Origin of the sequence: Limimaricola cinnabarinus, assembly GCF_002723615.1 — a bacterium.
In the GTDB taxonomy this organism is placed as follows: Bacteria; Pseudomonadota; Alphaproteobacteria; order Rhodobacterales; family Rhodobacteraceae; genus Limimaricola; species Limimaricola cinnabarinus_B.
In genome coordinates, this window is sequence record NZ_KZ304951.1 from 417459 (window position 1) to 527467 (window position 110009).

Here is a 110009-nt window from a genome sequence, read left to right on the forward strand (position 1 = left end):
AAGACGACGCCAACTAATCGCCGCGCCGGGCCGGGCGGGCGGGGATCTCTCGCACCCCCTCGGCCAAAGCATCGGACGCGGCCTCGGGCTGTGCCAGACGCACCGCGCGCAGCCCCGCGAACTGCCCGAGCCGGACCTTCGCGACCGCGCGGCCGCCGCCATCCTCAAGGTCAATCGCCGAAAGCGACACGCCCGGCAGCATCAGCCGCTGGCCGGGCTCGAAGGCCTCGACCTCATGCGCCGGAAGCCGCATCCGGTGCAGGATGGCCGTCAGATCGGCGGGCGCCTGCAGGACGGTCTCGCGCAGCGCCATCTTCCACACCGCCGCCTCGGGCGCCTGCGGCACCGCGGGGGGCAGCGCCAGCGCCAGCATGAGCGCGCCCTCGCGGCCGCTGCCCGGCCTGATCTCCATCGAGAAGCGGTGCACCGCGAAACCGCCCTCCGGCAGGATCAGCCCCGCCGCCCGCGCATCGCCCAGGCGCGGCCCGGGGGCGAGCGCGGCCTGCTGCGGGCCATCATCGAGCTGCGCAAGCCGGATCAGCAGGCCTTGCAGCAGCGGCGCCATCATCGCCGCCTCCGTGCCGGTGATCTCTCCCGCCTGCGCCGGGGCCGCGCGCGGCGCGCCGAGCGTCTGCGTCTCGACCACCGCGCAGCGCAGCTGCGGCTCGATCGCGGCAAGGCCGGTGACCCGGCCCGGCGGGCCGATGCCGACAAGCAGCGCCGCCGGGTCGATCTCCCCGATCAGCGCCTCGCGGTCGAGCCTGTCGATGCGCGCCATGCGCGGCACGACGGGCAGGCCGATCGTCTCCTGCGCCGCCCGGGCCAGCGCCCCGCCCAGAGCATTGCCCTGCGCGCCGCCCCGCCCCACGGAGGCCGCCCTTGCAGAGCCGCCGCCGTCGATCAGGCGGCGCAGCACGTTCTCCATCGTCATCTCGGTCATCCTGTCCCGCCCCGGCGGCCGGGCCACGCCCGCCGATCCCCTCCGACCTATCCCGCCAGTGGTTGACCAACCCCTAACGGCGCGGCTTTCACCGGCAATTCGACCCGGAAGGCGCTGCCCGAGCCCTGCCCGCCCGGCAGGTAGCGTATGGCGCCGCCGAGCCGGGCCATGATCTCGCGGCAGATCGCGAGGCCGAGCCCGGCGCCACCCGCCTTTCCCGCCTCGCCGAGCCGGGAGAATTTCTCGAAGATGACCCGCCCCTGCTCGGGCGGGATGCCCGCGCCGTTGTCGATGAAATCCACCGCGTGGCAATCGGGCCGCCAGAGGATGCGCAGCTCGGGCTGCGGCGCCTCGCAATATTTGCGGGCATTGGCGATCAGGTTGATGAAGACCTGCGCGAGGCGGTCGGGATCGGTGTCGAGCGTCACCTGGTCGAGCGCGGGGTCGCGCTCCACGCGCAGCCCCTCGCGCAGCGGCAGGGCGGCGTCGAGCGCGCGGTCCACCACCTCGCCGAGCCCGATCTCGCGCAGGTCCAGGAGCCCCTGCCCCGCCTCAAGCACCGACAGGTCGAGCAGATCGTCGAGCAGCCGCGTCAGACGGCTCGCCTCGTCGCCGATGATGGCGGCGAAGCGGTCCTGCTCGGCCGGGTCGAGCCCGCCTTCGCGCAGGATCTCGGCAAAGGCCCGGATCGAGGTCATCGGGGTGCGCAGCTCGTGGCTGATCTGGCTCAGGAAGCCGTCCTTTTGCACCGAAAGCGCGGTGAGCTGCGCATTGGCCTCGCGCAGCGCGCTTGCGGTGCGCTCCAGCTCGGCGGATTTCTGTTCGAGCCGGTTCGAATACTCCATGATCTGCGCCGTCTCGTCGGCCACGGCGATCAGGTCCTCGACCGAAACGCTGACCCCTTCGGTCATCTGGCCGATCATCGCATGCGCCGTCGCCGCCCCGACCGAGCCCGCCAGCTCGCGTTCGAGCACGCGGATGAAATCGGGGGTGACGTCCGGCAGGCGGCCCTGCTTGCCCTGCCGTGCCGCGTGTCGCGCGAAGATCGCCTGCGCTTCGGCCGCGCCGATGATGCGCTGCGCCATGACGAGCAGCGGCTCGGCATCGGCGGCGCCGCGCGCCCAGCTTCCGGGGCCTTCGGACAGCTCGAAGACGCCGACGAACTGCGCGCCCTGCAGCCGCTCCACCGGGCCGGGAAAGCTCGCCAGCGACACCAGCACGAAAAGGGCCGCGTTGAGCGCGAGCGACCACAGCGCCGCGTGCAGCACCGGGTCGAGCCCGCCGGTCCAGAACAGCGCCTGCGGCCTGAGCCATTCCAGCCCGAAGGGACCCGCCGCCATCACCCCCGCCGGGATCGCGGTGCCGTCGCCGACGCTGGGCAGGAACATCGCCCAGAGCCAGACGGCAAAGCCCGCCAGCAGCCCCGCCGCCGCGCCGCTGCGGGTCGCGCCGCGCCAGAACAGCCCGCCGATCAGCGCCGGCAGCACCTGCACCACGCCCACGAAGGCCACCAGCCCGATCGAGGCCAGCGCCGCCCCGCCGCCCGAAAGCCGGAAATAGACGTAGCCCAGCCCCAGCACGCCGAGGATCGACAATCGCCGCGCCGCCAGCACCACCGCGCGCACGTCCCCGGCCATCATCGCCCCGCCCGAGCGCGCGCGCAGCCACAAGGGCACGATGATGTGGTTCGACATCATCGTGGCCAGCGCGATCGTCGCCACCATCACCATCGAGGCGGCCGAGGAGAAGCCGCCCAGAAAGGCCAGCACGGCGAGCCCGTCGCGGCCCTGGCTCAGCGGCACGGTAAGCACGAACATGTCCGGGTTCGCCCCCTCGGGCAGAAGCTCGAGCCCGGTCACCGCGATCGGCACGACGAAAAGGCTCATCAGCCCGAGATAGAGCGGAAAGGCCCAGCTCGCCGTGGCGAGGTGATCCTCGTCCGCGTTCTCCACCACCAGCACCTGGAACATGCGCGGCAGGCACAAGAGCGCCCCCGCCGACAGGAGGGTGAAGCCGATCCAGCGCCCGCCCGACTGCTCCCAGCCCGAGATGGCCGAGGCGTCGATCCGCGCGAGCATCTCCGCCGGGCCGCCGCCCAGGCCCCAGACGACATAGACCCCGACCGCCAGCAGCGCGCCGAGCTTGACCACCGCCTCGACCGCGACGGCCATGACGATGCCGTGGTGACGCTCGTTGGAATCGAGGTTGCGGGTGCCGAACAGGATGGTGAAGAGCGCCAGCCCCACCGCCGACCACAGCGCCGCCGAGCCGCCGCCGCGTGCGGCCCAGTCCGCCGCGGCGCGCCCGGCAAAGACATCGAGCGATTGCGCGATGGATTGCAGCTGAAGCGCGATGTAGGGCGTGACCCCGACCACCGCGAGCAGGGTCACGATCACCCCCAGAAGATCCGACTTGCCGAAGCGCGAGGAGACTAGATCGGCGATCGAGGTGATCCGCTGCGCCCGGCCGATCCGCACCAGCTTGCGCAGCAGCCACCACCAGCCGATCATCACGAGGCTGGGGCCGAGATAGATGGTCAGGTATTCCAGCCCGGACCGCGCGGCGTAGCCCACCGCGCCATAGAAGGTCCAGGCGGTGCAGTAGATCGACAGCGACAGGGTGTAGATCCACGGGCTGCGCAGCCAGCCGTCGCGTCCGCCCGCCGCCCGCCGCTCGGCGGCGAAGGCCACGCCGAACAGGAAGGCCCCGTAGAGCAGCGCGATCGAGACGAGGGCGTTGAAGCCGAGCATCGGATCAGGCGTCTCCATCCGCATCGCGCGCCGAGCGGCGCAGCGCCCGCGCCAGCGCCCATGAGGCGAGCACGCTCAAACCCCATGCGGCGAAGAGATAGACCAGCACCGTCGAAAGCGGCGTCTCGCCGCGCGGCCAGAGGAGCGGCAGGGCCCACAGGAACGCCGCCGCCAGCGGCGCCAGCCGCGCGGTATCCTCGAGCCGCCTGCGGCGATAGGAGGCCCGGGCGAGAAAGACCGGCCGCCGCGCGCCCGGCCCGCGCTCAGCCACCGGCAAGCGCGCGCACCCGGTCGAGCACCTCGGCGTTCGAGAAGGGCTTGGTCATGAAATGGCTGGCCCCCAGCCGCATCGCCAGATCGCGGTCGCGCGCCTGGCCGCGCGCGGTCAGCATCATCACCGGCAGGGCCCGCAGCGCCGGGTCGCCGCGCAGCTCCTGCAGGATGTCGAAGCCCGAGCGCCCCGGAAGCATTGCGTCGAGGATCACCAGATCGGGCGGATGGGCGCGGACCCGCGCGACCGCGCTCAGCCCGTCGGAATGGGTGTGCACGGTCCAGCCGTCGCGCGACAGGATGAAGCTCACGGCTTCTATGATGTTCGGCTCGTCCTCGATCAGCAGGACACGTCTGGCCATCCGCGGCCTCCCCCCTCGCGCGCGGCCCTCCCCCGGACCGCGCGGCTTCGCGCGTCACTATCGCCGCGCTGCCCTAGCCTGTCAAAGCCTGCCCGCCCTCGCCCGTCATTGCACGCGGCAGCAAGGAGGGCTCGCGCCGGGCCGCGCAGCCGCGGCGGGGGCACAATCGGCAGCCGGGCCCGACCGCGCGCTCGGGCAGATCATGCGCCCCACCCTCCTGCGGCAGCATCAGCATCACCGCCTCGATCCGCGGCGCGGCATTCCAGCCCGCTGGCGCAGCAATCGAGGCCACGGCGTAGCACGACACGCCCTCCGCGCGCGCGCCGGGCAGCTTGGCTGTGGCGCGCAGCGGTCGGCCGGGCTGCGACAGCGCCTCGAAGAGCGGCCAGAGCGGGCAGGCCGCGCCGCCGCGCGGCAATGTGAGCCCGTCGAGCGGGCGGCGGTGCAGGATCGCCCCCGCCGCATCGCAGACCGCCAGCCCCGCCCGCGGCGGGCCAAGCCCGGCGGGCAGCGCCGCAAGACGGCGCAGCACCCGCTCCAGCGGCTGCCCGAGCCGCGCCGCGATCGCCAGCGGATCGGGCGTCTCGCTCCAGGCCGCGCCGATCGCTTCGGAAGGAAGCGCAACCGCATCGGCGCGGTACTGCGCGAGCCGGTGGATCAGCATCCTTCGCGCCGCTGCATCGAGCCCCGGCGCCTCCGCCGCGATCTCCTCGGGCTGCATCGCGGGTGTTTCGCCTTCGAGCGCGGGCAGGTGGTGATCCGCAGCCTCGAAGAACCGCTCGACCTGCTCCTGCGGCGAAAGCGCCGTCGGGCCATGATCGTCGCCCGGCACCTCGAGATAGCCTGCGAGCCTGCGGCTGCTGTCGGCCAGCCGCAGGCTTTCGGCATGGATGTTGTTGTGAAACCGCGCCTGCCAGTCCCGGTCGAGCGCCTCGCCACCCGCGAGGATCGAGGCGGTGGAGCGGATCGCCGTGGCGGAGGTGATCACCTGATGCAGCGAGGCCGACAGCTCGGGGTCATGCGCCAGCCGGTCGCCCAGCGCGGCGACCTGCGCCTCGAGCGTCTCGATCCGGCGCGCCTGCGCATCGACCACCGCCGCCCAATCGGGAAAGCGTCCGGCGAACTCCTCGGGCGCCGCGGGGGGGCGCGCCTGCGCGGCAGCCGCCGCCGCGAGCCGGGCCAGCAGCGCCCCATCCGCCCCCTCCGAGAGCTGCGCCACCTCCAGCTCCAGCGCCCGGGCGATGGCGTTGAGCAGCCGCCCGCCGATGCGGCGGCGGTTGTGTTCGATCAGGTTGAGATAGGAGGGCGAGACGCCGATGCGCCGCGCCAGCTCGCCCTGCGCCATGCCCGCATCGAGCCGCCGCGCGCGGATCCGCGACCCGGCAAGACCGGTCGCCGCCTCGCCCGCGCGGCTCACCGCCCGTGGCCTTTTCTGCGGGTGCGGGAGAAATTCTTTACAGGTTTACCGGTCATCCTGTCGATAAGTTTACAGAAAATCATCGCCCCTCCAAGCACTTGTTGCGCGATTTTCCGCCCTGCCCCGATACTGCCCCTGCACCGGAAGGTGTGGCGGCGCGCGTTGGGCGGAGGAGGTCCGGCACGCATCGACCCGAATATCAGGGAGGAGACCACATGAGACGACAGAACTTCTCGCGGCGCGGGCTGCTCAGGACCGGGGCCATCGGCGGCGCCGGGCTCGCGCTTCCGACGATCTTCACCTCGAGCGCATCCGCCTTCACCAACGCCCCCACCGGATCGGCGGTGACGCTGGGCTTCAACGTGCCGCAGACCGGCGCCTATGCCGATGAGGGCGCCGACGAGCTGCGCGCCTTCGAGCTGGCGGTCGAGCATCTCAACGGCGGCGGCGACGGGGGGATGCTCAACACCTTCTCCTCCAAGGCGCTCGACGGCACCGGCATCATGGGCAAGAAGGTCGAGTTCGTCACCGGCGACACCCAGACCAAGTCCGACGCCGCGCGCGCCAGCGCCCAGTCGATGATCCAGAAGGACGGCGCGATCATGATCTCGGGCGGCTCCTCCTCGGGCGTCGCCGTGGCCGTGCAGGGGCTGTGTCAGGAGGCGGGCGTGATCTTCATGTCCGGTCTCACCCATTCCAACGACACCACCGGCAAGGACCGCAAGGCCAACGGTTTCCGGCATTTCTTCAACGCCTACATGTCCGCCGCCGCCCTCGCGCCGGTGCTGCAGAACCTCTACGGCACCGACCGCAAGGCCTATCACCTGACCGCCGACTACACCTGGGGCTGGACCCAGGAGGAATCGATCGCCGCGGCGACCGAGGCGATGGGCTGGCAGACCACCGAAAAGGTCCGCACGCCCTTGGGCGCGGGCGATTTCTCCTCCTATATCGCGCCGGTGCTGAACTCGGGCGCGGACGTGCTGGTGCTCAACCATTACGGCGGGGACATGGTGAACTCGCTGACACAGGCGGTGCAGTTCGGCCTGCGCGAGCGTCAGGCCAACGGGCAGGATTTCCAGATCGTCGTGCCGCTCTATTCGGAGCTGATGGCGCGCGGCGCGGGTTCGGCCATTGCCGGGATTCCCGGCTCGCAGAACTGGGACTGGAAGCTCGAGGACGAAGGCACCAAGGCCTTCGTGAAGAGCTTCGGCGAGAAATACGGCTTCCCGCCCTCACAGGCCGCGCATACCTGCTACGTGCAGACGCTGCTCTACGCCGACGCCGTCACGCGGGCGGGCGACTTCAACCCCTGCGCCGTGGTCGAGGCGCTGGAGGGCTACGAGTTCGACGGGCTGGGCAACGGCCCGACGCTCTACCGCGCCGAGGACCACCAGTGCTTCAAGGACGTGGTCGTGGTGAAGGGCGCCGAGAACCCGCAGGACGAGTTCCACCTCGTGGAGATCGTCGAGGTCACGCCGACCGAGCAGGTCACCTACGCGCCCGATCACCCGATGTTCGCCGGCGGCGCGCTGGGCGAGTGCAACCCGGGCGCCTGACGCCCTCTACCCGAAACCGCCGGTCGCGCCTCCTGCGACCGGCCCCTCCCGACGCGCGGACCCTTTGGGCCCGCGCGACCGGGGGCGGCTTGAGCATCCTCACAAATGGACGGGGACCATGGACGCCATACTCATCCAGATCCTGAACGGGCTCGACAAGGGATCGGCCTATGCGCTGATCGCGCTGGGCCTCACCCTCATCTTCGGCACGCTGGGCGTGGTGAACTTCGCCCATGGCGCGCTGTTCATGATCGGCGCCTTCTGCGCCGTCACCCTGCAAAAGATCCTGACGCTCAGCGTCACCACCATCGACCCCGAGCGCACCGACTTTCTCGGCAACCCGATGAAGGTCCAGACGCCCTATGTCGAGAACTGGTTCGGCCCGGAGCTGGGCGCGGCGATCATCGACTGGGCCGTGCCCTTGGCGATCCTGCTGGCGATCCCGGTCATGGTGCTGGTGGGCTTCGTGATGGAGCGCGGGCTGATCAAGCATTTCTACAAGCGCCCCCATGCCGACCAGATCCTCGTGACCTTCGGCCTCGCCATCGTGCTGCAGGAGGTCATCAAGTATTTCTACGGCGCCAACCCGATCCCGACGCCCGCCCCTTCGGCCTTCAAGGGCAGCCTCGACATCGGCGTCTGGCTCGGCTTCGACCCCTATTCGATCATCTACCCCTACTGGCGGCTCGTCTATTTCTTCTTCGCGGGCATCATCATCGCGGGTGTCTTCGCCTTTTTGCAATTCACCACCTTCGGCATGGTGGTCCGCGCCGGCATGGCCGACCGCGAGACCGTGGGGCTCTTGGGCATCGACATCGACAAGCGCTTCACGCTGATGTTCGGCCTCGCGGCGGCCGTCGCGGGGCTCGCGGGCGTGATGTACACGCCGATCCTGAGCCCCAACTACCACATGGGCATGGATTTCCTGGTGCTGAGCTTCGTGGTCGTCGTGGTCGGCGGCATGGGCAGCCTGCCCGGCGCGGTGCTGGCGGGGTTCCTGCTCGGCATCCTGCAGAGCTTCGCCTCGATGAACGAGGTGAAATCGCTGCTGCCCGGCATCGACCAGATCATCATCTACCTCGTCGCCATCGTCATTCTGCTGACCCGTCCGCGGGGCCTGATGGGCCGTCGCGGCGTGATGGAGGACTAAGCCATGCTCGGACTTGAGCGCAAAGACACCCTTCTTCTGATCGCGGTGGCCTTCATCACCCTGTTCGCCCCGATCATCCTCAACCCCTTTCCCGCGGGCTCGGCGCTGGCGCAGTTCAACGCGGGCTATCCCGACCTGATGCAGCGCTTCGTGATCTTCGGGATCTTCGCCATCGGCTTCAACATCCTGTTCGGGCTCACCGGCTACCTCTCCTTCGGCCACGCGGCCTTTCTCGGCATCGGCTCCTATTCGGCGGTGTGGATGTTCAAGCTGCTGTCGATGAACGTCATCCCGGCGATCCTGCTGTCGATCGTCATGGCCGGGCTCTTCGCCCTCGTGATCGGCTTCGTGTCCCTGCGCCGCTCGGGCATCTACTTCTCGATCCTGACGCTGGCCTTCGCGCAGATGAGCTACAACCTCGCCTATTCGGTGCTGACGCCCATCACCAATGGCGAGACCGGCCTGCAACTGACGTTGTCGGACCCGCGCATTCTCGACGGGGACACCGGGGGCGGGCTGCCCGTCACCTCGCTCTTCGGGGCCGAGATGCGCGAGACCACCACGCTCTTCATCGGGCCATGGTCCTGGGACTTTTCGGTCGGCTACTACTTCTGCGCCGTGCTGATGCTGCTGGCCTTCTACCTTTCGGTGCGGATCTTCCGCTCGCCCTTCGGCATGATGCTGCGGGCGGTGAAATCGAACCAGCAGCGGATGAACTACACCGGTCTCAACACCCGCCCCTACACCCTCGCGGCCTTCGTGATCTCGGGCATGTATGCCGGTCTCGCGGGCGGGCTTCTGGCGGCGATGGACCCGCTGGCGGGCGCCGACCGGATGCAGTGGACCGCGAGCGGCGAGGTGGTGCTGATGACCATCCTCGGCGGCGCGGGCACGCTGATCGGGCCGGTGCTGGGCGCGGGCTTCATCAAGTATTTCGAGAACATCTTCTCGAAGATCAATGACGGCATCCTGCACCAGTGGTTCGCCTTCATGCCCGACGGGTTGGAGAACGTCATGGTCGCCCTCATTCACCCCTTCATCGGCAAGGGCTGGCACCTGACGCTGGGCATCATGTTCATGCTGGTCGTCATCTTCCTGCCCGGCGGGCTGGTCGAGGGCGCGCAGCGCACGGGGCGCATGTTCCGCCGCCGCGACAGGAACGCCGATCACGTCGAATCCGACGCCGCGCGCCAGCGCGCCGCCGCGGAATAAGGAGCGCCACCATGGGCATTCTCGAAGTCAAGGGCGTCAACAAGCGCTTCGGCGGCCTGCAGGCGCTGGGCGACGTCAACCTCTCGGTCAAGGAGCAGACCGTCCACGCCATCATCGGCCCCAACGGCGCGGGCAAGTCGACGCTGCTGAACTGCCTCGTCGGCAAGCTGATCCCGGATTCGGGCTCGGTCATGTTCGACGGGCAGTCAGTGCTGGGCCGCAAGCCGCATGAGATCAACCAGATGGGCATCTCCCGCGTGTTCCAGACGCCCGAGATCTTCGCCGATCTCTCGGTGCTGGAAAACGTGATGATCCCCTGCTTCGCGCGGCGCGACGGGGCGTTCCGCCTGCATGCCTACGAGACGGTGCGCCGGGAGGCGGGCATCCGCGAACAGGCCGAGGCGATGCTGGCGGATGTCAACATGCTCGAGAAGCGGCACATGACCGCCTCCAGCCTGTCGCGCGGCGACAAGCGCAGGCTGGAGATGGCGATGTGCCTCGTGCAGGAACCGAAGCTCCTGCTGCTCGACGAGCCGACGGCGGGCATGGCGCGGGCCGACACCAACAACACCATCGACCTCCTGAAGGAGATCAAGGCCAAGCGCGACATCACCATGTGCATCATCGAGCACGACATGCACGTGGTCTTCTCCCTCGCCGAGCGGATCACGGTGCTGGCGCAGGGCACGCCGCTGGTCGAGGAGACGCCCGAGAACATCAAGGGCCACCCCAAGGTGCGCGAAGCCTATCTGGGCGAAGCGCAGGTCTGAACGCGGGAGCGAGAACATGGCAGAAACGGCGACATTCGACCGCGGGCAGAACAACGCCGCGACCCATCCCAAGTTCCTCTCGGTCTGGGACATCCAGGCCTATTACGGCGAAAGCTACATCGTCCAGGGGGTCAGCTTCGACATCCACGAGGGCGAGATCCTGGCGCTTCTGGGCCGCAACGGCGCGGGCAAGACCTCGACCCTGCGCACCATCGCCCGGCTCGACGACCCGGCGCTCAGGCATGGCGAGATCTGGCTCGACCACAAGCCGCTGCACAAGATGAAGTCGCACGAGGCGGCGGCCAACGGCATCGCGCTGGTGCCCGAGGACCGGCGCATCATCCCCGGCCTCACGGTCGAGGAGAACCTGCAACTGGCGCAGATCGCGCCGCCCATCGGCTGGTCGCTGGAGCGGATCTACGGGCTGTTCCCGCGGCTCAAGGAGCGCCGCAAACAGGAAGGCGTGACGCTCTCGGGCGGGGAGCAGCAGATGCTCGCCATCGCCCGGGCGCTGGCGCGCGACATCAAGGTGCTGCTTCTGGACGAACCCTATGAGGGTCTCGCCCCGGTGATCGTGCAGGAGATCGCCAAGACGCTGAACATCATCCGCGATCAGGGCATCACCACCATCATCGTCGAGCAGAACGCCGTCGCAGCGCTAAAGCTCGCCGACCGGGCGGTGATCCTTGACACCGGCTCGGTCGTCTATGACGGATCGGCACAGGAGGTGCTCGAGGACGAGGCGCTGCGACAGCGCTACCTCGCGATCTGAGCATCGAGGGAGAGAGAATGAAGGATCAGCTCATGACACCGCAGCTTCACGAGCCGAACGAAGAAACCCGCGCCCGCGCCCATATCGACCGGGCGGGATACGACCGGATGTATGCGCAGTCGATGCAGGACCCCGAGGGCTTCTGGGCCAGGGAGGGCAAGCGGCTCGACTGGATCAAACCCTATTCCAAGGTGAAGGACACCGACTTCACCCTCGGGCAGGTCTCGATCAAATGGTTCGAGGACGGCACGCTCAACGTCGCGCAGAACTGCGTCGACCGGCACCTCGCCACGCGCGGCACACAGACCGCGATCATCTGGGAGCCCGACGACCCCGAGGCCGAGGCGCAGCACATCACCTACCAGCAGCTGCATTCGCATGTCGGCAAGATGGCGAATGTGCTGAAGAAGATGGGCGTGGAGAAGGGCGACCGCGTCGTCATCTACATGCCGATGATCCCGCAGGCGGCCTATGCCATGCTCGCCTGCGCCCGGATCGGCGCGATCCATTCTGTGGTCTTCGCGGGCTTTTCGCCCGACGCGCTTTCGGCGCGGGTGACGGGCTGCGATGCCAAGGTGGTGATCACCGCCGACGAGGCACCGCGCGGTGGCCGCAACACCCCGCTCAAGATCAATGCCGACAAGGCCTTCGAGAAATGCCCCGAGGGCACGCAGATGCTCGTGGTCAAGCGTTCGGGCGGCGCGGTGGAGATGGTCGAGGGCCGCGACCACTGGCTGCACGAGATGGAGGACGGCCTCTCCGACGATTGCCCGGCCGAGGAGATGGGCGCCGAAGATCCGCTCTTCATCCTCTACACCTCGGGCTCCACCGGCCAGCCCAAGGGGGTCGTCCACACCACGGGCGGCTATCTCGCCTATGCCGCGATGACCCATCAATACAGCTTCGACTACCATGATGGCGACGTGTTCTGGTGCACGGCGGATGTCGGCTGGGTCACGGGGCACAGCTATATCGTCTATGGCCCGCTCGCCAACGGCGCGACCACGCTGATGTTCGAAGGCGTGCCGACATGGCCCGACGCCTCGCGCTTCTGGCAAATCTGCGAAAAGCACAAGGTGAACCAGTTCTACACCGCGCCCACCGCGATCCGGGCGCTGATGGGCAAGGGCGACCATTGGGCCGAAGGGGCGGACCTGTCGTCGCTCAAGGTGCTCGGCACGGTGGGCGAGCCGATCAACCCCGAGGCCTGGGAATGGTATGACCGCGTCATCGGCAAGGGCCGCGTGCCGATCGTCGACACCTGGTGGCAGACCGAAACCGGCGGCCACATGATCACCTCCCTGCCCGGCGCCATCGCCACCAAGCCGGGCTCGGCCACCTTGCCCGTCTTCGGGGTGAAGCCCGTCGTGCTCGATCCGCAATCGGGCGCGGTGATCGAGGAGACCGAGGCCGAGGGCGTGCTCGCCATCGCCGACAGCTGGCCGGGGCAGATGCGCACGATCTGGGGCGATCACGACCGCTTCGAGCAGACCTATTTCTCGCAATACAAGGGCTACTACTTCTCGGGCGATGGCTGCCGCCGCGACGCCGACGGCTATTACTGGATCACCGGCCGCGTCGACGACGTTATCAACGTCTCGGGCCACCGCATGGGCACCGCCGAGGTCGAGAGCGCGCTGGTCGCGCACAAGGCCGTCTCCGAGGCGGCGGTGGTCGGCTATCCGCACGAGATCAAGGGTCAGGGCATCTATGCCTATGTCACGCTGATGGAGGGGGTCAAGGCGACCGAGGAGCTGCGCAAGGCGCTGGAGGACTGGGTGCGCCAGGAGATCGGCCCGATCGCCAAGCCCGACTGCATCCAGTGGGCGCCGGGCCTGCCCAAGACCCGCTCGGGCAAGATCATGCGCCGCATCCTGCGCAAGATCGCCGAGAACGACCATGGCAGCCTGGGCGACACCTCGACCCTGGCCGAGCCGCAGGTCGTCGAGGAGCTGATCGAGAACCGGATGAACCGCGGCTGACACAGCTGGCGCATGACCCGGGCGCCACAGGATCCGGGCACCACAGGGGGGCCGACCGGAAGGTCGGCCCCTCTTTACCGGATCTTCGCATTTCCTCCCCAATATCGTCCCCGGTGGGGTTACGTGATTCGGGAGTTTCGCATGGATGTTTTGAAACCGGCCTCGCAATCGGCGGCGCAACCGGCGGGGTCGACGCTTGCGCTGGACCGCCCCGGCAGCGCCGCGCCCATCTCGGCCGCGGCACCGCGCCCCGACCTTCCGCCTGTCACGCGCATGGACGCCACCGTCGCCACCGCGCCGCGCCCGCCGGATCAGCTGGGGCTCGGGCTGGTGCAGGCGGCCCGACTGGCCGATCAGGCCCCGGCCTCGATGCCGGATCCCTTGCCCGAACACACGCTCAAACCCTGGGGAATCGCCATATTGCCCGATAGCGACGCCATCGAGGCCCGGCGCGAGGCCAAGATCGAGGCCGAAACCAGGGCAGAGGCCGAAGCCGAAGCCGCGCGGCCGGACGAGACGCGCGGCCCCGCCCTTCCGGCGGAGGGCCCCGAGGACGCGCCGCCTCTCGCAGGGCCCGAAATGGCCTCCGGCGACGCCCCGCTGCCGGCGGACGAAGAGAGCGGCCCGCCGCCCGACCCCGGCTGACGCGGCGCCCGCCGCCGCTTCGATGGGCGCGGGCTGCTTTCCTCGCCCCGCGAACCGGCGTATAAGCCCCCGGAACTGCAGCCCGGACGGGCGCGACATGAGGGGCCCAGAGCTATGAGCGACAAGACCAGCCACGACAGCGATGTCAGCTTCATCCGCGCGCTCGCGGAACTGCTGCATGAAAACGACCTGACCGAGCTTCAGGTCAAGCGCGATTATGCCGAGAATGACAGCCTGAACGTCCGCGTCAGCCGCGCGCGCGAAGTGGTCCAGCAGGTCGCCATGTCGCAGCCCTCCGCGCCGGCGCCGATGGCCGCCGCCTCCGCGCCGGCCGCGGCACCCGCGCCCGCCCCGGCCGCCGCTGCCGAGGATCCGGCCAGCCATCCCGGCGCGGTGACCTCGCCCATGGTCGGCACCGCCTATCTTCAGGCCGAGCCCGGCTCGCCCGCCTTCGTCACCCCCGGCGCGCAGGTGAAGGAGGGCGACACCGTCCTCATCATCGAGGCGATGAAGACCATGAACCAGATCCCCGCGCCCCGCACCGGCACGGTCAAGCGCATCCTCGTCGAGGATGGCAGCCCGGTCGAGTTCGGTGCGCCCCTGATGATCATCGAGTGAGCCCCATGTTCGACAAGATCCTCATCGCCAATCGCGGCGAGATCGCGCTTCGGGTCGTGCGGGCCGCGCGCGAGATGGGCATCAAGTCCGTCGCCGTTCATTCCACCGCCGATTCGGACGCCATGCATGTGCGCATGGCCGACGAGGCGATCTGCATCGGCCCGCCCCCCTCGGGGCAGTCCTACCTCTCCTTCCCGGCGATCCTCTCGGCCTGCGAGATCACCGGCGCGCAGGCGATCCATCCGGGCTACGGCTTCCTGTCCGAGAACGCCGCCTTCGTGCAGGCGGTCGAGGATCACGGCCTGACCTTCATCGGCCCCACCGCCGAGCATATCCGCGTCATGGGCGACAAGATCACCGCCAAGGACACGATGAAGGCGCTCGGCGTGCCTTGCGTTCCGGGCTCCGACGGCGGCGTGCCCACGGTCGAGGCCGCAAGGAAGATCGCCTCCGAGATCGGCTACCCGGTCATCATCAAGGCCACCGCCGGCGGCGGCGGGCGCGGCATGAAGGTCGCCAAGACCGAGGCCGAGATCGAGCGCGCCTTCCAGACCGCGCGTTCGGAGTCGAAGGCCGCCTTCGGCAATGACGAGGTCTATATCGAGAAGTACCTCACCACGCCGCGCCACATCGAGATCCAGGTCTTCGGTGACGGCAAGGGCGGCGCGGTGCATCTGGGCGAGCGCGACTGTTCGCTGCAGCGGCGTCACCAGAAGGTGTTCGAGGAGGCGCCGGGCCCCTGCATCACGCAAGAGCTGCGCGACCGCATCGGCAAGGTCTGCGCCGACGCCGTGGCCAAGATCAACTATGCCGGCGCCGGCACGATCGAGTTCCTGTTCGAGAATGACGAGTTCTACTTCATCGAGATGAACACCCGCCTGCAGGTGGAGCATCCGGTGACCGAGGCGATCTTCGGCGTCGATCTGGTGCGCGAGCAGATCCGCGTCGCCTCCGGCCTGCCGATGTCCTTCACCCAAGACGACCTGCAGATCCGCGGCCACGCGATCGAGGTGCGGATCAACGCCGAGAAGCTGCCGAACTTCGCACCCTGCCCGGGCCGGATCACGCAGTATCACGCGCCCGGCGGCCTTGGCGTGCGGATGGACAGCGCGCTTTATGACGGCTACCGCATCCCGCCCTTCTACGACAGCCTGATCGCCAAGCTGATCGTGCATGGGGCCGACCGGGCCGAGGCGCTGGCGCGGCTCAACCGGGCGCTGGGCGAGCTGATCGTGGACGGCATCGACACCACCGTGCCGCTGCATCACGCGCTTCTGGGCGAGCCCGACATCCTCTCGGGCGACTACAACATCCACTGGCTCGAGCGCTGGCTCGAACAGACGCTGCAGGGTTGAGGCGGGGGCCGCGCATGTCTTCGCGGCCCGAGCCCCGGCTCACGCCCGAGCTTTTGCTGCACGGCTACGCGCAGGGCGTGTTTCCCATGGCCGAAGGCCGGGACGACCCGGAGATCTTCTGGGTCGACCCGCGCCAGCGCGGGGTGCTGCCGCTCGATGGTTTCCGCATCTCGCGCAGCCTCGCGCGGCGGATGCGGCGCGGCGGCTTCGAGATCGTGATCGACGGCGATTTCGAGGGCGTGGTGGCGGGCTGCGCTGACCGCGCCGAGACATGGATCAACGACGAGATCTTCTCGCTCTATGCCGGGCTGCACCGGCTGGGCTTTGCCCATAGCGTCGAAATCCGCCACGAGGGCGAGCTGACCGGCGGCATCTACGGTGTCACTCTAGGGGCGGCCTTCTTCGGCGAAAGCATGTTCTCGCGCCGCACGGACGCCTCGAAGCTTGCGATGGTCTGGCTGGTGGACCGGCTGAGGCTGGGCGGCTTCACCCTGTTCGACGCGCAATTCCTGACGCCGCATCTGGCGAGCCTCGGCTTCGTCGAGACCCCGCGCGCCCGCTACCGCGCGGCGCTGGCCGGGGCGCTGGAGGGGCGCGGCGATTTCCTCGCCCCCGGCCCCCCGGCGCCGGCTCAGGAGGTTCTGCAGCGCAACGGCCAGACGTCGTAGCGCGGGTGATCCATGGCGTTGAGGGCGGGGGCCGAGGCGATCATCCAGCCCTGGAACACCGGGTCCTCGATCTTCTGGTAGCGCACGATCAGCCGCTCGAAGGCGTCGCCCGCCGGGTTGTCGGCCGGGTAGCGGCATTCGTCGAGCTCGATCGACAGGTGGCCCACGGTCGCGCTTTCGCCCGCGGCGAGGTCGAGATCAGTGACGATGCCGGTGATCTTGTCGAGCACGCGCAGCACGCCGCCCGGCGCCACCGCCGCCTCCTGCGCGGCGAGCGGGCCCGCCGCAAGAGCGAGCGCCAGGGCACCCGCGCGGATCATTCGGGCTGCCACGCGTCGTAATCCTTCATGTCGGCCGGGGCGGCCCGGCGGATCGAGCCCTTGGGCGCATAGGCCATGGCCGTGCCGGTGTGGTTCGGCTCGTGCTCTTTTTCCCAAGGGCGGTGCACCAGCGGGCGCTCGCTCGGCGGCGCGTCCCAGATGCGGTGCAGCCAGCCATGCCATTCGGGGTCGATGCGGCTTGCCTCGACCTCGCCATTATAGATGACCCAGCGCTTGGAATCGTCGGCGGTGCGGTAGAAGATGTTGCCCTGCCGATCCTCGCCCACCTTCTGGCCCTTGCGCCAGGTGAAGAGCTGCGTGCCGACGGTCTGACCGTTCCACCAGGTGAAGATGCGCTTGAAAATGCTGCCGAGGCTCATGAAAGGTCTCCTGTCCTGCGCCCCGTCATGCCGCAAAGCGGGCGCAAGGTCCAGTGGGTGGGCGTGCTTGCGGCGGCCCTCCGCGCGGCCCCGACAGGCCGGCGGGGCCAATGCGAAAAGGGCGGACCGGCCACCGCCGATCCGCCCTTCTTTCGATACGGTGCCCCGCGCCGCCTCAGCTTGCGGAGGCGGCTTCCTTCTTGGCGCCGTCGGCATGGATCATCAAGGGCTTGCCGTCGCCGACCGCCTCCTCGTTGACCACGACCTCGGTGACGCTTTCGAGGCTCGGCAGTTCGAACATGGTGTCGAGCAGGATGCCCTCCATGATCGAACGCAGGCCGCGCGCGCCGGTCTTGCGCTCGATCGCCTTGCGCGAGATGGCCTTGAGCGCGTCATCGGTGAAGGTCAGCTTGGTGTCCTCGATGTCGAACAGGCGCTGATACTGCTTGACCAGCGCGTTCTTCGGCGCGGTCAGGATGGTGATCAGCGCCTCCTCGTCGAGATCGGTCAGCGTCGCGATCACCGGCAGGCGGCCGACGAATTCGGGGATCAGGCCGAATTTCAGCAGGTCCTCGGGCTCCAGATCGCCGAAGATCTCGCCGATGCCGCGATCGTCATCCGAGCGGACGTCGGCGCCGAAGCCCATGGCCGAGCCCTTGCCGCGCTGGGCGATGATCTTGTCGAGCCCGGCGAAGGCACCGCCGCAGATGAACAGGATGTTGGTGGTGTCGACCTGCAGGAATTCCTGTTGCGGATGTTTGCGCCCGCCCTGCGGCGGCACGGAGGCGACGGTGCCCTCCATGATCTTGAGGAGCGCCTGCTGCACCCCCTCGCCCGAGACGTCGCGGGTGATCGAGGGATTGTCGGACTTGCGGGTGATCTTGTCGACCTCGTCGATATAGACGATGCCGCGCTGCGCCCGCTCGACGTTGTATTCCGAGGCCTGCAGCAGCTTGAGGATGATGTTCTCGACATCCTCGCCGACATAGCCGGCTTCGGTCAGCGTCGTCGCATCCGCCATGGTGAAGGGCACGTCGAGGATGCGCGCGAGCGTCTGCGCCAGCAGCGTCTTGCCGCAGCCGGTGGGGCCGATCAGCATGATGTTGGATTTCGCCAGCTCCAGATCGCCGGCCTTGGCCGCGTGGTTGAGCCGCTTGTAGTGGTTGTGCACCGCGACGGAGAGCACGCGCTTGGCATGCATCTGGCCGATCACGTAATCGTCGAGCACGTCGCAGATCTCGCGCGGGGTCGGAACGCCCTCGGTCGATTTGAGGCCGGAGCCCTTGGTTTCCTCGCGGATGATGTCCATGCACAGCTCGACGCATTCGTCGCAGATGAACACGGTCGGTCCCGCGATGAGCTTGCGCACCTCGTGCTGGCTCTTGCCGCAGAAGCTGCAGTAGAGCGTGTTCTTGCTGTCGCCGCCGGACGTGCTTGCCATATCGAACCCCCGGGCCCATCGGCCCTGCTTTATCTCTCTCGGACTGCCCTTGCTCAGACGATAGGGCAGCCATTTCGTGGCCACAACGCCAAAATCCCGGCCCGGAAGCGTCGGTCACCCCGGTTTGAGGGGTGACCGTGCGTCGATTCAACCGGCGGTGTTGGGCGTCTTCTCGTCGCCCTGCCCGCGGCTGGTCAGGATCTCGTCGATCAGGCCCCAGTCGCGCGCTTCCTCGGGCGACATGAAGTTGTCGCGCTCCAGCGCCGCCTCGACCTTTTCCAAGGGCTGGCCGGTGTGGCGCACATAGATCTCGTTGAGCCGGGTCTTGAGCTTCTGGGTCTCGGCGGCGTGGATCATGATGTCCGTCGCCTGGCCCTGATAGCCGCCGGAGGGCTGGTGCACCATGACGCGGCTGTTGGGCAGCGAAAAGCGCATGCCCTTCTCGCCCGCGGTCAGCAGCAGCGAGCCCATGGAGGCGGCCTGGCCGATCACCAGGGTCGAGACCTTGGGCCGGATGTACTGCATCGTGTCGTAGATCGACAGGCCGGAGGTGACGACACCGCCGGGGCTGTTGATGTACATCGAGATTTCCTTCTTCGGATTCTCGGCTTCGAGGTGCAGCAGCTGGGCGACGATGAGCTGGCTCATGCCGTCATGCACCGGGCCGTTGACGAAGATCACGCGCTCTTTCAGCAGGCGCGAGAAGATGTCATAGGCGCGCTCGCCGCGGCTGGTCTGTTCGACCACCATCGGGACGAGGTTCATGTAGGTCTCAACGGGATCGTGCATCTGCTCTGCCTTTTCGGGAACGCTTGCGTCTTATGCGGATCTTGTCCTGACAGAGTCTTAGTGGTCCGTCCGGGGGGTTTCAACAGCCGCCCCCGCCGGGGGCGGCGCGGCGGCCCCGCCGCGTCCGGGCAGATCGGACGCGACGGCGCGCCTGCGGCGACCGTCCGGCAGCGAAACGGCCATGGCCTCTTCCTGTCCCGCCGCTCAGTCATCACCACCGGTGAGCAGGAATATCAGAAACGCGACCACCACCAGACCTGCAAGGGCGGCCACCATCATCGCGATGGTCATGGCGTCCTCATGGGTCGTGTCAGGGCGCAACGCGGTGCGGCAGGCAGGGTTCCGCCGCGTCGCGGCGGTCAGACCATCGCCTCGGGCACGCCCGGCAGGTTGCGACCCAGCCGCCAGGCCGGGCGCAGCGGATAGGGCAGCAGGAAACCCTTGCGCAGCTCGGGCACCTGGGCGCGGTCGGCATTGACCATGCCGCGCCAGCGCGCCACCAGATCGAGACCGCTCTCGCCTGCGCGCGGCGGGCCGTCCTCGCCCATCCAATGCCGCATGCAGGCCGTCTGCAAGGGCGCCACCTCGGCCGCGCGTTGCAGCCTGACCCCGGCCTCGGTGTCCCAATGCATCGAACGGCCGTTGAGATTGGCCGAGGAAACGATCGCATCCGCGCCGTCGACGATCGACACCTTGGCATGCACATAGATGATCGGGGCGCGGTAGATCCGCGCGCGCGGGCCGCGGTCTTCCTCGGTGGCGCGCCGCTTGGCCGCCGGCGAGACGATCAGCGCCCTGTCGCCGAAGGCGCGCGCGATCTTGCGCACGCAGCGCGCCTGCAGGTAATCGCCGTAGCGCGCATCGACCCGCGCCTCGGAAAAGGCCGCGTCCTCGGGCGCCGCGGGCAGCACCAGCACCAGCCCCAGCTCGGGGTTGGCCCGCCCGGCCCGCGCCAGCGTGCGCGCGATGTCGCGGTCGCGCATGAACTGCGTCTCGATATAGATCAGGTCGCGCGCGCCCGAGAACAGGTCGCGCTGAGCCTCGAGGATCTCGGACACCTTTTCCTGCGGCGACATGCGCAAAATCGCCGGGCGGCGATGGGCCGACAGCGTGCGCAGGATGCGGCCCGTGGGCTTGGGCTCAGCGCCTGCGTTCACCGCGAGGTAGCTGTCGAGATGGCGGTGCGCATCGGCCACGATCGAGCCGCCCATCAAAAGCTGCACGTCGTGCCATGTCTCCTGCGCGGGCCGGTCGTGCCGCCAGGTGTCGTAGCGCCGATCGTCGAGATCGAGCCCGCCGATATAGAGCCAGTCATCATCGAAGGTGGCGAGCTTCTGATGATGCGTGGCGAGGTAAAGCTCGGGGATCGGCCAGACCTTTGCCGCGAGCTTGCCGCGCCGCGTGGTCAGGTGCCGCCCCAGCCCCGGCCTGAGCCGCAGCATCTCCTCGCGCTCCTCGGAGGGCAGGCTGCCGATCTGGCGCGCCGTGGCGCGCAGCATGTTCCAGGTCTTGTACCACAGAAGCGTCCGCGGCACGAGGCCGACCCGCGCGGGGTGCATCGCCGCGCGCAGCTTGAGCCGCTCGGGATGGCCCGAGGCCTCCCCCGCCGCGATCAGGCCGCGGATCGCGTCCCATGTCATGGCGTGCATGCCGTTCACGGCGATGGGGTCGAAATCGGTGATCGCGATCTCGACCTCGAGCCCCTCGCGCAGCTTGTGCGCGATCAGGTCGAACCACAGCTCACCGATCCTGCGGGCCGAGGTGGAGTGCAGCTGCGTGAAGGGATCGAACACCCGAAACGACATGCGCACCCGGTGCTTCGCTTCCAGAAAGCAGCGCTCAAGGACCGGGTAGCCCTGCTCGGCGGTGATCAGCGGCATCGGCAGCTCGGGATCGTCCGGCAGGACCGGGTCGGGCAACGCCTCTCTCGCCCAGCGCGCGCGCGCCGGGTGGTTCTCGGCGTAATCCGTATCCGTCTTGGCGGTGCCGCGCCGTTCGCGCAGAGGAATCCCGATGCTGTCGTCTCGCCCTGGTGCCATCAATAATCCTGCGGGTCATATTGCATTTCCCGAACCCGGAAACGGGTCGAGAGCCGATAGACCCCCAACTCGTGGGAGGTCTCGCTGGGTCCACCGAGCTGGGCCGCGAATGCCTGGATCAGGTTGGTGCCGAGGCCCTGGCTGCGCGTGCCCCCCGCCTCCCGCGCGGTTTCGGGCGCGGCGGAGTTGGCGATCTCCAGCCGCACCATGCCCTCGGCCTCCCGGCGCAGCGAAACCGCCACCCAAGGCTCGCCGGTCTCGTCCGGCGCGGCGTTGCTCAGCGCGTTGGCCAGCGCCTCGGAGGTCAGCAGGGAAAGCGGCACGGCCTGATCTGGCAGAAGCTCCAGATCCTCGAGATCGAGCCGCGTCGCAAGCTCGGGGCCAGCGCCCGAGGCCGCGCCCTGCTGCGCCACGATCTCGCGCAGCAGCCGCGCGGCGTTGACCCGGCCCACATCCTCGCTCTCATAGAGCGTGCGGTGGATCGTCGCCAGGCCCAGCACCCGGTCCTGCAAGCGGCTCAGGATCTCGCGGGTCGTGGCGTCGGGGGTGCGGCGCATCTGCATCGACATGATCGAGGAGATGAGCTGCAGGTTGTTCTTGACCCGGTGATGCACCTCTTTCAGCAGGATGCCGCGTTCGCGCAGCTGGTCTTCGAGCCGCGCCTCGTCCTGCAGGATGTTGCCCGCCATCTGCACGAACTCGCCCTCGATCTCGCGCAGCTCGCGCGACATGTCGCCGGTGCTGGCCTGCGAGGGCAGCTGCCGGTTCGCCCCGAAGCGGCGCATCGAGCGGCCCAGCCGGCTGACATGGCGGATCACCAGCCGGTGGATCGCGTAATAGGCGACGAGCAGGCTCGCCGCCCACATCAGGATGGGAAAGAGGCTCGGCAGCAGCGGCGAGGCAAACCCCTCGGCGGCCGGCCAGATCCCCAGCGCAAAGACCGCCCCCGTCACCAGCGGCGTCATCGCATAGACCAGCCGCTCGCCCTCGGGCGAGACCGCGGCCGTGGCGGTGCCGCGCAGGCCGGTGCGCGAGGAGAGATCGAAATCCTCGGGCAGCAGCGTGTCGAGCGGCCTGTCGGGGTTCTGCACGGTCAGCTGTTCGCCCAGCTCGTTATAGGTCACCAGCTGGATCGGCCTGCGTTCGGCCGCGATCAGCCCCGAGGGCGCCGCGATCCGACGCTGCGGGATCGCCAGCTGGACATAGCCCATGAAGCGACCGCCCTCCTCGATCGGGCTGGCCACGTTGATCACCGGCTCGTCGGCGATCTCGGGGCGCTGGCTCAGCGTCACGATGGGAGAAGGCGTCACCGACATCTGCTCCCAGATGCCGGTCTCGCGCATGTCGAGCGGCCGGTCGAGCGACGAGCAGCGCATCGTCCCGTCGGGATCGACGAGGCCGATCATCGCATAGAGCCTGCGCCCTTCGATGTAGCGGTCGAGATAGCTCGAACAGCTCGCCGGGTCGTCGAGCTCGTCGATCACCACGCCCAGCGCCTCGGCCACGCCGAAGGCGCGCTCGATGGTCTGTTCCACCGGCGCGCCGGCCTGCGCGGTCAGCGCCAGCAGCGAAAGCTCGGAGCGCCGCAGCGTTTCGCGCTGGAATTCGGCGGTCTGGTAGATCGCGATCAGGCCGATGGGCATCAGCGCGATGGTCAGGAAGGCGACCACGCGCAGCACCAGACCATGCGCGCTGAACCAACGACCGGCCGAAGCCGCCCGGTCCCGCTCGCCTGTCGCATCGCTCACAAGTGAGACCCGCCTTGCGCCGCCAGAACGGCCATGGTCGCCTCGTCGGTCATGCCCAGCCCGTCTTCGTCGTCGAGCTCCAGCAGCTCGGCCAGGCGCACGCGCGCCCGGTTGGCCCGGCTCTTGATGGTGCCGATCGCCACGCCGCACATGCCGGCGGCTTCCTCGTAGGAAAAGCCCGACGCCCCCACCAGGGCCAGCGCCTCGCGCTGCTCGTCGGGCAGGGCGGCGAAGGCGCGCAGGAAATCGTTCATCTGCAGGCGACCGTCATGCGCCGGCTTCTCGGCCAGCGAGGCGGTGAAGACGCCGTCGACATCGGCCACCTCGCGCTGCGCCTTGCGGCGCCCCGAGTAGAAGGTGTTGCGCAGAATGGTGAACAGCCAGGCGCGCAGATTGGTGCCGGGCTTGAACTTGTCGAAATTGGTCCAGGCCTTGACCACCGTGTCCTGCACGAGGTCGTCGGCCTGGGCGCCGTTGCGCGTCAGAGACAGCGCAAAGGCCCGCATGGCCGGCAGATGGCCGACCAGTTCGTCTCTCGGATCCTGATGGCTCATTCTAGCCCCTGCTCGCCTTGCCTGCCTGAGCCGTTTCCTTGTCCGGCTCCTCGTCGCCGGCCCCGGACGATGCGCTCGCCGCACCCTCACCGGCCTTCAGCCGCGCCAGAAGGTCGGTGAACCTGTCCGGCAGCGCCTCGTCGGTGAGCTGTTGAAACGCACGTTTGAGATGGGCGTCGATATCGCCGCGCGCGTCCCCTTGGTCCCGCTGTGTCATTCCCGCTTATACCCTCGTCATTTTCGACAGCCTCGCATAGCATGGCTGCACCATGGAACCACAATGCCGCGCGGCACGTTCGGTTCCAGAAAAAATGAAATTGGGGACTCTCAGCCGATGACGACAACCACCACCGCACCCGACCTCGCCACGGTGATCGGGCACGAGCTGCCCTATCTGCGCCGCTATGCGCGGGCGCTGACAGGAAGCCAGGACAGCGGTGACACCTACGCCGCGGCCACCCTCGAGGCGATCCTCGAGGATCGCTCGGTCTTTGACACGGATTCCTCGCCCCGCACCGCGCTGTTCCGGGTCTTCCACATGATCTGGGTCAGTTCCGGAGCGCCCGTATCGGGCGATGAAAGCGGCCTCGCCGCCGCCGCGCAAGCCCATCTGTCGAAGCTGACCCCGAACACCCGCGAGGCGCTGCTTCTCAACACCATCGAGGATTTCTCCACCGCGGAGATCGCCGAGATCATGCAGACCGACATCGACGAGGTCGAACATCTCGTGAAGATCGCCCGGCAGGAGATGGAAGACAGCATCTCGGGCCGGATCCTCGTGATCGAGGACGAGGCGATCATCGCCATGGACCTGCAATCCATCGTGTCGGACATGGGCCACGCCATCACCGGCGTCGCGCGCACCCGCGACGATGCGGTGAAGCTCGCCCAGGCCGAAAAGCCCGACCTCGTGCTGGCCGACATCCAGCTTGCCGACAACTCCTCGGGCATCGACGCGGTGCGCGACATCCTCGAGGCGCATGGCAACCTGCCGGTGATCTTCATCACCGCCTTCCCCGAGCGGCTGCTGACGGGCGAACGCCCCGAGCCCGCCTTCCTGATCTCCAAGCCCTACGGCGAGGAGCAGGTGCGCTCGGCGGTGAGCCAGGCGATGTTCTTCTCCTCGACCGGCCCGCTGCACGGCTGATCGCTCAGGAGACGGGCTCCGGGATCGAGAGCACGTGACGACGGAGCGCGGCCGGCACCACCGGCCGCGGCTCCACGAACCAGTTCGCGGGCGGCGCGTCGGGGGGCGCGACGCGGTCGGTGATCACCACCCTGCCCAGCCTTTCGCGCAGCATCGGATGCGCGAACAAGGTGCCGCGCGCCTCGGCCGCGACACCGATGAAGCCCAGCTCCGCCCGGCCGATCGCGGCCAGAAGCTCCTCCATCTGCCGCAGGTCGCGCAGCACATGGACCGCCGCGCCGGGCCGGCATTCGTTCACGATCTCCATCAGATCGAGCGCGATGAGCGGCACCCGCTCCACGATCAACACCCTAACCATTCCGCTGCCCCGCATTTCGGCTACCTTCGGGTTGCAAATGGAACATTCGGCATGGGGCCGCATTAAACTACGACATTCCGATCGCGAGTTCCGATGCCCACACCCTGTCTGGCTTGTCCCCTCCGCGCCCGGCGCGTCTTTGCAAAGCTCGACCAGTCGGAAATCCGCGCCATCCAGCGATTCAAGTCCGGGGAGCTGAGGATCGGGCCGGGCACGCCGCTGCTGCTCGAAGGCTCCAACAGCCCGCAGCTCTACACCGCGCTTTCGGGTCTCGGCCTGCGTTACAAGACATTGGAGAACGGCAGGCGGCAGGTCATCAACTTCGTCTTTCCGGGCGATTTTCTCGGGCTGCAGGCGGGGATGATGAACGAGATGCAGCATTCGGTCGAAGCCACGACCGACATGACCCTGTGCGTCTTCAACCGCAGCGAATTCTTCCGCTTCTTCGGCGCCAACCCGGCGCGCGCCTTCGACATCACCTGGCTTGCGGCGGTCGAGGAGCATTTTCTCGGTGAGGCGCTGGCGAGCCTCGGCCAGCGCAGCGGCCTGTCGCGCCTGGCCTGGGCGATCACCCGGATCTACCTGCGCCAGCACGCGCTCGGGCAGGTCGATGCGAAGGGCGGCTTTCCCCTGCCCTACCGGCAGCAGGATCTCGCGGATGCGCTGGGTCTCAGCCTCGTGCACACCAACAAGACGCTCGCCAAGCTGCGCGAGCGTCAGCTCGTCTCATGGCAGGAGGGGCGGATGCAGGTCCATGACCTCACCACCCTAGCCGATCTGGCGGGGGCCGACCTCGAGGCCGAGCTTGTCCGGCCGCTCCTGTGAGCGCAGGCTGCGCTGCCAGACCACGTTGACCGCAGCGCCCAGGAGCACGAGCCAGGCGGAGATGTAGAGCCACATCAGAAGGGCGATCACCGCGCCGATCGAGCCGTAGACCTCGTTGTAATTGCCGAAATTGGCGAGATAGAACGAGAAGCCCGCCGAGGCCACGAGCCAGAACAGGATGACGAGAAAGGCGCCCGGCGTGAGCCAGCTTCCGCGCGCGCCGCGCGTGTTGGGCCCGAAGCGGTAGATCACGCCGAGCCCGGCCAGCACGATGCCGAAGGCCGCGATCCAGCGCACCGCCTCGAGCAGCCAGCCCGTGCCCGCCCCCAATGGCAGCACCGCCAGCAGGATCGGCGCGATCACCACCACCAGAAGGGCCAGGACGGCGATCACGATCAGCGACAGCGTCAGCAGGATCGCCACCACGAGCTGCCGCACGCCGTTGCGGTTGGGCCGCCCATAGATCTGGTTGAGCCCGATGATCAGCGAGGCCACGCCGTTGCGCGCCGAAAACAGCGCCACGAAGGTCGAAAGAAGCGTCGCGAAGCCCAGCGTCTCGGGCCGGGTCGCCAGCATGAGGTTCAGCTGCTCCTGCAAGAGATCATAGGCCTCGTTCGGGATGATCTCCTCCATCAGCACGAGCTGGGTCTCGATCACCGCCGGGTCGGAGACCAACCCGAAGATCGCGATCAGCGCCGCCACGGCGGGAAAGATCGCGAAGATCGAATAGAAGGCGACGCCCGCCGCGATGAGGCCGAGCTGCACCTCGCCCGAGAGCGTCCAGAGCCCCACGAGAAAGCGCCAGAGGCCGCGCGGGCTCAGGATCTTGCCGGCTCTTTCGGTCATGCGCACCCCGCTCGCGATCGTCCGGAGAAGCCCCGGATGAGCGACAAGCCGCCCATGCGCAAACTGGCATGACGGCTTCGGGTTGTGAAGAGCGCTGGAGAGGGGTGGCCGGCGGCAGGATCCTCCCCGAGGGAATGATCAGGAGGAGCCGCCACCGGCCTTTGGGGAATGCGAGAGACGAGGGAACGGCGTCTCTTCATTCATCAAACTGTCGAGGGGGCGAAGGGTTCCGAAGAATTTCGCCCCCTCGCCACTAATCGTTCAGCGGCACGGATTTCGCTTGCAAAGCAGCGAGATAGGTCCGCGTCCACCAGGCGATATCGGTCTCGCGGATCGCCTGCATCAGGCTCAGATGCCGCGATTGGCGCTCATGCAGCGGCATGGAAAGCGCCTGGTCGATGGCGCGCGCCGTCTCGCCGGGATCGTAGGGATTGACCATCAGCGCCGCATCGAGCTGCTCGGCCGCGCCGGCGAAATGCGACAGGATCAGCACACCGGGATCGGCGCCGTCCTGTGCGGCGACGAATTCCTTGGCCACGAGGTTCATGCCATCGGCCAGCGGCGTCACGAGGCAGGCATCGGCGCGGCGATAGAGCCCGGCGAGGATCTCGCGCTCGATATTGCGGCGGATGTAGCGGATCGGCGTCCAGTCGAGCTCGGCCATCTCGCCGTTGACCCGGCCGGTGATGGTTTCCAGCTCCTGCCGGATCTCCCTGTAGGCCTCCACATCCTCGCGCGAGGGCGGCGCGATCTGCAGCAGGGTGGCCCGGATCTGCGGATCGGGGCGGTGCGACAGATATTCCCCGAAGGCGGCGAAGCGCTGCGGCAGGCCCTTGGAGTAATCGAGGCGATCGACGCCCAGCACCAGCCGCTCGCCGGGCGACAGGCGCAGATGCTCGCCCGAATCCGCATGGGTCTCGGCGGCTTCGACGAAGGCATCGACATCGATGCCGATCGGGAAGCTCGCGATCTCGAAGGTGCGCGAGTCGAGCTTCATCTTGCCGCGCAGCAGCAGCTCCGCGCCGTTGTCGCGCAGAAAATCGAGCGCGTTCGACACGTCGCGCCGCGTCTGAAGGCCGATCAGGTCGAAGGAGGAAAGCCAGCCGGGCATCAGCTTGCGCTCGGACAGGGCGGGCATGTCGGAGGGGTTCGGGAAGGGGATATGCAGGAAAAAGCCGATCCGGTTGGTGATCCCGCGGCGACGCAGCGCCTCGGCCAGCGGCAGAAAATGGTAGTCATGCACCCAGATCACGTCACCGGGGCGCACCACATCGGCGATAAGCCCGGCGACCCGGTCGTTCACCTCGCGGTAGATCCGGGCCTGATCGGGGTCCACGGCCAGAAGATCGGTGCGGTGGTGGAACAGCGGCCAGAGCGTGGCATTGGCATAGCCAAGATAGAAGCCCTGATGCTCCTCCTCGCTCAGATCGAAGCAATAGCGCTCGTAAGGCTCCTGCGCGATCCGGGTGAGCCCCTGCGCCTCTTCCTGCGTGGCGACGCGCTTTCCCGAATTGCCGATCCAGACGCCGCCGCGCTCCTTGAGCGCGTCATGCAGCGCCACCACGAGACCGCCCGACGGGGCGGCCTCGGTCGGGATGCGGTTGGATACGACGATGAGACGACCCTGGTTCATGGTCACGCCTCGAGCCAGCGGCGCAACGTCCTTCGCGCGGCTTCCGGCTCGCCCAGGCGGCATCCGGCGGCGGTTTCGCCCTCTCCGACCTTCACCGCGAGGCCGCCCTGTTCGCACACCCAGTGCAGCGCCGGCTCGTCGGTGACGTCGTCGCCGAAGAAGATCGGCATGGTCCCGGCGAAATGCTCGTTCTCCATCAGGCGGCGCATCGAGACATCCTTGCCGATCCCGGCGGGGCGCAGCTCGTAGGCCATCTTGGAATGGTGCAGATCGAAGCCCTCATGCGTCTCGGACAGGGCCCGCAGGAAGGCATAGGCCTGCGCGGCGAGATCCTCGTTCTGGCGGAAATGCAGCACCACGCCGGTGGGCTTTTCCTCGCAGATCAGCCCCGGATGGGTCGCGGCGAAGGCATGGGTCATCTCTCCGAGGCGCTTCACCGTCTCGGGATCGGCCAGCTCATGGTTGCGGATCTCGCCCGACATCCGCTCCTGCGCGCCGTGTCCGCCGATGATCGGACCGTCGAAATCCCCCAGATATTGCGTGATGTCCTCGATCGCCCGGCCGGTGATGATCACCACCCGGCCCCTCGTCTTTTCCGACAAGCCCCGCAGCAGAGCCTCGAGGCCGGGATCGACCTCGATCGCATCGGGGCGGTCGGCCAGTTCGACCAATGTTCCATCAAAGTCGAGAAAGAGCGTCGAGCGATCGAGCTTCGGCTCGGGCACCCCGTCGACCGTGTGCTCGCTCTGGTGCTCTCCGTGAAATCCGATCATCTCGTAATACATTCCCTGTCTCCAATTCCCGTGCCCGTCGACCGGCGGCAGCCTTGGGGGCCGCGCATGCCAGAGGGCTGCCTTGTGAAACCCGCAGGCAAAGGCCGGGGTTCCCGCCAGGCGGAGGTTCCGACACCTGCCGCGGCGTCACCATGCCCTGTAGTTGTCCGCCAAGGCAGAGGCGATGACAAGCCATTCGGACAGGTGCCGCCGAGCCGGCCTTCCGCGATCCGAAGAACGACGAGGCCCCGCGTCATCGCCCCGCCGACCTTGCGCCTTCGCGCAGGGGCGCTCAGGAATCATTCGCTGTCGGAGGCCCCGGCCTGTATGACGGCAAGAGGGAATCCGGGCCGCAAGGAGCGGCCCCGAGGCGAGAGGAGCGCGCGTGCTCGACATCACATCGCATATCAACGCGCTGGCCGAGCGGGTCCATGATCTGGCCAGCCGCAAGCCGAGGGTGATCGTCGCCATCGTCGGCGCGCCGGGCAGCGGCAAGTCGACGCTGGCGGCCGAGCTGGCGCGGCGGCTGGAGCGGCAGAAGCTGGTGTCGCGCACCGTGCCGATGGACGGGTTCCACCTCGACAACGCGGTGCTCGACCTTTGGGGGCTGCGCACGCGCAAGGGCGCGCCCGAGACCTTCGATGCCCGCGGCTTCGTGCTTCTGGCCAAGCGGCTCGCGCGCGGCGAGGAGGTGATCGCGCCGGTCTTCGACCGCGCCCGCGACATCGCCATCGCCGGGGCGCAGCTGATCGAGGCCGATGCGCAGGTCGTCATCGTCGAGGGCAATTACCTGCTGCTCGACGAAGCGCCCTGGTCCGAGCTGGCACGGCTTTGGGATGTTTCGGCCTTTCTCGACGTGCCCCTGCCCGACCTGCGCGCCCGGCTGATCGCGCGCTGGCTCGGCCACGGGCTGAGCCGCGCCGCGGCGACGCAAAGGGCCATGCACAACGACGTGCCCAACGCCCAGCGCGTGATCGAGCGCAGCCGGCCTGCCGACCTGGTGCTGCGCCCGGCCTACATGGAGGCCGGCAATGCGCCGGGCAAGGCAGGATACCAAGGCTAGCCTCGATTGAAAAGTCTCGGAAAAACCGGGCCTTCCAGATCACATTGAACGTTGCTCGGGGCGGTTTCCGATCTATGCTCACGAAAGGGAGAGCGGCGCGTCATGCGCTGTCTTCCAGATTCGTCGATCCGGGACAGGGAGGCCCAAAGCCATGCCACAGACCCACCGCAGACTTTCGCAGCGATCCATGGCCTTCGTGCTTGCCGGCGGGCGCGGCTCGCGCCTGCGCGAGCTGACCGACCGGCGCGTGAAACCTGCCGTCTATTTCGGTGGCAAGGCGAGGATCATCGATTTCGCCCTGTCGAACGCCATGAATTCCGGCATCCGCAAGATCGCGGTGGCCACGCAGTACAAGGCGCACAGCCTGATCCGCCACTGCCAGCGCGGCTGGAGCTTCTTTCGCGCCGAGCGCAACGAGTTCCTCGACATCCTGCCCGCCTCGCAGCGCGTGTCCGAGAGCATGTGGTACCGCGGCACCGCCGATGCCGTGACCCAGAACATCGACATCGTCGACGGCTACGACGTCGATTACGTGGTGATCCTCGCGGGCGACCACATCTACAAGATGGATTACGAGCTGATGCTCCAGCAGCACGTGGATTCGGGCGCCGACGTCACCGTCGGCTGCCTGACCGTGCCGCGCATGGAGGCGGTGGCCTTCGGCGTGATGCATGTCGACGAGGACGGCCGCATCACCTCGTTTCTGGAAAAGCCCAAGGATCCGCCCTCCATCCCCGGGCAGCCCGACAAGGCGCTGGCCTCGATGGGGATCTATGTCTTTTCGTGGAAATACCTGCGCGAGCTGCTGAGCCGCGACGCCGAGAACGACGAGTCCAGCCATGATTTCGGCACCGACCTGATCCCAGACATCGTCAGGAACGGCAAGGCGATCGCGCATCGCTTCGACGACTCTTGCGTGCGGGCCGAGGGGCGCGAGGCCTATTGGCGCGATGTCGGCACGGTCGATGCCTTCTGGCAGGCCAATATCGACCTGACCAATTTCGACCCCGAGCTGAACCTGTGGGACCGCGACTGGCCGATCTGGACCTATTCGGAAAGCGCGCCGCCCGCCAAGTTCATCCATGACGAAAAGGACCGGCGCGGCTCGGCCGTCTCCTCCATGGTTTCGGGCGGCTGCATCATCTCGGGCACCGAGGTGCGCAATTCGCTGCTGTTCACGCAGGTCCACACCAATTCCTACTCGGTGCTCGATCATACCGTGGTGCTGCCTTACGTCACTGTCGCGCGCCATGCGCGCCTCAAGAACGCGGTGATCGACGCGGGCGTGACCATCCCCGAAGGGCTCGTCGTGGGCGAGGACCCCGAAGAGGATGCGAAGTTCTTCCGCGTCTCGGAGGGCGGCGTGACGCTGATCACGCAGGCCATGCTCGACACGCGGGCGGCGTCGCTCTGATGCGGGTCCTCTCCGTCGCCTCCGAATGCGCGCCGCTGGTCAAGACCGGCGGGCTGGCCGACGTGGCGGGCGCCCTGCCCGCCGCCTTGCGCGCCGAAGGGATCGAGATGCGGACCATCCTGCCGGGCTACCCGGCGGTGATGGCCGCGCTGGAGGCGGGCGCGGTGCAGGTGATGGCGGAGGACAGGCTGTTCGGCGGCACGGCCCGCCTGCTCGCGGGCCATGCCGCCGGGCTCGATCTCTTCGTGATCGACGCGCCGCATCTCTACATGCGCGAAGGCTCGATCTATCTCGGCGCCGATGGCAATGACTGGTCCGACAACCCGCAGCGCTTCGCCGCGCTGAGCCTTATGGCCGCGCGGATCGGCGCCGAGGGCGTGACCATCGACGGCCAGGGCTGGCAGCCCGATCTGCTGCATTGCCATGACTGGCAGGCGGGCTTCGTGCCCGACTACCTCGCGCAGATGGGCGGGCGCTGCGCCACGGTTCTCACGATCCACAACATCGCCTTCCAGGGGCTGACCGGTCACCACATGATCGAGAGGCTCGGCCTGCCCCGGTCGCGCTTTCACGCCGAGGGCTTCGAATATTACGGCCAGCTTTCGGCGCTCAAGGCCGGGCTGATGCGGGCCGACCGGCTCACCACCGTCTCGCCCACCTACGCCGCCGAGCTGATGCGCCCCGAATTCGGCATGGGGCTCGACGGGGTGATGCGCGCGCGCCGCCGCGACCTTTCGGGCATCCTCAACGGCATCGACGAGAGCGCCTGGAACCCGGCGACCGACCCGAACATCGCCGAGCCCTATCGCCACCCTTCGGGCAAGACCGCCAGCCGCGACGCGCTGCGCGCCGAGATGGGGCTGCCGCAGTCCTCCGGTCCGCTGTGCTGCGTGGTCTCGCGGCTGACCGAGCAGAAGGGCCTCGACCTGCTGCTCGAAGCCCTGCCCGCGCTTTTGGAGCGCGGCGGGCAACTCGCACTTCTGGGCTCGGGCGACCGGGGGCTCGAAGAGGCCTTCCGCGAGGCGGCGCGCGAGGACGGCGTCGCGGTGCGCATCGGCTATGACGAGGCGCTGTCGCACCGGCTCATCGCCGGGGCCGACGCGATCCTCGTGCCCTCGCGCTTCGAGCCTTGCGGCCTGACCCAGCTTTACGGTCTGCGCTACGGCACCATTCCGCTCGTGGCGCTGACCGGCGGACTGGCCGACACGGTGATCAACGCCTCGCCCGCAGCGCTCGATCGCGGCGTCGCCACGGGGCTGCAGTTCCACCCCGTCTCGGCCGATCCGCTGGCCGTGGCGCTGGGCCGCCTGTGCGACCTTTACGCCGAACCGGACACTTGGGCGCGGATGCAGGCCAACGCGATGAGCCAGCCCGTCGGCTGGGCCAGTTCGGCAAGGGCCTATGCGGCGCTCTACCGGGATGCTATCGCCCCGGCATGACCAAGAAAACCCGGATCAGCGCCGGCCGCCCCCATCCCATGGGGGCCACGCCCGATGCAGGCGGCGTCAATTTCGCCGTCTTTTCCCAGAACGCCACGCGCATGCAGCTGTGCCTGTTCGAGCGCTATGGCCGCGAGACCGCGCGCATCGACATGCCCGAGCGCGAGGGCCATGTCTGGCACTGCTATGTCCACGGGCTCAGGCCCGGCCAGCATTACGGCTTTCGGGCGCATGGCCCCTACCGCCCCGACGAAGGCCACCGCTTCAACCCCAACAAGCTTCTCATCGACCCTTACGCGCGCCAGATCAGCGGCCATCCGATCTGGCACGACGCGTTGCAGGGCTACGACACCCGCTCGAAGCTTCAGGATCTGAGCTACGACACCCGCGACAGCGCGCCCTACATGCCGCGCGCCGTGGTCTGCGACACCTCGAAGCTTCTGCCCGCCAGGCACCCAGACCGGCCCATGGCCGACACGGTGATCTACGAGGCGCATGTCGCGGGGATGACCGCCGACCGCCCCGACATCGCCAATCGCGGCCGGTTCCAGGGGCTCGCCTCCGACAGGATCCTCGATCACCTCGGCCGGCTCGGCGTCACCGCGATCGAGCTTCTGCCGGTGCATGCCTTCGTCAATGACCGGTTTCTCGTGGAAAAGGGCCTGTCGAACTACTGGGGCTACCAGTCGCTCGGCTTCTTCGCGCCCGAGCCGCGCTATCTGGCCGGGCACGACATCGCCGAGTTCCGCGCCATGGTCGACCGCTTCCACGCGGCGGGCATCGAGGTGCTGCTCGACGTGGTCTACAACCACACCGGCGAAGGCAACCAGATGGGGCCGACGCTGTCGTTCCGCGGCCTCGACAATGCCAGCTACTACCGCCTTGCCGAGAACCGCCGCCATTACATCGACGACACCGGCACCGGCAACACGCTCAATATCGAGCATCCGATGGTGCTGCGCATGGTGATGGACAGCCTGCGCTACTGGGTCGAGGTGATGGGCGTCGACGGGTTCCGCTTCGATCTGTGCACCGCGCTGGGCCGCCGGGCCGAGGGCTTCGATCGCAACGCGCCCTTCTTCCAGGCGATCCGGCAGGACCCGGTGCTGGGCCGGGTAAAGCTCATCGCCGAGCCGTGGGACATCGGGCCGGGTGGCTACCAGCTCGGCGCCTATCCCGCGCCGTTCTCCGAGTGGAACGACAAGTTCCGCGACCAGGTGCGCGATTTCTGGCGCGGCAGCCCGGGGATGATCGGCAAGCTCGCGGCGCGGATCTCGGGCTCGGCGCGGCAGTTCGACCATGACAACCGCCCCGCCACGGCCTCGGTCAACTTCCTGACCGCGCATGACGGCTTCACGCTGATGGATGTCGTCTCCTACAACGAGAAGCACAACGAGGCCAATGGCGAGGACAACCGCGACGGCCATTCCGCCAATCACAGCGACAACATGGGAGTCGAGGGCCCGACCGAGGACAGCTCGATCAACGCCGCGCGCGCGCGCAGGCGGCGCAACATGCTGGCGACCTTGATGCTGAGCCAGGGCACGCCGATGCTGCTCGCGGGCGATGAGCTGGGCAACAGCCAGCAGGGCAACAACAACGCCTATTGCCAGAACAACGAGATCGGCTGGGTCAACTGGGAGGGCACCGACCCCGCCTTTCTCGCCTTCGTGCGCAAGCTCGTGGCCTTTCGCCGCGCCCATCCGATCCTGCGGCAGAAGCGCTTCCTGCATGCGCGCAGCCGCAAGATCGACAACCGCACCGACCTGTTCTGGCGCCGCGCCGACGGGCGCATGATGACCGAGGCCGACTGGCAGGACCCCGAGCGCCGCCTCGTCGCCTTCGAGATGCGCACCGCCTCGGGCACGCCCGATTACGCAGCGCTCGAATACGCGCTGTTCGCGGTGATCAACAATGGCGGGCCCTGCCTCGTCACCCTGCCCGCCCCGCCCGAAGGTTACCTCTGGGTGCGCCACATCGACAGCGCGCGCCCCGACGCCCCGCCCAGGCCGCATGGCGGCCGGACCCGCATCAGGGGCCGCTCCGTTGTCGTCATGGTGCTCGAACCCGACGAGACGACACGCACCGACCCCGCAAGCCGAGGAGATTGAACCAGTGGAACAGATCACGGTGAACACCAAGCCCATCCAGGGCCAGAAGCCCGGCACCAGCGGGTTGCGCAAGAAGACCCGCACCTTCAAGGAGCCGCATTTCCTCGAAAACTACGTGCAGTCGATCTTCGACGGCATCGGCGGGATCGAGGGCAAGACGCTCGTGCTCGGCGGCGACGGGCGCTATTTCAACGACCGCGCCAGCCAGGTGATCCTGCGCATGGCCGCCGCCAATGGCGCGACCAAGGTGATCGTCGGTCAGGACGCGATCCTGTCGACCCCCGCCGCCTCGCATCTCATCCGCAAGCGCGGCACCGATGGCGGGCTGATCCTTTCGGCCAGCCACAACCCCGGCGGCCCGGACGAGGATTTCGGCCTGAAATACAATGCCGCCAATGGCGGCCCCGCGCCCGAGAGCATCACCGACAAGATCCATGCCGCGACGCAGGGGCTGACCCGCTACCGCATCACCGAGGCGCAGGACATCGACCTCTCCAGCCCCGGCACCTCGACGCTGGGCCAGATGCAGATCGAGGTGGTCGACCCGGTCGCCGATTACGCCATGCTGATGGAGGAGATCTTCGACTTCGACGCGATCCGCGCGCTGCTCGCGGGCGGCTTCCGGCTGCGCTTCGACGCGATGCACGCGGTGACCGGCCCCTACGCGGTCGAGATCCTCGAAAACCGGCTCGGCGCGGCCTCGGGCTCGGTCGTCAACGCGACCCCCTCGCCCGATTTCGGCGGCGGCCACCCCGACCCGAACCCGATCTGGGCCAAGGATCTGGTCGAGGCGATGATGTCCGACAACGCGCCCGATTTCGGCGCGGCCTCGGATGGCGACGGCGACCGCAACATGATCATGGGGCGCGGCGTCTACGTCACCCCCTCCGACAGCCTCGCGCTGCTCGCGGCCCACGCCCATCTGGCGCCTGCCTACAAGGGCGGGCTCAAGGGCGTCGCCCGCTCCATGCCGACCTCCGCCGCCGTCGACCGCGTGGCCGAGAAGAAGGGCATCGCCTGCTACGAGACGCCGACGGGCTGGAAGTTCTTCGGCAACCTGCTCGACGCCGGGAAGGCCACGCTTTGCGGCGAGGAAAGCGCCGGCACCGGTTCGGACCATGTGCGCGAGAAGGACGGGCTCTGGGCGGTGCTGTTGTGGCTCAACATCCTCGCCGAAACGAAGAAGAGCGTGAAGGAGCTGCTGTCCGAGCACTACGCCGAATACGGGCGCAACTATTATTCGCGTCATGATTACGAGGATGTGGAGACCCGGAAGGCCAACGCGCTGATGGACGAACTGCGCGGCAAGCTGGGCAGCCTGCCGGGGCAGAGCTTTGCCGGGCTCACCGTCAAGACCGCCGACGAGTTCTCCTATGACGATCCGGTCGACGGCTCGCGCGCCACGGGCCAGGGGCTGCGCATCGGCTTCGAGGATGGCGGGCGCGTGGTGTTCCGGCTGTCGGGCACTGGCACGGTCGGCGCGACGCTGCGCGTCTATCTCGAAGCGCTGGAGACCGATCCCGCGCAATGCGACCGCGACCCGCAGGAGGCGCTCGCCCCGATCATCGCCGCCGCCGACGAGATCGCGGGCATCAAATCCCATACGGGCCGCGACGCGCCGAACGTCATCACCTGAGGCCCGAGGCCCCGCCGCCTGCGGCGGGGCCTTACAGCCAGCCCTTGGCCTTGAACCAGATCCAGGTGCCCGCCGCCGAGGCCACCATCGCGCCGAGTGCGATGAAATAGGCATAGGGCTCGTCCAGCTCGGGCATGTGGGCGAAGTTCATCCCGTAGATCGAGGCGATCAGCGTCGGCGGCAGGAACAGCGCCGCGACAACCGACAGCGTGCGCACCACCGCGTTCTCGTCGAGATTGATCATGCCCAGCGTCGCGTCCGTGGCCAGCGCCACGCGGCTGTTGAGAAAGTCGAGATGCACCTCGAGCGCGTTGATGTCGCGCATCTGCGCCTTGGCCAGCGTGCCGATCTGCGGGTCGCGCGCCTTCATCGTCGCGTTCCAGGTGATGAAGGTCGACAGCATCCGCTCCATGGTGAACAGCGCCAGCCGCACCTTGGCGGTCAGCTCGCCCTGCTGGCCCACGTCGCGCAGCGCCAGCCGCAGCCCCTCGACGTCGTTGGCCTCGTCGCCGTAGACCTCTCCCGCCACCCGGTCGAGCACCCGGCCCGTCGCCTCCAGAAGGTCGGCCTGCCGCGCGATGATCTCCTCGACCAGCCCCAGGAAGATCCGCACCGGCGTATCGGTGCCCGCGCTCGACCTGTCCGCGCGGGAGGGAAAGGTATCGAAGGGGCGCGGCGCGTGGTGGCGCACCGTCACCAGCCGCTCGGGCGTCAGCAGGAAGGTCACGGGGGCCGAGAACTGGCGGCCCTTCTCGTCGCGGCCGGGCAGCATCACCGTCATCACCTGGCAATCGCCCTCGCGGTGCAGGCGGTTGGAGATCTCGATCTCCTCCATGTCCTCCAGCGAGGGCACGCCGATCCCGAAGGCCTCGACCCGCGCCGTCTCCTCGGCATCGGGACCGAAGAGATCGATCCAATGCGCCTGGGACAGGTCGCGGTCGGGCCCCAGCGGGGCAAGGCCCGACCCCTCGTGCTGATAGGCTGCGAGCATCGGCGGTCTCCTTGTTTGGTCAATCGTCCCAACAAGCTAGCGCGCGCGTGATCCTCTCCAAGTCGCCGCGTGGCGGCTCAGCCGGGGTCGTTCGGGTCGTTCGGGCCGCCGGGCCGCTGATCGAAGACGAAGAAGAACTGCCAGGCGCACCACGCGCCCGCCGCGGCGAAAAGCAGCGCCCAGCCCGGCGCGCCCTGCGACAGCTCGATCAGCGCCCAGCCGAAGACCAGCACCACCACGACCACCCGTCGCCAGACCGGCACGAAAAACGGACTGCGCACCTCGAACAGTCTTTTCATCGCATCATCTCCTGCTTGGCCGGGCCGAACGATCCGGCCTTTTTCGTTCCGCCATTGCGGATTTCCTCAGCGCATCGCGGTCTTGGCGATGGTCTGCGCCAGCTCCGCCATGGCCGCGGCGCGCGCCGCGGCGAGGCCGCTGGCGCCCGCGGCGGGCGGGATCGGCACCGCGATCTCGAAGGTCTCGGCCCTGTCGCGGCCTTCGGCGTCGCGGGTGGCCACGAAATACTGCCCCGCCACGCGGAAACGGCCCCGCGCATCGGCGAGGAATTCCTCGATGCGCACCTCGAGCCGGGCCTCGGCGAAATCGTCGAAGGGCCAGGGCTCGGAGGCGACGCGCGCGCCGGTCGAAAGCCTGAGCGCGCGGGCCAGCTCCAGCGTCGCGGCGCGCACCGGGTCGTCGGCCCAGAGCAGGTCCTCGGCCGGGGTGATCACGCCTTCGGGCGTCTCGACATAGATGACCTCCAGCGCCGCATAGGTCGGCAGGGTGATCTCGCGCAGCTCCACCGTCTCGAAATCGATGGAGATCTTCTCGGTCGGCGCCACCTGCGGCACCGCGTAGCGCAGCTCCGGGCCGCCGCAGGCCGCGAGAGCCGAAAGCAGCGCCATGGCGGGAAGGATACGGGTCATCATGGCCTAGCGTCCTGTCAGAAGCGAATTGGGGCGGCGTTCGATGGCACGGGCGAGCGAGCCCACCGCCTCGGCGGCCTTGGAGACGTCGCGCAGCGCCGTGCGCAGGTCGCGCAGGGCGGGCTCGGTCTCGTCGCCGATCACGCCCACGGTGCCGTTCGAGGTCACCAGCAGCGCCTCGGCGCGGCTGACCAGCGAGGGCAGCGTTTGCGCCGCCTCGGCCAGCCGGTCGGCGGCGTTGGCAGCCGAGGCGAAGGTGGCGTTGGCATTCTCGACCACACCGCCCTCGCGCACTGCGCCGAGGATCTGGCGCAGCTCTTCGAGCGCGCCGTTGAGCTCGCCCGGCAGCGCCCGCGCCGTGTCCTGCGCGAGGATGCGGTCGGCCGAGTTGATCAGGCTGTTGGCCTCGGCCACCAGCACCTCGAGCGGCAGGTCCGCGGCCTTGCCCGCGACCGCGTTCAGGCTGTCGATCAGCTGCGGCGCGCCGGCGAGCGAACGGTCGAGACTGTCGGCGGCGCGCGCGGCGCTGTCGATCGCCGCGACGAGGCTTTCGCCGCCGCCGCCCGCATTGACCTCGGCCAGAAGCGCGCGCGCCTCGGCCACGCCCAGCTCCAGCTCGCCCGCCAGCGTGCCGATCCGGCCGGGCAGCGCGCGGGCGGTCTCGGTGCCGATCAGCCCGCGCGCATCCTGCGCCAGCCCCGACACCCGGTCGAGCAGCGCCTCGACGGGCAGCTCCTGCGCCATGGCGGCCACCGCGTCGATCCGCTCGACCAGCTGCGGCACGCCGTCGAGCGAGGCATCGAGCGTGCCTGCCGCCGCGCCTGCCGCGTCGATGGTGTCGAGCAGCCGGGCCACGCCCTCCTCCTCGTTGAGGGTGGAGATGAGCATGCGCGCCTCGGCGGTGCCGCCTTCCAGCTCGGCCAGAAGCGCGTTGACCCGCCCCGGCAGGGCGCGCGCGTCGTCCGTGTCGATCAGCCCGCGCGCCGCGCCGGCAAGGCCGGAGACCTCCGTCAGCAGCGCATCGAGCGGCAGCTCGTTGGCCGTGGCGGCGAGCGTGTCGAGCCGGGAGACGAGCTGCGGCACACCCGAGAGCGAGGCGTCGAGCGTCGCCACCGCATCGCCCGCGGCATCGACCGTCTCCAGCAGCCGCGCCACCGCCTGCCGCTCGTTGAGATCCGCGATCAGCGCCCGCGCCTCGATGGTGCCGCCCTCCAGCTCGGCCAGCAGCGCATTCACCCGGCTTGGCAGGGCTTGCGTCTCTTCCGCGCCGACCAGCGCGCGCGCCTCCTCGGCCAGCCCCGACACTTCGGTCAGCAGCCGGTCGAGCGGCAGCTCTGCGGCGTTCTCGGCCACGCGGTTGAGATTGCCGACCAGCTCGGGCACGCCGTCGAGCGCGGTGTCGAGATCGGCGGTCACCGCCGTGGCGCCGTCCACGGCGTCGAGCACGCGGCGCACGGCCTCGGCCTCGCGCACATCGTCGAGGATCGCGCGGACATCCGATACCGCCAGCTCGATCTCGCTCATCACCACGCCGATCTGCCCGGGCACGGCCTGCACCTCATCGGAGCCGACAAAGCCGCGGATATCGCCCAGAAGCGCGCGGATGTCGGTCGGGGTCTGTTGCAGGTCATCCGAGCCGATCAGCCGGGCCGAGTTTTCGAGAAAGCTGGTGGCCGAGGCGAGCAGCTCCTCGATCGGCAGGTTGTTGATCCGATCAAGCGTGCCCTGCGCGGTGGCCTGCACGTCCGAGATCTCGCTGTCGGTGACCGGGACCGAAGGGTAAGGCAGCGCGTCGATGTCGAGCCGCGCCTGCTCCACGCCGGGCACGTCGATGAGCTGCACCTTGAGGCCGCCCGTCAGGATCGAACCGGTGACGAGCCGCGCGCGCAGCCCGTCGGCCACCTCGTCGACGAAATACTGCAATGCCTGCTCGACGCCGCCATCATCGGCCATGCCGAGCCGCGAGGGCAGGATGTTGAGCACGGTCTGCAGCCGCACGCCGCGATCGCCGAAGCGCTCCTCGTCGACGAGGCCGTTGAGCCCCGAGACCGAGCCGATGCGCACGCCGTCAAGCTCGACCGGCGCGCCGACGGCGAGGCCCGAGACATTGCCGTCGAACACGGCCACGAGATTGAGCGAGGGTCCGTCGGGTGTGTTGAACACCGAGTTGCGGGCCGTTTCCTCGGCGTCATAGACCTCGAAGGTCCGGCCGCTCTCGGCCAGCGTCGCGCCCGAGACGAAGGTGTCGAAGGCGAGCCCGCCCGCGAGCAGCGCCGCGACGCTGTCGAAATCGATCTCGGCACCGCCGGTGCCGATGCTGACCGAAAAGCCCGACGTGTCCCAGAACCGCGTCGTCTCGGTGACGAGATTGTCATAGGGCGCATAGATCACCGCCGGCGCCTCGACGTAGAAACCGTCGGCCGAGATGCCCGCGGCACCGATGCGGCCCGCCTCGACCCCCTTGTAGAGAATCGGGCTGTTGCCCGAGAGCACGCCTTCGGTGGCGCGCAGGGTGATCTCGATGCCCTGATCATCGGGGCCGAGCAGGGGCGCGTGATCGCTGCCGACGAAATGGCGGCTTTCCTCTCCGGGCCGCCCGTCCCACTGGCCGCGCAGATAGACGCCCGACAGCACCGTATCGAGCCCGGAGACGCCTTCGGTCGAGACCTCGGGGCGCACGACCCAGAACTGCGCGTCCTCGTCGATATAGGGGGCGATGTCCTTGGAGACGCGGATCGAGATCAGCACGCGGTCGAGCTCGTCGGTGAAGCCGACCTCCTCGACGAGGCCCACCGCCACGTCACGAAAGCGCAGCTCGGTCTCGCCCGCGAGCACGCCGCCCGCATCCTCGAACACCACCTCGATCAGCGGCCCCTGGTCGGACCATTGCTTCCAGCCGATGCCCAGCGCCACCGCGAGCGCGCCCACGGGCACCAGCCAGACCACGGAGACGCGGCTGGCCAATGAGCGGCGCGGCCCGTCGAGCGGCACCTCGGGGACGTCGCTGCTCACGCGCGCGAGGTCCGGGCGCGGGTGTCGTCTTCCGCGCGATCCCAGATCAGGCGCGGGTCGAAGGCTTGGGCGGAAAGCATCGTGAAAATCACCGAGAGTGCAAAGGCGAGCGCCGCCGGGCCCGGCTTGATCGAGGCGGCGAGATTCAACTGCACCAGCGCCGTCAGGATCGCAACCACGAAGACGTCGATCATCGACCAGCGGCCGATATACTCGACGATTTCATAAAGCCTGTGACGGGCCTGCGGCGTCGCGCGGCTGCCGCGCCGCACCGAAACCGCGAGCCAGCCGATCGCCGCGAACTTGCCCATGGGGATCGCCACCGAGGCGATGAGAATGATCAGCGCCACCACCGGCGCGCCATGGGTCGCAAGCTCGATCGCGCCTTGGATGATGGTGTCGTCGGAGGTGGTGAACAGCATCCGCGTGCGCAGCATCGGGTATAGATTGGCCGGGATGTAGCACAGCACCCCCGCGACCCACCACGCCCAGACCCGGCTGAGACTGTGGGTGTCGCGCGACACCAGCGGCTTGCCGCAGCGGCCGCAGCGCGCCGTTCCGGCGGCCCAGACGCGGGTGCAGCGGGTGCAGGCGACGAGCCCGGCCTCGCGCGCAGTGATCGTGCCCGACGCGCCGCTCATGCCGCCACCTGCGCCTTGCGCGCGCCATAGCCGCGCTCCAGCGCGTGCCAGACCGACCAGCGGCACATCCAGCGGTCGTGGATCACGGTGAGAAAGACCAGCCCGGCGAACATCCAGAAGGCCGGGCCGAAGCTCAGATGCGCGAGATCGGCCACCTTGACCAGCGCCACGGCGCAGCCGAGCGCGAAGATCTCGGCCATCGACCAGGGGCGCAGCGCCTCGGCGAAGGCAAAGAGCCGCAGCGCGCCGGGCGGCGCGGGACGGTCGAAGACCAGCGGGCCGAGCACGTAGATCGTCAGCACCGCGCGGGCCAGCGGCACCAGCACGATCAGCGCCGTCACCGCCAGCGACAGCAGCAGCAGCGGCCCGCCGGAAAAGCTCAGCGCCGCGTCGAGCAGCGTCGCCTCGTTGGCAAAGCCCTGCCGGCTGATCCGAAGAAAGGGAAACCACACCGCGCCGAGCACGAGAACGAGCTGCGCCGCCGCGAGCGCGATGATGATCATGCCCGCGCGCCGACGCGGCGCGATGAGCACCGTGTGGCAGCGCGTGCAGACCGCGCGGCGCCCATGATCCGGCATGCGCGCGCGGTAGAGCGCATCGCATTGCGGGCAGGCGATGAGGTCGCCGGGATCAGCCTGCGCGACGTCTGTGCTGTGCATGGGGTCCGCCCGTCAGTTTGCCTGCGGCGGATGATAGGGCGGCAGCGCGGGAATGACCACGGGGCCGCGGGCACGGAGATGTGAGGCCGCGCGGCCACCCATCCGAGGGAAGACACAGACGCCGCACCGGACCGCCACAGGCCGGACCGGAACCAAGCATGCGCCGCCCCCCGGTTCATCTTTCTCCAAATACGCAAATCCCGACGGCACCGCCCGCGCCGCCGTCAGCCCCTGCGTCCGACCCCGCCCGGCGTCGGGGTGATCACCGTCACCGTCTCGCCCGGCCTGAGCCGGGTCTGGGCGCAGGCGGGAAGCGTCTCGACCGAACCGTCGAGCCGCCCGACCTCGGTGCACCCGATCTCGCCCGCTGCGCCGCCATCGATCCCTTCGGGCGGGCGGTGGCGGTGCGAGGAGAGGATCGACAGCTCCATCTCTTCGAGGAAGCGCAGCCGCCGGGTCGTGCCGTCGCCGCCCGGGAACGCCCCCTGCCCGCCCGAGCCGGGCCGGAGCGCGAAGCTCTCCAGCAGCACCGGAAAGCGCGTCTCGAGCACCTCCGGGTCCGTGAGCCGCGAATTGGTCATGTGAGTGTGGACGCCCGGCGTTCCGGCAAAGCCGCGCCCGTCATTCATCCGCCCCGCCGGGCTGCCCGAGCAGATCGTCTCGTAATACTGGTGGGCGTCGTTGCCGAAGGTGAGGTTGTTCATGGTGCCCTGGGCATTGGCCAGCGCGCCGAGCGCCTGGAACAGGGCGTTGGTCACGTGCTGCGAGGTTTCGACATTGCCCGCCACCACCGCGCGCGGCCAGGCGGGGCGCAGCATCGAGCCCTCGGGGATCACGATCTCGATCGGGCGCAGGCAGCCCGCGTTCATCGGGATCGATTGTTCGCACATGACGCGGAAGACGTAGAGCACGGCGGCGCGGGCCACCGGCTCGGGCGCGTTGAAGTTGTTCTCGCGCGCCTCGGAGGTGCCGGTGAAATCGACCTTCGCGCGCCGCGCCTCGCGGTCCACGGTGATCCTGACCCGGATCACCTGCCCGGTATCGGTTTCGTAGTCGCATGCGCAGTCCGACAGCCGCCCGACCAGCCGCGCCACCTCCTCGGCGGCGTTGTCCTGCACGTGGCCCATATAAGCGCGCACCACGTCGAGGCCGAACTCGGCGACCATGCGCCTGAGCTCCGCCGCGCCGCGGGCGTTGGCCGCGACCTGCGCCTTGAGGTCGGCGATGTTCTGGCCCGGGTTGCGGCAGGGATAGCGATGATCGGTCAAGAGCGCGTGCAGCGCCTCCTCGCGCAAGCGCCCCCGGTCGACGAGGTGGAAGTTGTCGATCAGCACGCCTTCCTCGTCCACGGTCGTGGCGAGCGGCGTCATCGAGCCCGGCGCGGTGCCGCCGACATCGGCGTGATGGCCCCGGCTCGCGGTCCAGAACAGGATCTCCGAGCCCTCATCGTCGAAGACCGGCGAGACCACGGTGATGTCGGGCAGATGCGTGCCGCCATTATAGGGCGCGTTGAGCGCAAAGACGTCGCCGGGGCGGATCACCGGGTTCTGGCGGATGATCGCTTCGACGCTGCGATCCATGGAGCCGAGATGCACCGGCATATGCGGCGCGTTGGCGACCAGAGCGCCGGTCCGGTCGAACACGGCACAGGAGAAATCGAGCCTTTCCTTGATGTTGACCGACTGCGCGGTGTTCTGCAGCGCCACGCCCATCTGCTCGGCGATGTTCATGAAGAGGTTGTTGAACACCTCGAGCAGGATCGGGTCGGCCTCGGTCCCCGCCGCCAATGCACGCGGCGCGGCCTCGTGGCGGGTGAGCAGGATGTCGTCGCGCCCGGTCAGCCGCGCGGTCCAGCCCGGCTCGACCACGATGGTCTGGTTCGGCTCGATGATCAGGGCGGGGCCGCGCATCTCGTGGCCCGGGGCGATCTCGGCGCGGCGATGCACCTGCGCCTCGTGCCATGCCCCGCTTGAGAAGAAGCGCGCGCGCTCCTCGGCCCGCGCATGGCCCCGGTCGGGGGCCTCCCCGCCCGTTTCGGCCAGCGCATGCGGCGGCGCGCGGCCTTCGACCTCGACCGCCTCGATCACCAGATCGCGCCCGGGGCTCAGAAAGCCGAACTGCGCCTCATGCGCCGCCTCGAAGGCCGCGCGCGCGGCTTCCATGTCGCCGTCATAGCCCAGCTGCAGCGCCGTGTCGGTGCCAGCGTAGCGCAAATGCAGCCGGGTGGTGCAGCGCCCGTCCGTAACCCCCTGTTCGGCCAGCTCCGCGCCGACCTGCGTCGTCAGCTCCGCGATCACCCGCTCCAACTCGGGCCGCGTCGCTTCCTCCAAGGGCTGCACCAGCCCCTGTTGGCGGCTGGCCGAGACGGTGGCGAGGCCGATGCCATAGGCCGAGAGCAGGCCCGAGAGCGGATGCACCAGCACCGCCTCCATGCCCAGCGCGTCGGCGACGAGGCAGGCGTGCTGCCCGCCCGCGCCGCCGAAGGAATTGAGCAGGTAGCGCGTCACGTCGTGGCCGCGCTGGACAGAGATCTTCTTGATCGCGTTCGCCATGTTCTCCACCGCGATCCGCACGAAGCCCTCGGCGGCCTCCTCGGCGCTGCGGTCGCCCGCGATCTCGGCGAAGGCGGCGCGCACGCCTTCGCGGTCGAGCGGCTGGTCCTGTCCGGGGCCGAAGATCGCCGGGAAGAGATCGGGGTCGAGCTTGCCCAGCATGACGTTGGCGTCCGTCACGGTGAGCGGCCCGCCGCGCCGGTAGCACAGCGGCCCGGGATCGGCCCCGGCGCTGTCGGGCCCGACGCGGAAGCGGCCGGGATCGGCGTGGAGCACCGATCCGCCGCCCGCCGCGACCGTGTGGATGCGCATCATCGGCGCGCGGATGCGCACGCCCGCCACCTCGGTGTCGAAGGCGCGCTCGTAGTCGCCCGCGCAATGCGCCACATCCGTGGAGGTGCCGCCCATGTCGAAGCCGATCACCTTGTCCCAGCCCGCGGCGCGCGCCGTCTCGACCATGCCGACCACGCCGCCCGCCGGCCCAGACAGGATCGCGTCCTTGCCCTGGAACGCCTCGGCCGCGGTCATGCCGCCCGAGGACATCATGAATTGCAGCGTCGGCCCCGGCTCGCCCGGGGGCGTCGCGCCCAGCGCGCCCGAGACGCGGGCCACGTAGCGGCGCAAAATCGGCGAGAGATAGGCGTCGACCACCGTCGTGTCGCCGCGCCCGACGAGCTTGAGGAGCGGCGAGACCTCGTGGCTGACCGAGACCTGACCGAAGCCCATGCCGCGCACCATTTCCGCCAGCGCCGCCTCATGCGCGGGGGCGGTCCAGGCGTGCATCAGCACGATCGCGACGGCGTCGATGCCGTCTTCGCGCAGCCGCTCCAGCTCGGGGCGCAGCGCCTGCGGGTCGAGCGGCGTCTCGACGGAGCCATCGGCGCGCATGCGCTCATCGACCTCGATCACCCGGCTGTAGAGCTGCTCTGGCAGCAGGATTTCCTTGGCGAAGATGTCGGGGCGGCCTTGGTAGGCGATGCGCAGCGCGTCGCGGAAGCCGCGCGTGATCAAGAGCGCGGTGCGGTCGCCCTTGCGCTCCAGCAGCGCGTTGGTGGCCACGGTGGTGCCCATCTTGACCGTGCCGATGCGCGCAGGGTCGATGGCCCCGCCGAGCAGCCGCCGGATGCCTTCGATCGCCGCGTCCTCGTAGGCTTCGGGGTTTTCCGACAGGAGCTTGAGCGGATGCAGCGCGCCGGTCTGATCACGACCCACCACATCGGTGAACGTGCCGCCCCGATCGACCCAGAAATCCCACGCATGCATGACCTGCCCCCCCTTGTGCTTTCCGCCAAGGGGTGCGCATTCCAACTGCCCGGTCAAGCCGGGATGCAAGGCGCGGACGCCCAGACTATGGGCAAATGCCCGCGACTGTGGCAATCTGCGGCCGGAGGACAGGGCGATGGATGGCGAGGAGAGCGGCATGGCGCGCGATTGGGATCTGATCATTTTCGACTGCGACGGCGTTTTGATCGACAGCGAGGTGCTGAGCGCCGAGGTGCTGATCGAGTTGCTCGCCGCCGAGGGCATCGAGATCGACATCGATCATGTGCGGCGCAATTTCCTCGGTCGCAGCTTTCCCACCGTGGCCCGGCATATTCGCGAAGAGCTGGGCCGCGCGCTCGATCCTGCCTTCGAGGCGCTCTACCGCGCACGGCTCCTCGAGCGTTTCGAAACCGAGCTGAAGCCGATGGCCGGGATCGCGAGCGCGCTGGAGCGGCTTGCGGCCCAAGGCGTGCCGGTCTGCGTCGCCACCTCCTCCTCGCCGCCCCGGGTGGCGCGGTCGCTCGACATCGTCGGGCTGGCAGCGGCGCTGCCGCATGTCTTTACCGCGAGCCAGGTCGCGCGCGGCAAGCCCGCGCCCGACCTGTTCCTCTTCGCCGCCGAAAAGATGGGGGCCGCACCGGGGCGCAGCCTGGTGATCGAGGACAGCCTGCCGGGGCTGGAGGCGGCGGTGGCGGCCGGGATGACGGCGGTGCGCTATACCGGCGGCAGCCATCTCGCCACCGCGACGCTGCGCCACGATCCGGCCCTGCCGCTGCTGGCGCATTGGGACGACCTGCCCGCCCTGCTCGAGCGGCTGCGCGCCGGGGCCCCGGCATGAGCCAGTCGCGCTTCACCCCCGAGACGACCCGGCTCGACGACGCTGCCCGCGCGGGCTGGCTCTACTATGTCGCCGGCAACACCCAGGACGAGATCGCCAGGAAGCTCGGCGTTTCGCGCCAGTCGGCGCAGCGGCTGGTGTCGCTCGCCGTGTCGGAAAAGCTGATCAAGGTCCGGCTCGATCACCCGATCGCGCGCTGCATGGACCTGTCGGAGGCGCTGGATGCGCGGTTCGGGCTCAAGGTGGTCGAGGTCGTCCCGACCGACCCCACCGCGCCCGAGCTGCTCACCGGCATCGCCATCGCCGCCGCGGCCGAGCTGGAAAGGCTGCTCAAGGCCCCCGAAGAGCGGATCATCGCGCTGGGCACGGGCCGGGCGCTGCGCGCCTGCGTCGAACAGCTGCCGCGCATGGACTGCCCGCAGCACCGCATCGTCAGCCGGCTGGGCAACATGATGTCGGACGGCTCCGCCACGCCCTACAACGCGGTGATCCGCATGGCCGAACGCGTGGGCGCGAGGCATTACCCCTACCCTTTGCCGGTGGTCGCGCGCGACGAGGAGGAGCTTCGGGTGATGCATGGGCAGGAGCCGGTGCGCCACACCATGGCGCTGTGCGCGCGCGCCGATTTCACGCTGGTCGGCGTGGGACAGGTCGGGCCGCTGGCGCCGCTATGCGTCGATGGTTTCATGAACGCGCAGCAGATGCAGGACATGATGGCGCAAGGGGCCGCGGGCGAAATCACCAGCTGGGTCTATGACGGCGAAGGCCGGGTGATGCCGGGCGAATTCAATGCCCGCGTCGCCTCCGCGCCGCTGATCGTGGGCGGCGAGGCCCCCGTGGTCGGGCTCGCCGCCGGGCCGGTCAAGGCCGGGGCGATCCTCGCGGCGCTGCGCGGCGGCCTCATCAACGGGCTGATCACCGACGAGGCGACGGCCGAGCGGCTCCTTGAGGCCTAGCCGCCCGGCCCTTTCCCCGGCTCAGCCGCGCGCGTAGCGCGAGAGCGTCGCGGCGACGCCGTCGGTCCACAGCGCGCCGAGCTGCTTCGAGAAGGCCGCGACGAAGGCGGGCTGCGCGCCCAGATCGCCGAACACGGCCTCGTTGGACAGGAACGCCTGCGGATCGTCCTTGGCCGCGAGGGCGCGCCGCTCGAGATCCTCGGCATTGTCGTCATTGGGCGCGATCTTTTCGCCCGCCTCGTTCGTGCCCGCGCAGTAGCGGCACCACAGCGCCACCTCGAGCGCGAGCCCGTCGATCGCCTGCCCCTTGGACAGCGCGTCGCGGATCACCGGCAGAACGAATTTGGGCTGGCGGTTGGTGCCGTCGAAGCACAGCCGCGGGATGGTGTCGCCGATCTCGGGGTTGGAGAAGCGCTCCTCGACCTTGCGGCGATAGGCTTCGAAATCGACGCCCTCGATCGGCTCCAGCGTCGGGATGATCTCGCGCGTTTCCAGCGCCTCCAGCCAGGCCTTGATGCGCGGATCGGCCATGGCGTCATGCACGAAGTGATGCCCGAGCAGCGCCGAAGGATAGGCGATGGCCGCGTGGCCGCCATTGAGGATGCGCAGCTTCATCAGCTCGTAGGGGGCGACATCGGTCACGAACTCGGCGCCGACCTTCTCCAGCGCCGGGCGGCCCTGCGGAAAGTTGTCCTCGAGCACCCATTGCCGGAACGGCTCGCAGACCACCGGCACCGCATCGACGATGCCGAAGCGGTCCCTGACCAGCGCGCGCTCGCGATCCGAGGTGGCGGGGGTGATGCAATCGACCATGGTGTTGGGAAAGGCGACATTGGCCTCGACCCAATCGGCGAAATCGGCGTCCGCCAGACGGGCCAGCCCGATCACCGTCTGCCTGGCCACATGCCCGTTTTCGGGCAGGTTGTCGCAGGACATGACGGTGAAGGGCGCGTCACCCGCCGCGCGCCGCTGCCGGAGCGCTGCTAGGATCATGCCGAAGGCGGTCTTCGGCGCATCGGGATGCTCGGCGTCGTGGCGGATGTCGGGATGGGCCGCGTCGAAGCCGTTGGTCTTGGCATCGACGAACCAGCCGCCTTCGGTCACGGTGAGCGAGACGATGCGGATCGCCGGATCGCTCATCCGCGCGATAAGCTTGGCCGCGTCGATCTCGGTGAACTCGATCATCGCGCCGGTGACGCGGGCCGAAAGCCCGGCCGGGTCGAGCTCGACCACGGTGGTGAGACAGTCCTGACGCTCCAGCGCCTCGCGCATCCGGGCATCGCCCGCCCGCACGCCCGCGCCGCTGATCGCCCAGTCGTGGTCGGCCCCGGTCGAGAACAGCCGGTCGAGATAGACCGCCATATGGGCGCGGTGAAAATTGCCCACGCCGATATGCACGATGCCCGCCGAGAGCGCCGCGCGGTCATAGGCGGGGCCTTCCACGCCCTGCGGCAGATGCGCGAGCGCCTCGGCGTTGAGATCAATGGCCATGTTCAGCCTCCTGTAGGATTGGGGCGAGATCGAGGGTGCAGGCCCGTTGCACCCTGCGACCGGTGTCACGCGGGGCGGCACGGCTTTGGGCGAAGCCGGGAGGCGCGAGGCCCCGCAAGAGAGGATCACGCGATGCGCAGCCCTTCGGCGTCGAAGCGGTGGATCTTGTCGGCCTGGGGCGTGAGAAACACGGTGTCGCCGTGATGCAGCCCGACCTCACCACCGGCGCGGATGGTCAGCGTCTCGGCCAGCCCGGTGTCGTGCACGTGAAAGAAGGTGTCCGAGCCCAGATGCTCGGCCACGCCGATCCGGCCCTTCCATGTGCCTTCGCTGGCCGAGACGTCGATATGCTCGGGCCGCACGCCGATGGTGGCGGCGTCGTGCTTGCCGGCCTCGGCGCCGTCGATCAGGTTCATCTTCGGAGAGCCGATGAAGCCCGCGACGAAGGTGTTGCGCGGGCTGCGGTAAAGCTCCAGCGGCGAGCCGACCTGCTCGATATTGCCCGCGCGCAGCACCACGATCTTGTCGGCCATGGTCATGGCTTCGACCTGGTCGTGGGTGACGTAGATCATCGTGGTGTCGAGCTTCTTGTGCAGCTCGGAGATCTCCATCCGCATGCCGACCCGCAGCGCCGCGTCGAGGTTGGACAGCGGCTCGTCGAACAGGAAGGCCGCCGGTTCGCGGACGATGGCCCGGCCGATCGCGACCCGCTGGCGCTGGCCGCCCGAAAGCTGGCCGGGGCGGCGGTCGAGATAATCGGTGAGGTTGAGCGCGCGCGCCGCGTTGTCGATGCGCCGCTTCTGCTCGTCCTCGGGCATGCCGGCCATCTTCATCGGGAAGGCGATGTTCTTGCGCACCGACATGTGCGGGTAGAGCGCGTAGCTCTGGAACACCATGGCCAGACCGCGCTTGGCGGGCGGCAGGTCGGTGGCGGGCTTGCCGTCGATGCGGATCTCTCCGGCGGTGACGTCCTCGAGCCCGGCGATCAGCCGCAGCAGCGTGGACTTGCCGCAGCCCGAGGGGCCGACGAAGACCACGAACTCGCCGTCATTGATGGTGAGATCGAGGGGTGGAATGACCTCCACGTCGCCGAATTTCTTGGTCACCTTGTCGAGCGTGATGCGTCCCATTGGTGTCTTCCTTATTTCACTGCGCCGAAGGTGAGCCCGCGGACGAGCTGCTTCTGGCTGAACCAGCCGAGGATGAGGATCGGTGCGATGGCCATGGTCGAGGCGGCCGAGAGCTTGGCGTAGAACAGGCCTTCGGGGCTCGAATAGCTGGCGATGAAGGCGGTGAGCGGGGCGGCCTTGGCGGCCGTGAGATTGAGCGTCCAGAACGCCTCGTTCCAGGCGAGGATGACGTTGAGCAGCAGCGTCGAGGCGATGCCCGGCACCGCCATCGGCGTCAGCACGTGGATGATCTCGTCGCGCAAGCTGGCACCGTCCATGCGCGAGGCTTCGAGGATCTCGCCCGGGATTTCCTTGAAGTAGGTGTAGAGCATCCAGACGATGATCGGCAGGTTGATCAGCGTCAGCACGATCACGAGGCCGGTCTTGGTGTCGAGCAGGCCGACATCGCGGAAGATCAGGTAGATCGGGATCAGCACGCCGACGGGCGGCAGCATCTTGGTCGAGAGCATCCACATCAGCACGTTCTTGGTGTGCTTGGCGGGGCACGAAGGCCATCGACCAGGCGGCGGGGATCGCGATGATCAGCCCCAGCACGGTCGAGCCCAGCGAGATCACCACCGAGTTCCAGAAATGCCGGAAGTAGTTCGAGCGCTCCAGAACGGTGGTGTAGTTCTCGGTGGTCCAGTTGAAGAAGACGAAGCTGGGGGGCGAGGAGATCGCCTCGGCCTCGGTCTTGAAACTGGTGATGATGGTCCACAGGATCGGGAAGAAGATCGCGAGACCGATGAGCCAGGCGGCGATGGTGAAGCCGGCCTTGCGGCGGGTGGAGACGGCGCGGGCCATGTCAGGCGCTCCCTTCGTTCGGCATGCGGTGCTGCGGGCGGGGGATGCGCGGGGTCAGGCCCCGCGCGGCGAGGATGTCATGCTCAGGCATCGAGGTTCTTTCCGATCATCCGCATCAGGAAGATCGCGACGATGTTGGCGAGGATGATGGCGATCACGCCCCCGGCCGATCCGCCGCCGACGTCGAAGTTCAGCAGGCTGCGGGCATAGACGAGGTAGGTCAGGTTGGTGGAGGCGACGCCCGGTCCGCCATTGGTGGTCACCAGGATCTCGGCGAAGACCGACAGCAGGAAGATGGTCTGGATCAGGATCACCACGGTGATGGCGCGCGAGAGATGCGGCAGGGTGATGTACCAAAAGCGCGACAGCGGCGAGGCCCCGTCCATCTCCGCGGCTTCCATCTGCTCACTGTCGAGCGACTGGATCGCGGTGAGCAGGATCAGCGTGGCGAAGGGCAGCCATTGCCAGGACACGATGCCGATGATCGAGGCCAGCGGCGCATGGGTCAGGAAGTCGAAGGGTTGCAGCCCGACCGCCTTTGAAAGCTCCGCGAAGAGCCCCGAGACCGGGTTCATGAACATGTTCTTCCACACCAGCGCCGAGACGGTCGGCATGACGAAGAAGGGCGCGATGACGAGGATGCGCACGATCCCCTGCCCCCAGATCGGCTGATCGAGCAGGATCGCCAGCAGGATGCCCCCGACCACCGTGACGATCAGCACCCCGCCCACCAGGAGCAGCGTGTTGATCATCGCCGTCCAGAAGGCCGGGTTCTGGTAGAACAGCTTGTAATTGAGAAAGCCCACGAAGCGCTCGGTGCCGGGCATCAGCAGGTTGTAGCGCAACAGCGAGAAATACACGGTCAGCGCCAGCGGCACGATCATCCAGGCGAGCAGAAGCACGACGGCGGGCGAAATCATGATTCGCGCGGCGGAGCGGGAATGTTGGGTGGCCATCGGTCTCTCCGATTGTCAGGACGGGCAGCGGCGCGCAGCCCCGGTCGCGGGGCGACCGGACGGGACGGGACGGCGGGCGGCGGGCGGCGGCCCGTGGCGATAGTGGGAAGGGCGGCTCGGGGGTGGCGGGGCCGGCCGGGAGGGACCGGCCCTGCCTGTCGTCAGGCGAAGCTTACTGGCCGTAGCCTGCCGCCTGCATTTCCTGCGAGGTCAGGTTCTGCGCCGCCTGAAGCGCCTCCTCGGCCGACATCTGGCCGGCGAGCGCCGCCGACATCTGCTGACCCACCGCGGTGGCGATGCCCTGGAATTCGGGGATCGCGACGAACTGCACGCCGGTATAGGGCACCGGGTCCACGGTCGGGTTGTTCGGGTCGGCCGCGTTGATGCTCTCCAGCGTCATCTGCGCGAAGGGCGCCGCGTCCAGGTAGTCCTGGTTCTCGTAGAGCGAGGTGCGGGTGCCCGGCGGCACGTTGGCCCAGCCTTCCTTCTCGGCGACGAGCTCGGCGTAGTCCTTGGAGGTCGCCCAGGCCACGAAGGTCTTGGCGGCGTCCTCGGCGTCGGTGCCGGCGGGGATGCCGAGCGACCAGGCCCAGAGCCAGTTGCCGCGCTTGCCCAGACCGTTGTCGGGGGCGAGCGCGAAGCCGACCTTGTCGGCCACGGTGCTGTCGTCACCGGTCACGAAGGAGGCGGCGACGGTGGCGTCGATCCACATGCCGCACTTGCCCTGCTGGAACAATGCGAGGTTCTCGTTGAAGCCGTTGTTGGCCGAACCCGGCGGGCCGTATTCGTTCAGCAGCATCAGGTAGTCGTCGAGTGCGGCCTTCCATTCGGGGCTGTCGAATTGTGGGGTCCAGTTCTCGTCGAACCAGCGCGCGCCGTAGCTGTTGGACATGGCGGTGAGGAAGGCCATGTTCTCGCCCCAGCCGGCCTTGCCGCGCAGGCAGATCCCGTAGACCTCGTTTTCCTTGTCGGTCATCGCCGCGGCGGCTTCCTTGATGAAGTCCCACGTCGGCGCGTCGGGCATCTCGAGCCCGGCCTCTTCCATCAGGTCGGTGCGGTACATGACCATGGAGCTCTCGCCGTAGAACGGCGCGGCATAGAGCGTGCCGTCGACCGACAGGCCGCCGGCGATGGCGGGCAGGATGTCGTCCTTGTCGTAATCCTCGGGGAGGTCGTCGAGCGGCACGAGCCAGCTCTGATTGGCCCAGATCGGAACCTCGTAGGTGCCGATGGTCATCACGTCGTACTGGCCGCCCTTGGTGGCGATGTCGGTCGTCACGCGCTGGCGCAGCACGTTTTCCTCGAGCGTGACCCAATCCAGCTCGATGTCGGGATGCTTCTCGGTGAAGTCCGAGGCCAGCTCCTGCATGCGGATCATGTCGCCGTTGTTGACGGTGGCGATGGTCAGCGTCTCGGCCTGCGCGATGGCGGCCATGCCGCAAAGGGCGCTGGCCCCCATGAGGGCGCGGGTAACCTGTGTCATGTCTCTCCTCCCAAACTCGCTAGGGCAAATGCCTAACAGATGAGCAATTACTCACCGAATTGGCGATTCGTGTCAAGAGAAGGGCATGGCGGCAGGACGCCCGGCCCATGGAAACCGCGCGTCACCACCGCGGCGGCTTCGCAATCCGGGCGATCGAAGCTAGGTTTTCGCGGCGGTGGACAAGGGATGGCCCGAATGGATGACAGCTCGGACAGGCGGCAGGCGGAGGATCGCGGCCTGCGGCAGGCGCGCGAGATCGAGGGGCACCTGGCCTGGCTCGACAGCTTCACCGGCACGGCGCTCGGCGTGCTTTCGGTCGCGAGCGGCATCTACACCTATCTCGGCGTCTCGTCCCTGCTCGACGATACCGGCGCGCTCTCGGTCTTCGCGGCGATGGCCTATTCGATCGCCGTCTCGGTCGGGATCTTCGTCTTCTGGTCCTACCTGCTGCGGCTGCTGCCGGCGGTGCGCTCGGCCGCCTCGCGGATCGGGCTTCTGGCCTCGATGGCGCTGGGATCGCTGGCGATCGTGGCGATGTCGTCCTGGCTCAACGCCGCGGCGCTGGCGGGCGCGGCGGCGGTCGAGCAGCATCTCGCCACCACGGTGCAGAACTACCAGACCGCGCTGGAGCGGGCCAATACCATCGCCGTCTCGGCGCAGGCGCTGGGGCGCGACGTGGCGCGGGTGCGCGGCAGCTTCGAGGATCTGGGCGAGCAGGAGGCCTCGGGCGGGCTGTCGGGGCTGGCCGGTCGGGGCGCGGTGTTTCGCCTGCTGCGGCAGAAGGCCGACGAGCTTTCGGCGCTCGAAGCGCAGATCGCCAGCCAGCAGCCGCTGCTCGACGCGGCCTTCGCCGAAGGCAACGCGATCCTGAGCCGGATGCGCGCGCTGACCGTGGCGCCCGGCCCGGTCGAGGCGCGTTCGGTCGAGTTCTCCGAGGAAGCGGTGCGGCTCGCGGGCGTCATCACCACGTTGCGCCAACTTTCGGTCGCGCCATTGGTGGTGCGCGCGGCGCGCGATCTTTCGGCCTCCGTGGTGCTGCCGCAGCTCGATGGCGGCGACGACGCGGCCCGCTCGGGCCAGCGCGCGACGATCGACTCGGTGCTCACCGTGCTGGGCCAGCGCGCCGAGACCCTGACCCGCGCGGCCGAGGCGGTGATCGCCATGCCGCCGCCCGCCGACATCACCTATACCCCCATCTCCGCCGCCGATGCGGTGATCCTCTATGCGCGCAACTTCGTGCCCTCCTGGGCCGGGGCCATCGCCATCGACCTGCTGCCCGCGGTGCTGGTGCTGATCGTCTCGGTGGCGCAGGCCGCGATCCGCGCGGGGCGCGACGGCGTGGCGGTCGAGGATCGGATGACGCTCGCGGAGCTGCGCGGCGCGCTGATCGCGCTGCGCGAGATCGAGGCCGCCGCGCCCGCCGATCCGCCGCAGGGCGCCGCAGCGCCCCCGCCGCTACCCTCCGACATTCCCGCCCGGGCCGCCGAATGAGCGGCCCGCGCCGCTGGCTCATGGCCGTGCTGCTGGGCGAGGCGGCGATTGCCGCCATGCTGCTTGGCGGCGATCTCGCGCGGGCCTTGCCGCGCCTCGCCTGGCCCTCGCCCGCGCCGCAGCTCACCGAGCCGGTGCGCCCCGGCGACCAGACCCGCCGCTTTCGCCCCGACCAGCTGCCTGCGCGGCCGCGCCGCGACGGCACGCCTTTGCCCGACACCGACGAGATGCCCGACCGGCTGCGGATCGGGCTCCGGGACGGGGTCGTGACGCTCATGGGCCGGATCGCGCCCGGCGACGCCGCGCGCGTTTCCAGCGAACTCGAACGCGCCGAGCCGGCCCCGACCACCGCGCATCTCGACAGCCCCGGCGGCTCGGTCGCCGATGCGCTGACCATCGGCCGGCTGCTGCGCGATCTGGGCATCGAAACGCGGATCGGGGCCGGGGCGGTCTGTCTTTCGGCCTGCCCCTACATTCTCGCGGGCGGCGCGACCCGCCGGGTGGCCGAGGGCGCCTGGGTCGGGGTGCACCAGCATTATTTCGATCAGAACGCCGCCCTGCCCGCCATCTTCGCGATCGAGGACATCCAGCGCGGCCAGGGCGAGGTGATGGGCTATCTCATCGAGATGGGGATCGATCCCGCGCTGATGCGCCACGCCCTCGTCACGCCGCCCAACGAGATCTATCTGCTGCTGCCAGAGGAGTTGGAGCGCTACCGCCTCGCCACGCCCCGGCCCGATCCCGCCGGCTGAACCGCGCCCCGGCCCGCCCCTCTTGACGCCGCGCGCCCGCCTGTCACAAGGCGGGCCATGAGCACAGGCGCCCTTACCATCGATCTCGACGCGCTCGCCGCCAATTGGCGCGCGCTCGATGCCCTCACCGCTGCCGAAACCGGCGCTGTCGTCAAGGCGGACGGCTACGGCCTCGGCGCGGCCCGCGTCGCCCGCAGGCTGGCCCGCGAAGGCGCGCGCCGCTTCTTCGTGGCGGTGGCCGAGGAAGGCGCCGTGCTGCGCCGCGCGCTCGGCCCCGAGCCCGAGATCTACGTCTTCTCGGGCCATATGGAGGGCGACACCCGCAAGCTCGCCGAGGCGGCGCTGATCCCGATGCTCAACTCGATCGAGCAGCTCGCCCGTCACCTCGAAACACTGCCCGGGCACCCATTCGGCATCCAGCTCGACACCGGCATGAACCGGCTGGGCTTCGAGTGGTCCGACTGGGCCGAGGCCGCCGGCATCGCGCTCGAACACGAGCCGCTCTGGCTGATGAGCCATCTCGCCTGCGCCGACGAGCCCGATCACGGCATGAACGGCTACCAGCTCGACATCTTCCGCCAGATGACCGACGGGCTCGGAGTGCCGCGCTCGCTTTCGGCGACGGGCGGCATCCTGCTCGGCCCCGATTACCATTTCGACCTCGTCCGCCCCGGCATCGGGCTTTACGGCGGCCACCCTTTCGAGGCGGCGCAGCACGTGGTCCGGCTCGACCTGCCGGTGGTGCAATGCCGCGATCTCGCCCAGGGCGAGGTGGTCGGCTATGGCAATTCGTGGCAGGCGGAGCGGCCGAGCCGCATCGCGACGCTTTCGGGCGGCTATGCCGACGGGCTGCTGCGCGCCCTGTCGGATCGCGCCACGCTTCATCACGGCGCCACACCCTGTCCGCTGGTCGGCCGGGTGTCGATGGACCTGATCACGGTGGACATCACCGATCTGGAAGCCGACCCCGACTATCTCACCCTGCTTGGCCCCGAACAGGGGGTCGATGCCCTCGCCCGCATGGCGGGAACGATCGGCTACGAGATCCTGACCTCTCTGGGCCGGCGCTACGCCCGGCTCGAACAGGGCGCCTGACCCGGCCCATTGGGGCGCGGATCGGGCCGGTCGGCAGGGCGATCCGATCACAATTTATGGTGATCATGCAGTTTGAGGAACCGGCGAAGAGCTGCCGAGGTTATGCTGGCAACTGACGCATCCGTGCCGGAGACAGCCTGTGACCCAGCCCAAGACTGCCGCCTTTGCCACCCGCGCCATGCAATTGCTCGCGATGACGATCCTCGGTCTTGCCGCGGCCGTCGCGCTCGCGGCGAGCGTCGCCGCCGCCTTGGGCTACCTGCCCTGGCTCGAACTGACGGCCAGCTTCGGCGAGACCGCCCTGCCCTGGGCCGGCATGGCGCTTCAGCTGTTCCTGACCGCGCTTCTGGTCACGCTGGTGTTCTTCCTGCCCTCCTCGGGCCGTGTGCTCGCGCTCGAGAACAGCCATCGCAATTTCCGCATCTCGATGGATGATGTCGCGCGGGCCTATCATGTCGCCCACACCGCCGACCGCGCCGGGGTCTTCACCATGTCGTCCGAATTCGACGCGGTGCGCGAGCGGCTCGCCTTCCTGCGCGATCACCCCGATCTGGGCCATCTCGAACACGACGTGATGGAAGTTGCGGCGCAGATGGGCGAACAGGCCCGCGATCTGGCAGACATCTATTCGGACGAGAAGGTCGCGCGTGCGCGCAAGTTCCTCGCCCAGCGGCAGGAGGATGCCGAGCGCCAGCAGGAGCGCATCGTCGAGGCGCTGCATGTCTGCCGCGAAATGAAGCGCTGGGCCGATCAGGTCGAGCTCGAGGAGAGCGTCGTGGCGAGCCAGCTCGCGCAGCTCGACGATCAGCTCCAGACCATGCTGCCCGAGCTCGGCTTCGAGCCGCCGCGCAAGGCCGAGGCCACGAATGGCGACATGTCGCAGGACGCCCCCAAGGTGGTCAACATGAAGCCCGCCGCCGAATAGGGCCGACATAAACGCAAGGTGAACGGGCAATGGCCCGGCGCGATGCGCCGGGCCATTGCCCGTTTCGCCCGTATCGGCCAAAAGAACGGCATGGCCAAGGATCTCAATTACGTCTGCACCGAATGCGGCGCGACCCATTCGAAGTGGTCGGGGCGCTGCGACGCCTGCGGCGCGTGGAACACCATCCAGGAAGAGGCGCCGCTGACCTCCGGGCCGGGCGCGAAGGCGCTGGGCGCGCAGCGCGGGCGCAAGCTCGTGCTGACCGACCTCGCCTCCACCCCCGAAGCGCCGCCGCGCACCATGTCGGGCGTGGCCGAGCTCGACCGCGTGCTGGGCGGCGGCCTCGTCGCGGCCTCGGCACTGCTGGTGGGCGGCGATCCCGGAATCGGCAAATCGACGCTGCTCTTGCAGGCGGCGGCGCGCTTTGCGCGCGGCGGGCTCAAGGTGATCTACGTCACGGGCGAGGAATCGGCGGCGCAGGTGCAGATGCGTGCCCAGCGCCTCGGCCTGACCGAAAGCCCCGTGACGCTCGCCGCAGAGACCAACCTGCGCGACATCCTGACCACGCTCGATGCCGAGCGGCCCGATCTGGTGATCATCGATTCGATCCAGACCATGTGGTCCGACAAGGTCGAGGCCGCGCCCGGCTCCGTCAGCCAGGTGCGCACCGCGGCGCATGAGCTGACCACATTCGCCAAGACGCGCGGCATCGCCGTGATCATGGTCGGCCATGTCACCAAGGAAGGCACGCTCGCCGGGCCGCGCGTGGTCGAGCACATGGTCGATTGCGTGCTTTATTTCGAAGGCGAGCGCGGCCACCAGTTCCGCATCCTGCGCGCCCACAAGAACCGCTTCGGCCCGGCCGACGAGATCGGCGTGTTCGAGATGACCGGCCGGGGGCTGGCCGAGGTCAAGAACCCCTCCGCGCTGTTCCTGTCCGAGCGCGATACCGCCACGCCCGGCTCGGTGGTCTTTGCAGGCATCGAGGGCACGCGTCCGATCCTGTGCGAGATCCAGGCGCTGGTCTCGCCCGCCCAGCCCGGCCAGACCCGCCGCTCGGTCGTGGGTTGGGACGGCAGCCGCCTGGCGATGATCCTCGCCGTGCTCGAAAGCCGCTGCGGCGTCTCCTTTGCCGGGCTCGACGTCTATCTCAACGTGGCGGGAGGGCTCAGGATCGGCGAGCCCGCCGCCGATCTCGCCGTCGCCGCCGCGCTGATTTCCGCGCGCGAGGATTCCGCCCTGCCGGTCGATTGCGTCATCTTCGGCGAAATCTCTCTCTCGGGCGCCGTGCGGCCGGTGGCGCAGCTGGAAAACAGGTTGAAAGAAGCGGCGAAACTTGGTTTCACGCAGGCCATCCTGCCACAGCGCCCCAAGCGCCGCGCCGGGACGGAAATGGCGGCCGGGCTGGATCTGCGCGAGATGCGCGACCTGCCGGGATTCGTCGACACGGTGTTCGGTCTGGCGCCCGGCGAACGGGAATAAGGGTTCTCATGGAAAGTTTCACGATCATCGACGGCATCGTCGCGCTCATCGTCGTGGTGTCGGCGCTTCTGGCCTATTCGCGCGGGCTGGTGCGCGAGGCGCTCGCCATCGCCGGCTGGATCGGCGCGACCATCCTCGCCTTCATCTTCGCCGATCAGGTGCGCCCGCTGGTGCGGCAGATCCCGGTGGTGGGCGATTTCATCGGCGACAGCTGCGAATTGTCGATCATCGCCGCCTTCGCGGTGGTCTTCGCCATCGCCCTGGTGCTGTTCTCTATCTTCACACCGGTCTTCTCGGGCGCGGTGCAGCGCTCGGCGGTGGGCGGCATCGACCAGGGCTTGGGCTTTCTCTTCGGCGTGGCGCGCGGCATCCTGCTCGTCGCGGTGGGCTTCTTCGTCTACGAGGTGATCCTCTCGGCGCAGCAGATCCCGATGGTCGAGAACAGCCGCGCGGCGGCGGTGTTCGGCCAGATCACCGAGAGGTTCTCGACCGAAGAGCCGCAGGCGGCGCTGGCCTGGGTCACGCTGCAATACGAGCAGCTCGTGGGCCTGTGCGGCACCCCCGCCTAAATCAGAGCAGCACGGCGCGGATGGCATAGGCCACCGCGCCGATCGCGCCCACGCCCAGCGCCCAGAGCGCCACGAACCAGACGATCTTCCCGAACATCAGTGATAGCCCTTCTCGGGGTCGAGCTTGCCGCGGAACACCCAGTAGGCGTAGCCCGTATAGGCGAGGATGATCGGCACCAGCACGATCGCGCCCACGAACATGAAGAGCTGGCTCTTGGCCGGCGCCGCAGCGTCCCAGATGGTGATCTCCTGCGGAATGGCCAGCGGCCAGATCGAGATACCGAGCCCCAGGAAACACAGCGCGAAAAGCGCCAGCGCCAGCAGGAAGGGCCAGGTGTCGCGCCCCTGCGCGAAGAGCGAGCGCGCCAGCAGCAGCGCGATGCCGCCGATCAGCAAGGGCACCGGCGCGGTCAGCGCGATCTGCGGCCAGCCGAACCAGCGCGCGGCATAGCCCGCCCCGAGAAACGGCGTGGCGAGGCTCACCGCGACGATGCCGACAAGCGTAGCGACGAAGAAGGCCCGCGCCATGATCCGCACCCGGTGCTGGATCTCGCCTTCGAGCTTCATGTTGAGCCAGCAGGCCCCGAGAAAGGCATAGCCCACCACCACGGCCACGCCGCACAGCACCGAGAACGGCGTCAGCCAGTCCCACCAGCCGCCCGCATAGGCCCGCCCCTCGACCTCGATGCCCTGCAAAAAGGCGCCCAGGATGATCCCCTGGGCCAGCGCCGCCGTGACCGAGCCGCCGATGAAGGCCGCGTCCCAGGACCGCTTTGAAAGCCGCGAGGTGGCGCGCCAGCGATACTCGAACGCCACGCCGCGAAAGATCAGCGCCAGCAGCATGGCGATGATCGCGGGGTAGACCGCGGGCATGATCACCGCATAGGCCAGCGGAAAGGCGGCGAAGAGCCCGCCCCCGCCCAGCACCAGCCATGTCTCGTTGCCGTCCCAGACCGGGGCGACAGAGTTCATCATGATGTCGCGGTCCTCCTTCTTGCGAAAGAAGGGGTAGAGGATGCCGATGCCGAGGTCGAAACCGTCGAGCACGACATAGACGAAGACCGAAAAGGCCAGCAGAAAGGCCCAGGCCACGGTGAGGTCGATCGAGTAGAACATCACGATGTCTCCGGTGCGATGTCACGGCCGCTTTCGCGCATCTGCCGCTCGGGGGTGATGCCGGATGTGCGGATCGGTCCCGGCTCGACCCTCACGCCGCGCTCGCCCAGCGCCGGGGCGTGGTGCATGAGTTTGAGGATATAGGCCACGCCCGCGCCGAAGATGACGAAGTAGATCACCACGAAGGCGATGAGCGAGGTGCCGACCGCGCTGGCCGCCAGCGGCGAATGCGCCTCCGCCGTCCTGAGCGCGCCATAGACGACATAGGGCTGCCGCCCGACCTCGGTGGTGATCCAGCCGGCGATGACCGCGACGAGACCCGAAGGCCCCATCACCAGCGCCGCCCGGTGCAGCCATCCGGCCTCATAGAGCCGCCCGCGGAACCGCGCCCAGAGCGACCACAGCCCGACGCCCATCATCGCGAAACCAAGCCCCACCATGATGCGGAACGACCAGAACACGATGGCCACGGGCGGCTGATCCTCGCGCGGGATGGTGTCGAGCCCGTCGAGCGGCGCGTCGAGGTGATGCTTGAGGATCAGCGAGGAGACCTTCGGTATGCCGATGGCGTATTTCAGCTCCTGCGCCTCCTGATCGGGAATGCCGAAGAGATAGAGCGGCGCGCCGTCGGGGTGGCTTTCGAAATGCCCCTCCATCGCCATGACCTTGGCGGGCTGATGCTCCAGCGTGTTGAGCCCGTGCATGTCGCCCAGGAAGATCTGCAGCGGCGCCACGATCGCGGCCATCCACATCGCCATGGAGAACATGATCCTGACGCCGGGGTTCTTCTTGTTGCCGCGCAGCAGGTGCCACGCCCCCACGCCGCCGACGATGAAGGCGGTGGTGAGATAGGCCGCCGTCAGCGTGTGCGCGAGGCGGTAGGGGAAGGAGGGGTTGAAGATGATCTCCCACCAGTCCTCGGGCACGAACTGGCCGTTCTCGGCGATGGCGAAGCCCTGCGGCGTCTGCATCCAGGAGTTCACCGACAGGATCCAGGTGGCCGAGATCGCGGTGCCGACCGCGACCATCAGGCAGGCGAACATGTGCAGGCCGGGGCCGACCTTGTCGCGCCCGAAGATCATGATCCCGAGGAAACCGGCTTCAAGGAAGAAGGCGGTCAGCACCTCATAGGCCATGAGCGGCCCGATCACCGGCCCGGCGATGTCGGAAAAGACCGACCAGTTGGTGCCGAACTGGTAGGACATGGTGATGCCCGAGACGACGCCCATGGCGAAGGTGATGGCGAAGATCTTCAACCAGTACTTGAACAGCCTCAGATAGGCCTCGTCCTTGCGCCACAGGTAGAGGCCGTTGAGCACGGCGAGAAAGCTCGCCAAGCCGATGGAAAACGCCGGAAAGATGAAGTGAAAGGCGACCGTGAAGCCGAACTGCATCCGCGCCAGCATGACCGCGTCGAAGCCGAGAAAGGTGTCCATGGGCAAGGTTCCTTCTGCCTTGCCCCAGACTTAAGCGCCTCTGCCGCGCAGGCAACGCGACATCTCGCCCACCGGGGCGGACGCGACAACGTGACCGCCGATTGCGCCTCGCATCTTGCATCGGCCCGCGCGACAGGGCATTGGGCGACCCGACGGAAAGGATGATATGATCCTTTCGTGACAGTCGGACGCGGAGGTCTTACACGGGCCCCGCAACGCACCGGATTCGGAGCCAGCCAGATGCGCGATTTCCCCGCCCACCCCTTCGATGATGACAAGCTCAAGGAGGAATGCGGCGTGTTCGGCGTCATCGGCGTCGCGGATGCCGCGAGCTTCCTCGCCCTCGGCCTGCACGCGCTGCAGCATCGCGGCCAGGAAGCCGCGGGCATGGTCACCCATGATGCCGAGGCCGGCTTCTGCTCGGCCCGCCGCATGGGCTATGTGCGCGACAACTTCACCTCGCGCGAGGTGCTCGACACCCTGCCCGGCACGCTCGGGATCGGCCATGTCCGCTACTCGACCTCGGGCCACAAGGGCCAGACCGCGATCCGCGATGTGCAGCCCTTCTTCGGCGAATTTTCGATGGGCGGCGCCGCCGTCGCCCATAACGGCAACCTGACCAATGCCGCGACGCTGCGCCGCGAGCTGATCGAGCGCGGCTCGATCTTCCAGTCCTCCTCGGACACCGAATGCATCATCCACCTGATGGCGCGCTCGATGGGCCGGTCGATCCCCGACCGCATGGAAGAGGCGCTGCGCAAATGCGAGGGCGCCTTCTCGATCGTGGCGATGACCCGCACCAAGCTCATTGGCTGCCGCGACGCGCTGGGCGTGCGGCCCCTGGTGCTGGGCCGGCTGGGCGATGGCTGGGTGCTGTCCTCGGAGACCTGCGCGCTCGACATCGTCGGCGCGGAGTTCGTGCGCGAGATCGAGCCGGGCGAGATGGTGGTGATCACCTCGAAGGGCGTCGAAAGCAACTTTCCCTTCAAGAACCGCGCCTCGCGCTTCTGCCTGTTCGAGCATGTCTATTTCTCGCGTCCCGACAGCATCCTCGGCGGCCGCTCTGTCTATGAGACGCGCCGCCAGATCGGCGTCGAGCTGGCGCGAGAGGCGCCCGTCGAGGCCGATCTCGTCTGCCCGGTGCCGGATTCGGGCACGCCTGCGGCGATCGGCTACAGCCATGAAAGCGGTATCCCCTACGGCATGGGGATCATCCGCAACCAGTATATGGGCCGGACCTTCATCGAGCCCTCCGAGCAGATCCGCAACATGGGCGTGCGGCTCAAGCTCAACGTCAACCGCGCGCTCATCCGCGGCAAGCGGGTGATCCTCGTCGACGACTCGGTGGTGCGCGGCACCACCTCGCGCAAGATCAAGGAGATGATCCTCGACGCGGGCGCGGCGGAGGTGCATTTCCGCATCGCCTCCCCGCCGACGGCCTGGCCCTGCTTTTACGGCGTCGACACGCCCGAGCGCGAAAAGCTGCTCGCCAGCCACATGAGCGAAGAGGAGATGCGCCGCCATCTCGATGTCGACAGCCTGAAATTCATCACCCTCGACGGGCTCTACCGCGCGGTCGGCGTCGCCGAGGGGCGCGATCCGCAAAAGCCGCGCTACTGCGACGCCTGCTTCTCGGGCGATTACCCGGTGGTGCCCGCCGACATGATCGAAAAGGGCTTCCAGCTCAAGACCGCGGCCGAATAGCCCATAAGGTCAAGGGCCGGGCGGCGCCGTGTCATCGGACGCGCTGCCCGGCCTTGCCGTCTCTCCGGCAAAGGCCGCTTCGAGGCCCGCGACCTCCACCTTGCCCATTTCCATCAGCGCCTGCGCGACGCGGCCCGCGGCATCGCGATCGGCCTGCGACAGAAGCTGTGGCAGGGCCTGCGGCAGGATCTGCCAGGACAGGCCGAACCTGTCGCGCAGCCAGCCGCAGCGCCCCCCTTCGCCCCCCTCGGCCAGCAGCGCGGCCCAGAGCCGGTCGATCTCGGCCTGACCCCGCGCGAGGATCGAAATCGGCACGGCCTCGGTGAGCCGAAGATGCGGGCCCGCATTGAGCGCGACATAGCCGATGCCGCCAAGGGTGAATTCGACCACGCTCGCATGCGGATCGGCCTCCGAGCGCATCACCCGGTCGATCCGGCTGTCCGGCAGGAGCGAGACGTAGAACCGCGCCGCCTCTTCGCCTTGGGTATAGAACCAAAGGCAGATCCTTTGCGTGTTTCCATGCATCAAAGCCGCCCTCCCCGGTCCCGGTGAGAGAGGTAGTGCACAAGCGGACCCTGTCTCCTTTTCGCGGCGCTTTCGCGGCCGCCGCGCCGCCTATCGCCTGCGCTGCTGCAGCGAAGACCAGACCGCGCGCGCGCTCAGCACGGCCAGCGTCGTCTTGACGATCTTGCCCACGAGGAAGGGCACGGCGCCGGTCATCACCGCCTCACCGATCGTCACCGGGGTCGTGATGGCGAGCCAGCTCACCCCCGGCACCAGCAGGGCCAGGGAAGGCAGGAAGGCCGCGAGGAACAGCAGGCCGAAGCTGCCGCGCCCCCAGCGCCGGACGAGCCAGGCCGTGAGCCAGGCCATGCCGACGAAGCCCCACAGATAGCCCGCTGTCGGCCCGTAGAGCGCGGCCATGCCGCTGCCGCCGCCGGCGAAGACGGGCAGGCCCACCGCCCCGAGCGCCAGATAGGCGAGCAGTGCCAGCGCCGCCAGCCGCGGCGCGCAGAGCAGGCCGACGATCGAGACGGCCAGCGTTTGCAGAGACATCGGCACGGGGTACATCGGAACGTCGATCTGCGCCCCGAGACCGACCAGCAGCGCCCCCGCCAATGCCGCGCCCAACGTCATGGCAGCCCCCTGCCCCGACGCGGCAGCCGTCGCATTGAATGGTGGTGACATGGTCTGTCATCCTTTCGTTCGTCCGCTTTGCGCCGGTCATCCATAAGCTCGGCTCATCATCCCGCCTCATGGCCTTCGCGGTCAACGTCGAAGCCCTTGCCGGGGCGGGGATAATGCTTCAAATGCGATATATGTCCGACCCGCGCCCCGCTCCCGCCGCCTCCGCGCGCTTCGACCGCATCCTCGTGCTGTGCACCGGGCGCTGCGGTTCGACGACGCTCGCGCGCGCCTGCGCGCATCTGGAGAACTGGAGCGTCGCGCATGAAAGCCGCAGCCATCTCACCGGCCCCGCGCGGCTCGACTTTCCGCCCCGGCATATCGAGATCGACAACCGGCTGAGCTGGTTTCTGGGCCGGATCGCGCGCGATATCGGCGACGCGGCGGGCTATGTCCACCTCAGGCGCGACCCCGAAGCGGTGGCGCAGAGCTTCGCGCGCCGCGCGAACCAGGGCATCCTGCGCGCCTACCGGCAGGACATCCTGACCCATACCCGCTGGCGCCAGCCCAAATCGAGCCTGATCGCGCAATGCCGCGATCATGTCGACACGGTCACCGCCAATATCGAGGCCTTCATGGCCACGCGGCAGCACCGGCTGACGATCCATCTCGAAGAGATCGAGACGGGCTTCGACCGGCTGTGCGACTGGATCGACGCGAGGGGCGATCTCGACGCCGCGCGCGCCGAACTGGCGCGCCGCCACAACGCATCCACAGGAGACCCCGCGGCATGACCGACACCGCCCTGCCCGTTCTGATCACCGGCGCCAGCCGCGGCCTTGGCGCCGCTCTGGCCGAGGCGCTGGCGCCCGGCCGCCACATCATCGCCGTGGGCCGCACCACCGGCGCGCTCGAGGAACTCGACGACCGCATCCGCGCCGCGGGCGGCCAGGCGACGCTGGCGCCGATGGACATCACCGTCGCGGAGGCGATGCAGCAGCTCTGCCGCTCGATCCATGACCGCTGGGGCGGGGTCGGCCTCTGGCTGCACACGGCGATCCATGCCGGTCCGCTGGCACCCGCCTCGCATCTCGCCGAAAAGGATCTCGACAGCTCGATCGCGGTGAACCTGCGCGCGACGGCCCGGCTCATCGCCTATGTCGCGCCGCTCTTGGGCCAATCGGGCCGTGCGGTGTTCTTCGACGATCCGCAGGGCGGCGAGAAGTTCTTCGGCCATTACGGCACCACCAAATCCGCGCAGATGGCGCTGGTGCGCTCCTGGCGGGCCGAAAGCCTGAAGACCGGCCCCGATGTGCGCATCCTTTGCCCGCGCCCGATGCCGACAGCCACCCGCGCGCGCTTTTATCCCGGCGAGGATCGCGCGCCGCTGGCGGATATCCGCGCGGAGGCGGCCCGGCTGCTGCCCGAGATCCTCGAAGGCTGAGACGAAAACGCCGAGGCGAAACCGGGCGTGTCGCGCCCGTCATGTCCCGCGGCGTGCCGGAATGCTTGCCGCCCTTCTGCCGCTCCCGTAACAAGGGGCCAAAGGGGGCGGCATGCGTATTCTGGTTACAAATGACGACGGCATCAACGCACCGGGGCTGAAGGTGCTCGAGGAGATCGCCGCCGAGATCGCGGGCCCATCGGGCGAGGTCTGGGTGGTGGCGCCCGCCTTCGAGCAATCGGGCGTGGCGCATTGCATCTCCTACACCCATCCCACGATGATCGCCGAGCTTGGCCCGCGCCGCTTCGCGGCCGAGGGCAGCCCGGCCGATTGCGTCATGGCGGGGCTGCACGACGTGCTGGCCGACGGACGGCCCGACCTCGTTCTTTCGGGCGTCAACCGCGGCAACAACGCCGCCGAGAACGCCATGTATTCGGGCACCATCGGCGGCGCGATGGAGGCGGCGCTGCACGGGCTGCCCGCGATCGCGCTGTCGCAGTTCTACGGGCCGCGCAATGCCCGGGCGGACGACCCGTTCGAGGCGGCGCGTCAGCACGGGGCCGCCACGGTACGGCGGCTGCTCGATCACGGCATATGGGATGCCGAGGCTGATTACCGGCTGTTCTACAACGTCAATTTCCCGGCCCTGCCCGGCGCGGAGGTGCGCGGGCTCAAGGTCGGGCGGCAGGGCTTCCGGCGCGAGACCTCGTTCGGCGTCGAGCCGCATGTCTCGCCCTCGGGGCGGCGCTTTCTTTGGGTCAAGGGCGGACGACAGGACATTCCCACCGGCCCCGGCACCGATGCGCAGGACAATCTCGACGGCTACATCTCGGTCGTGCCGATGCGCGCGGACCTGACCGCGCATGACGCGCTCGACGCCGTCACCGCCGCGCTCGGAGATGCCGTGGAATGAGCTTCGACGCCGATGCCAAGATGAAGTTCCTCTACGCGCTGCGGTCGCACGGCGTGACGGAGGCGCGCGTGCTCGACGCGATGGAGAAGATCGACCGCGCCCGCTTCGTCAAGGGTCTCTTCGCCGAGCGCGCCTATGCCGACATGCCGCTGCCCATCGCCTGCGGCCAGACCATCAGCCAGCCCTCGGTGGTGGCGCTGATGACCCAGGCGCTCGACGTGCAGCCGCGCGACAAGGTGCTCGAGGTGGGCTGCGGCTCGGGCTACCAGGCCGCGATCCTGAGCCTGCTGGCGCGGCGCGTCTACACCATCGACCGGTTTCGCAGCCTCGTCGCCGAGGCGCGCGCGACCTTCGCCGAGCTGGACCTGCCCAACATCACCGCGATCACCGCCGACGGCTCGCATGGCCTGCCCGAACAGGCCCCCTTCGACCGCATCATCGTGACCGCCGCGGCCGAAGACCCGCCCGGTCCGCTCTTGGCCCAGCTTCGGGTGGGCGGTATCATGGTGCTTCCCGTGGGCCAGTCGGACACGGTGCAGAGCCTGATCCGGGTGACGCGGAGCGAGACCGGCTTCGAGTACGAAGAGCTGCGCGCGGTGCGCTTCGTGCCGCTCGTCGAAGGGCTCGGACAGGACTGAGACCGGGCCGCGGGCCCGACACAAGAGAACCCCCGGAGAATACGGGGGCCAAGGGATACGAGGACAGATCGATGCAGAACACATCACTCCGCCGCGCGTGGCGCCTGCTGTCTTGCTCCACCGCGCTGGCGCTGGTCGCGGCCTGCGCCGAGCCCTTCGACCCCGATCTGCGCGACATGGGCAACGGCTTCGACACCTCGGCCGCGGCGCTCAACCCCGCGCCGCGTCCGCGCCCAGACGACCGCGGCGTGATCTCCTATCCCAACTACCAGGTCGCCGTCGCGCGCGAGGGCGACACGGTCGTTTCGCTGGCCTCCCGGCTCGGCCTCGAAGCCGGGGCCATCGCGCGCTACAATGGCATCTCGCCCGACAGCGCGCTGCGCAGCGGCGAGGTGATCGCCCTGCCGAGCCGCGTGGCCGAGCCCTCGCCCGCGACCGGCGCGCAGACCACCGGCCCGATCACGCCGAGCAACCCGCCCGCCAGCGCCGGGCGGATCGACGTCACGACCCTCGCCGGGGCCGCGATCGACCGCGCCGCGCCGCAGACCCGCCCCTCGGCGCAGACGAGCCCCGCCGCCGCGCCGCAGACCCCGGCCGCCAGCGCCACCGCCAGCTCGCTCCCCTCGGCGGCGCGCAGCCTGCCCAGCGGGCAGGAGCCGGTGCGCCACCAGGTCGGGCGCGGCGAGACCGCCTATTCCGTGGCGCGGCTCTACAACGTGCCGGTGCGCAGCCTCGCGGAATGGAACGGCCTCGGCCCGGATCTCGCGGTGCGCGAGGGGCAGTTCCTGCTGATCCCGCCGGGCGGCACGGCGCAGGCCGCGCCTTCGGCCCCCGCCGCCGTCACCGCCCCCGGCTCGGGCAGCCCGACCCCGACGCCGCCCTCCGCCGCAGCACCGCTGCCCGAGGAGCGCCCCGCACCCGTCGCGCAGGCCCCAGCGCCGCAGGAGAGCCAGGCCGCCGCGCGGGAGCCCGCGCCCGCGCCCGCCCCCGCGCCCCAGCCCGTGGCCGAGCAGGCGGCGCCCAAGGCATCGGCCATGGCGATGCCCGCGCAGGGCAGCATCATCCGCGCCTATGCCAAGGGCCGCAATGACGGCATCGACATCGGCGCGCCCGCCGGCAGCGCCGTCAAGGCCGCCGCCGCCGGCACCGTCGCCGCGATCACCACCAATACCGAAGGCATCCAGATCGTGGTGATCCGCCACCCCGACGAACTGCTTACCGTCTATACCCATGTGGTGGACCTCACGGTCGAGCGCGGCGCCAGCGTCAGCAAGGGCCAGACCATCGGCAAGGTGAAGGCGGGCGATCCCAGCCTGCTGCATTTCGAGGTGCGCAAGGGCATGGAGAGCCAGGACCCGACCAACTACCTGCCCTGATCGAAACGATGCCATGAACGACGAAGGGCCGCCCCGAGGGCGGCCCTTTTCGATTTCGAAGCCAAGGCCATGTCAGCCGATCTTCACGCCTTCGCGGCCCGCCAGATCGGTGAAGAACTGCCAAGCGACGCGGCCCGAGCGGCCGCCGCGCGTGGCCTGCCATTCGATCGCCTCGGCGCGCAGGCGCGCCTCGTCGATCTCCAGATCGAAGGCGTCGCAATAGCCGCGGATCATCGACAGGAAGGCATCCTGATCGCAGGGGTGGAAGCCGAGCCAGAGGCCGAAGCGATCCGAGAGCGAGACCTTTTCCTCGACCGCCTCGGAGGGGCTGATCGCGGTGGAGCGTTCGTTCTCGATCATGTCGCGCGGCATCAGGTGGCGGCGGTTCGAGGTGGCATAGAGCACCACGTTCTCGGGCCGCCCCTCGATCCCGCCATCCAGCACCGCCTTGAGCGATTTGTAATGCGCATCGTCATGGCCGAAGGAGAGGTCGTCGCAAAACAGCACGAAGCGCTGCGGCGCGCCGCGCAGCATGGCAAGGCAGCGGTCGATCGAGGCAAGATCCTCGCGCTGCACCTCGACGATCTTGAGCTGCGCAAACTCCGGCTCGAGCGCGCCATGCACCGCCTTGACGAGGCTCGACTTGCCCATGCCGCGCGCGCCCCACAGGAGCGCGTTGTTGGCGGGCAGGCCTTGGGCGAAACGGCGCGTGTTGGCCAGAAGCATGTCGCGCGCCCGGTCGATGCCCACCAGGAGATCGAGATCGACCCGGGCCACCTTCGGCACCGGCACCAGCCGGTCGGGATCGGGCTGCCACATATAGGCCGGCGCCTCGCCCAGCGACGGGGCGGACTGCGGGGCCGGGCTCATCCGCTCAAGGGCCGCCGCGATGCGTTCGAGCGCATCATCGCTCATTTCTGCGCCTCCTCGTCCTCGTCCTCATCCTCGATCCACAGACCCTCGGCCCGCAGTTGCGCCTCGCGCTTCTTCTCGACCCGCGCGACGAGCAGGATGGACACCTCGTAGAGGCCGTAGACCACGGTGAAGAGGATCACCTGGCTTACCACGTCGGGCGGGGTGGCGATGGCCGCGAGCAGCAGGATCGCCACCATGGCGTATTTGCGAACGCCCGCGAGCCCCTTGGCCGAAACGAGCCCCGCCTTGCCCATCAGCGTCAGCAGCACGGGCAGCTGGAAGCACAGCCCGAAGGCGACGATGAACTTGATGGTCAGCGCCAGATAGGCCTGCGCCGAGCCCTGAAAGGCGATGCCGGCCACGGCGGTCTCGGCCTCGGGCCCCTCGACGAGGCTGCCGGGCTGCTGGAAGCCGAGGAAGAAGTCGAAGGCCAGCGGCGTGACGACGTAATAGGCGAAGGCCGCGCCGAGGAAGAACATGAAGGGCGAGGCGATCATGAAGGGCAGGAAGGCGCCCTTCTCCGACTTGTAGAGCCCCGGCGCCACGAAGCGCCACATCTGGTGCGAGATGACCGGAAAGGCCAGCACCAGCCCGCCCAGCATCGAGATCGACACCGCGACGAAGAAGCCCTCCTGCAGCGCGATCAGGATCAGGCCGCAATCCTCCTGCCCGCGCACGGCCATGGCCGTGCACAGGGGCCGCGTCAGGAAATCGAAGATCGGGTTCCAGACGGTGAAGCAGATGACCATGCCCGCCACGAAGGCGAGCACGGAGCGGATCAGCCGCGTGCGCAGCTCGGCCAGATGCTCGATCAGCGGCGCCGAGCTGTCCTCGATCTCGTCCACGGGGCTCATGGTGTCGTGTCATCCTTTCGCGCGGGCGCGGTCTCGTCCAGCGGCTCGGCCGGGGCGCTGATCGGTTCGGACTTGGCGGCGGGCCTCGGCGCAGGGGTCGGTTCCGGCTCGAAATCCGGCTCCAGATCGGCCAGCTCCTCGTCGGTCGGCGCCATGGTCTCGCGCGCCTGCCGGTCGGTCGCGGCCTGTGCCGTCGCCTGTTCGATCTTGCTGCGGTTTTCGGCGCGCTCCTGCGAGAGCGTCTCGCGGCCCTCGCCCGGCTTGAAGTTCTTCTTCAGCGCGTCGGTGCCAAAGCCCTTGGGATCGGCCGCGGCCTTGATCGTCTTTTGAATGTCGCGCACGCCGCTTTCATCGGCGGCATCCTCCATCGCGCGGGAAAACTCGCGCGCCATGGCCTTGGCCTTGCCGGTGAAGCGGCCGATTTCGCGGAACATCCCCGGCAGGTCCTTGGGGCCGACCACGATCAGCGCCACGACCCCGATCAGCAGAAGCTCGCTCCAGCCCAGATCGAACATCTCGGTCCATCCTGTCTCGGGTTACACCCGGTCCTTGTCCTCGGCGGCATGCGGCCGGGTTTCGGGCTCGTGCACGGTGCCGGCCTCGTTGATGGTCTTCGACTGGTCGTCGATTTCCTTCTTGCCGTCATCGACGCCGCGCTTGAAGGCGGTGATGCCCTTGCCGACCTCGCCCATCAGCGAGGAAATCTTGCCGCGGCCGAACAGCACCAGCACCACGACGGCAATCAGTAGAAGGCCCGGAAGGCCGATATTGTTGAGCATGGCGTCTCTCCCATCCCGGCGGCCCCGACGGAGCCGCGCCCTTGTCTCTCAGCCCCCAGATACGCGCCCGCCGCCCCGGGTGAAAGGCCCTGCGCCGCAATCTGCTGGCACGGGGCCGCTTTTCTTGACATGAAGTTGTCAGTTGACGCTTTTTTGTCAGGAGAGAGCCATGCCCCGCGCCGACCGCCTCGTGGAGATGATCCGCATCCTGCGCGACGGGCGGCTGCACCGGGCCGAGGATCTGGCCGAGCGGTTGGGCACCTCGGCCAGGACGATCTACCGCGACATGGACCGGCTGATCGCCTCCGGCGTGCCGATCGAGGGGCGCCGTGGCCTTGGCTACCGCGCCACGGCTGCGGTAACGCTGCCGCCGCTCAACCTCACCATGACAGAGCTCGAAGCGCTGCATCTGGGGCTGGCGGCGGTGGCGCAGGCCGAGGATGCGGAGCTGCGGGCCGCCGCGCGGTCTCTTTCGGCGCGGATCGACGCCGTGCTGCCGGAGGACCGCGACCGCGCCCGCGGCTGGAGCTTTGCCACGCCGCCCCTGGGGGATGCGATCGCGGGGTTTCGGCACATGGCCTCGCTGCGCGCCGCGATCCGGGCGCGGCAGAAGATCCGGGTCACGCTGCGCGGCACGGACCAGCCGCAGGTGCTGCGCCCGCTCCGGCTCGATTACTGGGGTCGGGTCTGGACGCTGGCGGGATGGAGCGAGACGGCGCGCGATTTCGCCGAGATCCGCGTCGACCGGATCACCGAGCTGCGCGTTCTGCCGCAGCTTTTCGTCGATGAGCCGGGGCGGATGCTCGCGGATCTGGAAACCGGGCGCGGGTCTTCGGCGTCGTGATTTGCGTATTTGGAGAAAGATGAAAGGAGGGGCGCGCCCCATGGTTCATCTTTCCTCAAATACGCAAATCCCGCGGGCTCAGCCCGCGCGCCGCTTTGGAAAGACAAAGCACCGGTCCCGCCGCATCATCAGCCACAGACGGGTGCCGGGCTTGGGCAGAAAGACCGATGGCACGGAGGCGCGCAGGATCTCGCCGTCATGATCCATGCGAAACTCCACGAGGCTCGACGCCCCGAGGAATCGCGACCGCTCGACGGTTCCGGCGGCGGGCGTGCCCTCGCGCGTGGTGGGGTTCGGCCCCCGCCCCTGCCGGTCGAAGTCGATCTTGAGATGCTGGGGCCGGATCACGATCTCGACCTCGGTGCCGTCGGGCAGGCCCGGTGTGAGGAAATCGCCGAAGGGGGTGTCGCACAGCGCGCCCTGCACGGTGCCCTCGATCACGTTGATGTCCGAGAAGAAGGCCGCCGCCTCGCGGTCCTTGGGCGCGTTGTAGATGTTGTAGGGCGCGCCGTATTGCACCACGTGGCCGTCGCGCATCAGCGCGATCTCGTCGGCCATGCGCATCGCCTCGGCGGGCTCGTGGGTGACCAGAAGCACCGCCGTCCCCTCGGCCTTCAGCACGGCAAGCGTCTCGTCGCGGATGTCGTCGCGCAGCCGGTCGTCGAGGCCAGAGAAAGGCTCGTCCATCAGAAGGATGCGCGGGCTGGGGGCGAGCGCGCGCGCCAGCGCCACGCGCTGCTGTTCGCCGCCCGACAGCTCGTGCGGGTAGCGGTCGATGTGGCGGCGCATGCCGACCTTGTCGAGCAGGCTCTCGACCCGCGCGCGGATCTCGGCCTTCGGGCCCCTGAGCCCGAAGCCCACATTGCGCGCCACGTCGAGATGCGGAAACAGCGCGAAATCCTGGAACATCAGCCCGATGCCGCGCTCTTCGGGCGGCATGTGCAGCCCGCCCTCGGAGATCGGCGCGCCGTCGACATAGATGCCACCCCGATCCTGCCGATCGACACCGGCGATGATCCGAAGCGTGGTCGACTTGCCGCAGCCCGAGGGGCCGAGCAGGCAGGTCACCTGCCCCGGCATCACCTTGAGCGACACACCCGAGACCACCTCGCGCCCGGCAAAGACACGCGACAGGCCGCGGATCTCCAGACGCGGGGCGGGGGCGGTCTGCGCTGGGGCGGCCAGCTCGGGGCCGTTCGGGGCGGGGGCGGCGGTCTCGGACAAGGTAATATCCCGATCAAATGCGTCGGGTTGCCCTAGCAACACCGCCCCGCGCCCGCAAGCTCACATGGTCTGGTTGCCGGCGCCGCCATCGAGCAGGACGTTCTGCCCGACCATGAAGCCCGCATGCTGCGAGCACAGGAAGGCGCAGGTCGCGCCGAACTCGGCCGGCGTGCCGTAGCGCCGGGCCGGGATGCTCGCCTCGCGCTTCTTGCGCGCGTCCCCGGCGCTGATGCCCTCCTTCTTCGAGACGCCATCATCGAGCGACGCGGCGCGATCGGTGTCGTGGATGCCGGGCAGCAGGTTGTTGATGGTGACGCCCGAGGGCGCGACCTGCCGCGAGGTGCCCGCGACATAGCCGGTCAGCCCCGCGCGCGCCGCGTTCGACAGGCCGAGCTGCGGGATGGGCGATTTCACCGATTGCGAGGTGATGTTGACCACCCGGCCCCAGCCGCGCTCCATCATGCCGGGCACCAGCGCCTTGATCAGCGCGATCGGGCTCAGCATGTTGGCATCGAGCGCGCGGATGAAATCCTCGCGGTCCCAGTCGGTCCACATGCCCGGCGGCGGGCCGCCCGCATTGGTGACGAGGATGTCGACGCCCTGCGCCGCCTCGATCAGCTGCTCCTGCCCCTCGGGCGTGGTCACGTCGCAGGCCACGGTGGTCACCGTGACGCCGAAGCGGTCGCGGATCTCCTGCGCCGCCTGCTCCAGCGCCTCGCGCCCGCGCGCGTTCATCACCAGATCGACGCCCGCCTCGGCCAGCGCCTCGGCGCAGCCGCGCCCCAAGCCCTTGGACGAGGCGCAGACCAGCGCCCGTTTGCCCCTGATGCCCAGATCCATCAGATACCTCCATGATTGCCGCCAAGGCCTAGCATCCGCTCCCCCGCCGGGCAATGATCGGCCGTCCGCGGCGATGACGGGGAAACAGGTGGATTACGACAGCGAAACCCAGCAGTTGGCGGTCTTCGACGCGGCGGATCTGCGCGTGGCGCAGGGCGTGGCGCAGGGCGATCCGCTCAGCTTTGCCGACGAGCTGGTCCCCGACGACCTCTACCGCGTCGAGGCCGCCGGCCCCGCGCGGCGCCTGAAGCTGCGCGCGATGCCGGGCGGCGCCTTTCAGGTCGTCTCCGGCGCGGCCGATGGCCGGGCGGGCCGGCGGCTGCATCTCGACAGCTGCCTGACGCTGATGGCGCGCGACGGCACGACCAGCGAGGCCATCGTGCTGGTCGAGGTCGAGGCCGACACGGCGCAGGCGGTCTACCTCCTGCCGCTGGGGCGGCTGGAGCAGGGGGAGGATTACCGCCTTGTCGGGATCGACCGGCACGCCGGCACCGCCCGGCTGGCCGAGATCGCCTGCGTCTCCTTCACCCGCGGCACCCGTATCGCGATGGCCAGCGGCGCGCAGGTGCCGGTCGAGCGGCTCGCGCCCGGCGACCGCATCCTGACGCGCGATGACGGCCCGCAGGTGCTGCGTTGGGTCGGGCAGACCACCTTGCGCGCGACGGGGCGCTTTGCCCCGGTGCTGATCCGCGAAGGCGCCCTGCACAACGCCCGCGACCTCTGGCTCAGCCCCGATCACCGGATCTTCGTCTGGCAGCGCGAGGATCACCTGCGCGCCGGGCGGGCCGAGCTGATGGTGCGGGTGCGCCACCTGATCAACGGCGACACGGTGATCCAGAGCGAGGGCGGCTTCGCGGACTACTTCCAGCTCGTCTTCGACGATCACCAGATCGTCTATGCCGAGGGGATCGCGGCGGAATCGCTGCTGGTCGATCACCGCACGCGGGGGGCCGTGCCCGAAGGCATCGCCCGCCACGCCACGCCGCAGCATCTCTCCTACGAGGTGTCCGAGACGCTGCTCTCGGGCTCGGATGCCGTCGCCCTGCTGCGCCGCGCCTCCGGGCTGTGATCCCGCGCGGGGGGCGATTGCCCCGCCCGCGCGCAGGCTTTATAGCGCGCGCATGGACAACCGCCCCGCCCTCCCGCCCGAAATCGCCCGCCGCCGGACCTTTGCGATCATCTCGCACCCGGATGCCGGCAAGACGACGCTGACCGAGAAGTTCCTGCTCTTCGGCGGCGCGATCCAGATGGCCGGACAGGTCCGCGCCAAGGGCGAGGCGCGGCGCACCCGCTCGGACTTCATGCAGATGGAGAAGGATCGCGGCATCTCGGTCTCGGCCTCGGCCATGTCCTTCGATTTCAAGGATTTCCGCTTCAACCTCGTCGACACGCCCGGCCACTCGGATTTCTCCGAGGACACCTACCGCACGCTGACGGCGGTGGACGCGGCGGTGATGGTGATCGACGGGGCAAAGGGCGTGGAAAGCCAGACCCGCAAGCTGTTCGAGGTCTGCCGCTTGCGCGACCTGCCGATCCTGACGTTTTGCAACAAGATGGACCGCGAAAGCCGCGACACCTTCGAGATCATCGACGAGATTCAGGAGAACCTCGCCATCGACGTGACCCCGGCCTCCTGGCCGATCGGCGTCGGGCGCGAGTTCCTCGGCTGCTACGATCTCCTGCGCGACCGGCTGGAGCTGATCGACCGGGCCGACCGCAACCGCGTCGCCGAAAGCATCGCCATCGACGGTCTGGATGACCCGAAGATCGCCGAACACGTGCCGCCGCATCTGCTCGACAAGCTGCGCGAGGAGGTCGAGATGGCGCGCGAGCTTCTGCCCGCGCTCGACCCGAAATCCGTGCTCGAAGGCCACATGACGCCGATCTGGTTCGGCTCCGCGATCAACAGCTTCGGCGTGCGCGAGCTGATGGAGGGCATCGGCACCTACGGCCCCGAGCCGCAGGTGCAAAAGGCCCAGCCGCGCGAGATCGCGCCCGAGGAGGGCAAGGTCGCGGGCTTCGTCTTCAAGGTGCAGGCCAACATGGACCCCAAGCACCGCGACCGCGTCGCCTTCGTGCGCATGGCCTCGGGGCATTTCGAGCGCGGCATGAAGCTCACCCATGTCCGCACCAGGAAGACCATGGCGATCTCGAACCCGGTGCTGTTCCTCGCCTCCGACCGCGAGCTTGCCGACGAGGCCTGGGCCGGCGACATCATCGGCATCCCCAACCACGGGCAGTTGCGCATCGGCGACACGCTGACCGAGGGCGAGATGCTGCGCGTCGCGGGCATCCCCTCCTTCGCGCCCGAGCTGTTGCAGACCTGCCGCGCGGGCGACCCGATGAAGGCCAAGCATCTCGACAAGGCGCTCAGCCAGTTCGCCGAGGAAGGTGCGGCCAAGGTGTTCAAGCCGACCTTCGGCTCGGGCTTCATCGTCGGCGTGGTCGGCGCGCTGCAATTCGAGGTGCTCGCCAGCCGGATCGAGATGGAATACGGGCTGCCCGTGCGGTTCGAGCCGTCGCAGTTCACCTCTGCGCGCTGGATGGCGGGCGAGAAGGCCGCGGTCGAGGCCTTTGCCGCCAAGAACAAGCAGCACGTCGCCACCGACAATGACGGCGATCTCGTCTACCTCACCCGGATGCAGTGGGACATCGACCGGGTCGAGCGCGACCACCCCGAGATCCGGCTGACCGCGACCAAGGAAATGATGGTCTGAGACAGCAAGAAGGCGGCCCCCGGGGGCCGCCTTTTTCGCATTCCGCTTGGAGCAGGCGCGTCAGACCAGCTTGGCGTCCATGCTGATCTCGGCGCCCTTGAGAACCTTGGACACCGGGCAGCCGGTCTTGGTGGCTTCGGCGGCGGCGCGGAACTGCTCTTCGGAGGCGCCGGAGATCTTCGCCGTCACGTCGAGATGGATCTTGGTGATCTCGAAACCCTCGCCCACCTTTTCGAGCGAGACGGTGGATTTCACGTCGATGTCATCGGCGGTCAGCTCCTGCTTGCCCAGCTCCAGCGACAGCGCCATGGCGTAGCAAGCCGCATGGGCCGCGCCGATCAGCTCCTCGGGGTTGGTGCCGGGGCCGCCCTCGAACCGGGCGTTGAAGCCGTAGGCCTGATCCTTCAGGACGCCGGTCTGGGTCGAGATTTCGCCGCCGCCTTCCTTGATGCCGCCGCTCCAATGGGCGGTGCCGTGCTTGTTGATCATGCGGGTCTCCCTTGCGATTGGGCCCCGTCGCGCGGGGCATTCTGGCGAAACGCCGCCCGGCGCGGGCGCGTTCCGTGCGAAACTTGACCTCGGGCCTCATTCGGCATAAGGCGAGGCCAAGTCGAACGCCCCGGCAATCCGGCCGGGCGGGCCGCGCCTGCTCCTGCGGCCAATCGGTGCCGCAGTCTCGAAAGGCTCACATGACCCAGTTCAACGATCTCAATCTCGACCCCAAGGTGCTCAAGGCGATCGCCGAAGCCGGCTATGAGACGCCGACGCCGATCCAGGCGGGCGCGATTCCGCCCGCGCTCGAAGGCCGCGACGTGCTGGGCATCGCCCAGACCGGCACCGGCAAGACGGCGAGCTTCACGCTGCCGATGATCACGCTTCTGGGCCGCGGCCGCGCCCGCGCGCGGATGCCGCGCTCCCTCGTGCTCTGCCCCACCCGCGAGCTTGCGGCGCAGGTGGCCGAGAACTTTGACACCTATGCCAAGCACACCAAGCTCACCAAGGCGCTGCTGATCGGCGGCGTGTCCTTCAAGGAGCAGGACGCGCTGATCGACAAGGGCGTCGACGTGCTGATCGCCACGCCGGGCCGCCTGCTCGACCATTTTGAGCGCGGCAAGCTGCTGCTCACCGGCGTGCAGATCATGGTCGTGGACGAGGCCGACCGCATGCTCGACATGGGCTTCATTCCCGATATCGAGCGGATCTTCGGCCTGACGCCCTTCACCCGGCAGACGCTGTTCTTCTCGGCCACCATGGCGCCCGAGATCGAGCGGATCACCAACACCTTCCTGTCGAACCCCGAAAAGATCGAAGTGGCCCGCGCCGCCACCACGGGCGAGAACATCAAGCAGGGCGTGGTGATGTTCCGCGCCAGCCGCAAGGACCGCGAAGGCTCGGAAAAGCGCGCGCTGCTGCGCCGCCTGATCGATGCCGAGGGCGAGAGCTGCACCAACGCGATCATCTTCTGCAACCGCAAGATGGACGTGGACGCGGTGGCCAAGAGCCTCAAGAAGCATGGCTACAACGCCGAGCCGATCCATGGCGATCTCGACCAGAGCCAGCGCACGCGCACGCTAGACGGCTTTCGCGCGGGCGAGGTGAAGATCCTCGTGGCCTCCGACGTGGCCGCGCGCGGCCTCGACGTGCCGGCGGTGAGCCATGTGTTCAACTTCGACGTGCCGAGCCACGCCGAGGATTACGTGCACCGGATCGGCCGGACGGGCCGCGCGGGCCGCAAGGGCAGCGCGATCATGATCTGCAACCCGCGCGACGAGAAGAACCTCGAAGACGTGGAGCGGCTGGTGCAGAACACGATCCCGCGCCTCGAAGATCCCAAGGGCGCCAAGCCCGCCCCCGCCGAGGCCCCCGTGGCGGAGGCGGCGAACGAGGAAGAGCGCCCGCGCCGGACCCGCTCGCGGACCCGTTCGCGCAGCCGCGACGAGGCCAGGCCCGAGGACAAGAGCGCCGCGGCAGCCGAGCCGAAGGCGGAAGCCAAGCCCGCGCCGAAGGCGGAAACGAAGCCCCAGCCGAAGGCGGAAACGAAGCCCGAGCCGAAGGCCGAAGCCAAGCCCGAGGCAAAGACGGAGCCGAAACCCGAGGCCGAGCCCAAGCCCGCCGCCGAACCCGCAAGCGAGCCGAAGCGCGGCGAAGCCCGTGGCAACGACCGCAACCGGGGCGGCCGCGACCGCCGCCGCAACGAGGCGCGCGACGAGGACGTCGTCGGCATGGGCGAGGATACGCCCGCCTTCATCGCCAAGAGCTTCGAGGAGCGGCGCGCCAGCTGAAGCGCGGGTCGGCCGGGGGCGGCACGAGAAGCTCGCTCCGGCCCGACCGCCATTCGAAACGGCGATCCCGGCGGTCGCCACGCATGAAAAAGGGGAGCCTCGCGGCTCCCCTTCTTGCGTTCTGTCCCGGCATTGCCGGGGGCGAAGCCACAAGCCCCGCCCCGGTCAAGGGATCAGCTCAACCGGCTGACCACCACATTGACCTCGGGCTTCTTGCCGGTCTCGGCCTGCGTGGTCGAGCGCGCGATGCGCTTCAATTCGCGGTCGAGCTTGTCCTCGTCGCGCAGCATCCGGCGACCCGCCTTGTTGACGAAGGCGGCGAGGTCGGCCTCCAACGTCTCCACCAGCGATGCCTTGGAGCGGCCCTTTTCGGGCAGGCCCATGATCTCGCACCACGGATCGCCCAGTGGCTCGTCATTCTCGTCGATGATCATCGTCACCGTGACATGGCCGTTGAGCGCCATGCGGATCCGGTCGCGCACGATGCCGTCCATCGCGCCGATCATCACCGAACCGTCGAGATAGCTGCGGCCCGTGTCGATGTATTCGGCCACCTTCGGCGCGTTGCCCGACAGGTCGAGCATCATGCCGTTGACCGCGACGATCCCCGGAAGGCCCCGCTCGAGCCCGAGCTTCACATGCTCGCGCAGGTGACGATGCTCGCCATGCATCGGCACGAGGAACTGCGGGCGCACGATGTCGTGCAGAAGCTGCAGGTCGGGCCGGTTGGCGTGGCCCGAGACGTGGAACAGCCCATGCGTGTCCTCGATCACGTCCACGCCCTTCTCGGAGAGCTGGTTCATGATCTTGATCACGCCGCGCTCATTGCCCGGGATGGTGCGCGAGGAGAACAGGAAGCTGTCGCCCTCCTGCAGCTTCAGGCCGAGATAGGAGCCCTGCGCCAGCTGGGCGCTGGCGGCGCGGCGCTCGCCCTGGCTGCCGGTGACGAGCAGCAGCAGGTTCTCGCGCGGGATCGAAGCCGCCTCTTCGGGGCCGACGGTCTTGGGAAAGCCGTGCAGCAGGCCGCATTCGGTCGCCGTCTCGACCATGCGGCGCATGGCGCGGCCCAGAAGGCAGACGGTGCGCCCGGCGCGGTCGGCGGCGATGGCGATGGTCTTGAGGCGCGCCACGTTCGAGGCGAAGGTCGTCGCCACGACCATGCCCGGCTGCGCCGCGATCAGCTTCTCGATCTCGGGCGCCAGCGTCGCCTCCGAGCGGCCCGGCAGCGGCGAGAAGACGTTGGTCGAATCGCAGACCAGCGCCTTGACGCCGCCCTTGGACACTTCGGCCCAGAGGTCGGGGTTGAAGGGCTCGCCCACGACGGGGGTGTGGTCGACCTTGAAGTCGCCCGAATGCAGCACCCGGCCCTCGGGGCTGTCGATCACGAGGCCGGAGCTTTCGGGGATCGAGTGGCTGATCGGCACGAAGCCGACCTTGAAGGGCCCGGCCTCGACCACGGCGGGCCAGGGCTCGACCACGTTGAGCACGCTGTCGGGCGCGCCGTGCTCGTCGAGCTTGTGGCGCGCGATGGCGGCGGTGAACTTGCGGGCATGGATGGTCGCGCCGAGACGCTTCCAGAAATGGCCGACCGCGCCGACATGGTCCTCATGCGCGTGGGTCACGAAGATCGCCTCGATGCGGTCCTTGCGCGCCTCCAGCCACGAGATGTCGGGCAGGATCAGGTCGACGCCCGGCGTCGTGTCCATGTCGGGGAAGGTCACGCCGAGGTCGACGACGATCAGCCGTTCCTGCCCCGGTTTGCCGTAGCCGTAGACATAAGCGTTCATGCCGATCTCGCCGGCGCCGCCGAGAGGAAGGTAGATCAGTCTTTCGCCGCTCATGCGGTCTCCTTGTTGTATCTGTGGATGACGGTCAGCCCGTGCATCGTGAGGTCTTCTTCGATGTCGTCAAAGAGCATGTCGCCCTGCGCGAACAGGGGCGCAAGCCCCCCGGTTCCGATGATCCGCATGGATCGGTCGCGCTCCGTCCTGATGCGGTCGCATATGCCGCGAACGAGGCCCACATAGCCCCAGAAGATGCCCGATTGCATGCAGGCCACCGTGTTGGTGCCGATCACCTTCTCGGGCTTGCTCACATCGACATGCGGCAGCGCGGCGGCGGCCTGGTGCAGCGCCTCGAGGCTCAGGTTCACGCCCGGCGAGATCACCCCGCCGACATAGGCGCCATCGGTATCGACCACGTCGAAGGTCGTCGCCGTGCCGAAATCCACCACGACGAGATCGCCGCCATGCCGGTCCCATGCGCCGACGGTGTTGACCAGCCGGTCGGGCCCCACCTGCGTGCCCGCATCGACGCGCGGGGTCACCGGCAGGCGGCAATCGGGCTTGCCCACCACCAGCGGGCGGCAGTTGAAGTAACGGTCCCCGAGGACGCGCAGGTTGAACACCACGCGCGGCACGGTCGAGGAGACGATCATCTCGTCGATCTCCGCCTCGATCCCGCGCATCGTCATCAGCGTCGAGAGCCAGACGTAATATTGATCCGCCGTGCGCTGCCATTCGGTCGAGGTGCGCCACGTGGCGACGAACTCGGTGCCGTCCCAGATCGAGAACACGGTGTTGGTGTTGCCGCAGTCGATGGCCAGAAGCATCATTGCCCCTCTTGGAAGAACACGTCCGCGGCGCTGATCGCGCGTGTGCCTTGGGGCGTGCGCAGCATCAGGTTGCCCGCCTCGTCGATCGTCTCGAACACGCCGGTGATCTCCTCCGTGCCGGTGCGCGCCACGATCACCTCGCCCAGCCGGGCGGCGTGGCGCAACCAGTCCTCGCGGATGCGGCCGAAACCGAAGGCGTCGAGCTTGCCCTCCTGCGTGGCGAAGGCGTCGGCCAGATGGGTCAGGAACTCCTCCGCATCGACCTTCGGCCCGCCGTCATCGGCAAGCGCGACCGGCGGGAAGGCCGCATCGCGCACGTCCCCCGGCGCGGAGGCGAGATTCACCCCGATGCCGATGGCGAGCCAGTCGACGAAAGGCCCCTGCCCGGCGCTCTCCAGCAGGATGCCCGCCACCTTGCCACCATCCATCAGCACGTCGTTCGGCCATTTGAGCGACAGCCGCGTGCGGTCCACGTGGATCGCCAGCGCCTCGAACAGCGCCACGGCGGCAAGAAAGCTGCGGCGCGCGGCTTCGGCGGGGGTGGCTTCGGGGCGGTAGACCAGCGTGGCGGCGAGATTGCCCGCCTCGCTCGCCCAATCGCGGCCCCGGCGGCCCCGGCCAGCCGTCTGCTCATGCGCCATGATCCATGTGGGCCCGGCAAGACCCGAGGCCGCGCGACGCGCGGCCTCGGCCATGGTGCTGTCGGTGGTGTCGAGCACCACCCGCTCCCACCCCTCGGGCCAGAGCCCGCGGGCGGTGGCGTCAGTTGACAAGGGTCGCCGCCGCGGCCGCGGCCAGAGGTTCGATGCCGAAGAGGTTGATCACCCCGAACACCATCACCGCCGCCGAGGCCATCAGCACGCCCCACAGGAGCGGCGAGGTGCCGGTGTCGAGCGCCTCGCGCTCCTCGCCGAAATACATGTAGTAGACGATGCGCAGGTAGTAGAACGCACCGATCACGCTGGCGATCACCCCGAGGATGGCGAGCCAGGTGAGGCCGCCCTCATAGGCCGCGCGCAGCACGTAGAGCTTGCCGAAGAAGCCGACCATCGGCGGCACGCCCGCGAGGCTGAACAGCAGCACCAGCATCGCCAGCGCCCGCATCGGCGCATAGCGCGAATACATGTGCAGCGCGTTGATGTCCGTGACCGGCCGGCCGTCGCGCTCCATCGACAGGATGAAGGCGAAGGTGCCGATGTTCATGGTGACGTAGATCGCCATGTAGATCAGCATCGCCTGCACGCCGAAGACGGTGCCCGAGGCGAGGCCCATCAGCGCGAAGCCCATATGGGCGATCGAGGAATAGGCCATGATCCGCTTGATGTTGGTCTGGCCGATCGCGGCGAAGCCGCCCCAGAACACCGAGACCACCGACAGGAAGGCCACGATCTGCTGCCAGTCGCCGACCACGCCGCCGAAGCCGTCGAAGACGACGCGGGCGAAGAGCGCGATGGCGGCCATCTTGGGCGCGGTCGCCATGAAGGCGGTGACCGGCGTCGGCGCGCCCTCGTAGACGTCGGGCGTCCACATGTGGAACGGCGCGGCCGAGACCTTGAAGGCGAAGCCCACCAGCAGGAAGACGAGGCCGAACAGGAGGCCGAGCGGCACCTCGAGCGCGGTGGCGATGAAGATCCCTTCGAACTGCGTGGTGCCGGCGAAGCCGTAGACCAGCGAGGCGCCGTAGAGCATCAGGCCCGAGGACAGCGCGCCCAGCACGAAATACTTGAGGCCGGCCTCGGTCGATTTCTCGCTGTCGCGGCGCAGCGAGGCCACGACATACATGGCGAGCGACTGCAGCTCGATGCCCATGTAGAGCACCATCAGGTCATTGGCCGAAACCATGACCATCATGCCGACCACCGCCAGCGTGACGAGCACCGGGTATTCGAAGCGCAGCAGGTTGCGCCGCGCGAGATATTCCTGGCTCATCACCAGCACGACCGCCGCCGAAAGCAGGATCGTCACCTTGGAGAAGCGCGCGAAGCCGTCATCGATGAAGCTGCCGAAGAAGGCCGGATCGGTGCCCTCGCGGGTGGCGATCAGGAAGGCCATCAGCGCGAACATCGCCGCCGTCGCCCAGATCAGGATGCCGGCGGACTTGTCCTTGGTGGTGTAGACGCCCGCCATGAGTGCTGCCATCGCGTAGACCGCAAGGATCACCTCGGGCAGGACGGTCTGAAGATCGAGTGAGAACATGTGTCCTGGTCCTTAGTGCTGTGCCGGCGTCGCGGCGACGGCCGAGGCGATGGCGCTGTCGGTGCCATGCGCGGCCACCGCGACCTCGACCTGGTCCACCAGACGGGCGACGCTCGGGCCGGTGATGTCGGTGACGAGGCTCGGATAGACGCCGAGCAGAAGCGTCATCACGACCAGCGGCGCGAAGATCCATTTTTCGCGGGCGGTCATGTCGGTGATCGACTTCAGGCTTTCCTTGATCAGATCGCCCATGACGACCCGGCGATAGAGCCAGAGCGCGTAACCGGCCGAGAAGATGACGCCGGTGGTGGCGACGAAGGCGACCCAGGTGTTGGCCTGGAACATGCCCATCAAGGTCAGGAATTCGCCGACGAAACCGCTGGTGCCCGGCAGGCCGACATTGGCCATGGTGAACAGAAGGAACACCGCCGCATAGGCCGGCATCCGGTTCACGAGGCCGCCATAAGCCTCGATCTCGCGGGTGTGCATCCGGTCATAGATCACGCCGACGCCGAGGAAGAGCGCGCCCGAGATGAAGCCGTGGCTGATCATCTGGAACACCGCGCCGTCGAGGCCCTGCTGATTGAGCGCGAAGATGCCCGCGGTGACGAAGCCCATATGGGCGACGGAGGAATAGGCGATCAGCTTCTTGATGTCCTTTTGCACCAGCGCGACGAGCGAGGTGTAGACGATGGCGATGGCCGAAAGCCACAGCACCAGCGGTGCCCAGATGTCGGAAGCGACGGGGAACATCGGCAGCGAAAAGCGCAGGAAGCCGTAGCCGCCCATCTTCAGCAGGATCGCGGCCAGCACCACGGAGCCGGCGGTCGGCGCCTGCACGTGCGCGTCGGGCAGCCAGGTGTGGACCGGCCACATCGGCATCTTCACCGCGAAGGAGGCGAAGAAGGCGAACCACATCAGCGTCTGCACGCCGCCGACGATCTGCACCCCGAGGATCGGGAAGGTCTCGGACGAGAAGTTGTAGGCCATCAGCGTCGGGATGTCGGTCGTGCCCGCCTGCGCGAACATCACCACCATCGCCACCAGCATCAGCATCGAGCCGAGGAAGGTGTAGAGGAAGAACTTGAACGACGCGTAGATGCGGTCCTTGCCGCCCCAGATGCCGATGATGAGGAACATCGGGATGAGGCCCGCCTCGAAGAAGAGGTAGAACAGCACGAGGTCAAGCGCCACGAACACGCCGATCATCAGCGTCTCGAGCACCAGGAAGGCGATCATGTATTCCTTGACCCGGTGCGTCACGTCCCAGCAGGCGGCGATGACGAGCGGCATCAGGAAGGTGGTCAGCATCACGAAGAGCAGCGAGATGCCGTCGACGCCGATCTTGTAGCGCATCCCGAGGAGCCACTGGCGGTCCTCGACGAACTGGAAGCCCGGCGCGGCCGGATCGAAGCCCGCGAGGATGAACAGCGACACCGCGAAGGTGAAGACGGTGGTCGCCAGCGCCACCCATTTGGCGTTGCGCTGCGCGGCATGGTCATCGCCGCGCAGGAACAGCGCGAGGATGCCCGCGCCCAGAAGCGGGATGAAGGTGGTCAGAGAGAGAAGGTTGCCCATCTGTTATTCGGCCCCCCCGGCCAAGGTCATCCAGGTCAGGATCAGGGCGAGGCCCAGAACCATCGCGAAGGCGTAGGTAAAGACGTATCCGTTCTGCGCGCGGCCGGCGAGGCGGGTGAAGAAGGGCACGATGCCCATCGCCACGCCGTTGATGCCGCCGTCGATGACGTTGCCGTCGCCGCGGGTCCAGAAGAACCGGCCGATGGCCTGCGCGGGGCGCACGAACACGTAGTCGTAAAGCTCGTCGAAGTACCACTTGTTGAGCAGGAAGTTGTAGAGCGGCCGCTGGTTCGCGGCGAGGCGCGCGGGCAGCTCCGGGCGGCGGATATACATGATGTAGGCCAGCGAGAGGCCGATCAGCATCGCGATGAAGGGCGAGATCTTGACCCAGACCGGCGCGTGGTGCGCCTCGTCGAGCACATGGTTCTCGGGCGCCATGTAGATCGCCCCCTGCCCCGGCGCCGCGATGGTGGCGAGCGTGGCGTGGTCGTCGACCCCGGCCGCATGGCCCGCATCGTCCTCGGCCACCGCCTCGGCGGCGTGCTCGAGATCGCCCTCGGCCAGCTCTTCGGCGGCGGCGACGACGCCCTCGCCATGCCCGTCATCGCCTTCGACCGCGGCATGGGCCGTCGGGATGCCGAAATACTGCGAGACGCGGGCGTGATCGCCGAAGAAGGGCGCGTACCACAGCATGCCCGCGAAGATCGCGCCGAGGCTCAGCACGCCGAGCGGCACCAGCATGACGCCGGGGCTCTCATGCGCGTGGTCATGCGCATGGCGGTCGCCGCGCGGCTTGCCGTGGAAGGTCATGAAGATGAGGCGCCAGGAATAGAAGCTCGTCATCGCGGCGGCGATCACCAGGAGCCAGAAGGCATAGGGCGTGGCCCCGGCATAGGCGCTTTCGATGATCGCGTCCTTGGAGAGGAAGCCCGCGAAGCCGATCGCGGTCAGCGGCACGCCGACGCCGGTGATCGCAAGGGTGCCGATCATCATCGCCCAGTAGGTATAGGGGATCTTCTTGCGCAGGCCGCCATAGTTCCGCATGTCCTGCTCGTGGTGCATCGCATGGATGACCGAGCCGGCCCCGAGGAACAAGAGCGCCTTGAAGAAGGCATGGGTGAAGAGGTGGAACATCGCCACCGAATAGACGCCCGAGCCCGCGGCCACGAACATGTAGCCCAGCTGCGAACAGGTCGAATAGGCGATCACGCGCTTGATGTCGTTCTGCACGAGACCGACGGTCGCGGCGAAGAAGGCCGTGGTGGCGCCGACGAAGACGATGATCGACTTGGCGTCGGGCGCGAATTCGAGGATCGGCGACATGCGGGAGACGAGGAACACGCCCGCCGTCACCATGGTCGCGGCGTGGATCAGCGCCGAGACCGGGGTCGGGCCTTCCATCGCGTCGGGCAGCCAGGTGTGCAGCAAGAGCTGCGCCGACTTGCCCATCGCGCCGACGAAGAGCAGCAGCGAGATGATCTCGAGCGCCTGGAACTCCATGCCGAGGAATTCGAGCTCCATCCGCGCCATCGCGGGCGCAGCGGCGAAGATGTCCGACAGCTGGATCGAATCCGCGAGGAAGAACAGCCCGAAGATGCCCAGAAGGAAGCCGAAATCGCCGACGCGGTTGACGATGAAGGCCTTCATCGCCGCGGCGTTGGCGGAAGGCTTGCGGAAATAGAAGCCGATCAGCAGGTAGGAGGCGACGCCCACGCCTTCCCAGCCGAAGAACATCTGCACGAGGTTGTCGGCCGTCACCAGCGCCAGCATCGCGAAGGTGAAGAAGGAGAGATAGGCGAAGAAGCGCGGACGGTAGCTTTCGCCGGGGCGGAAGTTCTCGTCATGCGCCATGTAGCCGAAGCTGTAGAGATGCACGAGGAACGAGACGCTGGTGATCACCACCAGCATGATCGCGGTCAGCCGGTCGAGCCGGATCGCCCAGTCGGTCGAGAGCGAGCCGCTTTCGATCCAGCGCAGGATCTGGATCTGCTCCATCTGGCCGTCATGGCCGAGGAACACGATCCACGACAAGAGCGCGGCGAGGCCGACGAGCGAGGTCGCGACCCATTGCGCGCCCGCCTCGGAGATCAGCCGCCAGCCGAAGCCCGCGATGAGCGCGCCGACGAGCGGCGCGAAGAGGATGATCGTTTCCATGGTCTCCTCAGCCTTTCATCACGTTGACGTCTTCGACTTCGATCGAGCCGCGGATCCGGAAGAAGCAGACGAGGATCGCAAGGCCGATCGCGGCCTCGGCGGCGGCGACGGTCAGCACGAAGAGCGTGAAGACCTGCCCGACCAGATCCCCCAGAAAGGCGGAAAAGGCGACGAAGTTGATGTTCACCGCGAGCAGCATCAGCTCGATCGACATCAGGATGATGATGACGTTCTTGCGGTTCAGGAACAGCCCGAAGATGCCGATGACGAACAGCGCCGCCGCCACGGTGAGATAATGTTCGAGCCCTATCGGGGCTTCAGCGAGATAAGCGTCCATCAGTGTCCCTCCGGGCTCTTGCCCGTTCGCGGTCTATCAGAGGCCCTGGCCGGGCTTCACGTCCTTCATCTCCAGCGCCTTGGCCGGATCGCGGTACATCTGCGCCAGGATGTCCTGGCGCTTCACGTCCTTGCGGTGCCGCATCGTCAGCACGATCGCGCCGATCATCGCTACAAGCAGCACGAGGCCCGCGAGCTGGAACAGCAGGATGTAGCGATCATAGATCAGCAGGCCGAGAAGCTGGGTGTTCTCCACGTCGAGGACGAAGGGCGCGGCGAGGCGCTCGTCATAGCCCTCGGAGTAGTCCCAGACGCCGAAGGCCAGCGCCAGCTGCATCAGCAGAACGACGCCGATCAGCAGCGCCAGCGGCATGTATTTCGCCATCTCCGCCTTCAGCTCGGCGAAATCGACATCGAGCATCATGACGACGAAGAGGAACAATACCGCGACGGCGCCGACATAGACGATCACCAGGAGGAGCGCCACGAATTCGGCACCGACGAGGATGAACAGCCCCGCCGAGCTCAGGAAGGCGAGGATCAGCCACAGCACCGAATGCACCGGGTTGCGGGCGATCACGGTGAACAGCCCGCCGACGATCGTCGACAGCGCGAAGAGATAGAAGATGATGGCGGCGGCGGTCATCGTGCGGTGTCCTTTCCGGTGTCCTCGCCCATGGCGTCGGTGGCAAGCTCCATCGCCTTGGTCATCGCGGGCACGCCGCCGAACATGCCCGCCTGGGCGATGGTCTCGGCGATTTCCTGTTTGGTGGCGCCCGCCTCGCGCGCATGGCGCACGGTGAGGCGGATCTGGCTTTCGGCCTGCGCGCCGAGGATGGTCAGACCGGTCAGCGTCAGCAGCAGCCGGGTCTTGGCGTCGAGCCCCTCGGGGTTGAGGGTGCGCCCCATGAACGCCTCCATCATCTCCTTGGGCATGGTCGGCCAGAGCTGCTCGAAGCCCTTCGGCGTGAAGCTCTCGAGCGCGGGATTCATCTGACGGGCCCAGTCCTGGCCCATCTTCATCATCTGCGCGAAGGGGTTCTGATCGGTCACGTCGTGATCCTCAGCGGTAGGGCGCGTCGAGCTCGAGGTTGCGCGCGATCTCGGCTTCCCAGCGGTCGCCATTCGCAAGCAGCTTCTCCTTGTCGTAGTAGAGCTCCTCGCGCGTCTCGGTCGAATATTCGAAATTCGGCCCCTCGACGATCGCATCCACCGGGCAGGCCTCTTGGCAGAAGCCGCAATAGATGCATTTCGTCATGTCGATGTCGTAGCGCGTGGTGCGGCGCGAGCCGTCCTCGCGCGGCTCGGCGTCGATGGTGATCGCCTGCGCGGGGCAGATCGCCTCGCACAGCTTGCAGGCAATGCAGCGCTCTTCGCCCGAAGGGTAGCGGCGCAGCGCGTGCTCGCCGCGGAACCGCGCCGAAAGCGGGCCTTTCTCATGCGGGTAGTTCACGGTCGCCTTGGAGCCGAAGAAGTACTTCAGCCCGAGCTTCATGCCCTTGGCGAAATCCTGCAGCAGGAAATACTTGGCGGCGCGGGTATAGTCGATCTGCGTCATGCTCAGACTCCCATGGGCCAGCGGGCCCAGAACCCGCCGAGGACTTCGAATTTCGCAAGGAAGCTAACGATCACGACCCAGGCGAGCGACAGCGGCAGGAACACCTTCCAGCCCAGCCGCATCAGCTGGTCGTAGCGGTAGCGCGGGGTGATCGCCTTCACCATCGCGAAGATGAGGAAGACGAAGAACATCTTGAGGACCATCCAGACCACGCCGTCGGGCAGGCCGGGGATGGGCGACAGCCAGCCGCCGAAGAACATCAGCGACACCAGCGCGCACATCAGCACGATGGCCACGTATTCGCCGATCATGAACAGCAGGAAGGGCGTGGAGGAATATTCCACCTGGTAGCCGGCGACGAGCTCGGATTCGGCTTCCGGCAGGTCGAAGGGCGGGCGGTTGGTCTCGGCCATGGCCGAGATCAGGAACAGGAACAGCATCGGGAAATGCGGCAGCCAGTACCAGTTGAACAGGCCGAAATCGCCATCCTGCGCCGCGACGATGGCGCCGAAGTTGAAGCTGCCCGTGGAGATGATCACGCCGACGATGATCAGGCCGATCGAGACCTCGTAGGAGATCATCTGCGCGGCCGAGCGCAGCGAGCCGAGGAAGGGATATTTCGAGTTCGAGGCCCAGCCGCCCATGATCACGCCATAGACCTCGAGCGAGGAGACGGCGAAGACGTAAAGCAGCGCCACGTTCAGATCCGCGAGCACCCAGCCATCGGCAAAGGGGATCACCGCCCAGGCGATCACCGCCATGACGAAGGAGATCATCGGCGCGAGGAAGAAGACCGAGCGGTCGGCGCCCGCGGGCACGACCACTTCCTTGACGATGTATTTCAGGAAATCGGCGAAGCTTTGCAGCATGCCGAAGGGGCCGACCACGTTGGGCCCGCGCCGCAGCTGCACCGCGGCCCAGACCTTGCGGTCCACGAGCAGCAGGAACGCCAATGCCACAAGGAGCGGCACGATCAGCAACAGAGACTGACCGAGGATCAGCAGCACGGCTCCGATGCTGGTTTCGGTGAAGAATTCGACCATGGTGCTTCCCTCAGACCGTCGGGATGCCGTTCAGTCCGCAGTTGAGAACGGTGACTTCGGCATCGATCGTGCGCAGCCCCTCAGGCAGGGCCGGCGAGATGGTGTAAACAGCATCGGCGCGCCAGTTTCCAGCCGATTCATCGAGCTGGGTCCGCACGTGCCGGGCAAATCCGTAGCCCCGGATCAGGGCGTATTGGGCGGCGGCGCACTCGGCATAGGCGATCACATCCTCCGCCCCGGCGCCGCCGCTCATCGCGACGTGAAAATTGACGAGGTCGCCGTCGAGCAGCCGCGTCTCCACGCCCTCATGCTTGAGAGCGCCCGCGCCCCCCCGGGCCGCCTCGGCCTGCGGGCCGCAGCCGGCGAGCAGGGCCGCGAGGGCCGCGAAGAGCGCGCCGCGCATCCTCACTCGGCCGCGATCTGCTGCTGCCGACGTGCGCGGGCCTTGCCCGCAAGCTCCCCCATCAGTTCGCTGGCGCGGGCGACGGGGTTGGTGAGGTAGTGCTCGGCGACGATGCTGTCGAAATCGCCCAAGCTCTCGTCGAGCGAGCCCAGCTCCAGCGGCTGCCACTCGTTCTCGGCCACCTCGTCGATCCGCGCCAGATGCGGATGCGCCTCGACCAGCTTCTGGCGCAGCTGCGCCAGGCTGTTCCAGGGCTGGGTCGCGTCGAGCTCGGCGGAAAGCGCGCGCAGGATGGCCCAGTTCTCCTTGGCCTGCCCCGGCGCGAAGCCCGCGCGCAGCGCCAGCTGCGGACGGCCCTCGGTGTTGACGAAGAGCCCCTGCTCCTCGACCCAGGCCGCCGCCGGCAGGATCAGGTCCGCGCGATGCGCGCCCCGGTCGCCATGGCTGCCCTGGTAGATCACGAAGGCCCCCGAGGGCAGCGCGATCTCGTCGGCGCCCATGTTGTAGATCACTTCCGCCCCCTCAAGCGCGGCCTCGACGCCGCCCTCGGTGGTGGCGCCGACATCCATCGCGCCGACGCGAGAGGCCGCCGAATGCAGCACCAGAAGCTTGCTCTTGGTGCGGTTGGCCAGCTCCATCGCATGGGCGAGCACCGCCTCGCCATCGGCGCCGGTCAGCGCCCCCTGCCCCACCACGACGACCGACGGCTCTTCGAGCACCGCGCCGAAATCATGGCCGAGCAGGTCGGACAGGGCCTTGCGCCCGGTGCCCGCGTGCTGCGCGTCATAGGTGAGATCGGCGGGCGTGCCGACATGGCCGACATTGGCGCCGGCGAGCCATGCCTTGCGGATGCGGGCGTTGAGCACCGGCGCCTCGATGGCGGGGTTGGTGCCGATCAGCATGATGTGCCTGGCGGTGTCGAGATCCTCGACCTTCGCGGTGCCGACATAGGCCGAGCGGTTGCCCGCGGGCAGCTTCGCCCCGTCGGTGCGGCACTCCACGACGCCGCCCTGCGCTTCGACCAGCTGCTTGAGCGCGAAGGCGGCCTCGACGGGGGCGAGATCGCCCACGAGACCGGCGACGCGCTTGCCCTTCATCGCGCGCGCGGCGGCGGCGAGCGCCTCGGGCCAGTCGGCTTTGCGCAGCTTGCCGTTCTCGCGGATATAGGGCGTGTCGAGCCGCTGACGCGCCAGACCGTCCCAGACGAAGCGCGCCTTGTCCGACAGCCATTCCTCGTTGGTGCCATCATGGTTGCGCGGCAGGATGCGCATGACCTTGCGGCCCTTGGTGTCCACCCGGATCGAGGAGCCGAGCGCGTCCATCACGTCGATGGTCTCGGTCTTGGTCAGCTCCCAGGGGCGGGCGTTGAAGGCGTAGGGCTTGGAGACCAGCGCGCCCACCGGGCACAGGTCGATGATGTTGCCCTGCAGGTTCGAATCGAGCGTCTGGCCGAGATAGGAGGTGATCTCCGCATCCTCGCCGCGCCCGGTCTGGCCCATCTGGGAGATCCCGGCCACCTCGGTGGTGAAGCGCACGCAGCGGGTGCAGGAGATGCAGCGCGTCATGTGCGTCTCGACCAGCGGGCCGAGATCGAGATCCTCGGTCGCGCGCTTGGGCTCGCGGAAGCGCGAGAAGTCGACGCCGTAGGCCATCGCCTGGTCCTGCAGGTCGCATTCGCCGCCCTGGTCGCAGATCGGGCAATCGAGCGGGTGGTTGATGAGCAGGAACTCCATCACCCCCTCGCGGGCCTTCTTGACCATCGGCGAATTGGTCCTGACCTGCGGCGGCGCGCCGTCCTGGCCGGGGCGCAGATCCTTGACCTGCATGGCGCAGGAGGCCGCCGGTTTCGGCGGGCCGCCCACGACCTCGACAAGACACATGCGGCAATTGCCGGCGATGGTCAGCCTCTCGTGATAGCAGAAACGGGGAATTTCGATCCCCGCGGTCTCGCAGGCCTGGATGAGCGTCATCGCCCCCGGCACTTCGATGACCTTTCCGTCGATGCTGACTTTGCGCAAATCGGACATGGCAGGCCGCCCCTTTCCTCGCGTCGGACGCATGCCCCCCTGTGGGGGCTGCGATCGAGGGGGGTTCTAGCGCGGCTCGTCCCATGATGCCAGACGCATCCATGCGCCGGATCGGGTAAAATTCGGGCCGCGGGCGGCAAAAGGGCCGCCGCCTGCGCCCGCGGCCCATGATCGCCCGCTCGGGCGGCTCACTTCAAGAGCGCGCCGATCTGGCTGCCTGCCGCCATCTCGGCCCGGCCCACGGCGCAGTAGCTTTCCCAATCGCCCTCGACCCCGCCCTTCTGGCGCAGACGCGCGCGCGCCTCGGCTTCGAGCCTGTCCTTCTCGGCCTCGTTATCGATGAAGGCCGCGACCTGCTCGCGGCTGTAGCCCAGTTCGAAGGCGTGGTTCCGAAGCGAGTTGAGATAGGCGATCCCGGTGAACCAGCGCGAGTCGATGCCGTCGCATTTGCGACCGATCTCATAGGCGATGGCGGTCGAGATCAGCCCCTCGCGGATCTTGGCATTGTCGCGCAGCGCCGGCAGCGCCGCGGTCGCGCCGGCGGCGATGGTGAAGCCGAGGATCAGCGCGGCGGTGCGCGCGATATGGGGGATGGTCATGAATGGTCTCTCCGGTCGGGCCGGTTGCGGCTGCTCGTGCCACCGCTCCGGCGCTTCTGGACAAGACCTTGGACCCGGAGGCCCGATATTCAATATCACGCTGTGGAGAGGCGGTTATCCGCGGCGGATCGCCGCCGGTTCAGCCCCGTGTTCAGCCCCGTGTACCGCCCTCGGCCTGCTCGGCCTCCTCGCGCTTCATCTCGGCGGGGGTTTCGCCCTTGGCATGGGCGAGGCGCTTTTCGACCCAGGGCACCGCCACATAGGAGATCAGCGGCACGGTGAAGGCGGTGGAGATCAGGATCTCCAGCCACAAGGGCACGCCCGGCGCGAGCCACGAGAACAGGTAACTCGACACCAGCACCGCCGGATAGACCGCGAGCCAGACGCCGAAATTCTTCAGCGCCTGGTCGCGCCAGCTCATTGCGCGGCGATGGTCGCGGCGACGCCGCGCCCCTTGATCCGGTCCTCGATCTCGTCGCGGAAGTTGCGAATGAGGCCCTGGATCGGCCAGGCGGCGGCGTCACCCAGCGCGCAGATCGTGTGGCCCTCGACCTGCTTGGTCACGTCGAGCAGCATCTCGATCTCCTCGACCGCCGCGTCGCCGCGCACCATCCGCTCCAGCACCCGCATCATCCAGCCGGTGCCCTCGCGGCACGGCGTGCACTGGCCGCAGCTCTCGTGCTTGTAGAATTTCGACAGCCGCCAGATCGCCTTCACCATGTCGGTCGACTGGTCCATCACGATGACGGCGGCGGTGCCGAGGCCCGAACGCTGCTCGCGCAGCCAGTCGAAATCCATGATCGCGTCTTCCATGGTCTCGGCGCGCAGCACCGGCACCGAGGAGCCGCCCGGAATCACCCCCTTGAGGTTCTTCCAGCCGCCGCGGATGCCGCCGCAATGCTTGTCGATCAGCTCCTTGAAGGAGATCGACATCTCCTCCTCGACCACGCAGGGCTTGTTGACGTGGCCCGAGATGGCGAAGAGCTTGGTGCCGGTGTTGTTGGGCCGCCCGAAACCCGCGAACCACTCCGCGCCGCGGCGCAGGATCGTCGGCGCGACGGCGATGGATTCGACGTTGTTCACCGTGGTCGGGCAGCCATAGAGGCCCGCCCCCGCCGGAAATGGCGGCTTCATGCGCGGCATGCCCTTCTTGCCTTCGAGCGATTCGAGCAGCGCGGTTTCCTCGCCGCAGATATAGGCGCCCGCGCCGTGATGCAGGTAGAGATCGAAATCCCAGCCCGACCCGGCGGCATTGCGGCCCAGAAGGCCCGCATCGTAGCACTCGTCGATCGCCGCCTGCAGCGCCTCGCGCTCGCGGATGTATTCGCCGCGCAGGTAGATGTAGCTCGCATGCGCGTTCATCGCGAAGGAGGCGATCAGGCAGCCCTCGATCAGCGTGTGCGGATCATGGCGCATGATCTCGCGGTCCTTGCAGGTCCCGGGCTCGGATTCGTCGGCATTGACGACGAGATAGGCGGGCCGCCCGTCGCTTTCCTTGGGCATGAAGGACCATTTCAGACCGGTCGGAAAGCCCGCCCCGCCCCGGCCGCGCAGCCCCGACGCCTTCATCTGCTCGACGATCCAGTCGCGGCCCTTCTTGATGATGTCGCCGGTGCCATCCCAGTGGCCGCGCGCCCGCGCGCCCTTCAGCGTGCGGTCGTGCATCCCGTAGATGTTGGTGAAAATGCGGTCCTGATCCTTGAGCATCGGCTCACCTTTCGTCGTCCCGGCGCGCGCGCCAGGTTTGATATGTCATCCACAGACCCATGACGAACCCGGCAAGGGCCATCAGGTCGAACAATCCGCGCCAGCGCATCGGCAGATCGAGCGCGTTGCCCGCAAACACCGCGATCACCCAGAACACGCCCGTCCCGGCCAGCACCAGTGCCGCCTTGCGTCCCGCGGCACCGCTCATGGCTTGCCCGTCAGCTCTCTGGCCTGGCCGATCCAGTCGTCGCGCAGGATCCGGCCCTTGAAGCCTTCGAGATGGTCGTCGATCCAGGCGGCCTCGCCTTCGGACCACGAGGCGATCTGGTCGAGATGCCAGACGCCGAGCCGGTTGAGCTGGTCCTCGAGCTTGGGCCCCACGCCGCGCAGGCGCTTGAGATCGTCGGCCTCGCCGCGCGGCGCGTCGAGCAGTTCGGGCGTCTCGCGCAGATCGGCGGCGACGCCGTCGGGCATGTCGGGCGAAACGGTCTCGGGGCGCGCCGCGGCCCGGTCGAGCGCCTCGGTCCGCGCGACCTCCTCGCCGAGATCGCCGGAGCCGTCCTTATCGGGCGCATCGCCGGTCGTGGAACCGGTCTCATCGCCGGAGGTCGCATCCGTGTCATCGCCAAGCACGGCGGTGTCGTTCAACCGCGCTTCGTCTTTCGCGGGCGCGCTTTCGCTCCGGGCCGCACGCCCCCCGGTATCGGCACTGGCCGCATCGGAAAGCGGAGCCGGATCGGCAGCGGCGTCGGTCACGGCCTTCTCCCGCTCCGGCGTCTTAGGCTCGCCCGCGGCTTCGGCTTCGGCCTCCATGCCCGGGCAGACCAGCGCCATGACGATGAGCGCCGCCGCGACCGCGAGCAGCGCCGCGATCAGGAGCGAGGAAAACCAGCCCCGCGCGCCGAGCGCCAGCACGATCCACAGCGCGACGCCGCCCAGGGCAGCGACGCCGATGGTGATGGTCCGACAATTGCTCATGCCGCGTCCTCCGAGTGGCCGGGGCCGATCGCCCCGCCCTTCGTCATAGGACGGATCGACGCCGAATCAAACGGATGCGCGGGCCATGCAAACCCGCCTCCTCGCCGCTCATATCCGATCGCCGCTCCGAGCATCACTCGTCTTTCGGCCGCTTCGGCGTCTTGTCGTCCTTGGCCGGATCGCCGGGCTCCTGGGTCCGGGGCGCGTTGTAGACGCCGCCCGGCGCGACAGGATCGGCGGTGCCGGTCTTGTCTTCGGTCGTGTCGTCCGCGTCGGTCGCGGGCGCGGCCTCGCCCGAGGGTGCCACCGGCTTGCCGCCTTCGGGCGTCTCGTCGCCATCGACGGCGTTTTGCGGCTCCTCGGCGGGGAAATCGGCGGAGACGGGCTTGGCCGCGCTCGAGGCCGGGGCCTCCTGCTCGGTGACGCCAGAGGCGTCGGCCGGGCGGTCATGCGCGGGCTCGGGCTCCTTGGGGTCGCGCGGCGTCTCGATATCGTGGTCGTCCTGGCGCTGCCACGGCGTGGTCAGCGGCTCTTCGGTGCCGTCGATCCGCTTGATCGTGTCGCCCAGCTTCACCGCCAGCGCCACGGAAGCATTGTGCGGATCGCGATTCTCGGCGCCCTCGGTCAGCGAGGTCAGGTTGTCGAGCGGCTCGGAGGTGTAGCGGCCGTTCTGCGGGCCGGGCACCGGCACCTGTCCGGCAGCCATCTCGTCGATGATCTCCGACAGGCGCTCGGTGGTCAGATCCTCGTAGTAATCCTTGCCGATCTGGGCCATCGGCGCGTTGGCGCAGGCGCCGAGGCACTCGACCTCCTCCCACGAAAACCGCCCATCCGCCGAAAGCTCATGCGGCTTCTTGGCGATCTTCTCCTGGCAGACCTTCATCAGATCCTCGGAGCCGCACAGCATGCAAGACAGCGTGCCGCAGACCTGGATATGGGCGACCGAGCCCACCGGCTGCAGCTGGAACATGAAGTAGAAGGTCGCGACCTCGAGCGCCCGGATATAGGCGAGGTCGAGCATCCGCGCGACTTCCTCGATCGCGGGGCGCGAGAGCCAGCCTTCCTGCTCCTGGGCGCGCCACAGAAGCGGGATGATGGCGCTGGCCTGCCGCCCCTCGGGATACTTCGTGATCTGCGCCTCGGCCCAGGCCTGGTTGGCCGGGGTGAAGGCGAAGCTCTCGGGCTGTTCGGGGTGAAGTCTGCGCAGCATTCGCTCGTTCCGGTGTTCTGGGCGCCTCCCTCGCGGGCGGCGCGGATCATGTCAGGAGGGCCTCGGCCCTCAGATGCAGTTCGCGGTCAGCACCCGGATGGTGCCGTCATCGGTGACCTCGGCGCGGCCCTGCGCGGTCAGTTGGGGGCCAAGCTCCAGGAGCTGCTGCTGGGTCAGGTTGGCCTTGAGCAGCACCTGCGCGACGTTGTCGGCGGTGATGGCGCAGCCCTGCGCCTCGATCGCGGCGATCAGGCGCTCGGCGGGGGGACGCGGCGCGGCGGCGGGCGCGGAGGCGCTGGCGACCGAGCCGACGCGCCCCTGTGCCCCGAGATTGCCGATCTGCGCGCCGGCCGTGCAGGCCCCGAGCGCCCCGAGCCCCAAAAGGGCCACCGTCATCCGCATCGCCGTCATCCTGGAACGTCCCCGTCCTGTCTCGGGCCGGTGCTTCACCGGCCGGTTGCCTCGTCCGCGCCCTTAGCGGTCGACCTCGCCGAACACGATGTCCATCGTGCCGATGATCGCCGCCACGTCGGCCAGCTGGTGGCCCGAGGCCACGTGGTCCATCGCCTGCAGGTGCAGATAGCCCGGCGCGCGCAACTTGGCGCGGTAGGGCTTGTTGGAGCCATCGGCCACGAGATAGACGCCGAACTCGCCCTTGGGCGCCTCGACGGCGGCATAGACCTCGCCCGCGGGCACGTGAAAGCCCTCGGTGTAGAGCTTGAAGTGATGGATCAGCGCTTCCATCGAGGTCTTCATGTCCGTCCGCGTCGGCGGCGTGACCTTGCCACGGGCGAGGATGTCGCCCGGCTCGGCCCGCAGCTTCTCGATCGCCTGCCGGATGATCTTGATGCTCTCACGCATCTCGGCCATCCGCACGAGGTAACGGTCGTAGCAATCGCCGTTCTTGCCGACCGGGATCTGGAAGTCGAACTCGTCGTAGCACTCATAGGGCTGCGCGCGGCGCAGATCCCAGGCAAGGCCCGAGCCGCGCACCATGACGCCGGAAAAGCCCCAATCCTGGATCTCCTGCTCGCTCACCACGCCGATATCGGCGTTGCGCTGCTTGAAGATGCGGTTCTCGGTCAGGAGCCCGTCGATGTCGTCGAGCACGTTCGGGAAGGCGTGCGACCAGGTCTCGATGTCGTCGAGCAGCTCGGGCGGCAGGTCCTGATGCACGCCGCCGGGCCGGAAATAGGCCGCGTGCAGGCGCGCGCCACAGGCCCGCTCGTAGAACACCATCAGCTTCTCGCGCTCCTCGAAGCCCCAAAGCGGCGGGGTGAGCGCGCCGACGTCCATCGCCTGCGTGGTGACGTTCAGGAGATGCGACAGGATGCGGCCGATCTCGGAATAGAGCACGCGAATGAGCGAGGCGCGGCGCGGCACCGGCGTGCCGGTCAGCCGCTCGATGGCAAGGCACCAGGCATGCTCCTGGTTCATCGGCGCCACATAGTCGAGCCGGTCGAAATAGGGCAGGTTCTGCAGGTAGGTGCGGCTTTCCATCAGCTTCTCGGTGCCGCGGTGCAGCAGGCCGATATGCGGATCGCAGCGCTCGACGATCTCGCCGTCGAGCTCCAGCACGAGCCGCAGCACGCCATGCGCCGCCGGGTGCTGCGGCCCGAAGTTGATGTTGAAGTTGCGGATCTTCTGCTCGCCGGTCTTCGTGTCCTCGAAGCCCTTGGCGTTGATGGTCGTGCCGTCCATGGCTTACCCCTTCGCGCCCGCGTCGCCGGCCTTGTCGTCGCCGGGAAGCACGTATTGCGCCCCTTCCCAGGGGCTCATGAAATCGAACTGCCGGTATTCCTGCACGAGCTTCACGGGCTCGTAGACCACCCGCTTTTGCACCTCGTCGAAGCGGACCTCGGTGTAGCCCGTGGTCGGGAAGTCCTTGCGCAGCGGAAAGCCGCGGAAGCCGTAATCGGTCAGGATGCGGCGCAGGTCCGGATGGCCGGTGAAGATGATGCCGAACATGTCGAACACCTCGCGCTCGAACCAGTTGGACGAGGGGTGGATCTCGATGATCGAGGGCACCATCTCGTCCTCGCGCAGCTCGGCACGGATGCGGATGCGCTGGTTCTGGTACATCGACAGGAAGTGATAGACCACGTCGAAGCGCTTCTCGCGCCCCGGATAGTCCACCGCCGTGATGTCGATCAGCGTCGAGAAGCGGCAGGTCGGGTCGGTCTTGAGAAGCTCGACGAAACCGGGGATCGCCTCGGGCGTGATGGTGACGGTGAGCTCGCCGAAGGCGACCTCCCAGCCGGTCACGCAGTCGGGGCGCTTGGATTCGAGATGCGCGCCCAGGTCGTTCAGTGCCTCGCTCATGGCGATTCCCCCGAAAAATATGGTCTTGGCGGGCGCGAAGGCCCGCGGGGTGTCAGCGGACGATCGTGCCGGTGCGGCGGATCTTGCGCTGAAGCTGAAGGATTCCGTAGAGCAGCGCCTCGGCGGTCGGCGGGCAGCCGGGGACATAGACGTCCACGGGCACGATCCGGTCGCAGCCGCGCACCACCGAGTAGCTGTAGTGGTAGTAGCCACCGCCATTGGCGCAGGAGCCCATCGAGATCACGTAGCGCGGCTCGGGCATCTGGTCATAGACCTTCCTGAGCGCCGGGGCCATCTTGTTGGTCAGCGTGCCCGCGACGATCATCAGGTCGGACTGGCGCGGAGAGGCGCGCGGCGCGGTGCCGAAACGCTCGAGATCGTAGCGCGGCATCGAGGAATGCATCATCTCGACCGCGCAGCAGGCGAGGCCGAAGGTCATCCAGTGCAGGCTGCCGGTGCGCGCCCAGTTGATCATGTCCGCGGTCGAGGTGACGAGGAAGCCCTTGTCGGTCAGCTCGCGGTTGAGATTCTGCGTGGCGACCTCGCGGTCGGCCCCCGCGGTGTTGGCGCCGGTCATCACTCCCATTCGAGAGCTCCCTTCTTCCATTCATAGGCGAAACCGATGGTCAGCACGCCGAGGAACACCATCATCGACCAGAAGGCCATCATCGACACCTCGCCGAAGGCCACCGCCCACGGGAACAGGAAGGCCACTTCGAGATCGAAGATGATGAACAGGATCGAGACGAGGTAGAACCGCACGTCGAACTTCATCCGCGCGTCGTCGAAGGCGTTGAAGCCGCATTCATAGGCCGAGACCTTCTCGGGGTCGGGCCGGCGCACCGCCAGCACCACGGCGGCGAGGATCAGGATGGCGCCCAGGCCGATGGCCAGGCCGAGGAAAATCAGGATCGGAAGGTATTCCGCAAGAAGCAGTTCCACGTCGGGTCCTTTCGCGCGGGAGCTGTCGGTCGTTGCGCGATCCATAAACCCCGGTCGGGGAAGGGTCAACCGAGCCTTGGCACCCGGCGCGGGCGTCCGATGCGCGCGAAAAGGGGCTCAACCCGCCCCCCCCTGCTCGTGCAGCTCGTGCTTGAGCTGCTCCAGCTCGCGGTCGAGAAAATAGGAGATGAGCGAGCGGATGACCACCAGCAGGCCGAGAAACAGCAGATCCGCCATGGCGAGGCTGAGCGCGGTGTGGATGATGTCGGAGACGATGAACAGCTCCAGCCCGGCAAGGATGTAGCGCCCCAGCTCGATCCGCTCGCGGTTCATGCCCTGCACCCGCGTGGCGTTGTCGCGCCGGGTCTCGGCCCAGGCAACGCCCGCGATGAAGCGCAGCGCGCCGATCAGCAAGAGCGCGATGGCGCCGAGATCGATGATCGCCGCCGTCCAATCGAGCCCCTCGACCAGCCAGGCGAAGTGGTGATGCAGCACCCCGTCCTCTGCCCCGAAATTCCAGACGGACTCCATGCGCAGGCTCCTTTCCCTCCGGTCCCGGATACTGGCTCGCCCGCCCGGGCGGTCAAGCGCGGGAACCCCGGCGCGGGACCGGCGTTGGCCGCGCATGAGACATCTTCTTCGCCTGACGGCGCTCGCCCTCGCCCTTTTCCCCGCAACCTCGAAGGCCGAGGTGGTCGGCAAGGTCGGCGTCGACTGGGTCGGCAACGACGTGATCGTCGAAGCGATTCCCGATCCCAAGGTCGAGGGCGTGACCTGCCATATCGCCTATTTCGAACGCTCGATGATCGACCGGCTGAGCCAGGGCAACTGGTTCGAGGACCCGTCCAACGCCTCGATCGACTGCCGCCAGACCGGGCCGATCACGCTGGGCGACATAGACCGCTCGCGCGATGGCGAATCCGTGTTCCGCGAAAGCCGGTCGATCATCCTCAAGACGATCCGCATCAGCCGCATCTACGACGAGACCAATCAGGTGCTGATCTATCTCGCCCATGGCAGCGAGCTGACGCAGGGCTCGGCCAAGATGTCGCTCTCGACCATCCCGCTCTACGACACCGACGCGGCGCAATGACGCCCCGCGGGATCGTCAGCCCAGCGCCCGCACCGCCTCGACCAGCTCGTCGTAATGCCCGATCAGCGCCTCGGGGTGCAGGTCGGCGGTGCGGTGGCCATTGGGGCCGAACCGCACGAGGATCGACGGCACCCCCGCCGCCCGCGCGGTGATGCGGTCGGTCTCGGTGTCGCCCACCAGCACGCAATGCGCCGGATCGCCGCCGGCGCGGCGCACCGTCTCGCGCAGGCATTCGGGGTCGGGCTTGCGCATCTTCAGCGTGTCGGCCCCGACGAGGCAGACGAAATGCTCGCGCACGCCGAGCCGGGCCAGAAGCTTTTCGGCCAGCGCCTCGGGCTTGTTGGTGCAGATTGCCACCGGGTGGCCGAGCGCCTTCAATTCCGCGATCGCCTCCATCGCGCCGGGAAACAGCGTCGAATGCCGGTCGATCTCTTCCTCGTAATAGGCGAGCAGCCGCGGATATTGCCGGTCGACCTCGGCCTCCTCGACCTCCCCCACCCGGCTCAGCCCCAGCCGCAGCATGGCCCGCGCGCCATGCATCGCGGTCGCCGCATCCTCGCGCGGGTCGAGCAGCGGGCCGAGGCCGAGATCGTCGAAGCAGCGGTTGGCGGCGGCGATCAGGTCGCCGCTGGTCTCGGCGAGGGTGCCGTCGAGGTCGAAGATCACGGCGCGCATGGGCGGCTCCCTTGTAATAATGCGTAGCGGTAATTGATGGGCCCATAGGCTTGTGCCCCATGATGCGGCTAGTAGAAGGCGGATCAAGCAACAAGAGGGGCAGTGATGAACACGGCACTGATCGTCCTGGCCGCGGGCCGGGGCACGCGGATGAACTCGGACCTGCCGAAGGTCCTGCACGAGATCGGCCAGTCGCCGCTTCTGCACCACGCTATGGCGGCGGGCATGGCGCTCGAGCCCGAGCGGATGATCGTCGTTGCCGGGCACGGGGCCGAGGCGGTCGAGCGCGCCGCGAGCCGCTTCGACGAAGGCATCGTCACCGTGCGCCAGGAGAGCCAGGACGGCACCGGCCATGCCGTGCAACAGGCCCGCGCGGCCTTGGAGGGCTTTTCGGGCGACGTGATCGTGCTTTATGGCGACACGCCCTTCATCCGGCCCGACACGCTGGAGGCGATGCTCGCGGCCCGCGCCCGCGCCGACGTGGTCGTGCTCGGCTTCGAGGCCGCCGATCCAGGCCGCTACGGTCGTCTCGTGACGACGGGCGACGCGCTCGATCGGATCGTCGAGTTCAAGGATGCCAATGAGGCCATCCGCGCCATCACCCTGTGCAATTCCGGCGTCATCGCCGCCGACCGCGACACGCTGTTCTCCCTGCTCGACCGGGTGTGCAACGACAACGCCTCCGGTGAATACTACCTCACTGACGTCGTCGGCCTCGCCCGCGAGGCGGGGCTTTCGGCCGAGGTGGTGCGCTGCGACGAGGCCGAGACGCTGGGCATCAACACCCGCGCCGAGCTGGCCGCCGCCGAAGCCGCCTTCCAGACGCGCATCCGCCGCGAGGTCATGGAGGACGGCGTCACCCTGCCCGCGCCCGAAACCGTCACCTTCGCGCGCGACACGGCGGTGGGCCGCGACACGGTGATCGAGCCCAACGTCGTGTTCGGCCCCGGCGTGACGATCGAGAGCGGCGCGAAGATCCGCGCCTTTTCGCATCTCGAAGGCTGCCACGTCTCGCGCGGGGCCACCGTCGGCCCCTTCGCCCGGCTGCGCCCCGGTGCCGAGCTGGCCGAGGAGGTACATGTCGGCAATTTCGTCGAGATCAAGAACGCGCAGATCGGCACCGGCGCCAAGGTCAATCACCTGACCTATCTGGGCGACGCCGATATCGGCGCGGGCAGCAATGTCGGCGCGGGCACCATCACCTGCAACTATGACGGCGTGTTCAAGCACCGCACCACCGTGGGCCGCGACGCCTTCATCGGCTCCAACACCATGCTGGTGGCGCCGGTGACTCTGGGCGACGGCGCGATGACGGCCACGGGCACGGTGGTGACCCACAACGTGCCCGCGGGCGACATGGCCGTGGGCCGGACGAAACAGACCAACAAGCCGGGCTTCGCGACCCGCTTCTTCGACAAGCTGCGCGCCGCCAAGGCCGCCAAGAGCAAGGACAACTGAGATGTGCGGAATCGTAGGCGTCCTGGGCACGCATGAAGCGGCCCCCCTGCTGGTCGAAGCACTCGGTCGGCTCGAATATCGCGGCTATGACAGCGCCGGCATCGCCACGCTGGACGAGGGCCGCTTGGGCCGCCGCCGCGCGGTGGGCAAGCTGGTGAACCTGTCGGACAGGCTGGTGCACGAGCCGCTGCGCGGTCTCGCGGGCATCGGCCACACCCGCTGGGCCACCCATGGCGCGCCGACCGAGGCCAACGCGCATCCGCATGCGGGCGCGCGGGTCGCCGTCGTCCATAACGGCATCATCGAGAACTACCGCGAGCTGCGCGAGGAACTGGCCGCCCGCGGCATCGGCACCAGCACCGACACCGACACCGAGACGGTGGCGCTCATCTGCCAGCTCCACCTCGACCAGCGGATGCCCCCGCGCGAGGCCGCCGCCGCGACCATCGCCAAGCTGGAAGGCGCCTACGCGCTGTGCTTCTTGTTCGAGGACGAGCCCGACCTGCTGATCGCCGCGCGCAAGGGCAGCCCGCTGGCCATCGGCCATGGCGAGGGCGAGATGTTCGTAGGCTCCGACGCCATCGCGCTCGGCAACCTGACCGACCGGATCACCTATCTCGAAGAGGGCGACCGCGCCGAGATCACCCGCGCGGGCGCCGTGATCTTCGACGCGCAGGGCCACGAGGTCTCGCGCCCCGAGAAGCGCATCGCCCAGGCGAGCGCGCAGGTCGACAAGGCCGGGCACAAGCACTTCATGGCCAAGGAGATCGCCGAACAGCCGCGCGTTCTGGCCGCCGCATTGGGGCACTACCTGACGCCCGAGGGCACGATCGCCCTGCCCGAGCCGGGCATCGACTTCACCGCCATCGACCGGCTGACGCTGGTGGCCTGCGGCACCGCCTTCTACGCCTGCAACGTCGCGAAATACTGGTTCGAGCAGGTCGCGCGCCTGCCGGTCGAGATCGACGTGGCCTCCGAGTTCCGCTACCGCGAGCCGCCCGTCCCGGCCCGCTCCGCCGCGCTCTTCGTCAGCCAGTCGGGCGAGACCGCCGACACGCTGGCGGCGCTGCGCTACGCCAAGGGACAGGGCGCGCAGATCCTCTCGGTGGTCAACGTCACCGAGAGCTCGATCGCGCGCGACAGCGACATCGCCCTGCCGATCCTCGCGGGCGCCGAGATCGGCGTCGCCTCGACCAAGGCCTTCACCTGCCAGCTTCTCGTGCTCGGCGCGCTGGCGCTCGAGGCCGCCCGCCAGCGTGGCACGATCGACGAGGCGGAGCTGGCCGCGCATCTTCAGGGCCTGCGCGAACTCCCCGGGCTGATCGACCAGGGGCTGAGCATCGAGGCCGAGTGCCAGCGCGTCTCGCGCGGTCTCGCCGAGGCGCGCGACATCCTGTTCCTCGGCCGGGGCCGGATGTACCCCCTCGCGCTCGAAGGCGCGCTGAAGCTCAAGGAAATCAGCTACATCCACGCCGAAGCTTACGCGTCGGGCGAGCTCAAGCACGGCCCCATCGCGCTGGTCGACGAGCATGTGCCGGTGATCGTCATGGCGCCGCATGACGAGCTGTTCGACAAGACCGTGTCGAACATGCAGGAGGTGATGGCGCGCGGCGGAAAGGTGCTGCTGATCACCGATGCCAAGGGCGCGCGCATCGCGGGCGAGGGCACATGGGAGGTGATCACCCTGCCCGAGATCGACCCGCTCTGGGCGCCGATCCTCTACGCGGTCCCCGCTCAGCTGCTCGCCTATCACACGGCGGTGGCCAAAGGCACCGACGTGGATCAGCCGAGGAACCTCGCCAAATCCGTCACCGTCGAGTGACATGAGAAAGGGGGGCGCCATGCCCCCCTTTCACCCTTTGCGACATGCGGATCGCTCAGCCGCGATAGACCGTCAGCTCCGGCAGGTCGGTCAGCGGCACTTCGAGAAGCCGCATCGCCGGCAGGCTGATCTCGCTGCCCGACCCGGCCGCCCCGCCCGAGGGGCGCAGCTCCAGCTTGACCGACTTGCCATTCGCCGCCTCGACCCGGCCCTGGCTCACGCTGCTGACCAGCGGCGTCTCGATCCACAGCCCCGGATCGGCGGGAGAGCCCAGCGAGGCCACCGTGGTGCCCAGCGCCTGCTCGCCCGCGGGCTCCGGCGCGGCGGTGGCGGCGGCGCGCTGCTCGGGCGTCGTGGTGTCGAGCGCCTCGGCGCTGGCGGCGGCGGGCGGCGGCGGCGGCGCAGCCTGCACCGCGGGTTGCGGCGCGGTCGATGCGCTCGGCGCGGCGCTCGGAGCCGGGGCGTCGACGGGGGCGCTGGCCTGCTGCACTTCGGCACAAGCCGAGAGAAGCGCAAGCGCGGTGAGGGCGGAGGGGAGAATGAGGCGTGTCATGCGCCGGAGCATAGCGGTGCGACCTCCTCCGGCAAGAGCGCCGATCCAGCCTTGCGGACAATGATGGCCCCGGCGATGGCCCCGGCGCCGGGATCGCGGGCAGGTCGCTTGCCAACATACCGCCCCGCCCCTACCTTGCGGCCATGACAGTCGCACCCGTTCCCCCCCCCGCAGCGCCCCTGATCGATCCCTTCGCGAGGGCGATCCGTTACCTGCGGGTTTCGGTCACCGATCGCTGCGATTTTCGCTGCGTCTACTGCATGTCCGAAAAGATGCAGTTCCTGCCCAAGAAGGAGCTGCTGACGCTCGAAGAGCTCGACCGGCTCTGCTCCTCCTTCATCCGGCTCGGTGTGGAAAAGCTGCGCATCACCGGCGGCGAGCCGTTGGTGCGGCGCAACATCATGGAATTCTTCCGCGCCATGACGCGGCATCTCGACAGCGGCGCGCTGAAAGAGCTGACGCTGACCACCAATGGCAGCCAGCTCGGCAAATACGCCGAAGAGCTCTACGCCGCCGGCGTGCGCCGGGTGAACGTCTCGCTCGACACGCTCGACGAGGAGAAATTCGCCCGCGTCACCCGCTGGGGCCGCCTGCCGCAGGTCCTCGACGGCATCGACGCCGCCCGCGCCGCAGGGCTCAAGGTCAAGATCAACACCGTCGCGCTCAAGGGCTTCAACGAGGACGAGCTGTTCACGCTCACCGAGTTCTGCGCCGCGCGCGACATGGACCTGACCTTCATCGAGGTCATGCCGATGGGCGATATCGGCAACGAGGACCGGATCGGCCAGTACTGGAACCTGATGGAGCTGCGCCACAGCCTCGGGGAACGCTACAGCCTGCACGACCTGCCCGACCGCACCGGCGGGCCCGCGCGCTACGTCCGCCTCGGCGAAACGCGCCAGCGCGTCGGCTTCATCACCCCGATGAGCCATAATTTCTGCGAAAGCTGCAACCGCGTGCGCGTCACCTGCACCGGCGAGATCTACACATGCCTCGGGCAGGAGGGGCATTCCGACCTGCGCGGCCCCTTGCGCGAAAGCGAGAGCGATGCCGGGCTGGAGCGCGCGATCCGCGCCGCCATCGCGCTCAAGCCCGAGGGGCATGATTTCGATTACGACCGGCAGGAGGTTTCGGGCCGGGTCAGCCGTCACATGAGCCACACCGGGGGATGAGCGCCGCGCCATGGCCGCTGCGGCTCTGGTTCGGCGGGTCGCGGGCGCTGCCGCGCATGGCCGAGATCGCGCTGGCGCGGCGGGTGCATCGCGGCCAGAACTCAGCTCCAGCCCGCCTGAGCGAGCGGCTGGGCCGCGCCACGCTCGACCGCCCCCAAGGCCCGCTCGTCTGGATCAACGCCGCCTCGGTGGGCGAGGTCGCCTCCATTGCCGATCTCGCGCGCGACCTGATGGCCGAGGGTTTTACCGTTCTCGTGACTACCACCACCACGACGGGCGGCGCCCGCGCCCGGCGGATCGAAGGCGCGCTGCACCAGT

Annotated in this window: 108 protein-coding genes and 1 pseudogene (2 of these 109 cut by a window edge); 41 read left to right on the forward strand and 68 right to left on the reverse strand. The window is 68.4% G+C overall.

Translation table 11 applies throughout. From position 1 onward, the window contains the following. Positions 1-17 carry the 3' end of a TIGR01244 family sulfur transferase gene (locus CJ301_RS02010; protein WP_099273667.1) on the forward strand. Its footprint begins 430 nt before the window's first position, so only the last 17 of its 447 coding nucleotides appear in the window; its start codon lies off the left edge, out of view; it ends in the stop codon at positions 15-17. Here CJ301_RS02010 and CJ301_RS02015 read toward each other — a convergent pair. The 5 genes from CJ301_RS02015 to CJ301_RS02035 form a co-directional block, all read right to left on the reverse strand. Further along, positions 14-940 carry a hypothetical protein gene (locus CJ301_RS02015; protein WP_162620391.1) on the reverse strand — a complete coding sequence of 309 codons (927 nt, stop codon included), beginning with the start codon at positions 938-940 and terminating at the stop codon, positions 14-16. The two genes, CJ301_RS02010 and CJ301_RS02015, sit on opposite strands and share 4 nt — an antisense overlap. A 47-nt stretch (positions 941-987) precedes the next feature. After that, entirely contained in the window at positions 988-3690 is a 2703-nt protein-coding gene (locus CJ301_RS02020) for an ATP-binding protein (protein ID WP_099273671.1), read from the reverse strand. 4 nt (positions 3691-3694) lie between these two features. After that, positions 3695-3961: a hypothetical protein gene (locus CJ301_RS02025; RefSeq protein WP_099274187.1), complete on the reverse strand. Its 267-nt coding sequence runs from the start codon at positions 3959-3961 to the stop codon at positions 3695-3697. Then, positions 3954-4322, reverse strand: coding sequence for a response regulator transcription factor (locus CJ301_RS02030; protein WP_099273673.1), 369 nt, complete (start codon positions 4320-4322; stop codon positions 3954-3956). Before CJ301_RS02030 ends, CJ301_RS02025 begins: the two co-directional genes overlap by 8 nt. Before the next feature lie 73 nt (positions 4323-4395). Next, complete coding sequence (locus CJ301_RS02035; RefSeq protein ID WP_099273676.1) at positions 4396-5739, reverse strand: helix-turn-helix transcriptional regulator; 1344 nt, start codon at positions 5737-5739, stop codon at positions 4396-4398. A 215-nt stretch (positions 5740-5954) separates the two neighbouring features. Here CJ301_RS02035 and CJ301_RS02040 point away from each other — a divergent pair, with 215 nt between their 5' ends. The 10 genes from CJ301_RS02040 to aat all read left to right on the forward strand — a co-directional run bounded on the left by CJ301_RS02040 (position 5955) and on the right by aat (position 16470). After that, entirely contained in the window at positions 5955-7298 is a 1344-nt protein-coding gene (locus tag CJ301_RS02040) for a substrate-binding protein (RefSeq protein ID WP_099273678.1), read from the forward strand. Positions 7299-7416: 118 nt separating this feature from the next. Then, a complete protein-coding gene (locus CJ301_RS02045) occupies positions 7417-8448 on the forward strand; it encodes a branched-chain amino acid ABC transporter permease (RefSeq protein WP_099273680.1) in 1032 nt (343 codons plus the stop codon). 3 nt (positions 8449-8451) lie between these two features. Continuing rightward, on the forward strand, positions 8452-9660 hold the full coding sequence (locus tag CJ301_RS02050; protein WP_099273682.1) for a branched-chain amino acid ABC transporter permease: 1209 nt from the start codon (positions 8452-8454) through the stop codon (positions 9658-9660). A gap of 11 nt (positions 9661-9671) precedes the next feature. Continuing rightward, positions 9672-10430 (forward strand): ABC transporter ATP-binding protein, encoded by a 759-nt coding sequence (locus CJ301_RS02055; RefSeq protein WP_099273684.1) that lies wholly within the window; start codon positions 9672-9674, stop codon positions 10428-10430. Between the two features lie 16 nt (positions 10431-10446). Beyond that, entirely contained in the window at positions 10447-11202 is a 756-nt protein-coding gene (locus tag CJ301_RS02060) for an ABC transporter ATP-binding protein (RefSeq protein ID WP_099273686.1), read from the forward strand. A gap of 32 nt (positions 11203-11234) precedes the next feature. Next, positions 11235-13184: an acetate--CoA ligase gene (acs, locus tag CJ301_RS02065; protein WP_099274189.1), complete on the forward strand. Its 1950-nt coding sequence runs from the start codon at positions 11235-11237 to the stop codon at positions 13182-13184. Positions 13185-13325: 141 nt separating this feature from the next. Further along, a complete protein-coding gene (locus CJ301_RS02070) occupies positions 13326-13829 on the forward strand; it encodes a hypothetical protein (protein WP_099273688.1) in 504 nt (167 codons plus the stop codon). Positions 13830-13943: 114 nt separating this feature from the next. Beyond that, complete coding sequence (gene accB / locus CJ301_RS02075; RefSeq protein ID WP_099273690.1) at positions 13944-14447, forward strand: acetyl-CoA carboxylase biotin carboxyl carrier protein; 504 nt, start codon at positions 13944-13946, stop codon at positions 14445-14447. Between the two features lie 5 nt (positions 14448-14452). Beyond that, complete coding sequence (gene accC, locus CJ301_RS02080) at positions 14453-15802, forward strand: acetyl-CoA carboxylase biotin carboxylase subunit (protein WP_099273692.1); 1350 nt, start codon at positions 14453-14455, stop codon at positions 15800-15802. 14 nt (positions 15803-15816) lie between these two features. Further along, complete coding sequence (gene aat / locus CJ301_RS02085; RefSeq protein WP_099273694.1) at positions 15817-16470, forward strand: leucyl/phenylalanyl-tRNA--protein transferase; 654 nt, start codon at positions 15817-15819, stop codon at positions 16468-16470. On the opposite strand, the gene CJ301_RS02090 is transcribed toward aat, so the two are convergent. The 8 genes from CJ301_RS02090 to CJ301_RS02125 all read right to left on the reverse strand — a co-directional run bounded on the left by CJ301_RS02090 (position 16434) and on the right by CJ301_RS02125 (position 23958). Then, positions 16434-16790, reverse strand: coding sequence for a DUF2155 domain-containing protein (locus tag CJ301_RS02090; RefSeq protein ID WP_099273696.1), 357 nt, complete (start codon positions 16788-16790; stop codon positions 16434-16436). The genes aat and CJ301_RS02090 overlap by 37 nt on opposite strands. Then, positions 16787-17170, reverse strand: a complete 384-nt coding sequence (locus CJ301_RS02095) for an NADH:ubiquinone oxidoreductase subunit NDUFA12 (RefSeq protein ID WP_099273698.1) — start codon at positions 17168-17170, stop codon at positions 16787-16789. The genes CJ301_RS02090 and CJ301_RS02095 overlap by 4 nt, the downstream gene beginning before the upstream one ends. 175 nt (positions 17171-17345) lie before the next feature. Further along, complete coding sequence (gene clpX / locus CJ301_RS02100) at positions 17346-18611, reverse strand: ATP-dependent Clp protease ATP-binding subunit ClpX (protein WP_099273700.1); 1266 nt, start codon at positions 18609-18611, stop codon at positions 17346-17348. 147 nt (positions 18612-18758) lie between these two features. Next, complete coding sequence (locus tag CJ301_RS02105) at positions 18759-19400, reverse strand: ATP-dependent Clp protease proteolytic subunit (RefSeq protein ID WP_099273702.1); 642 nt, start codon at positions 19398-19400, stop codon at positions 18759-18761. A 359-nt stretch (positions 19401-19759) separates the two neighbouring features. Next, positions 19760-21439 (reverse strand): phospholipase D family protein, encoded by a 1680-nt coding sequence (locus CJ301_RS02110; RefSeq protein WP_099273704.1) that lies wholly within the window; start codon positions 21437-21439, stop codon positions 19760-19762. After that, the gene (locus tag CJ301_RS02115) at positions 21439-23187 is read right to left on the reverse strand and encodes a sensor histidine kinase (RefSeq protein ID WP_099273706.1); all 1749 of its coding nucleotides are present in this window, start codon (positions 23185-23187) and stop codon (positions 21439-21441) included. The genes CJ301_RS02110 and CJ301_RS02115 overlap by 1 nt, the downstream gene beginning before the upstream one ends. Then, entirely contained in the window at positions 23184-23741 is a 558-nt protein-coding gene (locus tag CJ301_RS02120) for an RNA polymerase sigma factor (RefSeq protein WP_099273708.1), read from the reverse strand. The genes CJ301_RS02115 and CJ301_RS02120 overlap by 4 nt, the downstream gene beginning before the upstream one ends. A 1-nt stretch (position 23742) precedes the next feature. Continuing rightward, positions 23743-23958, reverse strand: coding sequence for a NepR family anti-sigma factor (locus CJ301_RS02125; RefSeq protein ID WP_099273710.1), 216 nt, complete (start codon positions 23956-23958; stop codon positions 23743-23745). Between the two features lie 117 nt (positions 23959-24075). Between CJ301_RS02125 and CJ301_RS02130 the strand changes: the two genes are divergently transcribed. Then, the gene (locus CJ301_RS02130; RefSeq protein ID WP_099273712.1) at positions 24076-24888 is read left to right on the forward strand and encodes a response regulator; all 813 of its coding nucleotides are present in this window, start codon (positions 24076-24078) and stop codon (positions 24886-24888) included. 4 nt (positions 24889-24892) lie between these two features. Here CJ301_RS02130 and CJ301_RS02135 read toward each other — a convergent pair whose 3' ends face one another. Then, a complete protein-coding gene (locus CJ301_RS02135; protein ID WP_162620392.1) occupies positions 24893-25246 on the reverse strand; it encodes a hypothetical protein in 354 nt (117 codons plus the stop codon). A 93-nt stretch (positions 25247-25339) separates the two neighbouring features. Between CJ301_RS02135 and CJ301_RS02140 the strand changes: the two genes are divergently transcribed. Then, complete coding sequence (locus tag CJ301_RS02140; protein ID WP_099273716.1) at positions 25340-26071, forward strand: Crp/Fnr family transcriptional regulator; 732 nt, start codon at positions 25340-25342, stop codon at positions 26069-26071. Here the strand turns inward: CJ301_RS02140 and CJ301_RS02145 are convergent. The 3 genes from CJ301_RS02145 to otsB all read right to left on the reverse strand — a co-directional run bounded on the left by CJ301_RS02145 (position 26015) and on the right by otsB (position 29335). Further along, a complete protein-coding gene (locus tag CJ301_RS02145; protein ID WP_099273718.1) occupies positions 26015-26917 on the reverse strand; it encodes a YihY/virulence factor BrkB family protein in 903 nt (300 codons plus the stop codon). The genes CJ301_RS02140 and CJ301_RS02145 overlap by 57 nt on opposite strands. Positions 26918-27170: 253 nt before the next feature. Continuing rightward, the gene (locus CJ301_RS02150) at positions 27171-28550 is read right to left on the reverse strand and encodes an alpha,alpha-trehalose-phosphate synthase (UDP-forming) (RefSeq protein ID WP_099273720.1); all 1380 of its coding nucleotides are present in this window, start codon (positions 28548-28550) and stop codon (positions 27171-27173) included. A 2-nt stretch (positions 28551-28552) separates the two neighbouring features. After that, the gene (otsB, locus tag CJ301_RS02155; RefSeq protein ID WP_099273722.1) at positions 28553-29335 is read right to left on the reverse strand and encodes a trehalose-phosphatase; all 783 of its coding nucleotides are present in this window, start codon (positions 29333-29335) and stop codon (positions 28553-28555) included. Between the two features lie 373 nt (positions 29336-29708). Here otsB and CJ301_RS02160 point away from each other — a divergent pair, with 373 nt between their 5' ends. The 5 genes from CJ301_RS02160 (at position 29709) to CJ301_RS02180 (ending at position 36986) form a co-directional block, all read left to right on the forward strand. Beyond that, positions 29709-30386: a nucleoside/nucleotide kinase family protein gene (locus tag CJ301_RS02160; protein WP_099273724.1), complete on the forward strand. Its 678-nt coding sequence runs from the start codon at positions 29709-29711 to the stop codon at positions 30384-30386. 151 nt (positions 30387-30537) lie between these two features. Beyond that, the gene (gene glgC, locus CJ301_RS02165; RefSeq protein ID WP_099273726.1) at positions 30538-31800 is read left to right on the forward strand and encodes a glucose-1-phosphate adenylyltransferase; all 1263 of its coding nucleotides are present in this window, start codon (positions 30538-30540) and stop codon (positions 31798-31800) included. Next, a complete protein-coding gene (gene glgA / locus CJ301_RS02170) occupies positions 31800-33239 on the forward strand; it encodes a glycogen synthase GlgA (RefSeq protein WP_099273728.1) in 1440 nt (479 codons plus the stop codon). Before glgC ends, glgA begins: the two co-directional genes overlap by 1 nt. Continuing rightward, a complete protein-coding gene (gene glgX, locus CJ301_RS02175) occupies positions 33236-35350 on the forward strand; it encodes a glycogen debranching protein GlgX (protein ID WP_254050039.1) in 2115 nt (704 codons plus the stop codon). The genes glgA and glgX overlap by 4 nt, the downstream gene beginning before the upstream one ends. Positions 35351-35354: 4 nt before the next feature. Further along, positions 35355-36986, forward strand: a complete 1632-nt coding sequence (locus CJ301_RS02180) for an alpha-D-glucose phosphate-specific phosphoglucomutase (RefSeq protein WP_099273730.1) — start codon at positions 35355-35357, stop codon at positions 36984-36986. A 31-nt stretch (positions 36987-37017) separates the two neighbouring features. Here the strand turns inward: CJ301_RS02180 and CJ301_RS02185 are convergent, their stop codons facing one another. The 7 genes from CJ301_RS02185 to CJ301_RS02215 form a co-directional block, all read right to left on the reverse strand. Further along, on the reverse strand, positions 37018-37977 hold the full coding sequence (locus CJ301_RS02185) for a magnesium transporter CorA family protein (protein WP_099273732.1): 960 nt from the start codon (positions 37975-37977) through the stop codon (positions 37018-37020). A gap of 77 nt (positions 37978-38054) precedes the next feature. Then, positions 38055-38276: a hypothetical protein gene (locus tag CJ301_RS02190; protein ID WP_099273734.1), complete on the reverse strand. Its 222-nt coding sequence runs from the start codon at positions 38274-38276 to the stop codon at positions 38055-38057. Between the two features lie 66 nt (positions 38277-38342). Continuing rightward, entirely contained in the window at positions 38343-38906 is a 564-nt protein-coding gene (locus tag CJ301_RS02195; RefSeq protein ID WP_254050040.1) for a PqiC family protein, read from the reverse strand. A 6-nt stretch (positions 38907-38912) separates the two neighbouring features. Then, complete coding sequence (locus CJ301_RS02200; RefSeq protein WP_099273738.1) at positions 38913-41918, reverse strand: MlaD family protein; 3006 nt, start codon at positions 41916-41918, stop codon at positions 38913-38915. Continuing rightward, positions 41915-42559, reverse strand: a complete 645-nt coding sequence (locus tag CJ301_RS02205; protein WP_099273740.1) for a paraquat-inducible protein A — start codon at positions 42557-42559, stop codon at positions 41915-41917. Before CJ301_RS02205 ends, CJ301_RS02200 begins: the two co-directional genes overlap by 4 nt. Then, the gene (locus CJ301_RS02210) at positions 42556-43218 is read right to left on the reverse strand and encodes a paraquat-inducible protein A (protein ID WP_099273742.1); all 663 of its coding nucleotides are present in this window, start codon (positions 43216-43218) and stop codon (positions 42556-42558) included. The genes CJ301_RS02205 and CJ301_RS02210 overlap by 4 nt, the downstream gene beginning before the upstream one ends. Positions 43219-43442: 224 nt before the next feature. Further along, positions 43443-47033 (reverse strand): hydantoinase B/oxoprolinase family protein, encoded by a 3591-nt coding sequence (locus CJ301_RS02215; RefSeq protein ID WP_099273744.1) that lies wholly within the window; start codon positions 47031-47033, stop codon positions 43443-43445. A 136-nt stretch (positions 47034-47169) separates the two neighbouring features. On the opposite strand from CJ301_RS02215, the gene CJ301_RS02220 reads away from it, so the two are divergent. Both CJ301_RS02220 and CJ301_RS02225 read left to right on the forward strand, forming a co-directional pair. Beyond that, positions 47170-47871: an HAD family hydrolase gene (locus tag CJ301_RS02220; protein ID WP_099273746.1), complete on the forward strand. Its 702-nt coding sequence runs from the start codon at positions 47170-47172 to the stop codon at positions 47869-47871. Further along, entirely contained in the window at positions 47868-48827 is a 960-nt protein-coding gene (locus CJ301_RS02225) for a sugar-binding transcriptional regulator (RefSeq protein WP_099273748.1), read from the forward strand. Before CJ301_RS02220 ends, CJ301_RS02225 begins: the two co-directional genes overlap by 4 nt. 21 nt (positions 48828-48848) lie before the next feature. On the opposite strand, the gene CJ301_RS02230 is transcribed toward CJ301_RS02225, so the two are convergent. The 5 genes and pseudogenes from CJ301_RS02230 to CJ301_RS02250 form a co-directional block, all read right to left on the reverse strand. Continuing rightward, positions 48849-50318 (reverse strand): mannitol dehydrogenase family protein, encoded by a 1470-nt coding sequence (locus CJ301_RS02230; protein ID WP_099273750.1) that lies wholly within the window; start codon positions 50316-50318, stop codon positions 48849-48851. Between the two features lie 125 nt (positions 50319-50443). Further along, entirely contained in the window at positions 50444-51448 is a 1005-nt protein-coding gene (locus tag CJ301_RS02235) for an ABC transporter ATP-binding protein (protein WP_099273752.1), read from the reverse strand. A gap of 11 nt (positions 51449-51459) precedes the next feature. Continuing rightward, positions 51460-52291 (reverse strand): annotated as a pseudogene (locus CJ301_RS02240) (carbohydrate ABC transporter permease). An 83-nt stretch (positions 52292-52374) separates the two neighbouring features. Next, a complete protein-coding gene (locus tag CJ301_RS02245; RefSeq protein ID WP_099273754.1) occupies positions 52375-53247 on the reverse strand; it encodes a carbohydrate ABC transporter permease in 873 nt (290 codons plus the stop codon). Between the two features lie 172 nt (positions 53248-53419). Next, positions 53420-54730, reverse strand: coding sequence for an ABC transporter substrate-binding protein (locus tag CJ301_RS02250; protein ID WP_099273757.1), 1311 nt, complete (start codon positions 54728-54730; stop codon positions 53420-53422). A gap of 186 nt (positions 54731-54916) precedes the next feature. Here CJ301_RS02250 and CJ301_RS02255 point away from each other — a divergent pair, with 186 nt between their 5' ends. The 6 genes from CJ301_RS02255 to CJ301_RS02280 all read left to right on the forward strand — a co-directional run bounded on the left by CJ301_RS02255 (position 54917) and on the right by CJ301_RS02280 (position 61044). Then, positions 54917-56221: a hypothetical protein gene (locus tag CJ301_RS02255; protein WP_099273759.1), complete on the forward strand. Its 1305-nt coding sequence runs from the start codon at positions 54917-54919 to the stop codon at positions 56219-56221. Next, the gene (locus tag CJ301_RS02260) at positions 56218-56973 is read left to right on the forward strand and encodes a hypothetical protein (RefSeq protein WP_099273761.1); all 756 of its coding nucleotides are present in this window, start codon (positions 56218-56220) and stop codon (positions 56971-56973) included. Before CJ301_RS02255 ends, CJ301_RS02260 begins: the two co-directional genes overlap by 4 nt. Before the next feature lie 57 nt (positions 56974-57030). Continuing rightward, positions 57031-58068, forward strand: coding sequence for an alanine racemase (alr, locus tag CJ301_RS02265; RefSeq protein WP_099273763.1), 1038 nt, complete (start codon positions 57031-57033; stop codon positions 58066-58068). Positions 58069-58261: 193 nt separating this feature from the next. Beyond that, positions 58262-58993 (forward strand): DNA repair protein, encoded by a 732-nt coding sequence (locus tag CJ301_RS02270; protein WP_099274193.1) that lies wholly within the window; start codon positions 58262-58264, stop codon positions 58991-58993. 90 nt (positions 58994-59083) lie between these two features. Beyond that, a complete protein-coding gene (gene radA / locus CJ301_RS02275) occupies positions 59084-60475 on the forward strand; it encodes a DNA repair protein RadA (RefSeq protein ID WP_099273765.1) in 1392 nt (463 codons plus the stop codon). An 8-nt stretch (positions 60476-60483) separates the two neighbouring features. Then, positions 60484-61044 (forward strand): CvpA family protein, encoded by a 561-nt coding sequence (locus CJ301_RS02280; RefSeq protein WP_099273767.1) that lies wholly within the window; start codon positions 60484-60486, stop codon positions 61042-61044. Position 61045: 1 nt separating this feature from the next. Here the strand turns inward: CJ301_RS02280 and CJ301_RS02285 are convergent, their stop codons facing one another. Genes CJ301_RS02285 through CJ301_RS02295 form a run of 3 tightly spaced genes read right to left on the reverse strand, consistent with a single transcriptional unit; the run spans position 61046 to position 63596 of the window. Then, a complete protein-coding gene (locus CJ301_RS02285) occupies positions 61046-61141 on the reverse strand; it encodes a DUF2474 domain-containing protein (protein WP_099273770.1) in 96 nt (31 codons plus the stop codon). Continuing rightward, a complete protein-coding gene (gene cydB, locus CJ301_RS02290; protein ID WP_099273772.1) occupies positions 61141-62160 on the reverse strand; it encodes a cytochrome d ubiquinol oxidase subunit II in 1020 nt (339 codons plus the stop codon). Before cydB ends, CJ301_RS02285 begins: the two co-directional genes overlap by 1 nt. Next, complete coding sequence (locus CJ301_RS02295; protein WP_099273774.1) at positions 62160-63596, reverse strand: cytochrome ubiquinol oxidase subunit I; 1437 nt, start codon at positions 63594-63596, stop codon at positions 62160-62162. Before CJ301_RS02295 ends, cydB begins: the two co-directional genes overlap by 1 nt. A gap of 240 nt (positions 63597-63836) precedes the next feature. Here CJ301_RS02295 and purF point away from each other — a divergent pair, with 240 nt between their 5' ends. Further along, positions 63837-65300 (forward strand): amidophosphoribosyltransferase, encoded by a 1464-nt coding sequence (purF, locus tag CJ301_RS02300; protein ID WP_099273776.1) that lies wholly within the window; start codon positions 63837-63839, stop codon positions 65298-65300. A 9-nt stretch (positions 65301-65309) separates the two neighbouring features. Here purF and CJ301_RS02305 read toward each other — a convergent pair whose 3' ends face one another. Both CJ301_RS02305 and CJ301_RS02310 read right to left on the reverse strand, forming a co-directional pair. Then, a complete protein-coding gene (locus CJ301_RS02305; RefSeq protein ID WP_099273778.1) occupies positions 65310-65825 on the reverse strand; it encodes a VOC family protein in 516 nt (171 codons plus the stop codon). A gap of 90 nt (positions 65826-65915) precedes the next feature. Further along, positions 65916-66488 carry a biotin transporter BioY gene (locus CJ301_RS02310; RefSeq protein ID WP_099273780.1) on the reverse strand — a complete coding sequence of 191 codons (573 nt, stop codon included), beginning with the start codon at positions 66486-66488 and terminating at the stop codon, positions 65916-65918. A gap of 131 nt (positions 66489-66619) precedes the next feature. Here CJ301_RS02310 and CJ301_RS02315 point away from each other — a divergent pair, with 131 nt between their 5' ends. From CJ301_RS02315 to CJ301_RS02335, 5 genes are all read left to right on the forward strand, one after another. Then, the gene (locus CJ301_RS02315) at positions 66620-67219 is read left to right on the forward strand and encodes a hypothetical protein (RefSeq protein ID WP_099273782.1); all 600 of its coding nucleotides are present in this window, start codon (positions 66620-66622) and stop codon (positions 67217-67219) included. Continuing rightward, positions 67216-67869 carry an SDR family NAD(P)-dependent oxidoreductase gene (locus CJ301_RS02320; RefSeq protein ID WP_099273784.1) on the forward strand — a complete coding sequence of 218 codons (654 nt, stop codon included), beginning with the start codon at positions 67216-67218 and terminating at the stop codon, positions 67867-67869. The genes CJ301_RS02315 and CJ301_RS02320 overlap by 4 nt, the downstream gene beginning before the upstream one ends. A gap of 112 nt (positions 67870-67981) precedes the next feature. Continuing rightward, complete coding sequence (gene surE / locus CJ301_RS02325; RefSeq protein ID WP_099273786.1) at positions 67982-68782, forward strand: 5'/3'-nucleotidase SurE; 801 nt, start codon at positions 67982-67984, stop codon at positions 68780-68782. Then, the gene (locus CJ301_RS02330; RefSeq protein ID WP_099273788.1) at positions 68779-69420 is read left to right on the forward strand and encodes a protein-L-isoaspartate(D-aspartate) O-methyltransferase; all 642 of its coding nucleotides are present in this window, start codon (positions 68779-68781) and stop codon (positions 69418-69420) included. Before surE ends, CJ301_RS02330 begins: the two co-directional genes overlap by 4 nt. Positions 69421-69491: 71 nt before the next feature. After that, on the forward strand, positions 69492-70796 hold the full coding sequence (locus CJ301_RS02335) for a LysM peptidoglycan-binding domain-containing M23 family metallopeptidase (protein WP_099273791.1): 1305 nt from the start codon (positions 69492-69494) through the stop codon (positions 70794-70796). A 72-nt stretch (positions 70797-70868) separates the two neighbouring features. Here CJ301_RS02335 and CJ301_RS02340 read toward each other — a convergent pair whose 3' ends face one another. Genes CJ301_RS02340 through CJ301_RS02355 form a run of 4 tightly spaced genes read right to left on the reverse strand, consistent with a single transcriptional unit; the run spans position 70869 to position 73344 of the window. Next, on the reverse strand, positions 70869-71711 hold the full coding sequence (locus tag CJ301_RS02340; protein WP_099273793.1) for an ATP-binding protein: 843 nt from the start codon (positions 71709-71711) through the stop codon (positions 70869-70871). Continuing rightward, positions 71708-72565 carry a twin-arginine translocase subunit TatC gene (gene tatC / locus CJ301_RS02345; protein ID WP_099273795.1) on the reverse strand — a complete coding sequence of 286 codons (858 nt, stop codon included), beginning with the start codon at positions 72563-72565 and terminating at the stop codon, positions 71708-71710. The genes CJ301_RS02340 and tatC overlap by 4 nt, the downstream gene beginning before the upstream one ends. Further along, positions 72562-73080 (reverse strand): Sec-independent protein translocase protein TatB, encoded by a 519-nt coding sequence (gene tatB / locus CJ301_RS02350; RefSeq protein ID WP_099273797.1) that lies wholly within the window; start codon positions 73078-73080, stop codon positions 72562-72564. The genes tatC and tatB overlap by 4 nt, the downstream gene beginning before the upstream one ends. 21 nt (positions 73081-73101) lie before the next feature. Beyond that, the gene (locus tag CJ301_RS02355) at positions 73102-73344 is read right to left on the reverse strand and encodes a twin-arginine translocase TatA/TatE family subunit (RefSeq protein ID WP_099273799.1); all 243 of its coding nucleotides are present in this window, start codon (positions 73342-73344) and stop codon (positions 73102-73104) included. A gap of 169 nt (positions 73345-73513) precedes the next feature. Between CJ301_RS02355 and CJ301_RS02360 the strand changes: the two genes are divergently transcribed. After that, entirely contained in the window at positions 73514-74188 is a 675-nt protein-coding gene (locus tag CJ301_RS02360; RefSeq protein ID WP_099273801.1) for a helix-turn-helix transcriptional regulator, read from the forward strand. A gap of 78 nt (positions 74189-74266) precedes the next feature. Here CJ301_RS02360 and CJ301_RS02365 read toward each other — a convergent pair whose 3' ends face one another. Together CJ301_RS02365 and CJ301_RS02370 are read right to left on the reverse strand one after the other, a co-directional pair. Further along, positions 74267-75373: an ABC transporter ATP-binding protein gene (locus tag CJ301_RS02365; protein WP_099274195.1), complete on the reverse strand. Its 1107-nt coding sequence runs from the start codon at positions 75371-75373 to the stop codon at positions 74267-74269. A gap of 99 nt (positions 75374-75472) precedes the next feature. Beyond that, positions 75473-76252 carry an SDR family oxidoreductase gene (locus tag CJ301_RS02370; RefSeq protein ID WP_099273803.1) on the reverse strand — a complete coding sequence of 260 codons (780 nt, stop codon included), beginning with the start codon at positions 76250-76252 and terminating at the stop codon, positions 75473-75475. Positions 76253-76325: 73 nt separating this feature from the next. Between CJ301_RS02370 and CJ301_RS02375 the strand changes: the two genes are divergently transcribed. Together CJ301_RS02375 and CJ301_RS02380 are read left to right on the forward strand one after the other, a co-directional pair. Beyond that, positions 76326-77321: a Hint domain-containing protein gene (locus CJ301_RS02375; protein WP_099273806.1), complete on the forward strand. Its 996-nt coding sequence runs from the start codon at positions 76326-76328 to the stop codon at positions 77319-77321. Between the two features lie 52 nt (positions 77322-77373). Further along, positions 77374-78969: a peptide chain release factor 3 gene (locus CJ301_RS02380; protein WP_099273808.1), complete on the forward strand. Its 1596-nt coding sequence runs from the start codon at positions 77374-77376 to the stop codon at positions 78967-78969. Between the two features lie 60 nt (positions 78970-79029). Here the strand turns inward: CJ301_RS02380 and CJ301_RS02385 are convergent, their stop codons facing one another. Continuing rightward, entirely contained in the window at positions 79030-79458 is a 429-nt protein-coding gene (locus CJ301_RS02385; protein ID WP_099273810.1) for an OsmC family peroxiredoxin, read from the reverse strand. A 200-nt stretch (positions 79459-79658) separates the two neighbouring features. On the opposite strand from CJ301_RS02385, the gene CJ301_RS02390 reads away from it, so the two are divergent. Further along, positions 79659-81251, forward strand: coding sequence for a DEAD/DEAH box helicase (locus CJ301_RS02390; protein WP_099273812.1), 1593 nt, complete (start codon positions 79659-79661; stop codon positions 81249-81251). Between the two features lie 173 nt (positions 81252-81424). On the opposite strand, the gene CJ301_RS02395 is transcribed toward CJ301_RS02390, so the two are convergent. The 25 genes from CJ301_RS02395 to CJ301_RS02515 form a co-directional block, all read right to left on the reverse strand. Further along, positions 81425-83092 carry a ribonuclease J gene (locus CJ301_RS02395; protein ID WP_099273814.1) on the reverse strand — a complete coding sequence of 556 codons (1668 nt, stop codon included), beginning with the start codon at positions 83090-83092 and terminating at the stop codon, positions 81425-81427. After that, on the reverse strand, positions 83089-83862 hold the full coding sequence (locus tag CJ301_RS02400) for a type III pantothenate kinase (protein WP_099274197.1): 774 nt from the start codon (positions 83860-83862) through the stop codon (positions 83089-83091). Before CJ301_RS02400 ends, CJ301_RS02395 begins: the two co-directional genes overlap by 4 nt. Next, the gene (locus CJ301_RS02405; RefSeq protein ID WP_282024734.1) at positions 83862-84638 is read right to left on the reverse strand and encodes a biotin--[acetyl-CoA-carboxylase] ligase; all 777 of its coding nucleotides are present in this window, start codon (positions 84636-84638) and stop codon (positions 83862-83864) included. The genes CJ301_RS02400 and CJ301_RS02405 overlap by 1 nt, the downstream gene beginning before the upstream one ends. Beyond that, positions 84628-86061 (reverse strand): NADH-quinone oxidoreductase subunit NuoN, encoded by a 1434-nt coding sequence (gene nuoN, locus CJ301_RS02410; RefSeq protein ID WP_099273818.1) that lies wholly within the window; start codon positions 86059-86061, stop codon positions 84628-84630. Before nuoN ends, CJ301_RS02405 begins: the two co-directional genes overlap by 11 nt. Positions 86062-86073: 12 nt before the next feature. Beyond that, the gene (locus tag CJ301_RS02415) at positions 86074-87639 is read right to left on the reverse strand and encodes an NADH-quinone oxidoreductase subunit M (protein ID WP_099273820.1); all 1566 of its coding nucleotides are present in this window, start codon (positions 87637-87639) and stop codon (positions 86074-86076) included. A gap of 3 nt (positions 87640-87642) precedes the next feature. Next, positions 87643-89793, reverse strand: coding sequence for an NADH-quinone oxidoreductase subunit L (gene nuoL, locus CJ301_RS02420; RefSeq protein ID WP_099273822.1), 2151 nt, complete (start codon positions 89791-89793; stop codon positions 87643-87645). Between the two features lie 7 nt (positions 89794-89800). Continuing rightward, positions 89801-90130: an NADH-quinone oxidoreductase subunit NuoK gene (gene nuoK / locus CJ301_RS02425; protein ID WP_099273824.1), complete on the reverse strand. Its 330-nt coding sequence runs from the start codon at positions 90128-90130 to the stop codon at positions 89801-89803. Positions 90131-90166: 36 nt separating this feature from the next. After that, positions 90167-90775: an NADH-quinone oxidoreductase subunit J gene (locus CJ301_RS02430; RefSeq protein ID WP_099273826.1), complete on the reverse strand. Its 609-nt coding sequence runs from the start codon at positions 90773-90775 to the stop codon at positions 90167-90169. Further along, positions 90772-91182 (reverse strand): carboxymuconolactone decarboxylase family protein, encoded by a 411-nt coding sequence (locus CJ301_RS02435; protein ID WP_099273828.1) that lies wholly within the window; start codon positions 91180-91182, stop codon positions 90772-90774. Before CJ301_RS02435 ends, CJ301_RS02430 begins: the two co-directional genes overlap by 4 nt. Before the next feature lie 10 nt (positions 91183-91192). Then, on the reverse strand, positions 91193-91687 hold the full coding sequence (gene nuoI, locus CJ301_RS02440; protein ID WP_099273830.1) for an NADH-quinone oxidoreductase subunit NuoI: 495 nt from the start codon (positions 91685-91687) through the stop codon (positions 91193-91195). Between the two features lie 2 nt (positions 91688-91689). Then, positions 91690-92730, reverse strand: a complete 1041-nt coding sequence (gene nuoH, locus CJ301_RS02445; RefSeq protein ID WP_099273832.1) for an NADH-quinone oxidoreductase subunit NuoH — start codon at positions 92728-92730, stop codon at positions 91690-91692. A gap of 10 nt (positions 92731-92740) precedes the next feature. Further along, the gene (locus CJ301_RS02450; RefSeq protein ID WP_099273835.1) at positions 92741-93133 is read right to left on the reverse strand and encodes a hypothetical protein; all 393 of its coding nucleotides are present in this window, start codon (positions 93131-93133) and stop codon (positions 92741-92743) included. 2 nt (positions 93134-93135) lie between these two features. Further along, positions 93136-95160 carry an NADH-quinone oxidoreductase subunit NuoG gene (nuoG, locus tag CJ301_RS02455; protein WP_099273837.1) on the reverse strand — a complete coding sequence of 675 codons (2025 nt, stop codon included), beginning with the start codon at positions 95158-95160 and terminating at the stop codon, positions 93136-93138. Between the two features lie 188 nt (positions 95161-95348). Then, positions 95349-95759, reverse strand: a complete 411-nt coding sequence (locus CJ301_RS02460; protein WP_099273839.1) for a DUF5333 domain-containing protein — start codon at positions 95757-95759, stop codon at positions 95349-95351. 151 nt (positions 95760-95910) lie between these two features. Further along, positions 95911-96180 carry a hypothetical protein gene (locus CJ301_RS02465; RefSeq protein ID WP_099273841.1) on the reverse strand — a complete coding sequence of 90 codons (270 nt, stop codon included), beginning with the start codon at positions 96178-96180 and terminating at the stop codon, positions 95911-95913. Then, on the reverse strand, positions 96177-97466 hold the full coding sequence (gene nuoF / locus CJ301_RS02470; RefSeq protein WP_099273843.1) for an NADH-quinone oxidoreductase subunit NuoF: 1290 nt from the start codon (positions 97464-97466) through the stop codon (positions 96177-96179). Before nuoF ends, CJ301_RS02465 begins: the two co-directional genes overlap by 4 nt. Before the next feature lie 4 nt (positions 97467-97470). Next, complete coding sequence (locus tag CJ301_RS02475) at positions 97471-97674, reverse strand: DUF5337 domain-containing protein (protein ID WP_021693263.1); 204 nt, start codon at positions 97672-97674, stop codon at positions 97471-97473. Continuing rightward, complete coding sequence (locus CJ301_RS02480; protein WP_099273845.1) at positions 97671-98444, reverse strand: hypothetical protein; 774 nt, start codon at positions 98442-98444, stop codon at positions 97671-97673. Before CJ301_RS02480 ends, CJ301_RS02475 begins: the two co-directional genes overlap by 4 nt. A gap of 133 nt (positions 98445-98577) precedes the next feature. Next, the gene (gene nuoE, locus CJ301_RS02485; protein ID WP_099273847.1) at positions 98578-99654 is read right to left on the reverse strand and encodes an NADH-quinone oxidoreductase subunit NuoE; all 1077 of its coding nucleotides are present in this window, start codon (positions 99652-99654) and stop codon (positions 98578-98580) included. A gap of 69 nt (positions 99655-99723) precedes the next feature. After that, positions 99724-100065, reverse strand: coding sequence for a hypothetical protein (locus tag CJ301_RS18565; RefSeq protein ID WP_162620393.1), 342 nt, complete (start codon positions 100063-100065; stop codon positions 99724-99726). Positions 100066-100128: 63 nt separating this feature from the next. Continuing rightward, positions 100129-101355: an NADH-quinone oxidoreductase subunit D gene (locus CJ301_RS02495; RefSeq protein ID WP_099273849.1), complete on the reverse strand. Its 1227-nt coding sequence runs from the start codon at positions 101353-101355 to the stop codon at positions 100129-100131. 3 nt (positions 101356-101358) lie between these two features. Continuing rightward, a complete protein-coding gene (locus tag CJ301_RS02500; protein WP_099273851.1) occupies positions 101359-101976 on the reverse strand; it encodes an NADH-quinone oxidoreductase subunit C in 618 nt (205 codons plus the stop codon). 52 nt (positions 101977-102028) lie between these two features. Further along, positions 102029-102553, reverse strand: a complete 525-nt coding sequence (locus CJ301_RS02505; RefSeq protein ID WP_099274199.1) for a NuoB/complex I 20 kDa subunit family protein — start codon at positions 102551-102553, stop codon at positions 102029-102031. Beyond that, entirely contained in the window at positions 102553-102918 is a 366-nt protein-coding gene (locus CJ301_RS02510) for an NADH-quinone oxidoreductase subunit A (protein WP_099273853.1), read from the reverse strand. Before CJ301_RS02510 ends, CJ301_RS02505 begins: the two co-directional genes overlap by 1 nt. A 117-nt stretch (positions 102919-103035) precedes the next feature. After that, positions 103036-103449, reverse strand: coding sequence for a DUF1622 domain-containing protein (locus CJ301_RS02515; protein WP_099273855.1), 414 nt, complete (start codon positions 103447-103449; stop codon positions 103036-103038). Between the two features lie 94 nt (positions 103450-103543). Between CJ301_RS02515 and CJ301_RS02520 the strand changes: the two genes are divergently transcribed. After that, on the forward strand, positions 103544-104011 hold the full coding sequence (locus CJ301_RS02520; protein ID WP_099273857.1) for a CreA family protein: 468 nt from the start codon (positions 103544-103546) through the stop codon (positions 104009-104011). Between the two features lie 15 nt (positions 104012-104026). Here the strand turns inward: CJ301_RS02520 and CJ301_RS02525 are convergent, their stop codons facing one another. Continuing rightward, positions 104027-104686: an HAD-IA family hydrolase gene (locus CJ301_RS02525; protein ID WP_099273860.1), complete on the reverse strand. Its 660-nt coding sequence runs from the start codon at positions 104684-104686 to the stop codon at positions 104027-104029. Positions 104687-104791: 105 nt separating this feature from the next. Here CJ301_RS02525 and glmU point away from each other — a divergent pair, with 105 nt between their 5' ends. Continuing rightward, positions 104792-106144, forward strand: a complete 1353-nt coding sequence (gene glmU, locus CJ301_RS02530; protein WP_099273862.1) for a bifunctional UDP-N-acetylglucosamine diphosphorylase/glucosamine-1-phosphate N-acetyltransferase GlmU — start codon at positions 104792-104794, stop codon at positions 106142-106144. Position 106145: 1 nt separating this feature from the next. Further along, a complete protein-coding gene (glmS, locus tag CJ301_RS02535; RefSeq protein ID WP_099273864.1) occupies positions 106146-107966 on the forward strand; it encodes a glutamine--fructose-6-phosphate transaminase (isomerizing) in 1821 nt (606 codons plus the stop codon). 55 nt (positions 107967-108021) lie between these two features. Here glmS and CJ301_RS02540 read toward each other — a convergent pair whose 3' ends face one another. Continuing rightward, complete coding sequence (locus tag CJ301_RS02540) at positions 108022-108519, reverse strand: D-galactarate dehydratase (RefSeq protein ID WP_254050041.1); 498 nt, start codon at positions 108517-108519, stop codon at positions 108022-108024. A gap of 143 nt (positions 108520-108662) precedes the next feature. Here CJ301_RS02540 and moaA point away from each other — a divergent pair, with 143 nt between their 5' ends. Next, the gene (gene moaA, locus CJ301_RS02545; protein ID WP_099273866.1) at positions 108663-109691 is read left to right on the forward strand and encodes a GTP 3',8-cyclase MoaA; all 1029 of its coding nucleotides are present in this window, start codon (positions 108663-108665) and stop codon (positions 109689-109691) included. Next, positions 109688-110009 carry the beginning of a 3-deoxy-D-manno-octulosonic acid transferase gene (locus CJ301_RS02550; RefSeq protein ID WP_099273868.1) on the forward strand. Its footprint extends 965 nt past the window's final position, so only the first 322 of its 1287 coding nucleotides appear in the window; its start codon is at positions 109688-109690; its stop codon lies off the right edge, out of view. Before moaA ends, CJ301_RS02550 begins: the two co-directional genes overlap by 4 nt.

What these genes read in the sequence shown, in the direction of transcription:
- glgA (WP_099273728.1), top strand. Translation starts at nt 31,800, where the DNA reads ATGCGGGTCCTCTCCGTCGCCTCCGAATGCGCGCCGCTGGTCAAGACC.
- CJ301_RS02320 (WP_099273784.1), top strand. Translation starts at nt 67,216, where the DNA reads ATGACCGACACCGCCCTGCCCGTTCTGATCACCGGCGCCAGCCGCGGC.
- nuoI (WP_099273830.1), bottom strand. Translation starts at nt 91,687, where the DNA reads ATGACGCAGATCGACTATACCCGCGCCGCCAAGTATTTCCTGCTGCAG.
- CJ301_RS02215 (WP_099273744.1), bottom strand. Translation starts at nt 47,033, where the DNA reads ATGCATGCGTGGGATTTCTGGGTCGATCGGGGCGGCACGTTCACCGAT.
- CJ301_RS02285 (WP_099273770.1), bottom strand. Translation starts at nt 61,141, where the DNA reads ATGTTCGGGAAGATCGTCTGGTTCGTGGCGCTCTGGGCGCTGGGCGTG.
- CJ301_RS02250 (WP_099273757.1), bottom strand. Translation starts at nt 54,730, where the DNA reads ATGACACAGGTTACCCGCGCCCTCATGGGGGCCAGCGCCCTTTGCGGC.
- CJ301_RS02235 (WP_099273752.1), bottom strand. Translation starts at nt 51,448, where the DNA reads ATGGGACGCATCACGCTCGACAAGGTGACCAAGAAATTCGGCGACGTG.
- CJ301_RS02020 (WP_099273671.1), bottom strand. Translation starts at nt 3,690, where the DNA reads ATGCTCGGCTTCAACGCCCTCGTCTCGATCGCGCTGCTCTACGGGGCC.
- glgX (WP_254050039.1), top strand. Translation starts at nt 33,236, where the DNA reads ATGACCAAGAAAACCCGGATCAGCGCCGGCCGCCCCCATCCCATGGGG.
- CJ301_RS02255 (WP_099273759.1), top strand. Translation starts at nt 54,917, where the DNA reads ATGGCCCGAATGGATGACAGCTCGGACAGGCGGCAGGCGGAGGATCGC.
- CJ301_RS02225 (WP_099273748.1), top strand. Translation starts at nt 47,868, where the DNA reads ATGAGCCAGTCGCGCTTCACCCCCGAGACGACCCGGCTCGACGACGCT.
- tatC (WP_099273795.1), bottom strand. Translation starts at nt 72,565, where the DNA reads ATGAGCCCCGTGGACGAGATCGAGGACAGCTCGGCGCCGCTGATCGAG.
- CJ301_RS02095 (WP_099273698.1), bottom strand. Translation starts at nt 17,170, where the DNA reads ATGAGCCTCGGCAGCATTTTCAAGCGCATCTTCACCTGGTGGAACGGT.
- CJ301_RS02415 (WP_099273820.1), bottom strand. Translation starts at nt 87,639, where the DNA reads ATGGGCAACCTTCTCTCTCTGACCACCTTCATCCCGCTTCTGGGCGCG.
- clpX (WP_099273700.1), bottom strand. Translation starts at nt 18,611, where the DNA reads ATGGCAAGCACGTCCGGCGGCGACAGCAAGAACACGCTCTACTGCAGC.
- CJ301_RS02370 (WP_099273803.1), bottom strand. Translation starts at nt 76,252, where the DNA reads ATGGATCTGGGCATCAGGGGCAAACGGGCGCTGGTCTGCGCCTCGTCC.
- CJ301_RS02125 (WP_099273710.1), bottom strand. Translation starts at nt 23,958, where the DNA reads ATGACACAGCGGGACCAAGGGGACGCGCGCGGCGATATCGACGCCCAT.
- acs (WP_099274189.1), top strand. Translation starts at nt 11,235, where the DNA reads ATGACACCGCAGCTTCACGAGCCGAACGAAGAAACCCGCGCCCGCGCC.
- CJ301_RS02185 (WP_099273732.1), bottom strand. Translation starts at nt 37,977, where the DNA reads ATGCTCGCAGCCTATCAGCACGAGGGGTCGGGCCTTGCCCCGCTGGGG.
- otsB (WP_099273722.1), bottom strand. Translation starts at nt 29,335, where the DNA reads ATGTATTACGAGATGATCGGATTTCACGGAGAGCACCAGAGCGAGCAC.
- aat (WP_099273694.1), top strand. Translation starts at nt 15,817, where the DNA reads ATGTCTTCGCGGCCCGAGCCCCGGCTCACGCCCGAGCTTTTGCTGCAC.
- CJ301_RS02070 (WP_099273688.1), top strand. Translation starts at nt 13,326, where the DNA reads ATGGATGTTTTGAAACCGGCCTCGCAATCGGCGGCGCAACCGGCGGGG.
- CJ301_RS02245 (WP_099273754.1), bottom strand. Translation starts at nt 53,247, where the DNA reads ATGGCCACCCAACATTCCCGCTCCGCCGCGCGAATCATGATTTCGCCC.
- nuoL (WP_099273822.1), bottom strand. Translation starts at nt 89,793, where the DNA reads ATGGAAACGATCATCCTCTTCGCGCCGCTCGTCGGCGCGCTCATCGCG.
- CJ301_RS02210 (WP_099273742.1), bottom strand. Translation starts at nt 43,218, where the DNA reads ATGCACAGCACAGACGTCGCGCAGGCTGATCCCGGCGACCTCATCGCC.
- CJ301_RS02475 (WP_021693263.1), bottom strand. Translation starts at nt 97,674, where the DNA reads ATGAGCGGTGCCGCGGGACGCAAGGCGGCACTGGTGCTGGCCGGGACG.
- surE (WP_099273786.1), top strand. Translation starts at nt 67,982, where the DNA reads ATGCGTATTCTGGTTACAAATGACGACGGCATCAACGCACCGGGGCTG.
- CJ301_RS02135 (WP_162620392.1), bottom strand. Translation starts at nt 25,246, where the DNA reads ATGGTTAGGGTGTTGATCGTGGAGCGGGTGCCGCTCATCGCGCTCGAT.
- glmS (WP_099273864.1), top strand. Translation starts at nt 106,146, where the DNA reads ATGTGCGGAATCGTAGGCGTCCTGGGCACGCATGAAGCGGCCCCCCTG.
- CJ301_RS02260 (WP_099273761.1), top strand. Translation starts at nt 56,218, where the DNA reads ATGAGCGGCCCGCGCCGCTGGCTCATGGCCGTGCTGCTGGGCGAGGCG.
- cydB (WP_099273772.1), bottom strand. Translation starts at nt 62,160, where the DNA reads ATGTTCTACTCGATCGACCTCACCGTGGCCTGGGCCTTTCTGCTGGCC.
- CJ301_RS02145 (WP_099273718.1), bottom strand. Translation starts at nt 26,917, where the DNA reads ATGACCGAAAGAGCCGGCAAGATCCTGAGCCCGCGCGGCCTCTGGCGC.
- nuoE (WP_099273847.1), bottom strand. Translation starts at nt 99,654, where the DNA reads ATGCTGCGCAGACTTCACCCCGAACAGCCCGAGAGCTTCGCCTTCACC.
- CJ301_RS02380 (WP_099273808.1), top strand. Translation starts at nt 77,374, where the DNA reads ATGGACAACCGCCCCGCCCTCCCGCCCGAAATCGCCCGCCGCCGGACC.
- CJ301_RS02050 (WP_099273682.1), top strand. Translation starts at nt 8,452, where the DNA reads ATGCTCGGACTTGAGCGCAAAGACACCCTTCTTCTGATCGCGGTGGCC.
- CJ301_RS02140 (WP_099273716.1), top strand. Translation starts at nt 25,340, where the DNA reads ATGCCCACACCCTGTCTGGCTTGTCCCCTCCGCGCCCGGCGCGTCTTT.
- CJ301_RS02375 (WP_099273806.1), top strand. Translation starts at nt 76,326, where the DNA reads ATGACGGGGAAACAGGTGGATTACGACAGCGAAACCCAGCAGTTGGCG.
- CJ301_RS02360 (WP_099273801.1), top strand. Translation starts at nt 73,514, where the DNA reads ATGCCCCGCGCCGACCGCCTCGTGGAGATGATCCGCATCCTGCGCGAC.
- CJ301_RS02295 (WP_099273774.1), bottom strand. Translation starts at nt 63,596, where the DNA reads ATGGACACCTTTCTCGGCTTCGACGCGGTCATGCTGGCGCGGATGCAG.
- CJ301_RS18565 (WP_162620393.1), bottom strand. Translation starts at nt 100,065, where the DNA reads ATGACGGCGATGCGGATGACGGTGGCCCTTTTGGGGCTCGGGGCGCTC.
- CJ301_RS02120 (WP_099273708.1), bottom strand. Translation starts at nt 23,741, where the DNA reads ATGAGCCATCAGGATCCGAGAGACGAACTGGTCGGCCATCTGCCGGCC.
- CJ301_RS02515 (WP_099273855.1), bottom strand. Translation starts at nt 103,449, where the DNA reads ATGGAGTCCGTCTGGAATTTCGGGGCAGAGGACGGGGTGCTGCATCAC.
- CJ301_RS02130 (WP_099273712.1), top strand. Translation starts at nt 24,076, where the DNA reads ATGACGACAACCACCACCGCACCCGACCTCGCCACGGTGATCGGGCAC.
- CJ301_RS02465 (WP_099273841.1), bottom strand. Translation starts at nt 96,180, where the DNA reads ATGAGCTGGCGCGACCAGGCGCTGAAGAATTTCGGCGTCTGGCTCGCG.
- glgC (WP_099273726.1), top strand. Translation starts at nt 30,538, where the DNA reads ATGCCACAGACCCACCGCAGACTTTCGCAGCGATCCATGGCCTTCGTG.
- CJ301_RS02390 (WP_099273812.1), top strand. Translation starts at nt 79,659, where the DNA reads ATGACCCAGTTCAACGATCTCAATCTCGACCCCAAGGTGCTCAAGGCG.
- CJ301_RS02450 (WP_099273835.1), bottom strand. Translation starts at nt 93,133, where the DNA reads ATGCGCGGCGCGCTCTTCGCGGCCCTCGCGGCCCTGCTCGCCGGCTGC.
- CJ301_RS02335 (WP_099273791.1), top strand. Translation starts at nt 69,492, where the DNA reads ATGCAGAACACATCACTCCGCCGCGCGTGGCGCCTGCTGTCTTGCTCC.
- CJ301_RS02150 (WP_099273720.1), bottom strand. Translation starts at nt 28,550, where the DNA reads ATGAACCAGGGTCGTCTCATCGTCGTATCCAACCGCATCCCGACCGAG.
- moaA (WP_099273866.1), top strand. Translation starts at nt 108,663, where the DNA reads ATGACAGTCGCACCCGTTCCCCCCCCCGCAGCGCCCCTGATCGATCCC.
- CJ301_RS02500 (WP_099273851.1), bottom strand. Translation starts at nt 101,976, where the DNA reads ATGAGCGAGGCACTGAACGACCTGGGCGCGCATCTCGAATCCAAGCGC.
- CJ301_RS02045 (WP_099273680.1), top strand. Translation starts at nt 7,417, where the DNA reads ATGGACGCCATACTCATCCAGATCCTGAACGGGCTCGACAAGGGATCG.
- nuoN (WP_099273818.1), bottom strand. Translation starts at nt 86,061, where the DNA reads ATGTTCTCACTCGATCTTCAGACCGTCCTGCCCGAGGTGATCCTTGCG.
- CJ301_RS02205 (WP_099273740.1), bottom strand. Translation starts at nt 42,559, where the DNA reads ATGAGCGGCGCGTCGGGCACGATCACTGCGCGCGAGGCCGGGCTCGTC.
- CJ301_RS02400 (WP_099274197.1), bottom strand. Translation starts at nt 83,862, where the DNA reads ATGCTTCTGGCCATCGACTGCGGCAACACCAACACCGTGTTCTCGATC.
- CJ301_RS02190 (WP_099273734.1), bottom strand. Translation starts at nt 38,276, where the DNA reads ATGAAAAGACTGTTCGAGGTGCGCAGTCCGTTTTTCGTGCCGGTCTGG.
- CJ301_RS02310 (WP_099273780.1), bottom strand. Translation starts at nt 66,488, where the DNA reads ATGTCACCACCATTCAATGCGACGGCTGCCGCGTCGGGGCAGGGGGCT.
- CJ301_RS02495 (WP_099273849.1), bottom strand. Translation starts at nt 101,355, where the DNA reads ATGGACGGCACGACCATCAACGCCAAGGGCTTCGAGGACACGAAGACC.
- CJ301_RS02195 (WP_254050040.1), bottom strand. Translation starts at nt 38,906, where the DNA reads ATGACCCGTATCCTTCCCGCCATGGCGCTGCTTTCGGCTCTCGCGGCC.
- CJ301_RS02385 (WP_099273810.1), bottom strand. Translation starts at nt 79,458, where the DNA reads ATGATCAACAAGCACGGCACCGCCCATTGGAGCGGCGGCATCAAGGAA.
- CJ301_RS02105 (WP_099273702.1), bottom strand. Translation starts at nt 19,400, where the DNA reads ATGCACGATCCCGTTGAGACCTACATGAACCTCGTCCCGATGGTGGTC.
- CJ301_RS02540 (WP_254050041.1), bottom strand. Translation starts at nt 108,519, where the DNA reads ATGACACGCCTCATTCTCCCCTCCGCCCTCACCGCGCTTGCGCTTCTC.
- CJ301_RS02480 (WP_099273845.1), bottom strand. Translation starts at nt 98,444, where the DNA reads ATGAGCAATTGTCGGACCATCACCATCGGCGTCGCTGCCCTGGGCGGC.
- radA (WP_099273765.1), top strand. Translation starts at nt 59,084, where the DNA reads ATGGCCAAGGATCTCAATTACGTCTGCACCGAATGCGGCGCGACCCAT.
- CJ301_RS02030 (WP_099273673.1), bottom strand. Translation starts at nt 4,322, where the DNA reads ATGGCCAGACGTGTCCTGCTGATCGAGGACGAGCCGAACATCATAGAA.
- tatB (WP_099273797.1), bottom strand. Translation starts at nt 73,080, where the DNA reads ATGTTCGATCTGGGCTGGAGCGAGCTTCTGCTGATCGGGGTCGTGGCG.
- accC (WP_099273692.1), top strand. Translation starts at nt 14,453, where the DNA reads ATGTTCGACAAGATCCTCATCGCCAATCGCGGCGAGATCGCGCTTCGG.
- CJ301_RS02340 (WP_099273793.1), bottom strand. Translation starts at nt 71,711, where the DNA reads ATGAGCGATGATGCGCTCGAACGCATCGCGGCGGCCCTTGAGCGGATG.
- CJ301_RS02280 (WP_099273767.1), top strand. Translation starts at nt 60,484, where the DNA reads ATGGAAAGTTTCACGATCATCGACGGCATCGTCGCGCTCATCGTCGTG.
- CJ301_RS02395 (WP_099273814.1), bottom strand. Translation starts at nt 83,092, where the DNA reads ATGAGCGGCGAAAGACTGATCTACCTTCCTCTCGGCGGCGCCGGCGAG.
- CJ301_RS02220 (WP_099273746.1), top strand. Translation starts at nt 47,170, where the DNA reads ATGGATGGCGAGGAGAGCGGCATGGCGCGCGATTGGGATCTGATCATT.
- CJ301_RS02060 (WP_099273686.1), top strand. Translation starts at nt 10,447, where the DNA reads ATGGCAGAAACGGCGACATTCGACCGCGGGCAGAACAACGCCGCGACC.
- CJ301_RS02520 (WP_099273857.1), top strand. Translation starts at nt 103,544, where the DNA reads ATGAGACATCTTCTTCGCCTGACGGCGCTCGCCCTCGCCCTTTTCCCC.
- CJ301_RS02015 (WP_162620391.1), bottom strand. Translation starts at nt 940, where the DNA reads ATGACCGAGATGACGATGGAGAACGTGCTGCGCCGCCTGATCGACGGC.
- CJ301_RS02270 (WP_099274193.1), top strand. Translation starts at nt 58,262, where the DNA reads ATGACGATCCTCGGTCTTGCCGCGGCCGTCGCGCTCGCGGCGAGCGTC.
- glmU (WP_099273862.1), top strand. Translation starts at nt 104,792, where the DNA reads ATGAACACGGCACTGATCGTCCTGGCCGCGGGCCGGGGCACGCGGATG.
- CJ301_RS02055 (WP_099273684.1), top strand. Translation starts at nt 9,672, where the DNA reads ATGGGCATTCTCGAAGTCAAGGGCGTCAACAAGCGCTTCGGCGGCCTG.
- alr (WP_099273763.1), top strand. Translation starts at nt 57,031, where the DNA reads ATGAGCACAGGCGCCCTTACCATCGATCTCGACGCGCTCGCCGCCAAT.
- nuoF (WP_099273843.1), bottom strand. Translation starts at nt 97,466, where the DNA reads ATGCTCAAGGATCAGGACCGCATTTTCACCAACATCTACGGGATGCAC.
- nuoH (WP_099273832.1), bottom strand. Translation starts at nt 92,730, where the DNA reads ATGGTCGAATTCTTCACCGAAACCAGCATCGGAGCCGTGCTGCTGATC.
- CJ301_RS02230 (WP_099273750.1), bottom strand. Translation starts at nt 50,318, where the DNA reads ATGGCCATTGATCTCAACGCCGAGGCGCTCGCGCATCTGCCGCAGGGC.
- CJ301_RS02090 (WP_099273696.1), bottom strand. Translation starts at nt 16,790, where the DNA reads ATGATCCGCGCGGGTGCCCTGGCGCTCGCTCTTGCGGCGGGCCCGCTC.
- purF (WP_099273776.1), top strand. Translation starts at nt 63,837, where the DNA reads ATGCGCGATTTCCCCGCCCACCCCTTCGATGATGACAAGCTCAAGGAG.
- CJ301_RS02330 (WP_099273788.1), top strand. Translation starts at nt 68,779, where the DNA reads ATGAGCTTCGACGCCGATGCCAAGATGAAGTTCCTCTACGCGCTGCGG.
- CJ301_RS02505 (WP_099274199.1), bottom strand. Translation starts at nt 102,553, where the DNA reads ATGACCGGCGCCAACACCGCGGGGGCCGACCGCGAGGTCGCCACGCAG.
- accB (WP_099273690.1), top strand. Translation starts at nt 13,944, where the DNA reads ATGAGCGACAAGACCAGCCACGACAGCGATGTCAGCTTCATCCGCGCG.
- CJ301_RS02355 (WP_099273799.1), bottom strand. Translation starts at nt 73,344, where the DNA reads ATGCTCAACAATATCGGCCTTCCGGGCCTTCTACTGATTGCCGTCGTG.
- CJ301_RS02460 (WP_099273839.1), bottom strand. Translation starts at nt 95,759, where the DNA reads ATGACCATCCCCCATATCGCGCGCACCGCCGCGCTGATCCTCGGCTTC.
- CJ301_RS02430 (WP_099273826.1), bottom strand. Translation starts at nt 90,775, where the DNA reads ATGACCGCCGCCGCCATCATCTTCTATCTCTTCGCGCTGTCGACGATC.
- CJ301_RS02315 (WP_099273782.1), top strand. Translation starts at nt 66,620, where the DNA reads ATGTCCGACCCGCGCCCCGCTCCCGCCGCCTCCGCGCGCTTCGACCGC.
- CJ301_RS02525 (WP_099273860.1), bottom strand. Translation starts at nt 104,686, where the DNA reads ATGCGCGCCGTGATCTTCGACCTCGACGGCACCCTCGCCGAGACCAGC.
- CJ301_RS02040 (WP_099273678.1), top strand. Translation starts at nt 5,955, where the DNA reads ATGAGACGACAGAACTTCTCGCGGCGCGGGCTGCTCAGGACCGGGGCC.
- nuoK (WP_099273824.1), bottom strand. Translation starts at nt 90,130, where the DNA reads ATGGACGCTTATCTCGCTGAAGCCCCGATAGGGCTCGAACATTATCTC.
- CJ301_RS02305 (WP_099273778.1), bottom strand. Translation starts at nt 65,825, where the DNA reads ATGCATGGAAACACGCAAAGGATCTGCCTTTGGTTCTATACCCAAGGC.
- nuoG (WP_099273837.1), bottom strand. Translation starts at nt 95,160, where the DNA reads ATGTCCGATTTGCGCAAAGTCAGCATCGACGGAAAGGTCATCGAAGTG.
- CJ301_RS02110 (WP_099273704.1), bottom strand. Translation starts at nt 21,439, where the DNA reads ATGGCACCAGGGCGAGACGACAGCATCGGGATTCCTCTGCGCGAACGG.